Origin of the sequence: Halomonas sp. BL6, from assembly GCF_006228115.1 — a bacterium.
GTDB lineage: Bacteria > Pseudomonadota > Gammaproteobacteria > Pseudomonadales > Halomonadaceae > Vreelandella > Vreelandella piezotolerans.
Genome location: NZ_VDGL01000002.1, coordinates 205409 through 306448 on the forward strand (window position 1 = coordinate 205409; position 101040 = coordinate 306448).

A 101040-nucleotide genomic window follows, 5' to 3' on the forward strand; every position below is an offset into this window, starting at 1 on the left:
AAGGTCGGTTGGCACACGCCGATACCCTAAGCCGTCAGCCCAATGCCACGCAATATCACCGAGGTCACCGACTGCACGGCCTTTTCGAACTGCAGGTCGTCCAGCGGTTTGTCGTCGTTGAGCAGTGAGATTTGATAGTCGAAGTCGGCGTAGTGCTGGGTGGAGGCCCAGATCATGTAAAGCAGGTAGGAGGGCTCGACGGGATTGATTTGACCGGCCTCGATCCACTCGCGGATTTTCGACTCTTTCAGTTTGGTCCATTCGTAGAGGTGATCCCGCAGGCGCTCTTTGAGAATCGGCGCGCCCTGCATCACTTCGGCCGCCCAGATCTTGGAGCCGTGGGCGCGGTAGCGGGAGTGATTCATCTTGGCGCGAATGTAGGTGGAGAGCACCACCCGGGGGTCGTCGTACAGCTCGAAGCAGAGTGCGTCCTGCTTCCACACCGCTAACAGCGCCAGCAGCACCTCTTGATAGAGCGCCTTCTTGGTCGCGAAATAGTAGTGCACGTTGGACTTTGGCAGGTCGGCCAACTGAGCGATCTCTCCCATGGAGGCTCCGGCATAGCCTTTCTCGGCAAACAGCTGCTCCGCCGCTTGAAGGATCTTCTTGACGTTCGTTTGCCGAATTTCGTCCTGAGTTCTCGCCACGCTGGTATCCCTTTGCCGCTCTGACCGCTAATCACACGCAACAAAAATGCACCACCGTCCCCCGAGGATGCAGGCGGTGGTGCAGTGAAGATGGCGCAGTTAGCGCATCGCGTCAACGCTGGGTGGCGGGAAACGAGAACTCCGCCCGGGTGGCTTCGCTGACGGAAGGCCAGCGCTGGGAGACCGCTTTGCGGCGCGTGTAGAAACGCACCGCGTCTGGGCCGTAGGCGTGAAGGTCGCCAAACAGCGAGCGCTTCCAGCCGCCAAAGCTGTGGTAGGCCACCGGTACGGGCAGCGGTACGTTCACCCCCACCATGCCCACTTCGATACCGTCGGTGAAGCGGCGAGCGGCCTCGCCATCACGGGTGAACAGGCAAGTGCCGTTGCCGTATTCGTGGTCGTTGATCAGCTGCATGGCATCGTCCAGGCTGCCGACCCGTACCACGCAGAGTACCGGCCCGAAAATCTCTTCCTGGTAAATACGCATGTCAGCGGTGACGTGATCGAACAGGCAGCCACCCACGAAGTAGCCCTCCTCATTGCCAGTCACGGTCAGGCCACGACCATCCGCTACCAGCGAAGCGCCCGCGTTCACGCCCTCTTCGATAAACCCAAGCACTTTATCGCGATGTTCAGCGGTGACCAGCGGGCCCATGTCCAGGCCTTTTTCAGTGCCGGGCCCCACCTTCAACTGGGCGATCTTGGGCAGCATGGTTTCGACCAGACGGTCGGCGGTTTCGTCACCCACGCACACCGCCACCGAGATCGCCATGCAGCGCTCACCGCAGCTGCCGTAGGCGGCACCCATCAGCGTGTTGGCGGCGTTTTCCAGGTCGGCATCCGGCAGAATCACCGCGTGGTTCTTCGCCCCGCCCAGGGCCTGAACGCGCTTGCCCGCCGCCGAACCACGGGAGTAGATCGCCTCTGCCACGGGCGTGGAACCGACAAACGAGATCGCCTTCACGGCTTTGGCATCCAGCAGGGTTTCCACCGCCTCGCGCCCGCCATGCACCACGTTCATCACACCTTTGGGCAGCCCCGCTTCTTGCAGCAGTTCAGCCACGGCCATGGCCGCCGACGGGTCCTTTTCGGAGGGCTTGAGGATAAAAGTGTTACCGCAGGCAATCGCCATTGGGTACATCCACAGCGGCACCATGGCAGGGAAGTTGAACGGGGTAATGCCCGCCACCACGCCCAACGGCTGGAAGTTGGACCACGCATCGATGCCCGGCCCCACGTTGTGGGAGTACTCGCCTTTCAGCAGCTCCGGCACGCCGCAGGCGTATTCGACGTTCTCGATGCCACGCTTCAGCTCGCCCATCGCGTCTTCCACCGTTTTGCCATGCTCTTCGCTGACCAGTTGCACGAGGCGGTCCGCGTGCTCTTCCAGCAGCTGCTTGAAGCGGTACATGACCTGGGCACGCTTGGCGGGCGGCGTATCGCGCCAGGCGGGAAACGCCGCCTGAGCCGCAGCAATCGCCCGCTCCACATCCGCTGCGCTGGCATCCGCCACGTGGCGAATCACTTTTCCGGTAGAAGGGTTGGTGACCTCCAGCGTGCGCTGGCTTTCCACCAGCTCACCATTTATCAGGTGGGAAACAACACTCATCATGAAACTCCAAAACAGGGTGGGCCAGGGTTACGCCAGTGAATCCAGGGTCGTCGCGACGGCATCGAACAAACGCTCGAGCTCGGCTTCCGTGGTGCCGAAGGGAGGGCCGAACTGCAGGGTGTCGCCGCCGTAGCGCACGTAGAAGCCCGCTTCCCACAGCGCCATATGCGCATCGCGGGGGCGAATGGTGGGGTCGCCGTTGCGCGGCGCTAGCTGCAGGGCACCGGCCAAGCCGTAGTTGCGAATATCGACAATATGATTGTGGCCTTTTAGGGCGTGCAGCTTCTGCTCGAACGCGGGAGCGATGGCGCTCACCTGGGCGGGGAAGTTTTCGCGCTCCATCATCTCCAGCGCCGCCAGCCCCGCCGCGCAGGCCACGGGGTGGGCACTGTAGGTGTAGCCGTGGGGGAATTCAATGGCGTGCTGGGCACCGCCTGCGTGCATAAAGGTGTCGAAAATCTCGCCTGAGGCGATCACTGCCCCCATGGGGATCGCGCCGTTGGTGATCTGTTTAGCCACGTTCATGATATCCGGCGTGACGCCAAACGCTTCGGCACCGGTGTTGGCCCCACTGCGGCCAAAGGCGGTAATGACTTCATCGAAAATCAGCAGAATATCGTGGGCGGTGCAGATTTCCCGCAGCCGATCCAGATAGCCTTTTGGCGGCACGATCACCCCCGCCGAGCCCGACATCGGCTCCACAATGACCGCCGCGATGGTAGAGGCATCGTGCAGGGCGATTTGATCCAGCAGCGCATCGGCCAGCTCAGCGCCGGTGTCTGCTTGGCCACGGGTGTACGCATGGCCCGCCTGTAAGGTGTGAGGCAGGTGCGTCACATCCATCAACTGGCCGTAGTGTTTACGGTTGCCGCCAATGCCGCCCAGGCTGGTGCCGCCGATGTTCACCCCGTGATAGCCCTTGGCGCGGCCGATCATGCGGGTTTTTTCCGGCTTACCTTTTAACCGCCAATACGCCTTGGCCATCTTGACCGAGGTATCGGCGGCTTCTGAACCGGAGTTGGTGAAAAACACGTGATCCAGCCCGGCTGGCGTTAAGCTGGCGACCTTTTCCGCCAGCTTGAATGCCAACGGGTGGGCAATCTGAAAACCGGGGGCAAAATCCAGCGTACCTAGCTGCGCCGCCACGGCTTTCTGAATCTCTTCACGGTTATGGCCTGCCCCGCAGGTCCATAGGCCAGAGAGCGAATCGAACAGTTTGCGCCCCTGGTCATCGATGTAATAGCGCCCTTCCGCCCCGGCTACCATGCGCGGGTTGGCGCGGAAATCGCGGTTCGCGCTGAACGGCATCCAGAAGTGCTGGTTGAGGGCGGTGCCTGATACAGGCTGCTCAGCCATTTTTTCCGCTGACTGAGCGGTTGTTTTACTTTTTAAACCAAACATAGTGTCTAGCTCCGTCGCTTTGAGACATGCCCTCAGCATGCGCCACCCACTACGTTTGTAAAATTATGCTTTTCTTGAGTTCACGTTAGAAAATACATACGTAATAGAGCATCAAACAGCGCCTACCCATCTTGACGGGACGATTCAAAGCGCCTAATTCTTATATTTATACGAATAAATACAACAAATCAGTGGAACACGCCTAAGTAGCACTCGCATAGACAATGCGCCCCAACAGTGCTGTTGTTGCCTGCGTGCACTATGAATACTGCTCACAATTTCAATATAAACAAAGGGCTAACTTGCTATGAAATACTTGACTCCCTTAAAGCTGTCTATATATGGCGGCATGCTCTTCAGCTTTATCATGCTGGAAAGCCCCCTCATTATGCTGGCTAACCGTATAGAGCCCATGGTGATGGGCCTCCCCTTTCTGCTGGTGTGGAACTTGTTCTGGTGGTTCGTATTAACGGCGCTATTTTTGGTGGCTTATTTCACCAACTGGGGTAGTCCCGAGCCTTCCACTATCCACGCCACCCAACAGCGGTAAATGAAGGGGTATATCATGACCGGAAGCTTAATCATCATTGCAGCGTTTATGATCATTCCCTTGATGGTGGGGGTTTTATCCGCTCGTCAATCACAAGAAACCAGCGAGGATTTTTTCGTTCAGGGCCGTGCCATGGGCAGTATCGCGGTCTTCTTCACCGTCGCGGCCACCTGGTGGAGCGCGTTTGCGTTCCTCGGCTCTAATGCCACCTTTTATACCAACGGGCCGGTATTTCTTACTGCGTTAGCCTGGAACCTGCTGTTTGGCTTCATGTATTACTGGATTGGCAAACGAGTTTGGTTTTTAGGCAAACGATTCAACTACTTAACACCTTCAGACTTAATTGGCGATTTTTATAACAGCGAGGCGCTGCGCATTACCGTTGCCGCGATTACGCTGATTTTTACCGTACCTTATTTGCAGATCCAGCTCACTGGCGGCGCTTACTTAATCGAGGTTGCCTCGGGTGGGTTGATTCCTTTCTGGCTCGCCGCCCTGCTGTTCTACTTCATCATCATTATCTACGTGTGGATTGGCGGCATTCGCGCCATTGCCTGGACCGACGTCATTTATGGCGCGCTGTTGTTCTTCGGCATGCTGTATGCCGGTTACTACATTTCCACCCAGGTAGGGGGCCCCACGGCGCTATTTAGTCAGCTGCAGCAAAGCTCTCCTGATCATCTCACCATGCCTGGGCCGAACGGCACGATGGGCTACCCCATGTGGTTCTCGCTGTTTGCCATTACCGCCATCGGTGCCTTTATGGGCCCGCAAATCTGGCTGCGCATGTACTCGGTCAAACACGGCAAACTGTTTAACCTAATGCCGTTTTTATTGGGGTTGGCGGCCTTTGCCTATGTAGGCTCGGTGCTATCTGGCTATTCAGGCGTGCTGCTCGAACCCAACGTAGAAAACCCTGACCAGATACTGCCCATCATGCTGATGGAGTATGCGCCTTACCTGCTCGCCTCGTTGATCATGGCAGCCGGCGCGTCAGCCGCCATGTCTACCGCTAACTCGCAGATCCACGCGGTGTCTACCGTGGTGACGATGGATATCTACAAACGCTATATCGACCGCGATGCCAGCCAAGCGCGCATCGTGTATATCGGTCGTTTATCGCTGGTGGGCTTCTCATTGGCCGCTTATATCATGGCGCTCACCGTACCTGGCGTACTGGTCACGATTGGTATTGCGGCATTGGCGGGCACCGCGCAGTTGATCATTCCCACCATCGGGGCCATCACCTGGAAAAAAGCGCACCCCACCGCTGCACTGGCGGGTTTGTGGGCGGGCGTTGCCTGCGTGCTCCTCATGACCTTTGGCCCGCTCAGCGCACCATTTGGCTACCATGCGGGTATCTGGGGGTTATTGCTGAATGCTGCGCTGTTTGTTGGGCTCAGCCACGTACTGCATCGCCGCGATACAGCGGTCGTGGAACGCTTTACCCAAGCACGCCATGACTATGATGCCGAGTACCATCCAGAGCGTTTGCCCGCCTATACACAAGAAATCACCCATAGCGCTAACCAACAATAAGGAGTGGGTTGATGACTCAAGCCCCTGTTTCGACCTCGCCGCGCAGACCCAAGCTTGCCGAGCTGATTAGCGACGACATCAAGCGCTGGATAGCCGCCGAGTCACTGGGAGAAGGTGACCGGCTGCCCAACGAAAAAGCGCTGATGGAGCTTTACGGTAGCGCCAAGGGCACCGTGCGCGAAGCGCTCAAGATCTTAGAGGTTGAGGGGCTCATCACGTTAAAAACCGGGCCTAAAGGAGGCGCGGTCATTAATCAGCCCAGCATGGAGCCCGCCAGCCGAATGCTGCGTAACTTCCTGCACTTCCAACAATTGGATGGAAAGCAGGTGTACCAGCTACGCAAACTGCTGGAAGTAGAACTGGCGGCCTCCGTGGTGGGTAAGCTCACCGAGCAGGACTTCCAACAGTTGGAAGCCAATATGTCGGCCTGCGCCTGCTGTGCGAGTCATGAAGAGGATCACCGACACCAACGTTTTCTAGAGCTGGAGTTTCACCAGCTGCTGGCCCGCGCCTGCCCGAATCCATTGCTCGCGTTTATGTGCCAGTTTTTAAACGACATGCTGCGCGATTTGGTGGTGATCAAAAAAGCGTACGTCCCGGAGCGAAAGCAATTCGATCACGCCAATCAGGATTACCACCGGCAGCTAGTGGATGCCTACCGCGCTGAAGATGCCCCGCGTGTGCGACAGATCATGGCCGAGCACATGGCCGATGCGGAACATCACATGAGTGCGCTGGAAGCTGAAATGGCGATACAGATGCTGGTCAGCAACGACTCACCCACTCATCAGAATCACCGTTCCAAGCTGCACGACTTACTAACGGACAACACATCCGTTTAACTTTGCGAGGAGAGTGAAATGAATACCTACGTTACGCCCATCAAAGAGTCCGACCTACTTACTGACAGCGACCGCCTTTGGGCGTCGCTCATGGAGATGGCCAAACTAGGGGCCACGCCCAAGGGCGGCGTGAACCGTCAGGCGCTGACCGATCTAGACCGCCAGGGCCGCGACCTTTTCATTCAGTGGTGCCGTGCCGAGGGCTGCACGATTCGCATCGATAATGTCGGCAATATCTTTGCCCGCCGGGAAGGCAGCGACCCCAGTGCCAAAACCGTCATGGCGGGCAGCCACTTGGATACCCAACCCACCGGCGGCAAATACGATGGCTGCTTCGGCGTCATGTCGGGTCTTGAAGTCATTCGTACCCTAAACCAGCACAACATCACCACGCAATCGCCGATCGAAGTGGTCGCGTGGACCAACGAAGAAGGCTGCCGATTTCCCCCCTGTATGATGGGCTCCGGCGTATTCAGCGGCGAGCTGGCGTTCGATGCTATGATGGCGCGCACCGACGCCGATGGTGTCACGGTCAGCGATGCCTTAGACGCGATTCATTATCGCGGCAGTGATGAGGTCTCCCCCGACGAGATCAAAGCCTATTTCGAGCCACACATCGAGCAGGGCCCCATTCTCGAAGATACCGACACCACCATTGGCGTTGTCATCGGTGGGCTTGGGCAGAAGTGGTTCGATCTAACTCTCACAGGGCTTGAAGCCCATGCGGGCCCCACCCCAATGAACCTTCGCCGGGATGCCATGATGGGGGCCGCAGAAGTCACTCAAGCACTCAACCGGATTGCTCATGAGCACCAACCCCACGGGCGCGGCACGGTAGGCTGCATGACGCTACACCCAGGTTCGCGCAATGTGATTCCCGGCCAGGTCAAAATGACATTGGATATGCGCCACTGGGAACCCCACGCCCTGATCGCCATGGGCCAAGCGGTGACGACCGCCGTTGAAGACATTTGCCAACGTCACGGGCTGGAATACGAGCTCACCCCCACCGCAGATTTTGCGCCTGAGCATTTCGATCAAGCATGCGTGGATAGCGTGCGACAAGCCGCTGAAAAACTACAGCTGTCACACATGGATATCATCAGCGGAGCCGGGCACGATGCGATGTTCGTTGGCCGCGTAGCACCCGCCGCCATGATCTTCATTCCCTGCAAAGATGGCATCAGCCATAACGAGATCGAAAGCGCCACCCCGGAACATGTACACGCAGGCTGTAACGTTCTACTGCACGCCATGCTCGATGCGGCGGGTGTGAAAAGTGGGGAGTAACCATGGCGGATACCTTTGAAACCCTGACGGCAACCGATGCATTGGCACGTTTCAGCGGGGGCTCGCTCTCGCCGGAAACGCTGGTGGAGGACTGCTTAACGCGTATTGAACGGGATAACCCCAAGGTGAATGCCTTCACCTGTATTAACGGGGAAGAGTCACGCCGTTTAGCAGCAGAATCCGCTCGACGCTGGCAAGCAGGCACTCCCTGCGGCCCGCTAGACGGCATCCCAGTGACGATCAAAGATTTAACCCTAACCAAAGGCCTGCCTACACGGCTGGGTTCCACCACCACAGCCCCAGATGGCCCCTGGGAGGTAGATGCGCCCATTAGCCGTCACCTGCGCAATGCCGGGGCCATTGTGGTCGGCAAAACCACCTCGCCTGAATTTGGTTGGAAAGGCGTCACCGATAACCCGCTGCACGGCATCACCCGCAACCCATGGAACACGGAGCTAACGCCGGGAGGGTCATCCGGCGGCGCGGGAGCGGCCGCGGCGCTCAACCTGGGCCTGCTTCATCAAGGCAGCGACGCGGGCGGCTCCATTCGTATTCCATGCAGCTTTACCGGCACGTTCGGTATTAAACCTACTTACGGGTGGGTGCCTCAGTGGCCTGCCAGCACCATGAGTACGCTGTCTCACTTAGGGCCCATGACGCGCACTGCACGTGACAGCGCCCTCATGCTCAGCGTCATGGCCCAGCCCGATACTCGGGATGGTTACTCAGGCAATCCCAGAGGGCCAGATTGGCTCACGCCGCCACCGGCTAGCCTAAAGGGCTGGCGCATCGCCTTTAGCGCCAATCTCGGCTATGTTGACGTCGCGCCGGATATCGCCCAGCGCGTTGAAGAAGCCGTCGGTTACCTGGAAGCATTGGGCGCCACCGTCGACCGCATCGACCCTGGCTTTAGCAATCCGCTCAGGACGTTCAACACGCTATGGTTTGCAGGCGCCACCCAGGCCGTCGAAAAGCTCGATACTCGGCAGCAAGCTGCGCTCGATCCTGGCTTTCTGGAGATTACACGGCGCGGGCAGGACGTCTCACTTTCCGCTTACCTTGCCGCCCGCCGTGAGCGCAGCGAATTGACCGCCCACATGGCCGCCTTTCATGAGCAGTACGATCTGCTGGTCACGCCCACCATGCCCATCGCGCCTTTCGCGGCAGGCCACAACGTGCCGCCGGGCGGGCGCTACCGCGACTGGATGGACTGGACGCCGTTTAGCTACCCCTTCAACCTGACCCAACAGCCCGCGGCCTCCCTTCCCTGCGGGTTAGACAACCAGGGGCTGCCGGTAGGTTTGCACTTAGTGGCGGGTAAATATCAAGACCTCAAGGTACTGCATGCGGCCCAGTTACTTGAACGCTATTTGCCGCCGTTAACTCCGCCTACAACACCACCTCAAACCCTTCAAACTTAGGCGGGCCAAGGTAGATGCCTTCTGGCGCTTTGGCATTGGCGTGGGCCTTGCGGAAGGCATCTGACTTCGTCCAGGCGCGGAAGGCCTCTTCGGATTCCCACACGCTGTGGGAGATAAATACGGTGTGGTCTTCCTGGCTTTCGCCCTGCAGCATGTGAAACTGCTTGAAGCCGGGCACTTCGTCTAGGTGGGAATCGCGGTTGCGCCATACCTCTAGAAAATCCTCTTCGCGGCCTGGGGCAATCCGAAAACGGTTCATGGCGATATACATAGTGGCTCTCCTGTGAGTGGGTGTGACTCAGTTGGTTACGCAAACAATCGCTTGATGGTAACGTCATCACTGCATCACGAATAGATAAGTGACGAACAGGCGTTACGGCTCATGGTTCAGGCACCCCTTCAGGTCGTTTGGTTCAAACGCGATTTGCGCATTCACGACCACGCACCGCTGGCCAACGCCGCAGCGGCAGGCCCAGTGCTGCCGCTATTCGCCATCGAGCCTGAGCAGTGGCAAGCGCCCGACAGCGCCCTGCGCCACTGGCAGTTTGCCGCCGATTCACTGGTTGATCTCGCCCAAGCGCTCAGCACGCTGGGCCTGCCGCTCTGCCTGTGGCAAGGCGATATGGTGGAGTGCCTGGCCGCGCTCAAAGCGCACTACGGCGAACTGGTACTGCACTCCCACCAAGAGACCGGCAATGCCTGGAGCTTTGAGCGCGACCAGCGCGTTCAAGCGTGGTGCCACGCCCACCACGTGCCCTGGCAGGAAGCCCGCCAACAGGGCGTGATTCGCGGGCTGAGTAGCCGCACGGGGCATCAATCCCGCTGGGAAAGCCACTGGGAAGCGCTAATGGCCGCCCCCACCTACCCCGCCCCGCCAACAGCGGTGGCCGCACCCGGTTGGGAAGCGTTTCATCAAGTAGACGTAACGCAACTGCCCTCGCTCACCTTGGGGTTCGATACCACGCCCTGCCCCCAACGTCAGCGCGGCGGGCGCAGTGAAGGCCGCGCGCTGTGGCTGAGTTTTATTACTCAGCGCGGGCGGCGCTATCGCGGCTCGCTCTCTAAACCGTTACTGGCCTGGGAGTTTGGATCACGGCTCTCCCCGCACTTGGCCTGGGGCACGCTATCTATGCGGGAAGTGGTGCAATCTCTGCGCCGCCAGCGGCAAAAGCACGCCGACGACACCGCCTGGGCCCGCTCGCTACGCGCCTTTACCTCGCGGCTCTACTGGCACTGCCACTTTATTCAAAAGCTGGAGAGCGAACCCAGCATTGAGCAGCAAACCCTGCACCCCGCGCTGCGCGGCCTGCGGGAGCGCGACCCGGAACACCCTTACCTGATCGCCTGGAAGCGTGGCCAAACCGGCGTGCCGCTGGTCGATGCCTGCATGCGCAGCCTGACCGCCACCGGCTGGATCAACTTTCGCATGCGCGCCATGCTGCTCTCCCATGCCACCTTTGGATTGGGGCTGCACTGGTATGAGCCAGCATTACATTTGGCGCGGCTGTTCACCGACTTCGAGCCGGGCATTCACTACCCCCAAGTGCAGATGCAAGCAGGCGCCACGGGCACCAACGCTATGCGGGTCTACAACCCCATCAAGCAAGCAGAAGATAACGACCCCACCGGCGAATTCATCGCCCGCTGGGTGCCCGAGCTTTCGCCCCTGCCGCAAGAATGGCGCGCCAAACCCTGGGCGCTACCGGAAAGCCTGCAGAAACGCTTCGGCTTTCAGCCGGGCGTCGATTACCCCATCCCCAATGACTTTGAAGCCGAGGCGCGCTATTGGAAGAAGCTGTTGTATGAGCTGCGTCGGACTCCAAATGCAAGAGAAGCCAGCAAAGCGATTGTGGATAAGCTGGCGAGTCAGCGGCGGCCGCCTGCTCGGCGTGGTAAAAAAACGAAACCCGCCAATCGCCAGCAGCTTTTGTTGTTTGATGAGGGTAAGTAGACGTTAAGCTTGGCTATGGCTTACTAGCTGGTCACCAGAAGACGCGGCCTCATCTGGGAAAATACGGCATTGCATATGCGCCATGAGAAGTAGCTTTTTGTTTTCTATATTGCTGATACTATTGGCAAATTTCTTCAGTAATGCTATCAGTCAATATCCATCCGGCGGCTCGTTTGAAGAGTACCCAACATTTACCTACTCAGTTGGCAGAAAAGTGCCTAACCCCGCAATCTGCGGCAAATTTATCCTAAAGCAATGCCTTATTATACAATCATCTAATTCATTGGCGGCAAATTTTTATCACATCTTTGGGCATTAGAATGTGCCAGAACTTTTCCCGCTGAGGTTATTGTTAAAATGAGTGGGATATTGTCCCACCACTTTTTCAAAGCATTCAGATTCGGCCTTTTCTTCCACTCATCCATAAATGAATTGATATTGCTTTTCTTTACACCATCATTTTGAGAGTAAAGGTTATAAATAGAGTTTATCGCTTCTACTTGGGAGCCTGTTAACTTTACCGGCACGATGACTATAGATCCTTCTTGTAAGATTGTTTTTTGCAATGGAATTGAATCAATTTGATCTCTATTAGAAACTGGAATTCTTAAATAGTCAGAATTCAGGCTATGATCGATTAACAGCACTCTGGGCAAATGGTTAGCATCAAGTATCTCCAATGCTTTAACGTGATTTTCTGAACCTTTCTCTATACCTACATCTATATAGCCTGGCAAGTTTTCTGGATAATACTGCTGCACTTTTTTCAAGCTGCCGAATGAGTTTAATCGGACTGTATTCAAAATATCCAAATGATCGAGCCACTCATGGCCTATAGGTAACTTTCCGTAGATAACTTTCCCAAACAAGTCATTTAAAACATCCAGCCCTTTATCAATATCACCAGCGACAGGAAAAAAGCTATTTACAGCATGAGCTACCGTCAAACCGAGTAAAGCCTCGTCAGAAATTTTATCTACAATTTCAACAGCGAGACTAATACCAGCTCTTGCAATGCGGTTATCACTTTTTTGAAATCTATGAACAAGCAATTCAGACAATAGATCATAATCAGCTGGTCTTTCTGTAGATGCAGCTGTTTTTTGTGCATCAACTAGTAATAATTGAAAACTTGGATCTGCAAAAGCCTCCAAGGCACCTTCAACCTTTTCCATTTTTGGCATGAGACTTTTTTCAAACTCAGATATCCTCGCATTCGCAATCTCGAATGCTTCATGAGTATAGTCTTGTCTCAACTGGCGGTTCATTTCTTGAAACACCTCTCGGGCACGCTTTTCATCAATCCCCATGTGCACGACCATTTGATCAGCTTGCAAGTTTGTTGACTGACTTCCACCTTTTTGACTTTGTTTACTCATCATTTTTTGTCGCCACCTATTTTAAAATCACCACCAACTTGTATATTCGTTGAGTTATTTCCGCCTTTCTGATTCTGCTTGTTTTTTCGGGAAGAAATAAACCAACTTATAATCGCAAGAGGTAACGCTATTGCGATGCCGCTAAAAAGCCATTCTTTATTCTCTACAATCCATTCCATATCTGCACTTTCCACCTATGGTCTATAACAGGCTAAATATCAAAACTGTCTTTTTACTGCATCTCCTCACAACTCCACCTTGAGCAGCCTCCCATCCAAACCCAGCTTAGCACAGCGCCCTGAAATCGACTGATCATCTCAGCGCCATGCTTTCAACGCCCACAAAAAAACCCACCCACCGCCAACAGCTTACGCTGCCTGACGATGGGCGGGCTTAGTGCCGCTTAGAAGGCTACTAGCTCAACGCTTCCAACGACTCCTCAATAATACTCAGCCCTTCCTCTAACACCGCAGACGACACCGTCAGCGGCACCAGAATGCGGATGCTGTTGCCGTAGAAGCCGCAGGAAAGCAGGATCAGGCCTTTCTCGCGGGCTTTGGCGCAGAGTGCGCCGGTCATTTGCGGGTCGGGCTTGCCGTCGCGGTTGAGCAGTTCGAACGCGGCCATGGCGCCGAGCTGGCGGCCGTGGGCGACGGCGGGGAAGCGCTCTTCCCATACCGCGAAGCGTTCGGCCAGCATCTTACCCATCTGCTCGCTGCGGGCCAGGATGCTCTCTTCTTCAATGGCTTCGATCACCGCCAGGGCCGCCGCGCAGGAGAGCGGGTTGCCGCTGTAAGTGCCGCCCAGGGAGTTGGGGCCGGAGGCGTCCATCACCTTGGCAGTGCCGACTACAGCAGAGAGCGGCATGCCGTTGGCGAGGCTCTTGGCGGTGGTGAGAATGTCTGCCTCGATGCCGCTGTGTTCCAGCGCAAACAGCTTGCCGGTACGGGCAAAGCCGGACTGCACTTCATCGGCGATCAGCAGAATGCCGTGCTCGTCGCACAGGGCGCGCAGCGCTTTCAGGTAATCCGGTGAGGCGATGTAGAAACCACCTTCGCCCTGTACCGGTTCAATCACGATGGCCGCCGTGCGGTGCGGGGCAATATCGGTTTTGAACAGCGTACGAATGGCGTTCAGCGACGCTTCTTCGCTGATGCCGTGCAGCGGGTTGGGGAACGGGGCGCGGAACACGTCACCCGGCATGGGGCCGAAGTCGTTCTTGTAGGGCAGCACCTTGCCGGTCATCGCCAGGGTCATCATGGTGCGGCCGTGGAAGGCACCGTCGAAAGTGATGATGCCGGTGCGGCCGGTGGCGGCGCGGGCAATCTTCACGGCGTTTTCCAGTGCTTCGGCACCGGTGTTGACCAGCATCGCCTTGCGCTCGGGGCCGCGTACCGGAGTGAGTTCGCAGAGCTTTTGGCAGAGCTGCACGTAGGGCGCGTAGGAGATCACCGCCGCGCTGGTGTGCATGACCTTCTTGAGCTGCGCTTCAACCGCCGCGACGATTTTCGGGTGGCGGTGGCCCAGGTTGAGCACGCCAATGCCGCCCGCGAAGTCGATCCAGCGGTTGCCGTCAGCGTCCCATAGCTCGGCGTTTTCAGCACGCTCGGCAAACTGGGTGGTCGGCGTGGCGGCACCGTTGGCCACGAAGCGGTTTTTCAGGTCGTTCAATTCTTGGTTAGTCATCATCGTTCTCTTTACAGGCCGCCTACGCAGACGTACTTCAGTTCAGTAAATTCATCCAACCCGTGGTGGGAACCTTCGCGGCCCAGCCCGGACTCTTTCACGCCGCCAAACGGCGCAAGCTCGGTGGAGATCAAGCCTTCGTTCACGCCCACCATGCCGTATTCAAGCGCTTCCATGGTGCGCCAGATGCGGCGGTAATCCGTGGCGTAGAAGTAGGCGGCCAGGCCAAACGGGGTGTCGTTGGCCATGGCGATGGCTTCTTCGTCCTGCTTGAAGCGGAACACCGGGGCCACCGGGCCAAACGTCTCTTCATCGGCCACGGCCATTTCAGTGGTCACATCTGCCAGTACCGTGGGAGTAAAGAAGCGATCACCCGCCGCGTGGGGCTGGCCGCCGCACAGTAGGAGTGCGCCTTTATTCACTGCGTCATCGACGTGGCGCTGCACTTTATCCACGGCGGCTTGGTTGATCAGCGGGCCGATGATGCTGCCGTCGGCTAGGCCGTCGCCTACCTTCAGCGCGTTCACACGATCGGTGAGCTTCGCGACGAAGGCATCGTAAATGCCGTCCTGTACCAGGAAGCGATTGGTGCACACGCAGGTTTGCCCGGCGTTGCGGAACTTGGAGGCGATGGCTCCGTTCACGGCGGCGTCCACGTCGGCGTCATCGAAGACGATGAACGGCGCGTTGCCGCCCAGCTCCATGGCGGTTTTCTTCACCGTGCTGGCGCACTGGGCAAGTAAGTGCTTACCCACTGGGGTAGAGCCGGTAAACGAGACTTTGCGCACCCGAGGGTCGGTGGTGAGTACCTCGCCCACGGCGGCGGGTTTGGAAGCGGTGACCACGTTGATGGTGCCGGCGGGCAGGCCCGCTTCCAGCGCCAGGTAGGCGGCGGCCAGCGCGGTGAGCGGCGTGGCTTCGGCGGGTTTGATGACCACGGTGCAGCCCGCTGCCAGGGCCGGGGCGCACTTGCGGGTAATCATCGCCAGCGGGAAGTTCCACGGGGTGATCGCGGCGACCACGCCCACCGGTTCGCGCAGGACCAGCAGGCGCTTGTCGGCGCCGTGGCTGGGCAGGGTTTCCCCCGCCATACGCTTGGCTTCTTCGGCGAAGAATTCGATGAATGAGGCGCCGTAGGTCACTTCGCCTTTGGCTTCCGCCAGCGGCTTGCCCTGCTCTAGGGTCATCAGACGGGCTAGGTCGTCGGCGTGCTCATTGATCAGCTCGAACCAGCGCCGCAGCAGGGCCGAGCGCTGTTTGACCGGGGTGGCGCGCCACGCGGCACCGGCTTCATACGCGGCAGCCACGGCGTCGCGGGTGTCGTCGGCGCTCAAGTCCGCCACGTTGGCAATGGTCTCGCCGGTGGCGGGGTTATCGACGGCAAAGGTCTGTTGGCCCTTGCGCCACTGCCCGCCCACCAGGGCCGGTACGGCATCGTGCAACCACTGTTCGATAAAGCTCATAGCGTGCTCCTTTAAAGGGGTTGGAACGGCTTACAGGTCAGCCATCATGTGTTGGTCGCTGTAGGCGCGGCCGTAGGTGCGCAGGGCGTGGATGTAAAGCCCCACACCGAGCAAAGACCAGCCCGCGAAGATCGACCACTCCGCACCGCTCAGGGCCGCCGGGCTACCGGGCAGGTAGAGGCAGGCCATGCCGAAGGAGAGGACGACCGCCAAAGTGCCGCACAGCTTGCCGTGGCGAATGCGGAACGGGCGCGGCATGTCCGGCTCGCGAACCCGCAGCACCACGAAGGAGATGGCTACGAACAGGTAGGCAATCACGATGCCCAGGCCGCCGGCGTTGACGATCCACACCAGCGCGGGGCGGCCGAAGAACGGGGCGATACAGGAGAGGAAGCCCATCAGAAAGATGGCGTTAGTAGGCGTTTTATAGCGCGGGTGCAGCTTGGCAAACGGCGCAGGCAGCATGCCCGCTTTCGCCAGGGCGTAAATGGCCCGCGAACCACCGATGTAGAAGGCGTTCCAGCTGGTGATGATGCCCGCGATACCGGCTAGAACCATCAGGTTGCTGGCCCAGGGGGCGTTGAACAGGCTACCCATGGCATCCGGCACGCTCAGGGAACTGGCGGCCAGCTCGGTGCTGTTCAGGGCAAGGCTGGTGGCCAGAATAATCAGCGCGTACCACACCACTGCCAGAATGACCGACATCATCAGCACTTTGCCGATGGCTTTGTAAGGCAGGTTGATCTCTTCGGCGGCTTGGGGAATCACGTCGAACCCCACGAACAGGAATGGCACCATGACCAGTACCGCGACGATGCCTGCCACCACGCCGGTATCGGCCTGGGTGAACAGCGGCATCATGTTAATGGTTTCACCTTCGAACAGCGCGCCCGTGACAAACAGCACGCCAACCAGCAAAATCATGCCGGTCACGACTTTCTGGAGAAGCGCTGCGGTGGTCACACCGAAGTAGTTGATGATCATCATGGCGAGCGAGCCGCCGACACCGACGGCCACCCAGGTCGCTTTTACTTCCCAGCCCGCGATGGTCCATAAGTGGCCCACCGCATAGTTCGGTGCCAAGTGCTCGATCACGGTGGGCAGCGCCACGGCTTCGAAAGCCACCACGCTTAAATAGCCTAAAATAATCGCCCAGGTGCACAAGAACGAGGGGAGATGGCCTAGGGCGCGGTAGCTGTAGACATGCTCGCCGCCTACTTTGGGCATGGCGGAGGCCAGCTCGGCGTAGGTCAGGCCCACCATGACGATCGCTAAACCGCCGATAATGAACGCTAAAATGGCACCGATGCTGCCAGCGGATTGAATCGCGGTGCCGGTCAATACAATCCAGCCCCAGCCAATCATCGCGCCGAAGGCAAGGGCTAATACGTCGCCGCGGGCCAGTACCCGGACGAGCTTGTCCTGTTCAGAAGAGGGAGTGGTCATCGCACAGTATCCTGCAGGTTATTGGATGTTGTCGTTGGCGCTCTGTGGCGCAGTGTCCTGATTCCGGTGGCGGAATAGTGACACGCTAGCAGGCGGCGCTCAGAACGCGAATGCACCACTTTGGCGTTCGACTAGACCACTTCTTCAACGCACCAAATAAGTGCATACATGGCATCATGCTTTCGTCTAAACGCCTGATGGTAGCGGGCTTCACGCGGGAAAGGGGGCGCTGATATGGATCGCGAGCAGGTCTTGCACCAATTCAAGCAACTTTATGCACTCCAACCGGAGCGGCTGAGTAAGCAGGTGCGCATCGAGCAAGCGCTGCGCCAAGCCATTACGCAGCAGTGGCCCAGCGGGCTGCGGTTGCCCTCTCATCGTGTGTTGGCCGATGCCGTGAACGTCGCGCGCCAAACCCTGGCCTTGGCAATAGGCACACTGCTGGAAGAGGAGTTGCTAAAGACCGCCCACGGCCAGGGAACCTGGACCTGCAAACCCACCGCGCCGCCGCCCGCAGCACCGACCCACGTTCAGCTCTCCCAGCGGGCCCAGCGGGTGCTGCAAGGGCCTGGGGCCAGCATGATTCAGAGCGGGGCCTTCGTGCCCGGCATTCCCGATATCGCCCAGTTCCCCATGCGCAAGTGGCGCCAGCTCTACGCCAGCGTGACGGTGCCGCAAAATGCGCTGCTGCTCTCCTACTCCACCGGCGGCTACGGCCCGCTGAAACGCGCGATTCGTGATTTCCTGGCCCGCTGGCGGGATATTCATTGCGACACCGAGCAGATTATCATTACCGATGGCACCCACAACGGCATCGAACTGTGCGCCGTTGCCTTGGCCGATGTGGGCGATACGGTGGCGATGGAGTCGCCTTGCTACTGGGGGGCACGCAACGTGTTTACCGCCGCCGGGCTCAACATCGAGATGCTGCCATGGCAGCCGGAAAAGGGCCATGCGCTGCCCGCTTCTCTCGGCCCCGTGGCGCTGGCTTATCTCACCGGATCGCACCACTACCCGCTCAGCGTGCCGACCCGCGCCGCGCATAAACGGCGGCTATGTGAGGCGTTATCGCCCACCTATGTGGTGGAAGACGACTACGAATTTAACCGCGACGATCACCCTAACCTGCTGTTCGATGCCCACTCCGAGCGCCATTTGCTGGTAGGCTCTTTCTCCAAGATGATGTTTCCCGGCCTGCGGCTGGGCTATTTGGTGGTGCCGCGCCATTTGGCAGGGCCCATGAACCGCCTGCGCAGCGAGCTGTTTCGTGAGGGCCGTATGCTGGACCAGGCCGTGCTCGCCCAGTTCATTTTCGATGGTGATTTGGATGCTTGGTGTCGGCGCATTCAGCGGGACTACTTAGGCCGTCAGCAGGTACTGCACGACCAGCTACGTTCGCTGCCCCAGGTGCGCTCGGTGTCACCGCCCAGCAGTGCCATCAGCCTGTGCGTGGAGTTCGAGCCGGGCATCAACGATGTGGCCATCGCGCAATCGCTGCTGAAAGAGCACTTGATCGTGCGGCCGTTGAGCCCGGTATGTGCACCGAACGACCCACGCGTGGGATTGGTAATGGGGGTGGGCATGCTGTCAGGGGAAACACTGGTGCGCGAGGCGCAGCGCCTGCGCCGCTGCCTGGAGCCGCTGCTGCGCTAAGCGGCCAACGAGCTTTATTCGTCGGTACACACAAAACGTGAGCAACACGACTTATCCACAAGGACCGTCCTATGTATCGCCCTGTTGATAGCTTTTGGGTTTCTGCTTTCTCTGCTGCTTCTTCCACCGCCTCGCTACGCGGGTGGCTGGCCGTCGCGGCCATGCTGCTACTCTCTGGGTGCGCCACCTTTGCGCCCAGCCCTCCAGAAGATCAGACCAACATCTGCGAGATTTTCCGCGAGCAGCCGAGCTGGTACGACTACGCGAAAGAGTCGGAGGAGAAGTGGGGAACGCCCATCGCGACCCAAATGGCGTTCATTCAGCGGGAGTCCTCGTTTCGCAGCCACGTGCGCCCAGACCGCAAATACTACCTGGGCTTCATCCCCGGCCCGCGCCCGTCGTCCGCCAAAGGCTACGCCCAGGCCCAAGATCCGGTATGGGGCGAGTACGAAGATCAAGCGGGCAGTCTGTTTGCCCGGCGCACGCACATGAAGCACGCCACCGATTTCATTGGCTGGTACAACGCCCGCACTCGCGCCCAAACGGGTATCTCGCTCAACAATCCTGAACACCTCTATTACGCCTACCACGAGGGCGCAGGCGGCTATCAGCGGGGCACCTATCGCAGCAAACCCCAGGTGCTCAACGCGGGCCGCCAAGTGGCGAGCCTTTCCAACCGCTACCAGGCCCAGCTCAATAGCTGCCAGGCAGAGTTCCAGTGCCGCAAGTTCTATCAGGTGTGGCCGTTCTGTCGTAGCTGAGGGGGGGGCGTTCATGACACTGTTGATGGGCGTCGCCTTTGTCGGCGTGGTGTTTTTTACCTCCATGCTCTCCGGCGTGTTTGGCATGGCGGGCGGGCTGGTATTGCTGTGGTTCCTGCTGGTGATGTTTCCTGCCAGCACCGCCATGGCCGTGCATGGGGTCATTCAGCTAACGGCCAATGCGTCCCGGGCGTGGCTGTCGCGGCGCTTTATCGTATGGCGTATTGTGGCGCTGATGGCCTTGGGCGTGCTCAGCGCGGCGGGACTTCTGCTGCTGTTTAACTACACGCCCAATGCGGCCACCGTTTCTTTATTGATCGGGCTGCTGCCCATCTTGGTATGGACGCCCAGGCACTGGTTCCAGCTAGACGCTCATCGCGCCAGCCACGCGTTTTGCTGCGGCATCGCCTCGGGCGGCCTCACGATTGCCGCCGGGGTATCCGGCCCGCTGATCGATATCTTCTTCGTGCGCTCGCAGATGGATCGCCGCCAAGTCGTCGCTACCAAGGCCATGATTCAAGTGGTCGCCCACTCCATCAAAATTCTCTTCTACTTGGGTGCCGCCCTTGCGCTCAGCGCGGGTGAGTGGAGCATCGTGCTATTGGCAGCCCCGTTTGCCATGCTGGGCACGCAAACCGGCACGCGGATTCTGCACCGCCTGACCGACGCCAACTTCCGCACCTGGACCCGCTGGATCGTGACCGGCATTGGGGTGTTTTACTTCCTGCAGGGGGTGTATCTGCTCACCCGTTAATCGTTTAGGGCCTTCGCGGCACGCTTTAGATGGCGACCTATACTGACCTTACCTAATGCTGGAGGTCGCCATGGATTACCGCTACTACCGCGAAGCCCTTGCCACCTCGCTTACCCAAAGCGAGCTACCCTTTGCCCCCGCCGAGTATCAAGCGCGCCTGGAAACGGTGCGCCACGCCATGGCACAGCGCGAGTTAGATGCGCTGCTGCTCACCGACCCCGCTGATATTAACTATCTCACTGGTTACCACACCTTTGAGGTGTCGGTGCATGCCTGCTTGGTCTGCACACAGGAAAAGCTCGTTCTTCAAGTGGCCTCGATTGAAACGGGTGCCGCGGTGGTCACCGCCCGCGTTGATGAGATCATTGGCTACCGTTGGGAAAACCTGAATGAAATCATCGACCCGTTGGCCGACCTGTTAACCCCCTGCCCGCGCATTGGCATCGACGGCTGGAGCAGTGGGCTGCGGGTGGGCGTGATGAACGCCCTCGCCCAGGCAGTGGGCCAAGAGCGCTTTTTTGAAGCGGGCGACCTGCTGGATGCCATCAAGATCGTCAAAAGCAGTGCCGAGCTCGAGATGCTCAAAGAGAGTGCGCGCATCACCGCCGCTGGCTTAGAGACGGCGATGGCCGCCATTCACCCCGGCATGACCGATAACGACATTGCCGCCATTGGCGCCAAGGCGCTGCTCGAAAACGGCAGCGAGTTCATGAGCCTACAGCCTATCGTGACCAGCGGGCACCGTATTGGGGTGATTCACGTGAACCATAAGCGCCGCGTGATTCAGCCCAACGAGCCGGTCTTTTTAGAGTTCGGCGCGGCGTATCAACGCTACACCGCACCGATGATGCGCACCGCCGTGACCGGCACGCCTAACGCCGCCCTCACCGCCACCCAAGACCTCTGTCGCTCGATATTCGAAACCCTCTGCGAGACCATGCGTCCCGGCCACTCCTTCGATGCTGCGGCCCTGGCTGCCGATGCGCTGCTGGCCCCTCGACGCGACGAGCTGTTTTTTTCGGGGGTGTTTGGCTACGCCGTGGGGGCACAGTTTCCACCCAGTTGGGTAGAGGGCACGGGATACATTGCCAAAGGCCAAGCCCGCTCCTTCGAAACCAACATGGTGTTTCATTTACCGCTCTGCCTGCGGGTACCCGGCCAATGGGGCGTTGGCCTGAGCGATACCGTGGTGGTCACCGAGCAGGGTGCCAAGCCGCTCACCAACAACGATTGGCAGCTTTATCACGCCAGCAATACGTCCATGCACCCATAGCCTAAGATTGACACCACGATTGAGGGAGGCTATCTTCAACATAAATGTAAATGAGAAACACTCTCTTTTTAGCCAGCAACCGGGTAGATAAAGAGCCGTTGAGGTAAAGGGACGTCACATGACCAGTGAACAGCGCCAGCTTCGTCAAACTCTGCTGTTTTTACGCACCTCGTTTGAAGCCATTCAGCACTCCATTGCCGGACGGCTAGAAGACCCGCTGCCCTGCTGGCTAGACACCAGCATGCTCTCCATGCTCTCCCGAGAGCTGACCCGCTGCTGCCAGCAGGCCAAGCCGCTGTTCGCGCCTGCGGTCGTGGAGCAGCTCTTTATCGCCTCCCAGCAATGCGACCTGCTGCTCAAACAGTGCCCCGGCGTGCTCAGCAGTGCCGTTTGCCACCGTCAGCTCAGCGCAATCATGCTGCCGCTCGCCAGCGCCATTCGCCAAATCGATACGCCTGCCAAGCGCCGCTGGCCTTGGCAACGGCACTAAACGAACGCTCATTGACGCCCCTTAACCCCGCCCCATTTGCTCGGCGGGGTTTTGTTTTACGCGACCGTCCCCATTAACCATAGCCATCGCATCGTCGTTGGCGCTTACTAGTAAACTGGTCTATTCTATTTGCCACGATGATACCCACTACTTCAAAAGGAGTTTTGCTCTATGGCGTATGAAACGCTGTTTACCCCCATTACGCTGGGTAGCCTGACACTTCCTAACCGCGTCATCATGGCACCACTGACACGTGCTCGCACGCCGGACAGCATCCCGGGCAAGATCCAAGAGGCGTATTACGGCCAGCGCGCAGGGGCAGGCCTGATCATCAGCGAAGCCACCAACATCTCTCCCACTGCCCGTGGCTACGTGTACACACCCGGCATCTGGACCGACGAGCAGGAAGCCGGGTGGAAAGGCGTCGTGGACGCCGTTCATGCCAAAGGTGGCCGCATGGCGCTGCAGCTGTGGCACGTTGGGCGCGTTTCCCACGAAATGGTGCAGCCCAACGGCCAGCAGCCGGTAGCCCCCAGCGCGCTGAAAGGCGAAGGCGCTCAGTGTTTCGTCGAATTCGAAGATGGCACCGCTGGTCAGCACCCCACCAGCACGCCGCGTGCGCTGGAAACCGACGAGATTCCCGGCATTGTGGATGACTATCGCCAAGCGGCCATCCGCGCCAAGCGCGCCGGGTTCGATATGGTCGAAGTCCACGCCGCCAACGCTTACTTGCTGAACCAGTTCCTGGCCACCGGCACCAATAAGCGCACCGACCAGTACGGCGGTTCGCTGGAAAACCGTGCCCGCTTCCCTCTGGAAGTGGTCGATGCAGTGGTAGAAGTGTTTGGTGCCGAGCGTGTTGGCATTCGCATGACGCCGTTCATCGAGCTGTTCGGTTTGACCGACGACGAGCCGGAAGCGATGGCGTTCTACATGGCCGAGCAGCTCTCCAAGCGCGGCCTCGCCTACCTACACCTGAACGAGCCGAACTGGGCGGGCGGCGATATCACCTTCCCGGCCGGTTTCCGTGAGCAGATGCGCGAGCGCTTTAGCGGCAGCCTGATCTACTGCGGCAACTACGACGCCGAGCACGCGCAGGCGCGCATCAGCGAAAACACCGCCGATGCCGTGGCCTTTGGCCGTCCTTACATCGCCAACCCCGATTTGCCGGAACGCTTCCGTGTCAATGCCCCGCTGACCGAACCGAACCAGGAAACCTTCTATGGCGGCGATGAGAAGGGCTATACCGATTACCCATTCATGGATAACGGTTACGACCGCATGAGCTAAGCGACGTTGCTAAGGCATGACGAGGGTTTCCCCACTTTGGGGAACCCTTAAGCATGAAAAGCATCACTCCGGTGGTGCTTTTTTTATGCCTTGAACGCGTAAAACGCTGTTAATCTGTTGATTCTATCGTTTTAACGCGATAACCCTACTGCTGGAGAGGTCGCTCATGTTCGGTTCTTTGATGGCGCTGCTCGTCTCGCTCCTGCTGGTAGGAGCTGCCGCCATGACGGGCGCGCGCTTTCGCCCCGACGGCTGGTATCGAACACTGCGCAAACCCCGCTGGACCCCGCCCGATCTGGCCTTTCCCATTGCCTGGGGTATTCTCTATCTATTGATGGCGATCGCGGCATGGCGGATCTATATGGCGGACGACTCGCCGCTACGCAGCGCGAGCTTGGCCGTCTATGGCGCCCAGCTGCTGGCCAATGCAGCGTGGTCCTGGCTGTTCTTTGGGCGCAAGCAGATCGGCGCGGCGCTGGTGGATATCGTGGTGTTGTTGGGATTGATTACACTGGCCATTGGCCTATTTGCCCAGGTGAATACCTTCGCCGCGTGGCTAATGGTGCCTTACTGGCTGTGGGTCGCCCTTGCGCTGGCACTCAACGCCACCATTTTGCGGCTCAATCGCGCCTAGGTGTTACATAACGAAAAGGTTTCACCCCATGGATACAACGTCACTTCCCGTTCTACTGGCCTTTACCTCGCTGCTACTCGGCGTGGTGGCCGTGGTGATTTTTGCTTATGTCGTGCTGCCAAAACGGCGCCGTGCCAAGGCCAAGGCCACTGAGGCTCCCGCACCGGTCGCAACGCCCACGCCGCCTCCTGCGGACGAGCCGCCGCCCGCCCCCACCAAGCGCACGGGCAAGGTCAAGCAGCACTCGCTGTTCGTCATTTTTAACCAGCCGGATGATACCACCGACGCGCGTTTGACCGAGTGGCTGCGGAGCAAAGGCGCCCATTACGACGCCATCAAGAAGGTGTTTTTGATCGACGGCCAGCAAGCGTCTAACCCCATTACCGTGGCGAATGCCTTCCCGCCGGGAGAGATGCCTGACCTATTACGCGGGGAAACCCACGAGCCGATCCGCGGCGTTAGCCTGCTGGTGAAGCCGCCGCTGCATAAACGCCGCAATCAGCAGATGCACGTGTATGTGGAACTCGCCAAGGAGATGAACGAGACCTTCAGCGGCGACATGCTGGATGCCGACAGGGAACCTGCCAGCGAATCCACCTACGCCCAGATCATCGGTTAACTCATACCACGCCTTGGCTACGCAGGTAGTCGTCGTAGCTGCCGCTGAAATCGACGATGCCCTCCGGCTGCATGTCGATGATGCGTGTGGCGAGACTGGAGACGAACTCGCGGTCATGGCTGACGAACAGCAGCGTGCCGGGGTAGTTTTCCAGCGCCAGGTTGAGCGCTTCGATGGACTCCATGTCCAGATGGTTGGTGGGTTCGTCCATCAGCAGCACGTTGGGATTGGTGAGCGTTAACTTACCGAACAGCATACGCCCCTGCTCGCCGCCGGAAATCACCTTCACCGATTTGCCGATATCGTCGCTGGAGAACAGCATGCGGCCCAGCGCGCCGCGCACCACCTGCTCGCCCCCTTTGGTCCACTGGCTCATCCACTCGAACAGGGTGGCGTCATTGGCGAAGTCGTCGGCATGATCCTGAGCGAAGATGCCAAGCTCGGCGGCATCGGTCCACTTCACTTCGCCAGCATCAGGGCGCAGGTCACCGGCCAGGGTTTTCAGCAGCGTGGTCTTACCAATGCCGTTGGGGCCGATGATGGCAATCCGCTCGCCCGCTTCCACGGTCATGGAGAAGCGCTTGAACAGCGGCTCGCCGTCGTAGCCTTTGGTAATGGCATCGACGTTCACCGCGTTGCGGTGGATTTTCTTGTTTTGTTCGAAGCGGATGAACGGGCTGACGCGACTGGAGGGTTTGATGTCTTCCAGCTTGATCTTGTCGATCTGGCGCGCCCGCGAGGTGGCCTGCTTCGCTTTCGATGCGTTCGCCGAGAAGCGGCTGACAAACTGCTGCAGTTCGGCAATTTGCGCTTTCTTCTTGGCGTTGTCGGCATACTGACGTTCACGCGCAGCGGTGGCCGCCGTCATGTAGTCGTCGTAGTTACCAGGGAACAGGGTGATTTCGCCGTAATCCAGATCGGCCATGTGGGTACAGACGCTGTTCAGGAAGTGGCGGTCGTGGGAAATGATCACCATGGTGCTGCTGCGCGCTTTCAGAATGTCTTCCAGCCAGCGAATGGTGTTGATATCCAGGTGGTTGGTAGGTTCGTCGAGCAGCAAAACGTCCGGGTCGGAGAACAGCGCCTGGGCCAGCAACACACGCAGCTTCCAGCCGGGGGCGACTTCGCTCATGGGGCCGGCGTGCTGTTCGATGGGAATGCCCAGGCCCAACAGCAGCTCGCCCGCGCGGGACTCGGCGGTATAGCCGTCCAGCTCGGCAAAGCGCACCTCCAAGTCCGCCACGGCCATACCGTCTTCTTCGCTCATCTCGGGCAGCGAGTAGATGCGCTCGCGCTCGGCGGCCACTTTCCATAGCTCGGCGTTGCCCATGATGACGGTGTCGATCACCCGCTCGTTCTCGTAGGCAAACTGGTCCTGACGCAGCTTGCCCAGCCGAGTGCTGCTGTCCAGCATCACCTGCCCGGACGTGGGCTCCAGCTCGCCACCGAGAATTTTCATGAAGGTGGACTTGCCGCAACCATTCGCGCCAATCAACCCGTAGCGATGGCCGTTATTGAACTTGACGGAGACGTTTTCGAACAGGGGCTTGGCCCCAAACTGCATGGTGATGTTGGCGGTGGCGATCAAGATAGAGACCCTGGTTGGCGACATAGCCCTGTTGGAGGAGCGGCATGCGTGCAAAAGCACGCGATTCTACGCGCCTTTGGGCCACGTTACATCTCCCCTCAAGGCTTCTGCTCACCGTCTTTTACTGGCTGCGCGGGCATGTCGAGCAGAAAACGTTCACCATCAATCGCTTGGCGGAGTCGCGAGTGGAGAATCTCGACAATGCCCGCGTGCTCACCTACTAGCGCGGTGGTCGCCACCGTTAATCCGCGATGGCGTTGCTCGGCGGCGGCGCAAATCTCGGCAATGTCACCGCCTTCACCGGCATGACGGCCTGGGGAGAGAAACAGCATCGCCAGCACCACGTGGCCGCTGCTGAATTCGGGAGTATCCAGCAGGTCCTCCAAGAGCGGCTCGTTGAAGCGGTACTCATCGCCGTCACGTCGCTCCATGGAAGCGGCCGCCACGCAGCTCACCTCGTCGCCCAGCAGGACGCTCAACTGCCCGGCCAGGCGGTTACGGACGGCGGTGACCTCGGGAATCGGGCTGCCGTGATCCACCAGCGCGACCTTAGCAGCGTCATTTTCGGGCAGTTGGGCGCGCACGTGATCGGCCAACAGTTTCGCCAAACGCAGGTCGTTATGACCGAGCTCATCCACCAGCGGCTGTGCGACGCGCACCGTCACATCAGGGAAGCGTGCCTGCAGCGCGGCCATCCGCTCCGGTAAATACCCCGTGAGGGCTTTGCTGGGGCCGAAGAAAAACGGCAGCACGACGATCTCGGTGGCCCCCGCTTCGGCGCTGCGTTCGGCAGCGGGGCCCAGCGTGATGGCCGGAATGCCATCGACCTCTTCGGCGGGGATTTTATTGGAGTGCAGCAGCGAGGCCGCTTGAACGGTTTCCCCGAGCTGCTCACTCAGCGCCGCCGCCACCCGACGCAGATTATGGGTCGCTTGGGGGCGTAGAGAGCCGTTATCGACAAGAAAAATAGCGCGCATCGCGTTCGTCCTTTTCAGTCAAAGCGTGGATGAGCCGCCAGCACATCCGCAGCGGCTCGGTGTAGCTGGGCGTGGCGTGCGGCGAGAGCGATGATATCGCGGTCGTAGCCACCGCCAATCACCGCCGCGACGGGAATGGCCGCCTCGCGACAGAGGTTCAACACATAGTGATCTCGGGCATACAGCCCGTCGCTGCTTAGCGATAAATAGCCCAGGCGGTCGTCGTGATGCACATCTACCCCCGCATCGTAGAGCACCACGTCTGGCTGGTAGGCAGCAAGCACCCCAGGCAGCCAAGAGGTCAGTTCGGCCAGATACGCAGCATCGCCCATGCCGTTGGGCAGGGCGATATCCAGGTCGCTTTTTGCTTTGCGGGCGGGAAAGTTTCGCGCCGCGTGCATGGACAACGTAAACACGCCTGGCACCTTTTCAAAGAGGCGCGCGGTGCCATCGCCCTGGTGCACGTCGCAATCCACGATCAGCACCCGCTCTGCCCAGCCCTGCGCCAGCGCGTGGGCGGCGGCCACGGCTAAGTCGTTGATCAAGCAGTAGCCGCTGGCGGCATCTGTATGGGCGTGGTGCGTGCCGCCCGCCGAGTTACAGGCAAGCCCGGTGGCCAGGGCCGCTTCCAGGGTGAGCAGCGTGCCGCCGGTTTCCAGCCGCACTCGTTCCACCAAGGCCTCGGACCATACGAATCCACTGCGCCGCTGGGCGGCACGATCGAGCTGACCGTGCACAAACGCATGCACGTACTCTGGGGTATGCACGCGTTGCAGGCTTTCCAGGGTGGCCGGCTGGGGCGTGTGCCACTCGATGGGACACGCCAACGTTTGCTCGCCCAACAGCTGCCGAAGCACCCGAAACTTTTCCATCGGAAAAGGATGATTGGCTGGCAAATCAATCGTATAACCCGGATGATGAACCACCGTTAACGCCATGCGCGTGTTGCCACTTTGGTCACGAATGTAGATCGCTTATGTTGCTTGATACCACGACGTTAAACCAGCAGAGAAACTTCTTCGACGGCCATGCGGCTATTTGGCTATTTGGCTACGGTTCGCTGATTTGGAAGGCCGATTTTGAGTATCTAGAGCGGCGCCCGGCGGCCATTACCGGCTGGGCGCGGCGCTTCTGGCAGGGCTCCCACGACCACCGGGGCACGCCGGACGCGCCGGGACGTGTGGCCACCCTGATTCGTGCCGAAGGCGCGGTGTGCCACGGAATGGCCTACCGCATCACCCCAGAAGTGCTTGCCCCGCTGGATATGCGGGAGAAAAACGGCTATCTACGGGAGAAAGTCACGCTGACCTTTCTGGATGAAGCGGGCCATCCCGACCCCGCACAAGCGCCTACCGACGGGCTGATTTATCTGGCCAGCGAGGATAACCCAGCGTTTTTAGGCGATGCGCCGCTGGCCGATATCGCCCAGCAAATTGCCCAGGCCCACGGCCCCAGCGGACCCAACAGCGCCTACTTGCTCAACCTGGCCCAGGCGCTGCGCGAACTGGGCACCGAGGATGCGCATATCTTTGCCCTGGAGGAGCAGTTACAGCGCTACCAGTAGCGCGGGTAGCGGCGGTGGCGGGCGAGGTTATTGACCAATATCGCGACCAACAGCATGACGATGCAGCCCGCGCCAATGGGCATCAGCGGATACCACCAGCCCAATTGATGCACGCTAGCGCCGCCTGCCACGGCAATCAGCGCTGCGGCAGCTCCTGGCGGATGCACGGTATGGGTGAGCTGCATGATCAATATGGAGAGCGACACCGCCAGCGCCATGGAAAGGGGCGTGGCGCCCAGCCATTGATAGCAGCCTACCCCCACACAGGCAGAGAGCACGCTACCAAAAAGCACGTGGCTTGGCTGGGCAAAGGGGCTTTCCGGGGCCGCGTAAATCAGCACCGAGGTTGCCCCGAACGAGCCCACGATCAACAGCTGCTGGGAGAGCCATTCGGCGCTTAGCCAGCAAATCAGCGCCATGCCGGTAAAGGCTCCCAGCCATGACCAGCAGGCATCTTGCCAGCCCACCCGAGGGCGCGGCGTCCGTTCTCCGCGCATTTTGCCAAGATACGTCTTCATCGCACTCGCCTTTGCACAAAAAGAGTGCAGATGATGACAAAATGCACCACAGAAGCAAATGACAATGCGTCATAGATAGATGAGATTCGCTCAAGCCAACGTTACCGAAGACAGCCGGACGAGCCGACGCCTTAGCGTTTGCCCTCCCGCCGCGGTGCTACATCATCAGCCACGACAGGATAAACAGTGCCACCAGCGTGCGGAAAATGCCGCCGATGATGGAACCGCGCAGAAACGCTCGCAGCCCGCCCCATAGGATCAGTAGACCGATCAACAGTATCGCGAGGCTCAAGAACGAGTCGTTGATTCCCAGCGAACGCGTCAGCCCGCCGATAAAGTCATCGAAGGCACCAAAAAAATTGGTGAAGATTCCCACCAAAAACTCCACCACCACGCGGATGGCCTCACCAATCGCTTCACCAATGCCTTCAAAAAATCCGTTTGCCTGCATGCGTGTTGTCCGTTGCTCGAAGATGGTCGTCTAAAAAGAATAGCGGGAAGTTAAGTGCTCAACGATAGTCGGCATTGTGTGTGAAAACACGGTGTGTGAAAACACGCGAACTGGCAAAACCACGTCATGGGCAGCTTCCACCTTTCGCCTATTCCCTTTTTAGCACTTCCGCGTTACAACATTAAGCATGCATGTGCGGGAGAGACTGGTGCACGACGCCAGCGCCGAAGGAGCAACGACCCCGGAAACTCTCAGGCCAACGGACCGCAATCGCTAACGTTTTTACCAATACGTTCCGAAGAGTGGTTGATGACGGCGTCACTCAACCCACCGAAGGAGCAAGCGCCGCCTCATTGGCGTGAATCTCTCAGGTTCCATGACGGAAGGGGTACCCCTAGCAAACACCTTTGCTGAGGGTATCGCCCGACGCTCATACAATCTGTGGAGATCATCATGCAACGCATTGCAGTCATTGGCGGTGGCATTACCGGCATCACCAGCGCCTACGCCCTCGCTAAACGCGGCTTTGACGTCACCGTCTTCGAGAAGCATCGCTACGCGGCAATGGAAACCTCCTTTGCCAACGGCGGTCAGCTGTCCGCCTCGAATGCCGAGGTATGGAACCACTGGCCCACGGTCATCAAAGGCCTGCGCTGGATGCTGAAAAACGACGCCCCGCTGCTCGTCAACCCTCGCCCCACCTGGCACAAGCTGAGCTGGTTTGCCGAGTTCATTGCCGCCATTCCCCGCTATGCCTACAACACCACCGAAACGGCGCGCCTGGCGATTGCTGCCCGAGAGCACTTGTTTCAGTGGGCCCGCGATGAGCAGATCGAGTTCGATGTGAAGCAAAAAGGCATTTTGCATATCTACCGCGATAAAGCAGGCTACGAGCACGCAGCCAAGGTGTCACAGTTGCTCCAAAAAGGCGGGCTCGAGCGCCGCGCCGTCACGCCAGAAGAGATGCGCGCCATCGAGCCCACCCTAGCGGGTAACTATTACGGCGGTTTCTTTACCGAAAGCGATGCCACGGGCGATATCCATAAGTACACCAACGGATTGGCGAAAGCCGCTGCCAAACGCGGCGTGCAGCTCAACTACGGTCATCAAGTGACCGACCTGGGTGCGGATGAGAGCAGCGCCTGGATCAGCGCGGTGGTCGACGGCGAAGAGGTTCATCAGAGCTTCGATAGCGTAGTGGTGTGTGCAGGCGTGGGCAGCCGCGCGATCGCCGCGAAGCTTGGCGACCGCGTGAATATCTACCCGGTCAAAGGCTACTCCATCACCGTACAGTTGGATGACGAGGCATCACAGCAGGCCGCTCCCACGGTCAGCCTGCTGGACGACGAGACCAAACTCGTCACCAGCCGCTTGGGCAACGACCGCTTCCGCGTGGCGGGGACGGCAGAGTTCAACGGCGCCAACCGCGACATTCGTAACGACAGGATTCAGCCACTGGTGCGCTGGGTGGAGCAGTGCTTTCCTGGTGTGAGTACTCAGCGGGTGGTGCCGTGGGCGGGGCTACGCCCGATGATGCCGAACATGCTGCCCAAGGTCGGCCCCGGCAAGTTGCCAACCGTTTTCTACAATACCGGTCATGGCCACCTAGGCTGGACGCTCTCGGCGATCACTGCCGAGATGCTCGCCGACGCGGTCGATCACTCACATGCCACGTCACTGGCGATCACCCGCTAGACGCGGTAACCCATAACGAAAAGGGGCCACCAGGCCCCTTTGTTAACATGGCCAACATGGCTAACATGCGACCCTATCCCGTCCGCTCTCTTTGGCGTGATACAGCGCGTTATCGACCCGTTTCATCATGCTCTTGGGCGTATCGTGCGCAGCGGCCTCGGCAACCCCCAAGCTAACGGTGACACGGTCGGCCCCCGGAAAAGAGGCGCTAGCGATACGCTGACGTATCTTCTCAGCGAGCTTGGCCGCTTGCTCGCGGGGCGTTTCGGGAGCCAGAATGATGAACTCCTCGCCTCCCCAGCGGGCGCAGTAGTCGGCGCTGCGCAAATTGGTCTCCAGCAGCGTTGCCAACGCGCGCAGCACTTGATCGCCCACGTCGTGACCTTGGCTATCGTTGATCGTTTTGAAATAGTCGATGTCGAGCATGATGAGCGAAAATGGTCGCACATAGCGGCTCAAGCGACCTAGCTCGTGTTTCAGCAGGTAATCGAACCTTGAGCGATTCATCAGCCCGGTCAGCATATCGGTGGTGGCGAGGCGCTTTAATTCGGCTTCTTTTTCCACCCGCCGGGTGATATCACGCTGAACTAGCACTAGAACGGTCGACGCATAGCCGGGCATCGACATCGCGGTGATACGCCACTCGATGAGCGGTCGTGGCGCTTTGGAGAGCAACGCCTCCTCTTCATGATCCAGACCGGAGAGCGAATATCCCACCTTCAGCTCACCGGCAGACAAGGCTTGGTCGAGCTGACTCAACAATTGCTCGTTCGCCGCCGCTTGATGGACGATTTTAGGGGACGCCCCCAACCAACGGTAGCGATCGCCCCCCCAAAATTGAACGTACTCTTCGCTAACATCCAGCACCCGAATGCCACCACCATCGGGCCACCTGCCAAGCATCGCGACGGCCTGACTGCTGGGTTCGCTGATGGACAGCGGCGCTCCTTGCTCTTGATCTTGCGATGTTTCTACCATAATTCATCCAATGAAAGTCGGCGTTGGGGTCGTTTCGTCCCAGAAACGAGCCGTGATATCCAAGCGCGAAACGTCTTTCGACAATACGCACCCTCGATGCACTGGCCACGTCGCCATTACACGGAGGATACGCGCGCTTACTCAATAGCAATATAGTCCACGTTATGAATACGCGAAAAGTAGCGACCGTTACGCGGCTCTTGCGACCCAAAGCCGATAGAGCGCTGGCGTAAAGAAAAACGACACTAATGTGGCCAAGAGTAGACCAAAGCCCACCGTTTGTGCGAAGGGAGGCCATAACCCACCGGCGGCGACCATGAGCGGAATGAGCCCCGCAAAGGTCGTGATGGTCGTCGACACGATATGCCGGCTGGTTGGCCCGCTGATCACTGCCAACATTGCCTCGCTATCCCCTTGCCGAGCAGCCGGATCGTCATCGAAGGCAGCAATGATGATGATCGTGGCGTTGATCGCCACCCCCACCAACCCCATGATGCCGACGATGATCACGAACCCGAACGCGTGCCCGCTCAGCAGTAGGGCCACGATGCCCATGCCCATCGCCTGCGCCCCAGCGATAAAGACGATGGCGGCACGACGGAAAGAGTTAAAGGCCAGCACTACGGTCGCCAACATCGCAATGACGAGCAGCACCACCGAGGCGAGCAGCTGGCTGACGGCTTCGTCACGCTCGGCGGCTTCACCACCGGTTTCGATCCGATAACCGGGGGGAAGACGTATCTCGCCCGAATCGATGGCCGCCTGAAGCTTGGTCTCGAGCTGTGCCATGGAGATGGCTGGCAGCGCATCGGCTACCAAATAGCCTTGCACGAGCTGGACACGCTCGGCGTTGCGGCGGGTAATGACGCTCCACGAAGGTACCAAGCCGCTGTCGGCGACGGCCGCGAGCGGTAATCCCTCGCTGGCGTGCTCACTGACGAGGCGTAACGCCGCCAGCTGTTCGGCGTCGGTGCGCCAGTCGTCGGCATAGCGCACGCGCACGGGAAGCTGCTGGGTGTCTTCAAGTAATACGCCCGCGGGTTGACCAGAGAGCGCCGCCCCCACCTGCTCGGCAAGATTTTGCGGCGATAGCCCGACATTGTTCAGCGCGGTTTGGTCGATATCCAGCATCAGGCGGGGTAAATCTTGCTGCATCCCGGCGCGCACATGAGTCACCTGGGGAAGCTGGTGCATCAGGCCTGCTAGCTCGAGTCCGAGCGACGAGAGTACGTTCAAATCATTGCCATAGACGCGCAGCTCGATGGGAGCCTTGAACGGCGGCCCCTGCTCGTATTTGCGCACCACGCTTTGGGCCTGTGGAAAGCGTCTATCCAACGCCTGTTGCAAGGGGGGCACCTGCCGATTGGTGACGTCTAACGATTCTGTATCCACGATCAAGTGCAAGAAAGCAGGGTTATTATCTTCATTCGTCAGCACGTTGTAGTACATCATCGGAGCGCTTTCGCCGATGAACGCAGAGACGCGTAGCACGCCCGGCACCTCCCGCACCATGTGCTCCATGTCATGGGCCAAGGCCTGCGTTTGCGCGATGCTGCTGGCAGCGGGTAGCCGTACTTCGATATGAAACTGATCGCGATCGGCAGGCGGGAAAAATGCGACGTCTAGAGTGGGCATTAACGCGATTCCACCCACGGGCACACAGAGGGTAATGACCATGGCGGCCACAGGATGGCGCAACGCGCTCCGCACCGTGCCACGAAAGGCACGCTTCAGCGAGTGGTCGCGCGGGGCAGGCGGTTTGGCCGCCACCTTGGCCAGCAGCATGGGTGACAGCGCCGGCACTAGAAATAGCGAGACCAGGTACGAACTCACTAGCGCCACCATGACCGCCATGGCCAGCGGTCCGACGAACTCTCCCGCCGGGCCTGGCATGAGCACGATGGGCATGAACGCCAGAATGGTCGTCAGCGTACTGGCGAGCAGCGGCACCGCTAAATGGCGTAACGCATCGCGGGTCGCAGTCAGCGCAGAATCACCTTGTAAAAAGCGCTCCCGGAGGGCGTTGGTCATGACGATAGCGTTATCCACCATTAGCCCCAGCGCGACAATGATGCCGATGATGCTCATTTGGTGAATTTCCATGCCCAACGGCCGGAATAGCGCCAGTGTCAGCAGCGCCGTGGCGGGAATGGCCAAGCCCACGGTCAAGGCAGAGCGCCACCCCATGGTCAGAAATAGAATGGCGACCACCAATACCAAGCCCATTAGCAGACTGAGCGCTACATCGCTCAGCCGCTGGTTGGTGTAGCTGGCCTGCTCGAAGACCTCTTCGACGGCAAGACCGACCGGCAGCTCATCGGCGAAGTCGGCCAGTCGCTCCTGCGCCCGCGACACCCATCGATCGATCCGCTGACCAGGCGCCATGCGTGCGCCCACATAGACGGCGCGCTCACCGTCGAGCAGCGCCACGGCGTTGGGCGGGTCTTGCACACCACGGCGCAGTTCGGCGATTTCGCCCAGTTTGACGCTCTGTCCCTGCCGGGTCGTCACGTTGATCTCCCGCAGACGATCCAGCGCGTCGAACTCGCCGCTCAGACCTACCGTGAGCCGATGGCCTTCGGTCACGACTTCACCCGCCGTGCGTCGCCCATCGCTGGCCTCGATGGTGGCCGCCAACTGCCCCACGGATAGCCCGAGAGCATTGAGCTCCATGGGGTCCACCACTACCTCGACCTGCTCGCCAGCGACGCCAAAGCGGTGGGTATATTCGGTGCCGGCCACTTGGCGAAACGCATCTTCCAGGCGCTCGGCGTAACGCTCCATGACGGGCGGCGAGGGAGGCGTGTCTAGCGTCCAGCGCAGCGCGGCGACGAGACTGAACGCATAGCCGCGATCATCCAGCAGCTCAGGCGTTTGCACGCCCTCCGGCAACGACGGGGCGACATCGCCGAGCTTGTCGCGCACGCGGCTCCATACCGGCGTGACGTCGGTGACCTCGTCGCCCAGCTCCAGACTCAGCAGCGCAATCCCTTGGCGCGACGTGGATTCCAACACGTGAATTTCCGAGATGGTCCTTAATTCATCCTCGATAGGTCGCGCGACCAACGCTTCGATTTGTTCCGGCGTAGCGCCTGGAAACGGCGCGAGCACCGTGGCCATGCGTGCCACCAAATGGGGGTCTTCCGCCCTGGGCAGAGTTTGTATGGCCGACAGCCCCGAGACGACGAGCAAACCGAGTATGAGCGCCAGCAGGCGGCGATTGAACAGCCACTCAATGCGCATGGGCGACATCCTCACTGAGCGTGACCTGCTGCCCTGGCGTAATGCGGTGAGTACCACTGCGGATCAGATGCATGCCGGGCGCCAAGGTGCCGCGCACGAAGGCGCTATCTCCTTCGGTATGCAGTAGCTCGACGCTGGCTTGCGCCACCCGGTAGCGCTCGTCTTCATCCGGTTCGGCAATCAAGACGTTCCACAGGCCACGGTCGGCCGCACGCAGCGCCGCTAGCGGCACCCAGTAACCGCGCGCCGGTTCGCTGATCGAGTAATCCAGTTCGGCCAAGTCGCCGGGCACGGCGCGATGGTCGCCCGTCATCGCCACGACCAGGGTCTGTGTACGACTATCACCATCCACTTGAGGCAACCGCGCCCGTACTTGGCCCGCGATCGTTTGCCCGTTCACCTGCAGCGTCACGGACTCGCCTACGGTAAACGTCGCCGCGAGACGCGCGGGTAGCCCGAGATGAGCCTCTAACTGACGCGTGTCGATCAAATCGAACGCCGTCGTACCGCTACTCACGAGGCTACCAACATCGATGTAGCGCTCGACCACCCGGCCAGCAAACGGCGCTTTGAGCGTGCTGTCTTCTAGATCGGCCGTCAGACTATCGCGCTCGGCGGCCAGGGCAGAGAGGCGCGCCTGCAGCGTCAAACGGTCAGTGCGGGCCTGATCTAGCGCCGTGCGACTCGCAAAGTTGCTCTGGTTCAATTGCGCTTCTCGCTCTTCCTGACGCTGGGCTAACGCGAGACTGGCACGGGCCTCTTCGCTTCGCGCCGCTACTTCGGCCAGGCGGCTCTCCAGTCGCCGGGTATCGAGACTAGCCAGCACGTCGCCCTGCTCCACGGCATCCCCTCGGTCGGCTAACAGGGATTCGACCCGCCCGGCCGGTTCGAAGGCCAACGACACCGACTGGCGCGCCACCACACGCCCGGTCAATCGCACCTCACGGGTAAGCGTTTCGGCTTGTTCGAGCGGCAGCGTGGCGACTTGGAGCAAGGCGTTATCCGCCCCCTGCTGCCGAGCCTGCTGGGCGCTGCTGTGCTGGCTGCTTACCAGGGCCACCACGACCAGCGTCGCACCGATCATCGACAGGGCTGCCAGCGCCCCCCGCAGCCGGTGTCCCCAAGAAGTCTTTGACGTGCCCATGTTGGCCTCGAAATGGTTTATTCTTGAACGGTAGCGTTTACTATAATATGTGTACGCTTCCGTTCAATAACTATTTTTTAATAGGCATGGGTTTATTGCATGACAGACGCTCAACCGCCGTTATCCGACCCCAAACGCAGCGTCGGCCGCCCGAAGGACATGGCCAAACGCAATGCGATGATGGACGCCGCGGCGTGCCTATTTTTTCGTAACGGTTTGGAAGCCGTGACCATGGAGGCCGTTGCTCGCGAGGCAGGCGTTTCCAAAGTGACGGTGTATGGGCACTTTGCGTCGAAAGAAGCCCTATTTGGCAGTGTCATTCGTCGCGAAACCGCGACGATTCGGCAGGGATTATCACAGCTTCCCGATACCCACGACGCGGTGCGCCAATCGCTGATCGATGTGGGGGTGAGCATGGTCCGCTTCTTACTAGAACCCCATGTGCTGGCGGTCGAGCGTGTGATGAGCCATCAGGGAGAGCAACACCCCAAGCTGCTGCTGGCATTTTTCGAGGCAGGCCCCTGGGCCATGCTCCAGTGGCTGCAAGAGAAGCTGGAAGGGTTGGCCAGCGCAGGCCACCTGAGCCTCCCCGCCCCAGAGCGCGCCGCCGACCAGTTATGCAGTATGTGGCAAGGCATGCTGACCAAGGAGGTCCGCATGGGCGTGCGCCCACCGCCTACCGAAGAGGAACTACAGTGCCAGATCGCCAGCGCTGTGGATGTGTTTTTGGCCGCGTATGGACGACGCTGATGATGACTAAAAAGCCCTGCAGTTGCAGGGCTTGAAATACTGTTTCAAGTGCCGTTACCACGTTAACGACTTACACCCCCACCGGCCCTCCATCGCGCTTCTGGATGACCACGGTGGCCGCACGCGGGCGCACCTGGCCACTCGCTGACGCAGTGGCGTCTTGCACTAAGGCATTGCCATCTGCTGGCCAATTGCCGGGGTGTTGGATGTTGATGAACAGCGCGGTTTTATCCGGCGTGGCAAAGATACCGGTGACTTCGCAGCCGTTCGGACCCACCGCAAAGCGCTTGAGCTGCTGCTGGTTGCTGCTGTTGATGACCGGGCCCGTGCCGCGAATGTCGTCCAGCCCGTTGGGTACCACGGCCAAAAGCTGATCGTTGGTATGCTCGGTAACACTTTCGTAGCCGTTGTCGGTTTGAATCCACAGAATACCTTGGCCACCGTCGCGCTCATCGAACCACAGGCCATCGGGGCTGGCAAACTGGTTCATCTCGTTCAAACCTGAGTGATTGTCCGCATCGTCAGCCGCCGCGCCGAACACGAAGACCTCCCAGGTAAAGGCGTTGGGCAACCGGCTCTCCCGCCAACGGATCACGTGCCCGGCTTCGTTATTGGCACGGGGGTTCGCGGCGTTCACGGGCGCCGTTGCGAAACCTACTCCCGGCTCGGCCAGCTCGCTGCCATCGTTGGTGAGGGTCGCATCGCTGCCCTCTTCGCTGCGCTGGGAGTTATTGGTGAGCGTCAGGTACACCTCGCCGGAGGCCGGATCCACCGTCGCCCATTCGGGACGGTCCATTGGCGTTGCGCCCATGAGGTCGGCCGCATCGCAGGTATTGATGATGATGCCCGCCAGGTCGTTCTCGGCTAGGCCAAGTGCGGCAGCTAGCGTGCGACCATCCTGAGTTTTGGCACTCGGTGTGAGCGGCAGCCACTCGCCGCTACCATCGGCATGGAAGCGCGCCACGTACAGCGTGCCGTTATCCATATATTTGCTGCCAATGGCGAGACGGTCGTACTCCGCGCCGGGACGGTTGGCATCGGCGGGATCCCAGGCGGCATCAGAGACGTATTTGTAGACGTATTCGTTGCGGGCATCGTGGCCTGAATAGAAAACGATCGGCTTGCCCGCTTCTAACTTGCCCAACCAGCACCCTTCATGACGAAAACGCCCCAGCGCCGTGCGTTTCACCGCGCGAGCACCGCTATAGGGGTCGACTTCGACCTGGTAGCCGAAGGTACGCGCTTCGTTGCGGTAGTCATCTTCGGCACGCTCACCGTGCGGGGTGATGTCAAAGCGCGCGAACTCGCCGTTCTGCTCTGTCGCGTCGCCTGCCGAGGTATCCCAACCGTAGCGGCTTTTATCGGTGGGAATACCGATGCGTGCATCGTCTTGGAAGCGCTCGCCACGGTTGACGAAGATATCGGGCCAGTTCTCTTCACAGGCGATATAGGTGCCCCAGGGGGTCACGCCGTTACCACAGTTGTTGTTAGTACCTCGGGTTTGCGTGCCGTCAGGGGAGAATTGGGTTTTCACATAGTCGCTACCGGCCACGGGGCCGGCAAGGTCCATCACCGTGGCGCTGGTGAAGCGGCGGTTATAGGGAGAGTCGGTCACGTGCGACCACTGCCCGCTGGCGTTTTTTTCAACCTCCACGAGGGTGACGCCATGGGCGTTGATTTCGGTGCGCGACTCTTCCGCCGGGCGTTTGCCTCCCGCATTGGTAGGGCCACCCTGGGGCGCCCATAGCGCATCCTGCTCGATATACTCATTGTTGAGCGCTAGCACGAAACGCCGCGACGCGCTGTCGACATCCAAGGCGAATCCGGCCATACCATCGTGGTTCATGCCAACGCTATCGGCCTGGCGCTCGGCGGTCATGTGTAGTTCGGGCTGCCACTCTGCGGATGGGGTGAGCGGCGTGCCCCAGGGCACCAGCACCTGGGCCACATAGCCTTCCGGTACCACCACCGCATCAGTGCGAGAACCACGCACCGCTTCAAATGCGAGAGTCAGCGGCGTCTTGGCCTGCTCGCCTGCTAGCGCTTGGGCTGCGCCGCCAAACCCCAACATCGACGACGCCGCCAGCCCCAGGCCGCCCCGCATCACATCGCGCCGAGAGACGTACTTTGCCAGTACCTCGGCAAATGGCTGGTTATGGCTGTGGTTAAACAGGCGGTGATCTTCGATTGCCTTGCTCATGGTACTCCCCTCGTCATCATTAGCCCGTACGAACTACGTGTTGTTTTCGAGGGAGAGTATTAGGTAAAGATGAAAGATGTATGACGCAATCACGACGGTTTATTGACGTCGGGCATGCCGTGGGCCATTAGGGCTAAATCGGCACCTTGTGGGTCGACACCACCTCCCGCAGCCCCATGAACGAACGAATCTGACGCACGCCGGGCAGGTAGAGCAACTGCTCGGCGTGTAGCCGGTTGAAGCTTTGGCTGTCCCTGGTGCGCACCAGCATGAAGTAGTCGAACTCCCCAGTAACCACGTGGCACTCCATGCAGCCCGACACTTTTTGAGCCGCCGCCTCGAACGCCGCGAAGGATTCTGGCGTCGAGCGGTCCAGCACCACGCCAATCAACACCACCATGCCGGCCTGCAGGGGCTCCGGGTTCAGGTGGGCCACGATTCGGCTGATCACCCCGTCCCGCTTGAGCTTTTCGACACGCCGCAAACAGGCCGCAGGGCTGAGGTTCACCTGCTCGGCCAGCGCCACATTGGAAAGCGTCGCATCCTCCTGAAGCAGCTTGAGAATACGCTTGTCGATACGATCCAGCTCACCGCCCATGGCATGGGGCTCCGAGGCCCCTCCCGCTCGCTTGACACTCATTATTATTTACTCAAAGAACGAATTTACGAATTAATCGAACCTACAAACGCAATCAGACAATTCATTATTGTTTATAACCCCCTTATTTCGCAACCCGCCTGGACACACATACGCCTACTATAAACCTCAGTGAGCACGCCAACGTTCCAACCACCGTTACCCAGCGATCCTTGTCTATCGCATTGAATGTCACCGCAGGAGCTTGCCATGAACCTTGAACGCTACCCCCGTTATCCACTGACGTTCGGCCCCTCCCCGATCACTCCCCTCAAACGGCTGAGCGCCCATCTGGGCGGCAAGGTCGAGCTGTATGCCAAGCGCGAGGACTGCAACAGCGGCTTGGCTTTCGGCGGCAACAAGACCCGCAAACTGGAGTACCTCATCCCCGAAGCGCTGGAGCAGGGCTGCGATACGCTGGTGTCGATTGGCGGGATCCAGTCCAACCAGACGCGTCAGGTGGCTGCCGTCGCGGCGCACCTGGGCATGAAGTGCGTCCTCGTACAGGAGAACTGGGTGAACTACTCCGATGCGGTGTATGACCGGGTCGGCAATATCGAGATGTCGCGCATCATGGGGGCCGACGTTCGCCTGGACGCCGCCGGTTTCGATATCGGCATTCGCCCTAGCTGGGAGCAGGCCATGGAGGATGTGCGCCAGCAGGGCGGCAAGCCGTTCCCCATTCCTGCGGGCTGTTCCGAACACCCCTACGGCGGTTTGGGCTTCGTCGGCTTTGCCGAAGAGGTGCGCCAGCAGGAGAAAGAGCTGGGCTTCACCTTCGACTACATCGTGGTGTGCTCGGTGACTGGCAGCACCCAGGCCGGGATGGTGGTCGGCTTTGCCGCCGATGGCCGCGCCCAGCGGGTGATTGGCATCGACGCCTCGGCCAAGCCAGAGCAAACCCGTGCGCAGATTCTGCGGATTGCTCGCCACACCGCCGAGCTAGTCGAACTGGAAGGCGGCATTGCCGATGACGACGTGATCCTGGACACCCGCTATGGCGGCCCTGAATACGGCCTGCCCAATGACGGCACGCTAGAGGCCATTCGCCTTTGCGCCCGCCTGGAAGGGGTGCTCACCGACCCGGTGTACGAAGGCAAATCCATGCACGGCATGATCGATAGGGTGCGCAACGGAGAATTCCCGGCGGGCTCCAAGGTGCTGTATGCCCACCTGGGCGGCGTGCCCGCTCTCAATGCCTACAGCTTCCTGTTCCGCAACGGCTAATCAGGCCAAGCGTCGCTGATCCGTGCCACGGCCCGAGCAGCCGACTGATCGGGCCATTGGGCTTGACGCTACTGCCCCCTCTGGATGCAGAGAACAAGACTTACCCTTCTCGGAAGGCTTCGGTCACCTGTTCGGCTAACACCTCACTGGCACTACCAACACCTGGACGCTTCACCAGCGCTACCTGGTAATCGCCTAGTGGGGGCAGCGATTCGTTGTGGAGACGCTTGAGCGGAGAGCGAACCAGGCTTTTGGGGAAAGCCGTCACGGCCAAGTCAGCCAGCATGGCGGCCTCCTGCCCGGCACAATGGTCGCAGGAGTAAGCAATTCGATACGCGATACCCGCTTGATCGAGGGCATCGAGAGTAATTCTGCGCCACTCACATCCCTGTTGCGCCAGCGTCACCGGCAGTGGCGAACGCTGTACGGCAACGCCATCCTCGCGGCCCGCCCACACCAGCGGTTCACTATGGACGATCTCTCCTCGTCCAGCCTGTCCAGGCCCTCCAGCCATCACGAGGGCGAGATCAAGTTCGCCCTCGTCCAGCCTGGCGAGCAGGTCTTTGCTGCGCCCCACCTCCACATCGACCTGCACCGCTGGGTGCGAGCGGGCAAACTGAGCCAACACCGTGGGCAGGATACGACCTACCACGTCGTCGGTGAGCCCCAACCCTACACGCCCTTCGATAGTAGGGGCTAAAAACTGGTTCACGGCCTCTGCATTCAGTTTAAGTAGCCGTCGACCATAGCCCAGCAGCACTTCTCCCTCGGTCGTCAAGCGTACGTGCCGCGCTTCGCGTACAAAGAGCGTCTGGCCAAGCGTCTCCTCCAAGCGTTTAATCTGCATACTCAAGGCGGAAGGCGTGCGACATAGCTGTTGGGCGGCGCGGGTAAAGCTGCCACTTTCCGCAATCGTTACAAAGGTGCGCAACACCTCGCTATCCAATAGCGGCAAGGCGACCCGACTGGGTGGCAGGGTAGAGAGTTGGCTCATCACGCTAACCTTTCAGAAAAACTTAACCCTCAGTGTAAATCTTTTCGTTTGATTGATCCAAGGCAAAGCGCCAAGCTTCTAGCCAGAGGTCGCGACCCTCCTACTTACTCATCACAGTTCACACCTGCCCAGTCGTTGGGGAGGTACCGCTTTGGATAAAGCGGAAGTAACGATGGAGGTGCGCGATGACGTTTGAAACCCCTTGCCAACATGCCCAGCACGCTTGGGAGAAAGCTAGCCGCTTGGCACCACCGCCCAAGCCACCCCAGTTGCCGTTTTACATGCCGGCCATGCCATCGATGCGACTGATCCGTGTCATCGATATGGCTTGGTGGCGCTGTCGGCGGCGCTGGCTGTTCCGCCGCCACATAATGCCACTATTGAAGTACGACGATCAGATACTGCGCGATATTGGCCATTGCCGAGAAGACATCCTCTGGGCCAACCAGCTGCCATTAAGGGTCGATGCCCTCCAGGCGTTAAAGGCTCGGCAGAAAAAGTGTCATATCCCGCACCGCTAATCTCGGAAAGGCCTTGTCCTCAGGGCGGCAGAGGGGTTTCTTCTCACCCAAAAAACTATGCAAAACCATCACAATCATTAGACTCTACATAAACACCATTGAGCCAATGAGGTGCCATGATGGTTTTGCCCCTTCCTCCTCGTATAACCCTGGATGCGCTTGCCCAACTGGCCAAACCGCTGCCCGACGTTGAGCTGCATGGAATTGATATGGGCTGGTATATCGTGCGCCTGCACCGCGATGACTCGGTCAGCCTATTAGTCGATTCTCAGGGCGACACGAAGCGTTTTAGTGGTACCCAGTGGGTAAGCCGCACGCTGGCACCGCTGGGTTTCACCCACGGAATTCTTACTTGGGCCGATGCAGCCGATGAGATGATCGGCCATCCTACGCAACCTGTTTCTGCCCAACAGCGGCTTCAGCATGGCGTACGCGTGGCCTTTGTAACTCGGCACTGACACGTTCCCGTTCCACCTGGGCGACTAGAGGGACCTGGTCATGAGGTTAAAAAAGCCTACATGGCTTTCAACTGCGGCTGCCGATAAGATTCATAGTGAGCCATCGAGCGCTTTCAAGTAGTTGTGTTAAAAATTAATGACCAAAGGATGGACTCTATGCGCGATGAAGAGAAATACACCAACACCGAGGAGCAGCTTCTCTATCTTCAAAAATTGCTCGACGAGGAAGATACGGTTGCCCTGAACGAGCTGTTCAATGAGCTCGATATTTTAGCGATTGCGCGCACCCTTGAGTCTTTTCCTGCCAAAACCCGTGACCGGCTGTGGGAGTACATTCCAGAAGCGATGCTCGGCGAAGTACTTGCCGAAGTCGACGAGGACATTCGCGCCGATTACATCGAAGACCTGACCGCCAGCGACGTCGAGCAAATCGTTAAAGGCTTGGATGCTCAGGAAGTCGCCGAAGTCCTCGATGTCGCCGATGAAGAAATCAAAACCACCGTCTACGCCAGCCTGGACCAGGAGATTCGCGCTCAGGTCGAGAACCTCTATACCTATGAAGAGGACATGGTCGGCCGTTACATGGACCCAGAGACGGTCAACGTAAAGCAGGGCGTGTCGTTGGAAGCCGTGCAGCGCTACATCCGGATTCACCATCTGCTAGACGACGATTCGCAGCAGATCATGATCACCGACAAGGACAAGCGCCTACTGGGCACCCTGACGCTGATCGACTTGGTCAAACAGCCCCAGGAGAGTACCGTCGACGCGTTTATGGACGATGCGCCCTACTCGCTGAATGACCAAATGAAGGTCAGCGACGCCGCCGCCCTGTTGCGCTCCAAAGAGCTGCCCTTCGTGCCGGTGTGCAACAGCGATGGGCTGCTGGTCGGCCAGCTGAACGCCGCCGACGTACTGGAAATCACCCAGGACGACGCCGACATGACGTTGAAGCACATGTCGGGCGTGAGCGACGAAGAAGAGGTGTTCACCCCCATTCTACGCAGTGCCAAGAGCCGCGGCATTTGGCTGGGCATCAACCTGCTCACCGCCTTCCTCGCCGCCTTCGTCATCGGCCAGTTCGAAGCGGTGCTGGATCAAATCGTCGCCCTGGCCATCCTTATGCCTGTCGTCGCCAGCATGGGCGGCATTGCCGGTAGCCAAACCCTGACCGTGGTCATACGCGGCTTGGCGCTCGGCCAAATCGCGGGTAACAACAAACAGTGGCTCTATAACAAAGAGCTGTGGGTGGGCATGAGCAACGGCCTGGTATGGGCCCTGGTGGTAGGCGGCATTTCCTATCTGTGGTTTAGCGACCCGCTGATTACCCTGGTCATCACGTTGGCCATCTTCATTAACATGAGCCTCGCCAACCTCTCCGGCGTGCTCATTCCGCTGGTGCTGAAACGCTTACAAATCGACCCCGCCCTATCCGGCGCGGTGATTCTGACGACGGTCACGGATGTGGTGGGTTTTCTGTCATTCTTAGGGCTGGCGACGGTGATTATTTTGTGATCAACGCGATGACAAGGCGCCCCACCTTTCTATTCGCCCGCTAACATTTATCTAATGCTATCCTGTGTTGCCCCGCTCCTGCGGGGCTTTTTTGTGACAGCTGTTTTCAATCACCCTATTTTCATCACCCTTTTGAGGCCTCCATGCTCCCGGACTACTCCCTTATCGCCTGGCTGTTGATCGTTTTTTCGGTGTATCTCACCGGCGTCTCCAAGGGGGGCTTTGCGGGTGGCTTTGGCACGCTCTCGGTACCGCTGATGGCGCTGGCGATTAGCCCCACCCAGGCGGCCGGGCTGCTGCTCCCGCTGCTGCTGGTGATGGATGTCTTTGCGGTCAAGGCGTGGTGGGGCAAGCACGACCGGGCGGAAGTGTGGCGCTTCGTGCCGGGGCTGTTCATTGGCGTGGTGGTGGGTACGCTGCTGTTTGGCAGCCTGAGCGAGCAGGGCGTGCGCATGGCCCTGGGCATTCTGTCGGTGGTTTTCGCCGCTTACATGCTGCTCAAGCCGGTGGCGAAAAAGCCCATTTCCCACCAATGGGCGCTGCCCGCCGCTAGCGTGTGCGGCTTTACCAGCTTCATCGCCCACGCGGGCGCGCCGCCGATGAACATGTACCTGATGCCGCGCAAACTCACCAAAGAAACCTTCATTGCCACTTGCACGGTGACCTATGCGGTAGTGAACACCATCAAGCTCGGACCGTACATGTGGCTAGGCGAGGTCAACATGACCAGCGCCTGGGCCTCGCTGCTGCTGGTGCCCGTGGCGTGGATCGGCGTACGTAACGGTCTTTGGCTACAGAGTCGCGTCAATGAAAAGCTGTTTTACCGTCTGGTGATCATCGCCATGTTCATAGTGGGGATCAACTTGGTGTGGCAGGCGCTCTAGTTGAGAGAGCAAGAAGGCGGCGCAACTACAGCGCCACCATCACCAGCCCCGCCAGCATCACCAAGGTGCCGAGTGTTTTAGCGGTGGAGGTAGGCTCTTTCAACCACAGCACGCCCATCAACACGCCCACCGGAATCGAGAGCTGGCGCAGCGCGACCACGTAGCTCACTTCATCGGTCATCGCCATGGCCATCAATACAAGCCCGTAGGTGCAGGTCATCATCAGCCCGGTCGTCACTAACACGGGCAGGCCCTGCTGGCGAAGTACCGGCAGGCGGCGGCGCTCGGCAGGCAGCAGGGCCAGCAGCGGCACTGCCCAAGTCAGCGTCATCACCGCTTGCAGCACCATAAAGACGGCTCCGGCGGTGAGCCCGCTGTGACCCGCGCTCTGCATCAGGCCCAAGGCCTGCTTATCGATGAGCGAATAGCCCACCGTGCCCGCCGCCGCCAGCAGCGCGAATCCCATGGCGGGCGTGACATAGGTGGACACCCGACGCGCCTCCGGGTGGCTGAGCGGCAGACAGAGCGCGCCCAAGACCACCAGTGCCATCCCCAGGCCATCCCAGGCATCCAGCACGCGGCTACCTAGTAACGCAATGGAGACCAGCGGCACCAGCACGACGGGCAACGCCCTGGCGATGGGGTAGAGCACGCTCACCTCCCCCCGTGCATAGGCCCAAGCCAAGCCGCCCATATAGAGCATCTGGCAGAGCCCCGAGAGTGCCAGCCACCCCCAAAATGCGCCTGGAAGCGCCAGCAGCGAGGGACCCAGCACCACTAGCGGCAGCATCACGACGCCGCCAGCGCCATAGGCCAGCACGAACGCCCCCAGCGAGGGCGTGTTGCGTTTGCCCAGCACGTTCCACCCGGCATGCATACACACCGAGACCAGTACCAGGGCGAGGGCCGCTGGACTCATGTGGTCGCCTTGACAACGACAGTACCTATGAAACGACCATCATGTTTTAGCAAGACTGGAGTATTCACTATTAACGGAGCTAGATAAGCGGTCATTACTAAAAGAGAATGCCCGCCAGTCTAAGCGTCGCCACCCTTCTACGCTAGCCACCTCGGCCAAGACCGGGTCGGGGTTGACCGCCACGGCGCAATCCACGTACTGCAACAGTGGTAAATCGTTGCGCGAGTCGGAATAGAACGTGGTGTGGCTCGGCGTGATGGTGTGCTCCGCCAGCCACTGCTGAAAGCGGATCACCTTGCCGCCTCGGTACGAAAGCACGCCTTGGCTGCTCCCGGTGTAAACACGACCCACTTCGGACATAGTGATCTCCGGCTCCACCGCCAGCACGTGCTCGATGCCGAGCACTGTCGCGATGGGCGCCACCAAGTGGCGAGAGGAGGCAGAGATCAGTATCAAGGTATCGCCCGCTTGTCGATGGCTCTCTAGGCAGCGCCACGCTTGATCGAAAATACGCGGCTGCAAATGGGTGGCGACGAAGCGCTCGACTTCCTTTTCCACCTCAGCCACTCGCCGCCCCTTCAGGGGTGCCAGGGTCATGGCCAGGTACTCGTCTAGCTTGAGCTTGCCCGCATGGTAGGCCTGCTGCATCTGTTCGGCGCGTGTCATGAAGCGCTCCGCGTCGGTGACCCATCCTTGCTCGATCATCCATAAATTCCAGCGGTCGCTGCAGTCTCCGTCCAGGAGCGTATCATCAAGGTCAAACAGGGCCAGGCGCATGGGAACTCCTATCGTCGCGGTTTGGCGCGCGTAGGGTATGCCAAGCATGATGACAGTAAGATGACGAACCTGCGCCTAGCGACTCAGCCAGGTTTGGGCAAAGCGATCGGCTGGCAGCGGCTTGCCGAAAAAGTAACCTTGCGCCTGATTACAGCCCATCTCGGCCAGAAGCGCCGCTTGGGCGGCACTCTCGACGCCTTCGGCAAGGGTTTTCATGTCCAGCGTGTTGGCCATGGCAATGATCGTCTGCACGATGGCCCGATCGTGGTGGTTATCGAGCATTTCGCGCACGAACGAGATATCGATTTTTAGCGCGTCGGCGGCAAAGCGGCGCAGATAAGAGAGCGAGGAGTACCCGGTGCCGAAGTCGTCGATGAACAGCGCATAGCCTGCCTGACGCATGGCCTGGGTAATGATGACCGCCTGATCCGGGTCGCGCATGAAATCGCTCTCGGTCAGCTCAATGGCAATCGCGCTGGGCGAGACGCTGGAGGTGAGTGCGGCAATATGAGTCGTTAGTCGCGGGTCGGCAAACTGCTGCGCGGAGATATTGATCGACAGCCGCCCCGGAAGCGGTGTGCCCGCCGCTTGCCAAGCGCTCAACTGACGCGCGGCCTCTTCCAGGACCCAGTCACCGAGTAAACGAATCAGCCCGCGCTCCTCGGCTAGGGGGATGAACTCCCCAGGGCTGACCCACCCCCACTCTGGGTCGTGCCAGCGGCACAGCGCCTCTGCACCGGTCAGCGCTTTCGTGTCTAAATCCACCTGGGGCTGGAAGTAGAGCTCTAGCCGCTGCTCCAAAATCGCCATGTGCAGCCGCTCGGTCATCCATTGGCGGCGTTCCAGCGTATGGCGCATGGCTTGCGTGTAGGGGGAGATATTGGTTTCACGCTTTTTGGCGTGATGTAGTGCAATACTGGCCGCATTGAACAGCTCGCTGGTGTTGGCCACATCGCCTGGGTAGCGCGCAAAACCAATGCTTACGTCCAAATTGAAGACGCGGTGCTCTAGACGAATCGGCCGTCTCACCAAGCTGCAAAGCTGCTTGACCAGCTCATCCAGCGCTGCGCGTTCGACGTGCGGTAACAGCAGCGCGAACTCATCCCCCGATAGCCTCGCGCAGTGCAGGTTGGCTATATCCAAGTGGCGCAAACGCGCCGCCACCGTTGCCAGCAGCTGATCACCGACTTGATGTCCGTGCAGGTCGTTGACCTCTTTGAAGCGGCGCAAATCCAACAGCAACAGCGCCAGCGGCGACGCCTGCTGCTCGGCCCGCTCGCCTATATCACGCAAGTGCTCCATGAACTGCACCCGGTTGGGCAAGCCGGTTGTGCTGTCGGTGTAGGCCAACTGATGCATGTGGCGATGGTCGCGGCGTCGCTCGAGCTCGGCGGCAGCCCCCGTGGAGAGAATCTGCAGCACGGAGGTAGCAAAGGCATTGGTGGTTAACGGCGTTTGGTAAAACACCATCATCACCCCAATGGCTTCCCCTTGGGCGTTATCCAAGCGGCGTCCGATCCAGGCTTGCGCGTTTAGCGTGGCGCCCGGCAGGCTAAACCGCTGCCCCTGCTGTACGACGCTCTCTTGTTCGAGCACCACGCGTTCGACAGGCGTGCCGCGCAGCAAAAAGGTGTGGTTTTTACGGGTCTGGCCAGCAACGACCAGACTCACGGTATGCCCCGTGGTGGCAGGCAACAGATTATTGGGATGAGAATGGCCCTGTGGTGCAGGCGGCACCGGTTGGTCCAACAGAGCGATGAATCCCGCATCCGCTTCCAACAGTGTGGTAAGCGTGGCAATGAGTTGCTGAAAGTAATCGTCGCCCACCCTAGAGGTGACGGTCGAGGCCACTTGAACCACCGCCTGCTGAACCCGCTGCGCCTCTTGCTGGTCGGTCACATCCGTAATGAAGCCTTCCAAGCAGAGTACCTCGCCTTGATCGGAAAAGACGGCCTGCCCCTGCTCCCACATCCAGCGCTCGCTACCGTCGCGGTGCTGAATGCGAAACGTGATGCGATAAGGACGGCGCTGGCGAATCGCAGCCGCTACCTCTTGCGCCAGCCGCGCTTGATCGTCTGCGTGCACCAAGCTGGCAAAGGTCGTCACTCGGCTGTTTTCCAACTCTTCCGGCCGATAGCCGGTCAGCGCTTCGGCACCTTGGCTGACGAGCAGCATGGTCCAGTCATGATCGTTCAGGCAGCGGTAGGCCATGCCGGGCAGGTGATCGAGCAAGGTGTTCAGCCGTCGCTCGCTCTCTTTGGCGGCGGCCTCGCTTTTGCGTAGCGCGTTTTCTGCTTGACGCCTGCCCAGCTCAGCACCCGCTTGTGCGGCGGCAATTCGCAATACTTCGTTTTCTAGTCCATCGAACGCCATGGGGCGATTGCTCAGCACCGCTAGCAGACCGATGGCCGCCCCATCCGGCCCAAATAGCGGCAGGCCCATGTAGCTATCGGCACCGAGCTGGCGCAAAAGATCGTCTTCAGGAAAGCGGGATTGTACGTCGCAGGCGTAAAGGCATGGTTCATGGCCAACCACGGTCTCGCAAGGCGTGCCCGCCAAGGGGTAGGTGATATTGGCTTGTAAACCATTGCTTGACCAAACGGCCAGGGTTTCCGCTATATTGGCATCAGTGACGACCGCGATCAACGCATGATCGACGGCCAGTAAACGAGCAAGCTGTTCCACCAGGGAGGCAAAGAAGTTGGGCTGACTGCTACGCCCCACCCCTTCTGCTAGCTGGCGAAAAATCTCTGCTGCTTCTTTTCGTGTGTGCATCGTTGCACTCGCTTATGTCGTTATAGAGCAGCTAAGCTTTGCCATTGTTTTAACAAAGCACGGCGACGTTTGCACCATAAACAGCTACCTTTTGGAAGGCGCCGATCGCGCCAAGCGGTATCGGCCATCCTGACAATATGATAAAAAAAACGATCGTTATTCAACTGACTGCCTACTTCGCTGCACGGCATTGAGGAGACACTATGACGGGGCCTACTGCCGTCAGCGAAACGCTTTATACCTCGCTGGCCAACCAGCTTCCTAGCTTTCTCAGCAGCGCTTTGCTGCAGTGCAAGCGGCTACCGTCTTTGCCGGCGGTGGCGCTCAACGTGCTAGAGCTCACCCGCATCTCGGATGCCACCTTGAGCGATTATGCGCGTGCCATCGAGCACGACCCGGCCCTGACGGCACGGGTAATGAGCGTGGCCAATAGCGTGCACTATCTGCGCGCCGCCCAGCCGCCTCATACGTGTTTCGAAGCCACCCAGCGTATGGGGCTGGATGTCACGCTGGCCACGGTGCTGAGTTTTTGCCTGTTCGAAAATGACCACTCGGCACGCGGCCGTCAGCACTTCTGGCGGCGAGCCATCACCTCAGCCGTTGCCGCGAGTTATCTCGCGCAACAGCTCTGCCCTCACCAAGCGGGCAGCGTGTTTACGGCAGCACTATTGCAGGACATTGGCATCCTGGCGCTGCAGACCGCCTACCCCAACGACGCTGAGCGGCTATACGGGACCGAGCAGGCCTCTCATGGCCATACCCAGCAGGTCGAAAAACGCTACTTTGGCTGCGACCACGCGCTGATCGGCGCTTGGTTACTCGCGAAATGGGGCGCTCATGACGATTTGATTCGCGCCATCCAGCGCAGCCACGAAGGGCTCGAGACCGACAATCCCTCGGTTCTCTGCCTGCGCGTCTCGGGTGCACTTGCCGATGCTTGGTTATCGGCCGATCCCGCCCAAGCATTAGCGGGCGTAATGCGTCAGCTTCGAACGTTGGCCACCGCTGACGAGTGGGCCCTTGCCGGGCTTTTGGCACACCTCGAATACACTCTGCCGCCCTTGATGGAGACTCTGGGGCTAAGCCAAACCGTCTCGATCGATAGCGTTAGGCTGTTACAAGAGGCTCAGCAGCTGCTGTACGAGCATACGCTGTCGCTTAGCGCCCGTCTGGACGCTCAGCAAAAGGCGCGGGATGCGCTGCTCGACGATTACGCCCAGCTAGAGCAGCGCAGCCGGATCGATCCGCTGACCCAACTGGCCAATCGCGCGTGGCTAGAGGAACAGCTGCGAGAGCGCTTCCACCTTTGCCTATCGACCAAGCGAACCATGTCGGTGGTGTTCATCGACCTCGATCACTTCAAAGTGCTCAACGACCGTTTCGGTCATCAGGCAGGCGACGAGGTACTGGCCCGCTTTGGTAAGATGCTCGCCTCGCTGGTGCGCGTGGGCGATCTAGCGGGCCGCTATGGTGGCGAAGAGTTCCTAGTGATTCTGCCGGATGAAAATGCCGAAGGCGCAAAACGCTTTGCCGAACGCATTACTCGGCGCTTGCAGGAGCGGCCCATGGCGCGGATCGAACAAGAGCCGCTCTATGTCTCGGTATCGATTGGCGTGGCGTGTTTGACCGACGGCGGTTTTGGTAATGAACGCGAGCTGATCGATGCCGCCGACCAGAGCATGTACTTCATCAAGCGCTCTGGCCGGGGCGGGGTGTCGGTCTATGGTCAATGACTCGGCCAACTAGCCGGTCATGGCGTAAGGCAGGTACAGCGCAATGCTGGGGAAGAGATGCATCAGCGCAATGGCCAGCATCATCAGTAAAAAGAACGGCAGCGTCGCTTTGGTGATGGTCAGAATATCCTTACCGGTCAAGCCTTGAATCACGAACAGGTTAAACCCGACCGGCGGCGTGATTTGCGACATTTCGACCACGATCACCAAATAGATGCCGAACCAGATCAGATCGAAGCCCGCCGCGCTCACCACCGGCATGATAATGGCCGTCACCAGCAGAATCAGCGAAATACCGTCCAAGAAGCAGCCCATGATGAGCAGCAGCAGCGTGAGTGCCACCAGCAGCATGGTGGGCGATAGTCCCATCTCGCCAATGGCCTGAGCAAGCTTCATGGGCACTTGAGTAAAGCCCATGGCCGAGGTCAAGAACGATGCACCGGCAATGATGAAGGCGATCATGCAGGCCGTGCGCACTGCCGCAAAGAGCGAGTCGGTAAAAATCGACCGGTCGAAGTGACCATTGAACCGGGCAATGATCATCGATAGCACCACGCCCACCGCAGCCGCCTCCGTTGGCGAAGCCAGCCCGCCGTAAATCGATACGATGATGCCGCCAATCAGCAGCAAAATAGGCACCAGCGCCCAGGTATTGCGCAGCTTTTCAGCGATGCTCATATCCGATTCGTCGGCACCCGTCAGGCCAGCACGGTTGCCTTTGAGCAGCGCCCAGAGCACCAAATACGTCATGAACATGGCCAAGATCATCAGGCCGGGGCCAATGCCCGCCATGAAGAGCCGCGAGATCGACTGCTCGGTGACCACGCCATACACGATCAGCACGATCGAGGGGGGAATCAACAAGCCCAGTGTGGACGCGCTGGCCAGCGTGCCAATCGCCATGTTGCTGTCGTAGCCGCGGCGTTCGAGCTCAGGCAGGGTCATTTTACCCACCGTGGCACAGGTGGCGGCTGACGAGCCACATACCGCTGCGAACATGCCACTGCCAATGATGTTGGTATGCAGCAGGCGGCCCGGCAGACGGTTGAGCCACGGCGACAGCCCGCGAAACATGTTGTCCGCTAGCCCCGAACGGAACAGAATTTCGCCCATCCAGATGAACATGGGCAGCGCCGTCAAGTCCCAGCCGTAGCTGGCGCCCCAAAAATCAGAGGCCAAAATGGGGCCTGGATCGAAAGGGCTAAAAAATTGTAGGGCAATCCATGCGGTGCCGATGAGCGCAAAGGCAATCCACACCCCGCTGCCCAACAGCACCACGAGGGTCACAATAGTCGCTAAACTGAGTAGTAGCACGAGGGTATCTCCCGAGTCGCCGCTTAGTGCGCGTCGTTATCGTCGATGGACATGGCTTCACGGAAGCTTGACGGGTCTCGCAGGGCAATACGCCCAGCCATCCATAGCGCCTCCAGCAGCGCCAGGGCCAGCAGACCAACGCCAACGGCCAGCACCACTTGCGGGATCCACAGAGGAATCGACAAGAAGCCCGACGACACATCGTTGTATTCCAGGCTCTCCCTCGCCAAGCCGATCAAGCCATAGGTCAGCAGCACGCTGATGACCAGCGCAATCAGCAGACCAAACACCTCGAACCACACGCGCACCGCCGACGGCAGACGCGAAATGAGCAGCGTGACCCGTATATGGGCGTGATGCACGAAGGTGTAAGCCAGACCCAGAAACGTCGCGCCGACCAATAAATAGGCGGCCATTTCCGAGACGCCGGTGATACTGATGCCGAGTCGACTAAGGCCCACCAGCACCAACAGAGCATCCACCAAACGGAAAGTGACTTGCAGCGCAATGAGCGCACAAATGGCCACCATGCACGCTGCTGCGCCCCAGGCACCCAGGCGGTAGAGTTTGTCGAATTTAAACGTCATGTTCGCAGTCTCACAGAGCGCGTAGGGAAAGGGGCAGCCCGCGGGCTGCCCCAGGCGTTACCGTGGCAACGGAGGGTTAGTTGCCACGCTGGGCGCGGTAGGCTTCCAGTGCCGCTTTGGCTTCGTCATCGGCGCGGGACTGCCAATCGGCGAACAGCTCGTCACCCGCCGCTTGCAGCGCAGCAGCTACCTCAGCGTTGGGTTCGGACACGCTGATGCCATTCTCTTGCAGCGCCGCGAGGCTCTCGTCATTGTTCTCACGGCTCATTTGCCAGCCGCGCTCTTCGGCACGGGCCGCCGCTTCCATCAGCGCTTCTTGAGTCGCTTCGTCAAGACGATCGAAGCTGCGCTGGCTGATGAAAACGATGTTCTTCGGCAGCCACAGGTTGGCATCGGTGTAGTCGGTGACGTAGTCCCAAGCGGCCATGGAGTTGCCGGTAGAGCTCGACGTAATCATCGCGTCGACGCGGCCGGTGCTAAAGGCCGTGGGGATATCCGACTCTTCGGTTTCGGTGGGGCTACCGCCTAGGTTATCAACGAAGCGCTGGGTGTTGATGTTCGGCGCACGCACGCGCAGCCCCTCGAACTGTGCCGGATCCGTGAGCGGTTCCGCCGTGTAGATGCCCTGTGCAGGCCAGGCAACGGCATACAGCGGAATCAGCCCTTCATAGGCGAACAGCTCGGTAATCATCGGCTTGGTCGCTTCCCACAGCGCGTAGGCGTCATCGTAGCTACCGGCCACGCCAGGCAGCGTATCGACTTCGAAAATCGGGTCGTCGTTAGAGAGAATCGACAGGAACACCTCACCGGCATCGATGGTGCCACGACGCACGGAGGGCTTGATCTCCCCGTGGGATACTAGCGAGCCACCGCTATGAACGTTAATGGTGAGCTCGCCGTCCGTGGCTTCCGCCACATCTTCCGCGAACTGCTTGGTGTTTTGGGTGTGGAAGCTGGCATCCCCGTAGGGCGTGGCCATGGTCCACTCGGCGGCCTGAGCCGTGGCGGCGGCGGCAAGGCTGCACGCCGTGGCAAGAAGCAGGGGGGTCGCAATGCGAGTACGCATAGGTAAAGTCCTCTTATTCATAGGGATGGAGGTGCTGCACAGGGGTGGAGGAGGCGGCGTTAGGGGTCACCCAACGCCCGGTAAAACACGTGTTAGTAATCTCGTTATGCTTTTCAGTGGCATACTCACGCGCGCACTCTTGGGCCAATCGGCCCACGCCGCGACAAAAGCGCGGATGATTGGCGCTGCGCCAAATCACATCATAGTGCATGGCGGGTAACGGCGCGGGGAGCGCCAGACGATACAGCTCGCCCCGTCGCCACTCGTCCAGCACGGTAGCGACCGGCAGCGCGCCGATGCCTAATCCCTCGGTCGTCAAGCGAACAATGGTCATCAGCGTGCTCACGCTATGAATACGTGGCTGCGCCACCCCCTGGGCGGCGAGGTAGCTCACCAGCTCCTCATAAGGGCGCGCCAGCTTGCCAAAAGAAATGAACGGCAGCGTGGTGCACCAGGCGTGGGGGCGTTCGCTAAGCCGCTGGGCGTGGCGTGGCGAGACGAACATGCCCATCTCGTAAGGGCTGAGCGTCTCTTGGTCGATCTGCTCCTGGGGCAGGTAGCCGTTCATGGCCAGCAGGATATCCAGCTCATTGCCGGTCAAACGCTCATTGAGCGCGGGCGAGTAGTCGACGGTCAGTTCGATGATGAGCTTGGGATAGCGCTCGGTGAGGCGCTGCATGAAGCGCGGAAACCAGCTATGGGCGATGGTTTCGATGGTGCCCAGACGTAGCGGCGCCGAAAAATCCTCTTCGCTGTCGAACAGTTTCAGGGCTTCATCGCGCTGAGCCAGCATGCGTTCGGCATGGAGAAAGAACTCTCGGCCACGCATGGTGGGCTGAATCGGTCGCGCCGAGCGTTCGAGCAGCAGCTCGCCCACCGTGCTCTCTAATCGAGAAATACGCTCCGACACCGAGGGTTGAGTGATGTGTAACCTGGCGGCCGCTTTACGGAAAGAGCCAAGTTTCACCGCCCACACAAAGGCATCGAGTTCCTTAAAATCCAGCATCGTCTCACCAGCCTGTCAAAAACGCACTCGGGCAAAGCACCCCAGTAGGCGCATTCACCACGCCGCCCACCGTTGGTAACCCAGGTGAAGCGTTGCTATGCAGATGTATATGCAACCTGCCGTGCTGGGCACAGGCAAGCTGTCGCGGGGCTGGCAACCGCATATGGCACTCCTCAGACATCACCCTTTCCTAGCCATTGTTATAGGTAGCGCAAACGCGCGACATCCGGCGGATCAGGGCGTCTCTTTTGTAATCTTTTTTGAGTCGCTTTCAATAGTTGATAATCGTATCACGCTCTAGCGTCAACTATTTTTCCACTAAATAACAGCATGATAGGAACAGCCGATACTCAATATCGCTAAAAACGATTGGCACTTGGAACGCGCTCTCCATATATTATTTTTGCGCTAACAAGACCATAAATAGGCTCACTAATACGTCATCACTATGAGCAAATAGACTGTCTCATTTGGCTAATGAATAGCGATATCAATTACTAACAACACACAACCCGGCAGGAGACGTTATGGCGATTCCGCTGCTTAACTGCGATATGGGCGAAAGTTTCGGTAACTGGTCGATTGGCTTGGACGCTGAGGTCATGCCCCACGTTGACTGTGCCAACATTGCCTGCGGCTACCACGCATCTGACCCCCATGTGATGCGCAAGACAGTGAAGCTTGCTGTTCAGCACGGCGTAAAAATCGGTGCCCATCCCGGTTACCCTGATTTAATGGGCTTTGGCCGCCGCTCCATGGCCTGCTCGCCTGCCGAAGTGGAAGACATGATGCTCTACCAAATCGGCGCCCTGGCAGGCATTTGCCAAGCAGAAGGCACCGCACTGAGCTACGTCAAACCCCACGGCGCGATGTACAACGACATGGCCGCCAATCTGGAGCTACTGGAAGGCGCCATGCGCGCCGTGAAGGCGTTCGATGCCCGTTTGCCGCTGATGGTGATGGCCACCGCCGACCCAGCGCCGCACCGTCAGCTAGCGGAAGAAATGGGCGTGACGCTATGGTTTGAAACCTTCGCGGACCGCGCGTATGAGGCCACCGGGCATCTCGCCTCACGCCGCCTGCCGGGTGCCGTGCACCACGACCAAGCCACCATCGTCGCCCAAGCCGTCGCCTTGGCCAAAGGTGAGACTCTCACCGCCCGCGATGGCAGCGCCCTGCAGTTACCCTGCGATACGCTGTGTGTACATGGCGATAATCCCGAATCCGTGGCCGCCGTGCGCGCCATTCGCGAGGCCTTTACGGCGTTGGAGTCCGCGTGAAACTGCGCTTAGAAACGGCGGCGATGGACGCCCTAACGGTGCGCTTGTTCGACGCCATCGATGAAACCAATATGGCGTGGATCATGGCCGCCGACGAGGCGCTGCGGCGCGCTTTCGATCACGCGCTCATCGACCTGATCCCGTCATACACCACCCTGCTGGTGCATTACGACTGCCAAAAGCTCACCTTTGCCCAGGCCACGACCCTCGCACGTAGTGCCCTACGCAATTTAGCCCCTGCCGACTCCCAGCAGGGCCAGCTCCACGAAATTCCCGTATGGTACGACGAGAGCGTTGGCCCCGAATTGCCCACCGTGGCCAAGCGTGCCGGTCTCAGCGTCGAGGCGTTGATCGAGCGCCACTGCAGTCACGACTACTGCGTGTTTGCCCTAGGCTTTGCCCCTGGCTACGGCTTTATGGGCTTGGTGGATGAGGCGATTGCCGCGCCGCGTTTGAAAACGCCCCGCCGCCGTGTCGCGGCGGGCAGCGTCGGCATTGCCGACCGACAAACCGCCATTTATCCCCTGCTCTCGCCCGGCGGCTGGAACATTCTGGGTAGAACCGCCGTGCCGCTGTTCGAACATGCCAAACGCGGCGAGCCGCTGCTGCGCCCGGGCGATAAAGTGCGCTTCAAGGCGATATCCCAATCCGAATTCGAAGCGGCCGGGGGCGACACCACCCCGCTGGAGGAGCGCTCATGAGCCGTCCTACCCTGACCGTCAAGCAAGCCGGACCGCTGGCGCTGACTCAAGATGCGGGCCGCTTCGGCGTTGGGCACTTGGGCGTGACGCAAGGCGGTGCCGCCGACTGGATCTCTTTTCGCTGGGCCAACTGGCTGCTGGGCAACCCGCTCGACAGCGCTGCGCTGGAAATCGTCATGGGCGGGAATCTGACGCTGGTGGCCAATGGCGACGTTCGCTTGGCGTTGGCCGGAGCCGACCTTGCCGCCACGCTGGACGGCCAGCCGCTGGCGCCCAACGACAGCTTCATGATGCACACGGGCCAAACGCTGATCTTTCGCCAGCCTAAAAAAGGCCTGCGTGCGTACCTCGCTTTTCCTGACGGGCTCGATGCACCCCGTGTACTGGGCAGCTTCGCCTGCACGGCGAGAGAGCACATCGGCGGCCTGCACGAAGACGGCACGCCGCTGAAAACCGGCGACCAACTCACCTTTAAAGGCAGCAGCGCCGCGCCGCGCCAGTTACCCCAAGGTACCCAACTTCCCCTGCCGGATTCAGAAGACACCGTGCTGGACATGGTGCTGGGCTCCCAGGCCGCCCACTTCGCCGGGCGCAGCCTGTTTGACGCCTTCAACCAGCCATGGACCGTGGATCAACGTGCCGACCGCATGGGCATTCGGCTCACCGGCAAAGCGCTGAACAGCCGCCTGGGCGGCATCGTTTCTGAAGGGATTCCGCTAGGGGCCGTGCAGATCCCCCCCGATGGCCAGCCGATCATCCTGATGAACGACCGCCAAACCATTGGCGGCTACCCGCGCCTGGGTGCTTTGACCCCCATGGCCTGCGCCCGCCTCGCCCAATGCTTGCCGGGCACTAAGGTGCGCTTGCAGCCGATCAGTGCGACGCAGGCGCAGGCAGCGTATCGCAAGCAGCTGTTGCGGTGGAAGTAGGCTGAAAAGCCCCTGTAGACAGGGGCTTTTAGCGCTAGGAGGCCTAAGGAGTCGACTGCTTGGTCGTTGAATTACTGGCAGAGCGGCGCTTGTGACCCAGCTCATCCTCGATGGCGGCAAAAAAGGCATCGGTAGAGGCTGGATGAGGCTGGGTCGCAAGGCTAACGCCCACAAACAGCACACTCGCGATCACAATGCCCCATACACCGGCAGGCAGACCCAGCAACGAGTTGCCGGTGGCATACATCAGCAGTACAAAGGCGCTGGTACCCACCACGCTGGTCAGTGCACCGGCCCCAGTACCGCGCTTCCAATAGAAGGCACCGATCAGCGCGGGCACCATGGCCACCAAGCCCGATGAGGCGGCCACCGACAGCACTGCAATGAGATCGAGCTGTAGCTCAGCGAAGGCGAGCGCCATGAGTGCAATGACCGGTATGACGAGCTTTCCGACTTGGAGTTGGCACTTTTCACTCACGTTCGGCTTGAGGTTCGCGTAAACATCGCGTGAGACCATGGAGGCCAGCGTCAGCATGATCGAGTCGATGGTGGAAACGGCCGCCGCCATGATGCCGATCATTACGATCACGCCCAAGACGGGCGGCACGAACTCTGAGCCCAGTAGCGTAGGCGTGGCTAAATCGGCGCGTTCTAGACTTGGGAAAGCGGCCAAGGCGGAGAATCCCCACAGCACAGAGACCAAGGTATAGATAAAACCGAACAGTAAAAAGCCGAGCAGCATGTGGCGCATCGAACGCAGCGACGACGGCATGAACAGACGTTGGCTCACCTGCGGATTGGAGAGACTAAAGAAGAACCAGGGAATGGTGAGCCCCAAAAAGGTGACGAAGCTGAATAAGCCCGGGCCGGGCACCGTCAGTGACTGCGGATGCTCGGTCGCCAGTGTCTCGAAGAGCGAACCAAAACCGCCCAAGCTATGAATCACCAACAGCGCCACCAGCGTGGATGCCACGATCATCATGATGGCCTGCAGCGAGTCGGTCCACATGACCGAACGAATCCCCGCGATATAAGAGAAGAAAATGGCGACTACCGTGGCCAGCGCAACCCCGGTGGTAAACGTGATGGTGCCTCCCGACATCCCCTGAAGCAGGTAGCCGACGCCCGCGAGCTGAACCGCTGAGTAAGGAATCAGAAAAATACAGCTAGCAACGGAAACGGCCATGGCCACCTGTTTGCTGTTGTAGCGGTGGCCGAGCATCTCGCTGGGCGTCACGTAGCCGAACGTTTTGCCGACTGCCCAGAATTTAGGCCCGAAAATGGCGACCAGCGAGACCCCAGCAAAATAGATGATTTCAAAACCTAAGGCGCCGACGCCCCCTGCATAGGTAAGGCCTGCCAACCCCACCATCATAAAGGCGCTGTAGGTCGTGGCACTGTAGCTCAGCGCCGAGACGAACCCGTTCATTTGCCGGTTGCCCAAAAAGTAACCGGACATGCTTTCCGTGTGTCCTTTCGTCGGGGGACGACGCGACAGCACCGCAATGCCGAGAGCAATCAACAGATAAAGCGCAATGCCTCCCCAAATGAGCGTCTCAGTCATCACTATGTTCCTTAAAACCTTGAGTGATCAACACATTCAAGGCGATGATGACCAACCCCGCCACGGTCCAGAACAAAAAGCTGCCGTACCACCGCGACACGTCGCTCAACAGCGTGTAAGGCACTACATAGCTCGATAAGACAACGGCCCATAAGAGCCATATCCATTTACTGCGTGTCATCGTCGATCTCGTGTTGTTACATCAAAGGGAAGCAAACGCTACTGTAGCAAAGCTGACGAACCAGCGATGCCTAAGTACGCATACAAAAAAGGCACCCGTTAGGGTGCCTTAGAGAGTGCGACGAACGATTGCTGACTTACGACGCGACGTCGAAACGATCGGCGTTCATCACCTTGGTCCAGGCGGCGACGAAGTCTTTGACGAACTTCTCACCGTTATCGTCCTGAGCATACACTTCTGCGTATGAGCGCAGCAGCGAGTTGGAACCGAACACCAGATCCACGCGCGAGGCGGTCCACTTCACGGCCCCGGTCTTGCGATCACGGATCTCGTAAGCGTTGCTACCCACCGGCTTCCACGTGTTGCCCATATCGGTCAGGTTGACGAAGAAGTCGTTGGTCAACTGACCTTCGCGGTCGGTGAAAACGCCGTGCTTGGTGCCACCATAGTTGGTGCCCAGTACGCGCATACCGCCCAGCAGCACGGTCATTTCCGGCCCCGTCAAGCCCATCAGCTGCGCACGATCCAGCAGCATCTCTTCAGGCTTCACCACGTACTCTTTCTTCTGCCAGTTGCGGAAGCCATCGGCCAGCGGCTCCAGTGGCGCGAAGGAGTCCGCGTCGGTCATCTCGGCGGTCGCGTCGCCACGGCCTTTCAAGAAGGGCACGCGCACGTCATAGCCCGCTGCTTTCGCAGCTTTCTCGATACCGACGCTACCGGCCAGTACGATCACGTCCGCCACGCTAGCGCCGGTATCGGCAGAGATCTGCTCGTAGACGCTCAGTACCTTGGCCAAGCGCTCCGGCTCGTTGCCCTGCCAATCCTTTTGCGGCGCTAAACGGATACGAGCACCGTTGGCACCACCGCGCATGTCGGAGCCACGATAGGTACGGGCGCTGTCCCAAGCGGTAGAGACCATGTCGCTGATGCTCAGACCGCTTTCCGCGATTTTCTGCTTGACGACTTCTTCGCAGTAGTCGGTGCTGCCTGCCGGAATCGGGTCTTGCCAAATCAGGTCTTCCGCCGGAACTTCTGGGCCGATGTAGCGCGCTTTAGGGCCAAGGTCACGGTGGGTCAGCTTGAACCACGCTTTCGCGAAGGTTTTCTTAAAGTACTCCGGGTCGGCCATGAACTTTTCGCAGATGGCGCGATAGGTCGGATCCATCTTCATCGCCATGTCCGCATCGGTCATGATCGGGTTATGGCGAATCGAGGGGTCGCTGGCGTCGACCGGCTTGTCTTCTTCTTTGATGTCGATCGGTTCCCACTGGTGGGCACCGGCGGGGCTCTTTCTCAGTTCCCACTCGTAGCCGAACAGCAGGTCGAAGTAGCCCATGTCGAACTTCGTGGGGTTGGTGGTCCACGCACCTTCGATGCCCGAGGTCACAGCGTTGCTCGCCTTGCCCTGCATGTGGGGGTTGCCCCAGCCAAAGCCCTGGTTTTCAACGTCAGAGGCTTCTGGCTCAGCGGCCAACGCAGAGGCATCGCCATTACCGTGACACTTACCGACAGTGTGGCCGCCAGCGGTCAGGGCCGCCGTCTCTTCGTCGTTCATCGCCATACGGGCGAAGGTTTCACGCACCTGCTGAGCGGTTTTCAGCGGGTCCGGCTGACCGTTGACGCCTTCCGGGTTCACATAGATGAGGCCCATCTGCACGGCGGCCAGCGGGTTTTCCATGGTCTCGGGCTTATTCACGTCGCCGTAGCGCTCGTCAGAGGGCGCGAGCCACTCTTTTTCATTGCCCCAGTAAATGTCTTTCTCGGGCTCCCAAATATCGGCGCGACCGAAGGAGAAGCCGTAAGAGGGCAGGCCCATGGACTCATACGCCACGGTACCGGCCAGAATCATCAGGTCCGCCCAGCTGATCTTGTTGCCGTACTTTTTCTTGATCGGCCACAGCAGACGACGCGCTTTGTCCAGGCTGACGTTATCCGGCCAAGAGTTGAGCGGTGCAAAACGCTGGGCACCGGTGCCGCCGCCGCCACGGCCGTCGGCAATACGGTAGGTGCCTGCGGAGTGCCAAGCCATGCGGATCATCAAACCGCCGTAGTGCCCCCAGTCAGCGGGCCACCACTCTTGGCTGTCGGTCATCAGCGCATGGACGTCTTTCTTCAACGCGTCGAAGTCGAGCTTGCGGACTTCTTCGCGGTAATCGAAATCGGGATCCATCGGGTCTGATTTGCGATCTTGCTGATGCAAAATATCCAGGTTCAACCCTTCCGGCCACCAATCTTTGTTAGAGGTACCGGTTGAGGTGTTACCGCCGTGCATGACAGGACATTTACCGCTCATAGCTCTCTCCCTTATTGCTCTTGGCCTTGGAGATACCAAGGGAACAAATGCAGTGCACCTCCGCACTAGGCTGGACGTTAAACGCGACCATCACTAGCACCGGCGTGCGTTATTCACATGCCACAGTTTTAAAGCACCTTTGCAATAGCCACAATTTGCATTTTACGACCAATGTGATAGCTCTCGGCTATTGGAAATATCCTCCCTCTTGTCGATAGAGCTTTATGCTGACGCGCCTTTCGAGCATAGCGCGACTTTAATGAACGCGTATGTCGAATATCCGCAGGGCGTGTTGCCTTGTTGCACCCATGCCGTATGGTATAAACGCTATACTTTCCTACCACAAAATCAAATATCGATATAATGAATTCAGCCGACCCGGGCATTACCGTGACTAGACACGCCAGCCACAGCACTTCTCTTGATGTGCTTGCGCAGAGTAATCCCTCATGCTGACGGCTAGACGTTCCGCACATGGCTTTACCCTGCTGGAACTTTTGGTGGCCCTGGCGCTATTCGCTACGCTGGCCACCATTGCGATACCCAATTTTGCTAGGATCATTCAAGAAAACCGCGTCGTGACGACCACCAACGACTATAAAATTGCGCTGAGCTTTGCCCGTAGTGAAGCCGTGCGACGCAATCAGTCCGTCGACTTACTCCCCGTGGCCGAAGGTTGGGATAACGGCTGGGAAGTGCAGGCCGATGATGATGTGGTGCTACGTCGCTGGGCGCAGGAGGTAGACGACATTACGATTGAGAATGCGCCCGAGCGTTTTACGTTCAACAGTCAAGGGCGCCTAGTGTCGGCAGCCTTTGCTTCCCAGCGCGTCTCCGTCACTCTGAATGAGATAGGTCGCTGCGTGCGTATCGAGCCGAGCGGCATTTCCCGAGTACTCACTAATCGTCAAGCCTGCGACTAATTCATTAGCGAGCCACGCCATGCCAACACGACAACGAGGTATCTCACTGCTGGAGTCATTGATTGCGCTGCTGGTGCTGTCGATTGGCCTATTGGGTGTGCTTGGCTTGCAAACCCAGTCACTGGTGCATAACCGTGCTGCCTATTTCGAGACTCAGGCCACCAACATGGCCCAGGACATGCTGGATCGCATTCGCGCCAACCGTGAGCAAGCAGCCGACTATGCGCTCACGTTAGGCGGAGAGGTCGACGGCAGCGGATTGCCAGCGACTGATCAAGCCGAGTGGGTCGCGGATGTGAGTACCATGCTCCCTGGCGGCGTAGGCGGCATCGAGATCGACAATCGGCGTATTAGCGTCACCGTGCGATGGGAGGACGCCACGTCGCCCAACGATATTCGGCAAGTACAATTGGCGTCGGAGCTATAGCGTGGGCAGAGGCAAACCTCGAACGACTCAAGCAGGCTTTACGCTGGTGGAGCTGTTAGTCGCCATGGTCATTGGGCTACTGGTCATGGCTGGGGCAACCCAACTCTTCATCTCCTCTCAGCAAAGCTACCGCTTTCAAACCGCACTGGCCGACATGCAAGACACTGGCCGCTTCGCGCTGGATACGATGGCCCGCGAGCTACGTCAAGTGGACTATAGCGGTGGCTGTGCGCTACCACAGACGACCGTCCATGTGCGCAATATGGCCGATGCCAGCAGCCTCCCCTTACCGTTGCAAGCATGGGCCACACCCAACAACCATGATTTTACGGCCAGCTTGGTCACCCCCCTTGACGAGCAGCATGTACTCGCGTTTCGTGGCGGTCTCCTTGCCCGGACGGGGTTTGTCGATACGTCGTTGGAAATTGCCGCGATCGATAGCAGCCAACGACTCACCTTGAATCGAGAGACCGATAGCGCCTTTCATCAACGATTGGTGCTGCTTCAGGGCCTGCTGAATTGCGATATTTTCTATAACACCACGAGTGACGCCCGCACCCTGCAGAAAAGCGCGGCGGCAGGCTGGCAGGGCAACGTCGACCCAAGCGAAAGCGAATGGGGAGAGGCGAGCGATATTACCTATGCTGCGGGCCAAACCGTATCGCTGAGCGCCTTGAACAGCGCCCTTTACTACATTGGCCGAGATGCCAATAACGCGAATGTGCCCTCGTTGATGCGCTTGGATGTGAGCCAAACGACGCCTCGTAATGAGGTCGTGGCCAGCCATGTGGTGGCGATGCGAACGTCCTTTCTGATCGACGACGCCTACATACCACCCGACGAGATCGATGAGGCAGAGTGGCCCAATGTCAGGGCGGCGCGCATCACGCTCATCGTACAAAGTGACCGTCCCAATCTACGGAATGCCGACACCACGCTGGCGATCGGCAATTTTCGAGGAGACAACGCTTTCACCGGCGGCAACGGACGGATTTATCAAGCCTTCACGACGACCATCGCTTTGAGGAATCGTTAGCATGCAGAGCCACGCATTGACGCATCAGCGAGGAATGGCGCTCGTGTTGAGCCTGATTTTCCTTGCCATCGTCACCATGTTGAGCCTCTCTTCCATGCAAGGAGCGATCACTCAAGACCGTATGGCCTCGAGCCAGCGCGACTACGGTGTTGCCTTTCAAGCAGCAGAGGCCGCACTGAGCGAAGCCGAAACGCTGCTACAAAACGGCGCTCCTCCTGGCAATGGATGGCGCAACCACGACATGGCGATGGAAGAACTCACCCGTAACCCACGCTACCGCATCCAGACGCTGGCACCGCTAGGGTCGCGTACCCTCAACGACGGCACCGAAGTGGTTGAGATGCTTTATCGTATTGATACCGAGGGATTTGGTCGTGGTGAAGATACTAGCGTCACGCTCGAAGCCCTCTATGTTCGTCAGCAGCAGGTGGAGGTAGTGGCACCATGAAACATACTCGTCATGTACTGCTGACTTCGCTGTTGGCGGTTCTGTCACTCGCAAGGCTTTCTGAGGCGCAAGACACTGCGCTTCCTCCTGATCTTATTGGCATTTCCAACGCCCCTCTCAACGTGGTGAACCGCGTTCCACCTAACGTTCTGCTCATTTTAGATAACTCGGAAAGCGGCCAAGAAGGATTAGATGGGCGCGTTGCCATTGGTAATAATATTGGTGATCGCGAGGCATTGAGCGCTTGCCAGACTAACACCTTCGACGCGACACAGTGCCCAGCGGGAGCTCGTTCACCACTTAGCAAGTCCAGTATCATGAAAAGCGTTGGGCGAGAGCTCATCAATCGCTACCGTGGCGACATCAACCTTGGTTTGATGGCATACCAGCAAAATCCTGCCTCACGAAACCGAAACGATGCATTCAATAACCGCTCTGTTGTGTGGCGTTTAACCGAACGTGCTCTGGACGTTTACTATTCTACAAACCCGACCCCAAGCTGGTACGACCCTGAGTTTGGCGGTGCATGGAATGCAGCAACGAAGCGCTACCGCACTCAAATACCAGGCAGCGATATCTACGCTTTTTTCAATGTCGGTATTCCCGGTTACTACATCATTAACCGCACAAGCACCTCTCTTCCCAATGCCAGTGATGACCGCACAGAATATTGGCAAAACAGAGGCACTGACTTTAATGGCGAACAGCTCGTCAATCGGTATTTAAGAATTCGAGAGACTCGTAATGGTTTATTTTACGATGATTTTGATGGAACGGCACGGATCCCGCTAGTGGATAGCATGCGCCAGCGAGGTATTCCGAACTGGGGAGACAACATTCTCTCGCTACAGCTTAATCAATGGGAATGGCGTACAACATCCTCACCTGGGCGTGGCTTTCTCCACGTTCCCATTGGGGGAATCAATGAAGACGGTACTTCGAATAATGAGCACTGGCGTGCGATTGAAGTCAAGCTTGGCACGCAGCGTCACGACTGGATCGGTAACAGCGACAACCCAATGGTAGATACTAACTGGCCCTTGTTAGCTACGGGCTTAACGCCCATCGAAGGGACGATGTATACCGCTACCGATTATTTTACAGGCAATAATCTGGCGGCGAATGAAAACATTAATAACCGCTCATCAAGAATTCCTTTACCCAACGCTAATCAACAATGCTTGATTAATGCCAACATTTGGCTAACCGATGGTTTACCCTCGGTGGATCGCTTTGGTAACTCGCTGGGCAACAATGTAAGCGGGGCACTGCGTAGAGCAGAGGATGCGATCCAACGACTTTACGATGAAACCAACGAGCGACTATCCAATCCCGTTAAAACCTATGTTGTTGGCTTTAGTCTCCCCCCCGATATCGCCAATTTACCCAACGTCTCCGACGACCCACTCGGCGATCTTGCCCGCGCAGGGGGTACCGATCGCGCGTACTTTGCCAACGATGAAGCCTCGTTGAACCAGGTCATGCAGCAGGTGTTGGGCAATATCATCGCCGCCTCTCAGTCCAATACCTCCGCGGCGGTCAATGGCGACGAATTTGGTCTTGAAGATGGCAACTTGCTCTATACCGCAGGCTTTCGCAGTGACGACTGGTCAGGGCGTTTAGCCGCTTCGGTGATCCAAGCCGATGGTACTCGTAGCGAACGCTGGAATGCTGAAACCGAGCTCGCCGAGCAAGCAGGCAATCGGCGGTTATTGACCTATCGACGGCTGGAGAGCGGTGCCCGGAGCGGCGTTATACTAAGTGCCGACAACAGCGGCTTAACCAGTGCCGAAGTGCGCTGGCTACAGGGCGAAAACGTGCAGGGGCTGCGGCCACGCCAATCGCTGCTGGGCGATATCATCAACGCCAACCCGGTGTTCTTAAAGGGGACTGATGAGCGTATGCCGCTCCTGCTGGTGGCCGCCAACGACGGCATGCTGCACGGCTTTAACGCGGAAACCGGCCGGGAACTGTTTGGCTTTTTACCCGCTGAGTTGACCCAAGGCGAGGCGCCCGCCATTCGCTCATTGATGCAGCCTGACTATAACCATCGCTACTTCATGGATGGCACACCTGCTGTGCGGGAAGTGAACATCTCTGGTGGCCCGACTGCCGTGGCCGTTGGCACCATGGGCACGGGTGGGCGGACGGTGTTTGCACTCGATGTGAGCAACCCCAGCAACATGAGCGCTGCTGACGTGCTTTGGGAGTTTCGCCATCCCGAGTTGGGCACGGGGGTTTCTCAACCCACGATCACGCAACTGACCGACGGCACCTGGGCCGCCATTTTTGGTAACGGCTATAACAGCATGGGCTACCAAGCGTCACTTTTCGTAGTGAACCTTGCTACCGGTGAGTTGATCAAGCAAATAAAGACGGGCGTAGGCAACACGGATAGTCCCAACGGATTGGCCACTCCCACCGTCACTGCTTGGCCAAGCTACAACGGCGCACGCTTTGCCTACGCAGGCGACTTAGCGGGTAATATGTGGCGCTTCTCGTTAACCGGCAGTGGCACCGTTAACCAGCTATATCAAGGCAGCGCTAGCCAGCCCATCACATCAGCCCCCGCCGTCACGCTGAGCAGCGGCTCGCCGGATACGCTACTGGTCTCCTTCGGCACCGGCAGCTATTTCCGCAACGGCGACATTGGTGACGCTTCGGTACAGCAGCTCATTGGCCTGCGAGACCAAGTGAGTCGCAGCTCGACCATTACTCAAAGCGATCTACTGCTTCAACGCATTACGGGTGAAAACTCGCAGAGTGGCTTTAACCGCCGCGCCAGCACCAACTTCACCCCTGACAGTAGCGACGTGGGGTGGCGCTTGGAGCTACCTGCTGGAGAGCGCGTGATCGCCGCCCCGTCGATCTCAACCAGCCTCCCACGGCGGGTGCGCTTCTCGACGCTGCTTCCCGATGAATCCGACCCCTGCGGCGGTGGTCGCAGCGGGTTCTTCATGTCGCTACTGGCCGATACCGGCGGCAGTGGCGGTTCGACCGCTTTCGACTTCAACGGTGACGGACGGCCAGACAGCGATGCCACCATCAACGGTGACGCCATCACCGGCTTGCAAGCGGGCACCGGCGAGCGCTTGGTGAGCGTGAATGACGGGGAGATCGAACGTCTCTTCGTGGGCAATCCAGAGGATACGAACGCTTCACCGAATGGCGATGGCTCCATCACGATTGGTTTTAGCGATGATCACTTGGGGCGTCGCTCCTGGCGGCAAGTGACCGGCGAAGAGAGCGATACGTAGACGGAAAAAAACCGGGGGAGCCATTGGCTCCCCCCGGCGAACGACGAGTAACTGCTCACTCGTCGAGTCCTACACGTCCGTACTTACAGGCTCAATCCACCAGTGGTAGCAGCGCATTCAGGCTTTCGCGAGCATCACCGTAGAACATCCGGGTGTTCTCCTTGAAGAACAGCGGGTTCTCGATACCCGAATAGCCGGTGCCTTGACCACGTTTGCTGACGAAGACCTGCTTCGCTTCCCACACTTTGAGCACCGGCATGCCCGCGATGGGGCTGTTGGGGTCCTCTTCGGCGGCAGGGTTCACGATGTCATTGGAGCCGATGACGATGACCACGTCGGTGGTGGCGAAATCGTCGTTGATCTCGTCCATTTCCAGCACGATATCGTAGGGCACCTTGGCTTCCGCCAACAGCACGTTCATATGCCCCGGCAAGCGCCCAGCCACCGGGTGGATGCCGAAACGCACGGTCTTACCCGCCGCGCGCAGCTTGCGAACGAGATCGCTGACCGCCGTTTGCGCCTGCGCCACCGCCATGCCGTAACCCGGCACGATGATGATGCTATCGGCGTCGTTCAGTGCGGTAGCGACGCCATTGGCATCGATGGAGACCTGCTCCCCTTCGATTTCCGCTGCGGGCCCTTGGGAGCCACCAAACCCACCGAGAATCACGCTGACGAAATTGCGGTTCATCGCCTTACACATGATGTAAGAGAGAATCGCCCCGGAGGAGCCGACCAGCGCGCCGGTCACGATCAACAGGTCGTTGGAGAGCGTGAAACCAATCGCCGCCGCCGCCCAGCCGGAGTAGCTGTTGAGCATGGAGACCACCACCGGCATATCCGCCCCGCCGATGCCCATGATCAGGTGATACCCAATGAAGAACGCCAGCGCCGCAATCACCAGCAGCGTCCAGAAGCCTGCGCCGTTGAGGTAGAGAATCGCCAGCAGCAGCGATAGTACTGCGGCACCCGCATTCAGCATGTGGCCGCCTGGCAGTTGCTTGGGCTTACCGTCTACCTTGCCCGCCAGCTTGCCGAAGGCAATGACCGAGCCGGTGAACGTCACCGCGCCAATGAAGATACCCAGCACCACCTCGATTTGCAGGAACATCAGCTCGTCGGGGGCCTTGGTGGCCACCAGCGCCGCAAAAGCGGAGAACTGGTCCAGCGACGCCTCCGCGGCACGAGCTGCCATCACCCGGCGGCGTTCCAGGTCCGCGCTCCAGGCCACGAACACCGCTGCCAAGCCTACGAAACTGTGCAGCGCGGCCACGAGCTGGGGCATTTCGGTCATCTCGACCTTGCCCGCTACGTAAGCACCAATGGCTGCGCCAATCAGCATCATCGGAATCAGCCACCAGTAGCCGCCGATACCGGGGCCAAACGCGGTGAAAAACACCGCGACCGCCATACCCACGATGCCGTACCACACGGCGCGCTTGGCCTTTTCCTGATTACTCAAGCCGCCCAGCGACAAAATGAACAGCACGCTGGCCGCAATCGCTGCGGCAGATACGAATCCTTGCTCTAACATATCGTCTCTCCGCCGCTTAGGATTTTTGGAACATGGCCAGCATCCGGCGTGTCACCAGGAAGCCACCCACGATATTGATCGACGCGATCAGTACGGAAATACCCGCCAGCACGCTAACCACCGCGCTGCCGGAGCCAATTTGCAGAATCGCCCCCAAGATGATGATGCCGGATATCGCGTTGGTCACCGCCATCAGCGGCGTATGCAGCGAGTGGCTCACCTTCCAAATCACCTGGAAGCCAATGAAGCAGGCCAGCACGAAGACGATGAAGTGCTGCATGAACGAGGCTGGGGCGACCCAGCCGAGCAGCAGCATCAGCGCGCCGCCTATCGCCAGCAGGCTCACCTGACGCTTAGTTTGCACTTTGAATTCGGCAAGCTCGGCGGCCTTTTTCTCTTCAGGCGTCGGCTCTTTCTCTTTCTTCTTCGGCTTGGCCGCGCCAATGGCTTTCACCTTCGGCGGCGGCGGTGGGAAAGTGATCTCGCCTTGGTGGGTCACCGTAGCGCCTCGAATCACGTCGTCGTCCATGTCGTGATGGATCACGCCGTCTTTCTCGGGGGTGAGGTCGGTGAGCATGTGGCGAATGTTGGTGGCGTAAAGCAGTGACGCTTGCGTCGCCATGCGCGAGGGGAAGTCGGTGTAGCCGATCACCACCACGCCGTTATCGCTCACTACGCGCTCGTCAGGCTGAGTCAGGTCGCAGTTACCGCCCTTCTCGGCGGCCAAATCGACGATCACCGAACCGGGCTTCATGGCCGCGACCATGTCTTCCAGCCACAGCTTGGGCGCGGGTTTACCGGGAATCAGCGCCGTGGTGATGACGATATCCACGTCGGGGGCCTGCTCGCGGAAGCACTCCAGCTGCTTCTCGCGGAACTCTGGGCTCGAAGGTGCCGCGTAGCCACCGCTCTCGGAACCATCCTGGCTATCTTCGAAATCGAGGAAAAGGAACTCGGCGCCCATGGACTCGATCTGCTCGGAGACCTCGGGCCGTACGTCGAAGGCGCGCACCACGGCCCCCAGACTCGTCGCCGTGCCAATCGCCGCCAAGCCCGCCACCCCGGCACCGATCACCAGTACTTTCGCAGGCGGCACCTTGCCCGCCGCCGTCACCTGGCCGGTGAAGAAACGGCCAAAGTTATTGCCCGCCTCGATCACTGCGCGGTAGCCCGCAATGTTGGCCATGGACGACAGCGCATCCATTTTCTGCGCCCGAGAGATACGCGGCACCATGTCCATGGCGATCACGGTGGCCCCCTGGGCTTTGCAGGCTTCCAGCAGCGCTTCGTTTTGCGCGGGCCAGAAAAAGGCGATCAGCGTTTGGCCTTCGCGAAGCTGCTTGGCTTCACTTTCCGACGGCTCACGAACTTTAATCACCACCTCAGCGTCGCGCCAGAGGGCATCGGCGCTCTCGATCACTGTCACGCCAGCGTCACGATAGGTGTCGTCATTGAATCCCGCGGCTAGGCCAGCACCCGTTTCGATGAGGCACTCATGGCCCAACTTTTGAAGATGCTTTGCGCTCTCAGGGGTCAGCGCGACCCGCGCTTCTCCCCGGGCACTCTCTTTTGGTGCGCCTATTTTCACACGCTTTCTCCCTTGGTTGTCCCGCGTCCAGCGCCCGCCCACCTCCTAGCCAATCATCGCTAGCATCATGGAGCGCTGCTTTAATTCGTTGCGGCGCAAAAAAACGCGCCAGCTAGCAGTTTAGGATCTAACGCCAAGCCTGCCAGTGGCCATTCAACCTTTGCTTCAACTGAGTTGTATTTCTACAACATATTGATATCGAAACAGCGCCATGAATTAACGATTGGCATTCTTCGCAAACGCCGTGAGTTCCTGGTAAAGCCAGACATTGGCAGGCGCGTTGGCGTAGAGGGTGTGCTGGATCAGCGTCATGGTCAATTCGGGAAGCTCGTCCGGTGGGGCCACTATGCGCACGGGCAGCATGGCGACGAAGCGCTCGGCCATTTGGCGCGGCAGCGTCAGGATCGCATCGGTCAGCGCGACGACCCGCGCGGCGGCGATGTAGTTGAGGTTCTTCGAAATCACGCGACGACTCAGGCCGTGCTGAGCCAGGCAGTTTTCGATACGGCTGGGCAGCAGGCCGCTGATGTCAGCGAGCTCGACGTGGAGCTGGCGGGCAAAGGCCTCCAGCGCCAGCGCGTCCCCCACGTGAGGATTGTGCTGGGCCGCCAGACACACCAGCTCTTCGTGCATCCAGGGCGTTTGCACCACGCCATTGGGCAGCGATGACTGGCTGTCCAAGCCAACCACCATGTCCACCTGGCGCTGCTCTAACGCCTCACTGAGCACGTCAGGGGTAATCAGCTCGATGGAAAAACTGATGCCGGGCGCATAGCCCAGCAGCTGGCTCAAAAATGCCGGGTACATCACCTCTTCGAAGTAGTCGGTGGTCGCCAGGGTAAAGCGCCGAGTGCTGGTGGCGGGCGCGAACGTGGCGGGTGGAGCCAAGCCCGCTTGCAGCGCCGCCAGCGCCTGCTGCACCACCGGCAGCAGCGCCATGGCGCGGGGCGTCGGCTGCAGGCCCTGCTCGGTGCGCACCAGCAGCGGATCGTCGAGCGCTTCTCGCAGGCGCTTCAGCGCATGGCTGAGCGCGGGCTGGCTGAGATGGAGCTTTTCGGCGGCACGGGTGACGTGGCGCTCGCGCATGAGCATCTCGAAGACCAGCAGCAAGTTCAGGTCAAAATGGCGGAGCGATCGCATAGCGCCTCACTATTCATATGATGAATGATTTCATTCTAAACATTCATTTCATTCATCGCGAAAACTTCCTTATCGTCGCGCTTCTTCGAGCCCACCACTTTTCCAGATACACGACGATAGGAGAACCCATTAGGTGACCCCAGCGCAGATCATGCCCAGCCTGTTTGGTGATGTTATCTCCACGTTCATGGGCGTGCCCAAAGCCACCGACCCGAACGCCACCGATGCCGAGGTGGTGGTTAGCGGCGTGCCGTTCGACCTCGCGTGCTCCGGCCGCTCCGGCACCCGTATGGGGCCGAACGCGATTCGCCAAAGCACCGCCAACCTGATTTGGGAGGGCAAGCGCTGGCCGTGGAATTTCGCGCTGGAAGATCGCCTGCGGGTATGCGATGCCGGTAACCTGGATTACGCCTACGGTGAACCGGAAAGCCTAGTCGATAACCTGGAAACGCACGCCATGCGTTGGTTGAAAGCGGGCAAGAAAATGCTGACGCTGGGCGGCGACCACTACATCAGCCTACCGCTGCTGCGCGCTCACGCCCGCGAGCACGGCCCGCTGGCATTGATTCACTTTGATGCCCATACCGACACCTACGAGCAAGGCACGCGCTTCGATCACGGCACCATTTTCCACCATGCCCTCAAAGAAGGCTTGGTCGTGCCGGAGCACTCGCTGCAAATCGGTATTCGTACCAGCTATGACCGGAGCAACCACCCCTACGAAGTGCTGGATGCCGACTGGGTGAACGACCACGGCCCGGCGGCGGTGCTGGAGCGGATTCGTGCGCGAGTGGGTCACCACCCGGCGTACGTCACGCTGGATATCGACGGCCTGGACCCCGCCTTCGCACCGGGCACCGGCACGCCGGTATGCGGCGGCATGTCCACCGATCTGATGCTGAAAGTGATGCGCGGTATGGTGGGGATGGAGCTGGTGGGCATGGATCTCGTGGAAGTGAACCCGGCCTACGACCACGGCGACATTACCTCGCTGGCCGCCGCAACGCTGGGCTTGGAGTTTCTCTATACGCTGGCAGCGTCCAAGTCAGCCTAAGCGCAGGGTCACGTCGATGACCAGCAGCAGCGCGAGCGCCCCGACGGCGGGCCAGGGGCTTTTTAGGACGACGCCAAACAGGGTGAGCGGAATCCACACGGTCAGCGCTGCCAGCACGTGCGGCAGCGCTGCCGCGCCGCTCGTCCACATACTGCCAATGACGATCAATCCCAACAGCCCTAAACAGAGCCCCAGCCACACGCCGCGCTGCCGATTCGGTGATGGCATTGCGTTCGTCTCTTTTCGTTATGTTGGGCGTGAGTATGTGCGCTTAATATGCAGACCATTGCTGGACGATAACGTTGCTCGCATGCTGTACGATTTCAGGAATATGCAGCCCTCCTTCTTGGCTAAGCTGTAGCCTACTCTCTCCCATTTGGATGATGTTGGTTTGGTTTGCGTGACCCGTTTGCTGCAGGTTCGCAGTGTTGCTGTTGCCATATTGTTGTATATCCACTGTATTGAAATTACCAAACTGCCCAACCGCTGTTAGGTTGTCATTACCATGCTGAGTAAGCGACATCGCGTTTTCCAAGCCTTGTTGACTTACAAAAGCTTGATTACGCTCCCCTGTTTGGTCAATAAGCATCCAATTCGCATATCCAGACTGTAAAGCTGGGCCATCATCAAGTCCAAGAATCGTATGATGGTCGCCTAGCTGTTGGAACTGTGCACGACTGCTATCACCCTCTTGATAGAGCGATGCCTTCAAGCCATTGCCTTCCTGTATCATCCGAGCATTATGGTTGTCTCCGACCTGTTCGATATATGCCAGATGGGTATCGGCCTGCGCCACGACACTTGCCATAATAAAAAGGAGTGTACTGGCTATCATCTGTGTCTTGGGGCTCATCGGCACTCTCCTCACCCAACAACCTCCACGCTACGCTACGGGAGGAACATGAGCCCCTCCCGTAGTGGCGAATGCGATATTGCCACCGCCTTTTTGCGTCTTTTAATACTGTACTTGAGTACCCGTATTGTTATTGCCCGTTTGCATCATCGTCGCGGTATTGCTGGATTGATACTGAGAAATAGAGCCAGTGTTGCCATTACCCGTTTGTGTGAGCGTCGCCACGTGGTAAGAACCCTCTTGGCCTACAGTGGCTGTATTACCGTCGCCATACTGACTTACGTAAGCCGAGTTATCGAGCCCATACTGCATAACGGTCGAGACGTTGCTATCACCTTGCTGGAACTGCTCTGACACGTTCCCATAGCCCGCCTGGTTAGCCGTTGCCTCATTCCAGTCGCCCACTTGTTCTTGCGTAGCCGTATTACCATACGTAACTTCAACACTTAACGAGCCAGCGTCACTTACCTGAGTGATGCTGGCCATATTGGTATCACCCGTTTGAGTCTGGCTGGCAGTGTTGAGAGTAGTAAGAGCCCCAGAAAAAAACCCTTCTGCGCTGGAGTTCTGCTCAATCATCGCATCGTTATCGTTACCCGTTTGCGATTGCGTGGCCGTATTGAAGGAGGTGATTGCGCCTGTCACAAAGCCAGTCGCATCACTATTTTGTTGGATAGACGCATCATTACTATCGCCTACCTGGTCTTGTTCAGCCGTATTATTGAAGGAAGCAGCCGCACCAGCGCCTATCTGTTCAATGTCCGCTACGTTTGCGTTACCGTCTTGCTGTTGATCTGCGGTGTTGAGATTACCTTGCTGCATAATGTCAGCGAGGTTGTCATCTGCAAAAGCCGCACCTGAAACCACGGTGAAGGCTGCTGCGATGCTGGCTGCCATTAGTGACTTGTTAAATTTCATGATACACCTCACCATTGTAGTGTCCCTTGGGACTTGGATTTGGTTACGGCCCTATGCCGTAACCAGCCTGGGTGTGACGGGGTACATCCCGCCAAGGTGGTCCGTCACGCCCAATTCTTTAGCTCCAGCGGTTTGTTGACTGCCTGTTGCGAGACCGCCAGAGGTGAGCCGAGCCATCACCTTTACATGGCCATGCTAGCCATAGCGTTATCTGTTGGGCCTTAGAACTTATTGCACCAACTCGCCTTGCCTATCACGATAGGCGGCCAGAGCTGCCGCCCCCTCTGCCGCGTTAGCAAAACGCCATAGCCCCCGTTCAGAGCCCTCCATAATCATGGCATGAACGGCTTGTTCAACCGCCTCACGCAGGGCGACTAAACGTGGTTCGTTACGAGAAAAGCCGGCTTCCAATTCGAGAATTTCATCGGCATCCACGAAGCGAAATACATCGCCTTGAGCTTGTACCGAATAAATGCGTTTTGAGGCCACCACCGTTCTCCATACTTCACCGGTTTGACTACTAATCGCTCGTAGAAACACGGTGATCACGTCCTCACGGTATCTAGAACTCGCGCCAATACCGAGAAAGCGTGCGCCTGCTCCGCCGGTCAGCGTATTGGTGTCGTAACCGATAATGCCGCCCTCTAAAATGACGCCCGCATAGAGCAGCGGAGATGGCGGAGGGAGCGGGTTACCGTTTGCATCCGCAAAGCTTTGCCGCTGGTCTCGAATAATCTGCCGCTCAGTCAGTACACTGGAAAGCCGGTTACGCTCTAACACCCTAAACCACCTACCCCCGCCTGCGTCCTGGAGAGCGCGAATGAGGACTGCCGCCCCGCCTTGGGAAACTGCCTTTGAATAGTGGGGCGCACCGGCTTCCGTTTCGCGATGCTGCCCGGTCATATCAGGAAAATCATAAACAGCAGCGACAACAGGCTCAGGTGGAAGCGGAAGTGTGGCCAAACTTGGCGTTGTACGAGTCTCAGGAGTGAAGGGCTGCAAACGTTGCGGAGAGGCACACCCAGCAAGCGCAACGGTCAGCGCCAATACCAGCATGAGATTTGGTGTCAGTGGCAATTTCGTCATGTCGACGTCCTGTTCGTACTTGGCTGAATAATCAAGGCCGCCAAGCGGCTCACTGGGCGCTGCTGCTTTTTATCATTACTGCACTTGTAGTGTTGGAACGGTCACTTCTGTCTGGCTGCCATCTGTGGTGTTCTCGATCACAAGATGAACGCCCTCGAGGCCACGACTGAAGGAAATCACCTGCTCACCGAAAACAATGCGGCCCTCTTCAGCAGCGTTCTCACCAAAAATGGCTTCATTAACTTGCTGTGAAAGACTGCTCAGCATGCGACTCTGGAGTTGACGTACGAACTGGTCTGCAGGGCTATTGCTATACCGAGAGGCTGCCGATGAGCCGGTCTCTTTGTGTTTATTCTGTCGTTCGGCCAGGCCAATCAGGTGGGCTGAATTGAACGCATCGCCACCGAAGGAGGGGTTATTAGGGCGATATACATAATCAGAGCTTTTAGCGCTTACTCCCCAAACACTGCTCACAGCACCTAAGAAAATAAGCCAAGCAAGCCGCCTGTTGAACCTTTTTGTACATTTAACGTTCACATAAGCCCCCTATAGTTCGTCGGTTTTTACACTAACCTCTAGTACAACAACATCATGAGATAATCGAAGCAGCATCAGTGCTTCACATAATGATGACGTTATTATTAATAGAGAGCCTTCAAAACAACCATGCAACAAATAACTAAAAAAATATCCACCCACTCCCATAACATCTAGAAGCGCTTCTGCATCTTTGTTTTGCTATGTTGATTTTGGTTATTTTGAGGATTTTAACTATAAGGTTAACTTACTATTCTAGCCGTGCATTTTAGCCACACGAAAAAAAGACCGAATAACCAGAAAAACAATATGTCAACATGACGCGCCTAGTCACGTAAACGCACAGCCAAGCATTGCATACACACTACCCGTGACTATTTAATTCAGTTGACTAAACTGCAGCGCTGCCAAATGGCGATAAAGGTCGCTGTGCTCCATCAGCGTCGCATGCGTACCTGATGCCACTAGCCGTCCTTCTTGAAACACGAGGAGTCGATCCGCATGCACCACCGTGGCCAAACGGTGGGCAATCACGATGCTGGTTCGCCCCTGCATCAAACGGTCGAGGGCTTTCTGCACCAGCCGTTCGCTTTCGGCGTCCAGCGCGCTGGTGGCTTCGTCCAGCAGCAGTATCGCGGGATCTTTCAACAATGCGCGGGCAATGGCCAGCCGTTGGCGCTGTCCGCCCGAGAGCTGCACCCCACCCGGCCCCAGCGGCGTGTCGAATCCTTGCGGCAGCGCCTCGATGAACGCTAACGCGTTGGCATCCTGCGCGGCTTGACGAAGCTGTGACTCGGTGGCTTCTGGGCAGCCGTAGCGCAGGTTATCCGCCACCGTGCCACTGAACAGCACCGGTGACTGGGCCACCAGCCCCAACGCGCCGCGCAGCTCACCAAGCGCCAGGGTGCGAATATCGACGCCGTCTAACATGACCTGTCCTTGGTCCGGATCGTAAAAACGCAGCAGCAGCGCCAGCAGCGTGCTTTTTCCCGCTCCGGAAGGTCCCACCACCGCGACCCGCTCGCCGGGATGAATATGCAGATCGATCGCGTCCAAGGCAGGCAGCTCGCGGCCTGGGTACGTGAAGCGAACCTGCGCTAGCGTTAGCGCCCCTTGCAGTGGCTGAGCTAACGTCACTGGCTGCGTCGGCGACCTGATGGTAGGGAGCGTATCGAGTAACTCCAGCAAGCGCTCGGCCGCCCCAGCCGCCCGCTGCACATCCCCTGCCACCTCCGCCAATGTCGCGACGGCCCCCGCAGCCAGCACGGCATAAAAGATAAACGCGGACAGCTCTCCTGCGCTCATGCTCCCTTCCAGCACCGCAAGACCGCCTTGCCACAGCATCACGCCTACGGCGCTGAACACCACCAGCATGGCGACCCCGGTTAGCCACGCCCGCTGTCGGGTACGCGCCACGGCGCTAGCAAAAGCTCGCTCGACGCGCTGGCCGTAGTGGCGTCGTTCCGACGTTTCGTGGGTGAAAGCTTGTACGGTTTGCAGGCCGCTGAGCACCTCGTCGGCGTAGCGCCCCAATTCCGCCACGTGGTTTTGGCTAGTACGCGATAGCTGCCGCACCCGTCGGCCGTACCAGACGATGGGCAGTAGCGTCGCAGGAATACCTACCAGCACCAGCGCCGAGAGCCAAGGCTGAGTCAGCAGCATCAGCACGACCGCACCGACCAGCATGACGCCATTGCGCAGCGCCAAGGAAATCGACGAGCCAAACAGGCTCTGCAGCACGCTGGTATCCGCCGTGAGTCGCGAGGCAATGTCACCGGCGGCACGCCCGTCGTGGGCGCTTTCGAAAAAGCTGGGTTCCAACGTCAGTAGATGCTCGAACACGTGTTGGCGCAGATCCGCCGCTAGGCGCTCACCGATCCAGGTCACTTGGTAATAGCGTAGCGCCGAGGCGGCCGCCAGCAGTGCCACGACACCGAGCATTAGCCCTAGCGTCGTGGCAAGCGCCTGAGCATCGGCCGCCAAAAAGCCTTGGTCGATGACGCGTTTCAGCCCATGCCCCAGCAGCAGCACGCTGCCCGACGCAATGAGTAGCGCACACCCCGCCAGCGCTACGCGCAGCAGGTAAGGGCGCAGAAAGTGCAGCAGCCGAAGAAGCGTGCGTCGATTGGCGGGTGAAGACATAAGCGGTCAGGGTCTCTGTGATCGGCAGCCGTTAGCGCTGTATGGATAGCGTACGCGCCCGCCATGCTGTACATTAATTATACGAAAAGGCAATCAAGAAACAGTGATGTACTAAATACAGGAGGAAAGGGCCATGCTGAACCTCGTATCGCTTTGGCTAACGGCTATTTTATTTGGCGGAATGAGCCTGTTCTCCTTTGGCTTGGCGGCCTTTTTGCTGTCCGTTTTGCCGAACGACACCGCCAGGGCTACACTTCGACGCGCTTTTCCTCCTTTTTATCTGTTCGTGCTCGTCGTCTCCATGTTAACGGCCCTACTGATGTGGCGTATCGACTACGTGTCGTCGATTCTCATGGCGACCATTGCGCTGTCGGTGATTCCTACACGGCAAGTGCTCATGCCTGCCATCAATCGCGCCACTGACTCAGGCCAGCATGCACGCTTCAAGCGACTTCACGGGCTATCGGTGGCCATTGGCCTGGCACACATCGCACTCAGCGGCTACGTATTGGCGAGGTTCGTTTGAGCGCTGGTATCACCGGGCTCGGTGGTCACGCTCTCCTCGTAAGGCTCGCCATTTTCATCGAGCAGCTGCTGATCGTAAGCGGCTTGAAGCCCCGTGTCTTCCTCGCTGTCGAGGAGCGCCGGGGTATCCTCGGCAAAGTAATCGATATGGCCAGGATAAAGAGGCGACAAAAGCGCAATGAACACGCCCGCCACGCAAAAGAGCGAAAACGCATTCGCGTAGCCTAGTTGGTCGACCAAAGCCCCTATCACGGGTGATCCAACGGCTTGGCCTAACGCACACGCCATGAACGGCAAAACAGGCCCTAGGGAAAGCCGACCTGGCAAGAGACGAATACCGGTCATCAGGTAAAGCCCTGTCAGGCTCATATAGGCCCCGCCGAATATCAGCGCAGAGAACATGGCCAAGCCCAGCTGATTGGGGCTAGCGGCCAGCAGCACCAAGCTCGCAGAGAGCATCATCAGCATCAGCGCTTGGGTAATCGGTGGGTTATTGCGATCGGCTAGATCGCTCACCACGGCGCCTCCCAAACCTGCCACGCCTGCGGCAAACCATAGCCAGCCGGTCAAGTGCCCCGACAAGCCGCCCAACGACACCAGAAGATCTGGTGCAAACAGCCAGTACGGCGCTGCCACGAAGCCCATCGCAAATGCAAAGAGTGCCAGGCGTACCAGGCGAGACCACTGCTGGCCCGTGATGGGCGGCGGGGGCGCCGCATCGGCGGGCACCACACGAGAGACCGAAGGAATGAAGAGCCAAGCCGCTAACACGCCCAGGCCTGCAAGAACGGCAAAGGCGGCATACGTCACGCGCCATGCATCCGAAAGAAATACGACGGTCGGCACCGCCACGATGATACCGATGCTCGTCCCCGCATTCATGATCGAACTGACGCGCCCATGCATGGTACGACTCACCAAGGCCTGCATGGCGGCCGTTAGCGCAGGCATCATCAAGCCCGTGCACACCCCGCAGATAAATACCCCTACGCCGAGCAACGAGGCACTACCGGCCTGACTAATCACCGCCAGGCCAGCCACGCCCATCGTTCCGGAGAGCATGGCCAGATACCGGGCACCTAACCAGTCGGCTGCCTTGGGCGCCATCAGCGTGGCCAGCACAAAGCTCACAAAGGGCAACGCCCCAATGACGCCGATCATCGCGGGCGTGATCGACAGCTCTGTACTGATGGAGGGCACAAAGAGACCAAAGGCGAAACGTGCCAGCCCGTAACTGATCGCCACCAGCGCGGCACCAAAGAGAGCAAAGCCCATGTTCGATAAGGTTTTCATACACTGCACTCCGCCGCCGCGCTTCGCCTAAAGGTAACGTCCATGGGCATCGTGCAGGCAACACGCGTGATGAGCAATGCATGCCTTCCTTCATTGAATAAAACCATGCTTAGCTCGCTTAATCACACCCAATACTACGTTTTGTTCGAATTCCCATCTCCGACATTCATCAGCGCCTCCCCTGCGAACATCGTTGCTTTGAAAGCAACAAACACATCTCTATTGGCACTCGTTCCTGCCCGCCAAGTCGCTTAGCGTTACCGATGCCCACAACGACACAGACAACGGCAAGGACAGGACATGCATTCATCCCCCTTTTTCACCCAGCCACAAATTGACGACGCGGTGGCCGTGCGCCATCAGCTTCACCAGCATCCAGAGCTCAAATTCGAGGAAACCGACACGGCCAAACGGGTGGCCGAACGGCTGACGTCACTGGGCTATCAAGTCACCGAAGGCATTGCTACTACCGGCGTACTGGCCGAGCTGGACACCGGCCGTAAAGGCCCTGTGATTGCCTTTCGGGCCGACATGGATGCGCTACCGATCCAAGAAGCCAACGGCTTTGCGCACCGCTCCCAACGGGAAGGGCTGATGCACGCCTGCGGCCACGATGGCCACACCGCGACGCTACTGCTCGCCGCTGAAGCGATTATCGCCCAGCGCGATCAGCTCTGCGGCTACATCAAACTGCTGTTCCAGCCGGGAGAAGAGGGCGGCAACGGTGCGGATAAGATGGTCAAAGCGGGCGTGCTCCAAAACCCGCAGGTAGACGCGATTTTTGGCTACCACAACCGCCCTGGCTTTCCCGAAGGGCAGCTGTTCGTCAAACCAGGCTCCGCCATGGGCGGTAACGACACCTTCAAAATCACCATTGAAGGGGTCTCCGGCCACGCGGCCATGCCGCATTTGGCAGTCGACCCGATCTATGTGGGCGCGTCTCTCGTTCAGCAGCTGCAAGGGCTGGTGGGCCGCCATAAATCACCGCTGGAAGCAGGCGTGATTACCGTCGCGGCCTTTCATGCGGGCGACGCCGCCAACGTGATTCCAGGCCAAGCAGAGCTGCTGGTCAACATCCGCAGCGACCGGGAAAGCTCCCGCGCCGCGCTGGTCGGCAAGCTGGAGCAGGTCGTGAACGGGGTGTGCTCCGCCCACGGCGCGCGCTTCCAGCTAGAGCATCAACATCAAATCCCTCCACTCGTGAACGACGCCGCTTGGTCGGAACGCGTATTGGCGATTGCCGTCGAGCACGGCGTCAGCGCCGATATTCAGCAGTTGGACTACATGCCCACCATGGGCGCCGAGGATTTTGCGTTCTACCTGCAAGAAGTACCGGGGTGTTTCTTCTTTGTGGGGAACGGCGACAGCGCCTACCTGCACAACGAACGCTACGACTTCAACGATGCCATTCTGCCCGTTGCAGGCGGCATGTTCGTAGCGCTCGCGACGTCACTGCTCAAGCGCGACTAACAGCGCTCGCCGCCACGCACGTGGCCTAACAACGTTCAACAACAAGGCTTCAAATAAGGAAACTGTCATGCAAGGTGTTCTCGCATCCATCGAGCGGGTCGGCAACAAGCTGCCGCACCCGTTTATCCTATTCGCGATCTTGGCCGCGCTGGTGGTGGTCATTTCCGCCATTTTAGCGGCGCTAGGCGTCTCGGCGATCAACCCACAAACCGAGGCTGAAGTGACCGTTCGCAGCCTGCTCTCGGCGGATGGTGTGGAGTTCATGCTGACCAGCGTGGTCAGTAACTTCGTCAACTTCCCGCCGCTGGGGCTGATTTTGGTGGTGATGTTCGGCATTGGGCTGGCCGATAAAGTAGGTCTGATGTCCACGCTGATGCAGGTGAGCGTCGCCAAAGCGCCGCCCTCGCTGCTGACGTTTTGCGTATTTATGGCGGGTATTTGCGGCAGCATTGCTTCCGATGCCAACTACCTCATCCTGATCCCGCTGGCCGCGATGGTCTACTACTCAGTGGGCAGGCATCCCGTGGCGGGGGCCGCCGCTGCTTACGCAGCCGCCGGGGCTGGGTTTGATGCCAGCCTGTTCATTACCGTGGGCGATGCGCTGTTTGCGGGTATCACGACCGATGCTGCTCGGCTGGTGGATCCAGATGCCTACATTTCGCCCGTGGATAACTACTACTTCGTGGCCTGCTCGGTCTTCGTGCTAGCGGCCGTCGGCACCCTGCTGGTCGATAAAGTGGTGGAGCCGCGGCTGCAGCGCACGCTCCCCATGGGTAAAGATTTCAAAACCGAGGTGGTCACGCCGACGCTGACGGAAGCCGAAAAGCGCGGCCTCAAGCGCGTAGGACTGGCAACGCTGGCCTACATTGCCCTGGTGCTGCTGGTAGTGCTGCCCGAAGCCTCGCCGCTGCGCAACGAGGACGGCGGTTTGATTCCTTCGCCGTTTCTGCGCTCGCTCGTGCCGCTGATGTTTATCTACTTCGTCACCATTGGGTTGGTGTACGGCATCACCACCGGCAAGATTACCCGCAGCCGCGACGTGCCCCAGCGTATGGCGGAATCGGCCAGCGACCTCGCCCCTACTCTGGTGCTGTTCTTCGCGATTTCGCAGTTCATTGCCTACTTCCGCTGGTCGGAGCTTGGCCAGTTCATTGCCATCGAAGGTTCGAACGTGCTGCAAAGCACCGGCTTTACAGGACTTCCCCTCGTGGGGGCGTTCATCGCCATGAGCGCGGTGCTGAACGTCTTCATGACCAGCGGCTCGGCGCAGTGGGCGCTCATGGCCCCGGTGTTCGTGCCCATGCTGATGATGATCGACTTCGACCCCGCCTTCGTGCTGGCGATGTTCCGTATTGGGGATTCCAGCACCAACATCATTTCGCCCATGAGCCCCTACTTTTCGGTAGCACTGGTGTACATGCAGCGCTACAAACCGGACATGGGTCTGGGCACGCTGATCGCCACCATGCTGCCCCTTGCCATGGGCTTCTTGCTGGCGTGGTCGGCGTTTCTGATGTTCTGGCTGATGATGGGTTGGCCGATTGGCCCCGGTGTTTACATGATGGCGAGCTAGGGTCAATATGAAAAGTTGGTGAGCGCAGGCAATTTTCAGACAGAGCCTAACGCTACTGCATCGCCATCATTAGCTTCCATAAATAGTCGGCAGCGGGCGAGAGCCTTCTGCCGACACGCTTGACCAAGTTGCCCTGGCTGCTGGCCGCCATGGGGTGATCGATCGGGATCGCCTTCAACAGCCCCGCCTCGATCTCGCTGCGTGCAGCGGCCGCCGTCATGAACGACACCCCAATCCCCGCGCTCGCCATACGCCGCGAGACGGAGTGCAAATTACAGCGGTATGCGGGGGTGGCAGGCTGCCCCGCCGCGCCCAATAGCGCATTCACGAACTGCTGAGAGCCCGACACGTCGGGCAGAAAAATTAGCTTATGCTGCAGCAGTTCCGCCACGCTCACCCGCTCATGGTTGGCCAACGCATGGGAAGGTGCCACGAGCGCACACAGCGGCCCCCTTTCAAACGAGTGCACCACCAAGCGTGGGTCGGAGATCGGTCCATAGGTGATGGCAATGTCGACCTCGTCGTTGGCCACCATCTCATGGGGTTCGCGAGGGTAGTAAATGCCGGTTTTGATCTCGATAAGCACATCTGGGTAGTGCTCAGAGACCCGCTTCATCACATGGTTGATAAAGCTATCCACAAAGCCATCGCCCACCGACACCACCACTTTCCCGGCCTGCAAGTTACGTAGCCGCGACAGCGTATCGCCCAGCTCAGAGTTCAGCCGCCGCTGGGCCAAAAAGCCATCCACCACCAGCTGACCCGCCTCAGTGAGCATGACATGCCGCCCCTGACGCTCCAGCAGTGCCATGCCCAGCGCCTGCTCCAACGAGCGGATCTGCCGGCTCACCACCGACGGGTTGGTATGCAAATGCTCCGCCGCCGCGCGAATACCGCCGCAGCTGCTGACCTCCAAGAGATAGAAGGCGCGTTTGTCGAGTAGGGTCATGGAGGCTTCATCCAGAGCGTGGTGCACTCAAAGCGTGCTAACGATTGACGAACATCCTAGCGGTTGCGCGCGAACGGTCAATTCGATGAAGGCCATGGGGATAAAAAACGGCTGGGCGCGTCATGTAGCGTGCTTGCCGAGCCAGTCTATGCATGTGTAATAACGATCGCCCTGGCACCGCGACACGGCCCAGGGCGAGAAAGGCTGTCAAACGAGCACTGCGTTAGCGGGTGCTAGGTTGACGCGCGGCCAGCAGTTTGGGTATCCACCAGGGCAGCACCAGTAGCAGCACCGCGGCCACCCAGAGCCCTAAGGAAATGCCCGATTGCCATAGGATCCCGACGTCGCCACCGCTAATGGAGAGGGCACGGCGCAGGTTCTGCTCCATCAGTCCGCCCAGCACGTAGCCCAGGATGACGGGAGCCAACGAGAAACCCAGCTTACGCAGCAGATAGCCAAACACGCCGATCAACAGCATCAAATAGATGGCGAAGAGGTCGGAGTGAAGCTGATACACCCCAACGAACGCCAAAATGGCAATGGCGGGCACGAGCACCCAGCGCGGAATGGTCAGCACCCGGGCGAAGACACCGGCCAGCGGCAGGTTGAGCATCAGCAGGACGATGTTGCCAATGTACAGAGACGCGATCAGCCCTCCGGCCACTTCAGGACGTTCGGTAAACATCATCGGGCCCGGCGTGATGTTGTAGAGCATCAGCGCACCGAGCAGGACCGCCGTCGTACCCGAGCCAGGGATGCCCAAGGTCAGCATGGGCACGAACGAACCTACCGCCGCGGCATTGTTGGCCGATTCCGGCGCTGCCAGCCCGCGCATGTCGCCGGTGCCGAAGGTGTTATCTTTATCGGAGAGGCGCTTTTCCGTGGTGTAGGAGACGGCCCCTGCCACCGACGCGCCGGTGCCCGGCAGTACGCCGATGATGAAGCCGATCAATCCCGAGCGGATGATGGCTCCTTTACACCACAGCACCTCTTTGAGACGGACGAAAACGCGCCCCAGCACCGGCAGCTCGCCGTCGTCGCCCTTGCGCTGCGAGTGCTCCAGCATCAGCAGAATTTCACTAATGGCGAATAAGCCGATGATCATCACGACGAAATCGATCCCGTCGTAAAGCTCGGGCATACCGAAGGTGTAACGCAAAACACCGCTGCCTGAGTCGATGCCGACGGTGCCAATCAGAATGCCGAGGACGGCGCCAATCGCCGTTTTGATGGGGTCTTTGCCCATCATCACCGACATGGACGAAAACGCGAAGACCATGAGGGCAAAAAACTCTGCCGGGCCGAACAGTACGGCCACCTTGGCCAGCAGCGGCGCAAAGAGCGTCAACCCTAGAATGGCAATGGTCGCACCAATGAAGGAGCTCACGGCGGACAGTCCCAGCGCTGGGCCTGCCAGCCCTCGCTGCGCCAGCGGATAGCCATCCAAGGTAGTCATCACCGCCCCGGCGTCACCCGGGACATTGAGCAAAATACTCGACATGCGGCCGCCGTATTCGGCGCCGGTGTAGACCGCGGCCAGCAAGATCAATGAAGACTCGGCGGGTAACCCTAGCGTATAGGCCAGCGGCATGAGAATCGCAATGCCGTTGATGGGGCCAATGCCTGGCAAGGCGCCAAACAGCGTGCCCAACAGCGCACCCAGCAACGCCAAGCCCAGATTGAGCGGGGTTAGCGCAACGCCAAACCCCTCGATAAGTAAATCGAACATCGTAGCAACCCGTTAAAGAAAGGAGGCGAACCAGTAGCCGGTGGGCAAGCTGATCCCGAGGGCCGTAGTGAACAGAAAATAACCGACCACCGCCATGAGGACGCCGGTCGTCAGTGCTTTCACCCAAGAGGCACCGAATAGCCTTGCCAGCGCCGTGACCGCCAGTAGCGATGAGACGATGAATCCCAGTTGCGTGAACAGCACGGCATAGGCCAACAGCAGCGCCAGTACCAGGAGTAGCCGAAGGGCCAACGTTTTATGGGGCCATTCCCCATTCGGGCCCGGCCTAAAGATCATGACCAAGGCGAGCAGTGCCAACACGATGGCGAGCACGATCGGAAAGGCCTTGGGACCCACGGGTTCGTAGCTAAAGGTGGTTTTTAGCTGCATGGCCTGGACGGCGATGAACGCCGCCAGACCGATGAGCGCAATACCCAGCATTCGGTCGGCGGCGATTCTCATTGGGTCAGACCTACTTCTGCGGCTAAACCTTGGAACTCAGCGACCTGCTCTTGGACGTAGCGATCGAAGTCGTCACCGAACCGCGCCATGGGGAACAAACCTCGCGCCTCACGCAGCTCGGCGAAGACCGGGTCTTCCGCCAGTTGCTGCATGCGCTCCACCCACGCCTGGTACGCTTCGTCACTGACCTCTGGCCCCATGTAGTACCCCCGCCAGATGGGCCACTCCACGTCATAGCCCTGTTCGGCAGCGGTCGGAATCTCTGCATAGGGGCCTTCCATACGCTCTTCGGAGAGCGCCGCCAACACGCGGATGGTGCCGCCCTCGAGCTGTGACCTCAGTTCGGACAGGTCACCGGTGAACACCTGAATATGGTTACCTAACAAGGCGGCCAGCGCCTCACCACCGCCCTCGAAGGCCACGTAGCGCAGGTCTCTGGGCGACATGTCGCCGGATTTCGCAATCAGCGCTGCCTTCATCCAGTCCTGGCTACCCACGGTGCCACCGGCACCGAAAGCAATCTCGTTCGGGTTCTCTTTCAGGTCCGCCATGAGGTCGCCAAGGTTCTGCCACGGCGCATCGGCGCTGACGACGATCGCGCCGTAATCAACGCCCAAGGCCCCTAGCCAGCGCACTTCATCGGCGTCGTACTCGCCAAACTTGCCCAGCGCCAGGTTCACCGCCGCACCGGTGCTGGCCGCCACGATAAGACCGGGGTCATCCGTGCGCACGCCGTTGACATGGTTATACGCCACCGCCCCGATGCCGCCGGGCATGTAGCTCACCATCATGGGACGACTGATCAAGGCCGTCTCTTGCAGGCCGTTCGCCGCCAAGCGACACGTCAAATCGTATCCACCGCCGGGTTTGGCAGGCGCGATACACTCGGTCGCGTCGGGGATGGCTTGAGCGTGTGCCTGGCCCATCAGCAGTGCACTACTCATCAGGGCGAGACGAGAGGTGTGGCGTAGCGTAGCGTTGAGCTTCATGACGAACTCCTATTGTTTTATGGTACGCGGGAGCAGGAAGGCCCGAACCCGTTCATACTGGAATGACCAGCGCCATGTTAGGCAGGCAACCTTTCATCAACCTGTCATTTACTTGATCACCTCCTGAGACTTTAGTCATATGCGCCTAATCATCGTCGAAGACGATCCGATGATCGCCCGCTCGCTGGATCACGCGTTATCCCCGCTGGGCAATAGCGTCGACGCCTTCTCACGGCTAAAGGATGCACGTGCGGCGCTCCGCCATGACCGCTTCGATCTCCTGCTGCTCGATTTGGGCCTGCCCGATGGCAACGGGCTAGAGCTGCTGAGCGAGTTACGTGAACGTGGCGATAAAACCCCCGTACTGATCCTGACGGCCAGAGATGGCATCGAAGATCGCGTCAAGGGGCTCGATCTAGGCGCCGACGACTACCTGGCCAAGCCGTTTTCATTGGCGGAGCTCGAAGCGCGCGTACGCGCACTGCTGCGCCGCAGCCAGCAGCGCAGCGATAATCGTCTGATGCTAGGACCGCTGTGCCTCGACCCAATGGCGGGCACGGCCACACTCGACGGGGTCACGCTTGCCCTGCCCCGCCGCGAGCGACGCCTGCTCGAAGGGCTCTTGCTGCACGCTGGCAGTATTGCCCCACGGGAGATGCTGGAAAGTCGCGTGTTCAGCTTTGGTGATGTCGGCTCTAATGCACTGGAGGTGTACGTTAGCCGGTTACGTAAGCGCCTTCAGGGCAGCGGTTTGCACATCCGCACGTTTCGTGGCCTCGGCTATCGGCTCGAGGAAGCGCCGACGTGACCCAGGTCGTAGGTTCGTTGAAGGCGCGTTTGGCGATTTGGCTGCTGGTCATGGTCTCGGGGCTAGGGGCACTGCTCTTGATGGAGGCCTATGGCGCCTCTCAGCGTGCCGCCGAACGCGCTTTCGATAGCCAGCTGGCCGCCGCCGCGCTGACGGTGGCCGATGCGATTCAGTGGGAAGGCCGCGACCCTGTCGTCAGCATTCCCCTCGCTGCGCTGCAGATTCTCGCCACCGCCCATCAGGAGCGGGTTTTCTACACCGTGCTCGATCACGATGGGCGACGCATTTCGTATAACCTCGACATCGTCATTCCCGAGGCCGATCAGGCCGCGGCAGCGGACGCCCCGATTTGGCGGGACACGACCCAGGCTGGCACGCGGTGGCGGCTGCATGGGCGTGAATACGACTCGGCTGGCTGGGACATTCAGGACCCGGTACAGATATGGGTCGGTCATACGACCGAAGGTCGACGCGTCTTGACCCATGAACTCTTCGAGCGCGCGATCCTCCGCTTCGTCGCCATGGTGCTGCTGGCCGCTCTCTTGATGCTGCTGGCGATGCGCGTGGCGCTAACCCCGATGCGCCAGCTACGCCATCGTCTGCGCCAACGTCAGGCCGACGACATGCGCCCCCTCGATATGCAGGTTCCGGAAGAGCTGCGCGAGATGGTCGAGGCATTGGATACTCTGTTCAGCCGACAGCGCAAGAGTCGCGACAATTTACTCCGCTTTACGGCCGACGCCAGCCATCAGCTCAAAACGCCGCTGGCCGGCCTACAAAGCACCAGCGAACTGGCGCTGCAGAGTCATGCTCCCGACGTGTGGTATCAGGCGCTTGTCGATGTCCACGAGGGTGCCCAGCGTACCAGCCGTCTAGCCGGACAGCTGCTCAGCCTGGCGCGACTTCGTCACATGGAGGAGGCAGAAGAGAGTCAGCCGCTCGACCTGGGGGCGCTGCTCCGCGACAGCGTGCTCGAGTGGGCCCAGCGCGACATGGCGGCTCAGCATGATCTTGGGCTCGCAGAGCTGCCTAGTGAGCCGATGGTCGTGCAGGGGCAAGCCTGGGCGCTGCGCGAACTGCTGGGTAATCTCATCGATAACGCGCTGCGCTATACGCCGCCGGGCAGCGAAATCACGCTAGGCCTTTACGCCAACGACGATGGGCTCGTGCTGTACATCGACGACAATGGCCCTGGGGTGGACGCCGAGGTTCGCCATCGACTGCGGCAACCCTTCGAGCGCGGCGGACGCCAGGATACTCACGGCTCGGGATTGGGCCTTGCCATTGTGGATAACATTGCACAGCGCCACGCGGCCACGCTCGAGATCAAAGAGCGCCTCCCCCAAGGGCTACGCATCGAGGTGCACTTTCAACCGTCAGTTCAACCGTTAGAGGAGCTAGCGTGATGCAGCGTGTATGGGTAGTGGCGTTACTGATAGGGGGCTCGCTCGCGTCCTTGCCCAGCCTGGCCGTCACGCCACTCGTGGTCGAAGCCGCCTTGGATCGGCAGGTGGTCGCACCGCTGCTGGCCACTTTCGAGCAGGCCCACCCGGGCATCGAGCTGAGCTACCGTGACAGGAGCACCTTGGAAGTGGACCGCTTAGTCGTGGCGGCCGACCCGCCGCCCGATGTGGTGATCAGCTCCGCCATGCCTTGGCAGATGAACCGCATCAATCAAGGCTACGCCCAACGGCTGGACTCCGAGCTGGCCAACGAGTGGCCCGAATGGGCGAAATGGCGTAATGAGGTGTTTGGGTTTACCTTCGAGCCGATCGTCATGGCCTACCGGCTCGATCTAGCGCGCCATATGCTGCCGCCGCACACCCATGCGGATTTACAGCGCCTACTGGAGACCCAGCGCGATACGTTGCAAGGCAGGGTCACCACCTATTCGCCGTCCGAGAGCGGGATCGGCTACACGCTCTTTCAGCAAGATGCGCGCTATACCGAGCGATTTTGGGACCTGGTCACCGCGCTTGGCGCAAACGATGCGCACCTCGCTCCCAATACCCGAACGATGCTCGAAGGGCTATCGGAAGGACGCTACTGGCTGGGCTATAACCTGCTGGGTTCCTACGCCATGGTGTGGGCCCAAGAGCATCCCGAAGTGATCGTTCAGGTTCCCCAGGATTACGCCTTGGTGGTAATGCGCACCGGCTTCATCCACCGTGATGCGCCCAACCCTCGCGCCGCCCAAGCCTTCATGAACTTTCTGCTCAGCCGTGATGGCCAGCGGGTGCTCGCAGCACAAACCCCGCTGTTCAGCGTCCGCCCCGACATCATAGGACCCTATACGGCGCAGCGCCTTCGCGACCAAGTCGGCGACCGCCTCTACCCCATTCCGCTCAACGCCTCGGTGCTGGCTTTCGTCGATCCCCAACGCCGCCAAGCGTTCATGGCGCGCTGGGCGCGTGAGTTCGACCGCTCTTGGCGTGAGGGGGATCAGTGATGACTGCTAATGGAAGCCCAGCGTCCGCTATGGTGGTACTCAAGGCGGGTCATATTTTGAGGTAAATAAAAAAGTTCTCTGAATACCTGACATCGGCCCATGGGTTCGTTGGGCGCCAGACGGACAACTCAACTAACTGTAATAACGCCACATTGTGCCAAGTGCCCTACCTTATGCGATACGCTTCCCGCGACCATACCGCCTAAATCACTGAGTCCGCGACTACCCATCACGATCACGTCGACGCCTTCGCGCCTTGATACTTCCAATATGATATCGACAGGCCTGCCTTGTTCGATCATTGTCTCGATATTGCGGATGCCTTTCGCTTTAGCAAACGTTTCGGCTTCTTCAAGCAGTGCCTCGCCCGCTGACGCCAAGTGTTCGGACGTTGCATCACTTGCAAGCACGCCGACACCCCAGATCAGCTTGGTAGTGTTACCAACCACCTCAGGAATATGCAGCACGTAAACCTTCGTACTGTTTTGCTCTGACAATTTGCACGCCACGGACAGCGCATGCTGTGAGTGTACAGAACCATCGATAGGCACCAAAATCTTGGTATACATAACATCTCCGACATTGACTAAAGTATGAGAAATATCCTTCAGCAAAACTGATAGCTTATACTTTTTAGGTATTTTGAGCGCTCTGCCAGAAAGATTAATTATAGCTAGAAAATGCCATTTCCATTGGCATTTCTCCAATATCTTTCGGACAGAAAGCCATACCCAGGAGGTATAATGGAGCTACGCCATCTTAGATACTTCTGCGTGGTTGCCGAAGAGCTAAACTTCACGTCTGCCGCAGAGCGGCTCCATATGTCGCAACCTCCGCTTTCTCGTCAGATCAAGCAGTTGGAGCAAGAGGTAGGCACGGAACTGTTCGAGCGCAGTTCACGAGGCCTACAGCTCACCCCATCAGGCATTTTCTTTCAACAACACGCCATACAAATATTAGAAAAAGTCGATGTTACGGTGGAGGCTACTCGCCATATGGCGCGCCATAAACGTCAGCTATTTGGGATTGGCTTTGTGCCTTCGGTTTTCTATGGGCAGTTGCCCACGCTCGTGCGTGATTTAAGACAAATGGACAATGTCGAGCTATCGTTAGCGGAGCTGACGACGGTGCAGCAAATTCAGGCTTTGAAAGCCGGGCGGATCGATATGGGGTTTGGCCGTATCAGAATCGACGACCCCGATGTGGAGCAGGACATTCTTTTCGAGGAGCCCATTATCGCGGCGTTACCCAGCGGCCACCCGCTCGAAGGAACGACCCCCAGCTGTGAAGAGCTTGCCCGCTACCCCCTCATTCTCTTTCCCGCCAAACCACGCCCGAGCTTAGCCGACATGGTACTTGGCATTTTTCGTAGGCGAGGCTTGAAGGTTCAGGTCTTTCAAGAAGCGAACGAGGTGCAAACGGCACTCAGCCTCGTCGCTTCTGGCATTGGCATCACGCTCGTACCGGAACAAGTCAAGCGTGTGCAGCGAGATGGCATCACCTATGTCTATTTAGCGGATAGCAGTATCACTTCCCCCGTTATCTGTAGCCGTCGCCGTGGTGAAAAGCCATCTCACGTCATGCAAACGGCCAATGCCATTTTGGATGTGCTAGTCGATAACCGACGCTCGGGACGGTATCCGTAGCCTCACACGCATCGATCGCACTAGGGACGGAGCACGACGACCGGGCACGGCGCTTCATGAACGACCTCGTGACTGACGCTGCCTGCCACTACCTGAGAAAGGCCGCTGCGGCCATGGGTCGTCATCGCCAGCATGGTATGGTGACTATCTGCTAGGTAGCTCACGATAGACGCCGCTGGGTCGCCATGAAGCACCTCCCAGTCAACCTCCAGTGCTTGGTCTTTTCCAACGCGGCGCGCCAACCCCGATAAATACGCCGACTCCGAGACATCGGCGGGGGCCAACGATGTCGGTTTGTTGAACGTTGGGGTATCGAGTACTTGTAGCAGCTGTAAGCGCGCGCCTAATCGTTTGGCTAGTTCGGCCGCATGGGGCAGCATTTTTTCAGAGAGTGCAGACCCATCGACACATACCGCCAATACATCGACGTGCTGGTGAGCGCGACCACTATAACGTGGTCCGCATAAAAAAACGGGCCGTCGAGAACGCCGAACCACGCCAGCCGTCACGCTTCCGATCAGCATTTCCGGCACCGGGCGACGTCCATGAGCCATCATGCATACCCCCACCTCCTCCCGATTGGCCAGCGCTCCCAGGTAGTCCTTGACGCTGTGATGAGCAATCACTTCCAGCGCCATATCGTCGACACGTTGCGCCTTGAGGCGTGCTTTTAGCAGCGCCGAACGTGAACTGACGTCTGCTTGTTCGAGCACCACGGAGACGGCCTTCATCTCTACGCCCAGCTGCGACGCGAGGCGTCGACCAAATTCGATGGAGGTCACCGCTCCTTCACTGTCATCAATAGCCACGACGATCGTCTTCATCATTCCTCTCCAGTGACGGTGTCAGCCGCCTTTGTTGTTATTGCGTGTCATTGTTCAGTGGCGCAAAGCGCCGGTGCAGTAGGTTGTACGCCAGTCCGCCAACGACCACGCCCCAGAAAGCCGACCCGAGCCCCAAAAAGCTCACCCCGGATGCCGTGGCGACGAAGGTCAACACCGAGGCTTCCAAGTGGCTCTTCTCGGCGGCGAACGCGCTGATGTTGCTGCTTATCGCCCCCATCAACGCCAGTCCCGCCAGTACCGCCACGAAGGCATTCGGCAGCGAAGTAAATAGCGCCACGATGGTGCCTGCAAACAGACCGCCCACGAGATAGAACACACCGTTGGCCACGCCGGCAACGTAGCGCTTGTCCGGATCTTCATGCGCTTCTTTGCTGGTGCAGATTGCGGCGGTAATGGCCGCGATCACCGTCGTGATGCCGCCAAAAAAGGCTGTCAGCAGCGACGTTACGCTGGCCACCGTGACAATGGGCTTGGCAGGCGTCGTGTAGCCCGAGGTACGCAATATCGCCATGCCCGGTAGGAACTGGCCCGTCAGGCTGACGAGTACCAGCGGTATCGCCAAGCTCAAGGTCGCCTTCCATGTCCAATCGGGCTGGATGAACTGCGGCTGCGCCAACTGAACGCCGACACCCTCGAGGCTGGCTCCCTCCAAGAGAACCGCCAACACGACACCGACCAACAATAGGCAAATCAAGCTGTAGCGCGGCGTCAGACGTTTGAAAACCAGATAAGCGATCATCATTCCAATCACCAACGTCGGCACATTGCGCAACGACTCGAAGATGCCGACGCCGAATTGGAACAAGATGCCGGCCATCATGGCACTGGCAATGCCGGGAGGAATCAGCTGGATGATACGATCGAACGATCCGGTGATGCCGATCACGAATAACAGGATGGCGGCCGTCAGGTAAGCGCCCACCGCTTCGTTGAGCGACAGCTCTGGAAAAAGCGTCACCAACAGGGCGGTTCCCGGCGCCGACCACGCGGTCACCACCGGCACCTTCAACCACATGCTCAGCAAAATCCCCGAGATGGCGGCCCCCATGGAGATGGCCCAGACCCAGGAGGTCATCATCGTGCTCGAGATGTCAGCACTCTGAGCGGCCTGAAAAAAGATGGCCAGCGGTCCAGAGTACGAGACCAGCACGGCCACGAAGCCTGCGGTGATCGCAGACACCGACCAGTCTTTGTGTAATTGCATACCCACAGTATCCCAACGCGATTAAGGGTCACTACCCTGTGTAATGGCCTGGCAAAGAGAGCTCGGCCAGGCCTTCCATTACGCAACGCCCAGGTGCGTTTCCAACAGTCCTGGGTTATTCCTGAGCCCCTGTGAATCACCGCTGTACTTCACTTCCCCTTTCACTAACAGCAAGTGCTTCTCAGCCACTTCCAGCAGGTTATCGATGTTTTTATCGACGATGATCGTCGAGATGCCCGTGGCCTTGATAGTGCGAATGATGTTCCAGATTTCATCGCGTATCAGCGGCGCCAAGCCTTCGGTGGCTTCATCGAGGATCATCAGATCGGGGTTCGTCGTCAGCGCTCGACCAATCGAGAGCATCTGCTGCTCCCCGCCCGACAGCAGCGCGCCATCATGGTTAATGCGTTGCCCCAGGCGCGGAAACGTGTCCAGCACGCGTTCCATGGTCCAGGGGGTCTCTCCCCGCTCATTGGGGCGCGCCGCCATAATGAGATGCTCACGCACGCTGATCCCAGGAAAGATGCCACGCCCTTCGGGTACGTAGCCGATTCCCTGACGCATCAACTGCCATGGGCGTCGTTTCGCGGTCGACACGCCCTTGATATAAACGTCCCCACGGCGTGGTGGCACAAAACCGAGGATCGACTTCAACGTGGTGGTTTTTCCCATGCCGTTACGCCCTAACAAACTGAGCGTCTCTCCGGGCATTAGGGTCACATCGACGCCGTGCAACACATGGCTTTCGCCATAGTAGGCGTGCAGCCCGCGGGCTTCGATGAGGGGAGTCACGGTTGCGTCTGTGGTCATGCGGTTACTCCTTCGTCGTGACGTCCCAAGTAGACATCGCGCACCTTGTCGCTGGTACGTATCTGCTCCGTCGGGCCGCTTTCTAGGACACAGCCATCGACCATGACCGTGATGCGATTGGCCAAGCGGAAAACCGAATCCATATCGTGCTCGATCAACACTAGGGTGTAGCGGTCGGTCAAACTGGCGAGCAGCTCCGTGACCTGCGCCGTCTCTTCACGCCCCATGCCGGCCATCGGTTCGTCCAGCAGCATCAAGGAGGGTGCCGTAGCCAGCACCATGGCGATCTGAAGCTGGCGCTGCTCGCCGTAACTCATGTCCGAGGCGGTCGTGTGCGCCCGGTGGTTCAGCTGACAGGTTTCCAGCACCTCTTGGGCGCGCTCGCTCACCTGCTGCGCCGTGTGACGGGAACGCCAGCTGCCCAACACGCCGCCCATATGGATGCGTGCCGCTAGCTCACAATTCTGCAAGCAGCTAAGGCGTGGAAAAATATTGGTTTTCTGATGGCTGCGCCCAATGCCCAAGCGTGCAATTTGGCGAGCACTTTTGCCTTGAATCGCTTTTTGTCGATAGAGCACCTGGCCTTCCGACGGGGGGATCTCACCGGAGAGCAAATTGATCAAGGTGCTTTTGCCGGCGCCGTTGGGGCCCAAAATTGCATGTATTTCGTGGGCTTTCACATCAAAGTCCACGTCATTGACGGCAACGAGGCCACCAAAACGACGCGTCAAGCCCTGGGTGGCTAATACGATGTCATCACTCATGGCTAGTCCACCTTACTCTGTGTCACGGGCTGGGCGGAGACGGTCGCCTTTTCCGGCGCGTCATTGGCTGTCGTGCGGCGTTTGCGTGCCCAGGGAGGCGCGATCATCAGGCCTGCCACACCGCGCGGCAGCACCAACACTGCCACGATGATGGTCAGCCCCATCAAAATGGGCCAATGTGTCGTGGCATGCTCATAGACGAACAGCAGTATTTCATACGCGAAGGCACCTAGAATGGGGCCAAAGATGGTGCCTATGCCGCCCAGAATCAGCATCATCAGTACCTCGCCGGACGTGTGCCAGCCGAGCTGGGCTGGATTGGCGAAGCCGTACTGCATCGCCGCCAGCATGCCGGCAATCGAAGCCATCACCCCGGCAATCACGAAAGCGATCAGCTTGTAACCACTGGTGGCATAGCCCAGGGCCTGCATGCGGTGCTCGTTATCATGAATGCCGTCCAGCACCTGACCGAAGTAGGAGCGGGTCAGCCAGCGCAGAAAGAGGTACCCCGCCAACAGCGTTGCCAGGCAGAAGTAGAAGAAACTGTAAGGGTCATCCAAATCGACTAGCAGGGTATCGCCCACGGCCAAGCTGGGGCGGAACATGATGAAGACACCATCGGTGCCCCCCGCGAACTGAGACGTGCTAATGAAGTAGTAAAGCATCTGACCGAACGCCAGCGTCGTCATGATGAAGAAGATACCTTTGGTGCGAATGACCAAGAGGCCGACGATGAGCCCAACACAGGCCGACACGCCGATCACCAGAGGCAGCATCCACCACATGGAGGCTGGGCTAAAGTCAGGGCTGGCGAGGGCAAGCGTATAGGCGCCTAACCCGAAAAAGAGCGCGTGCCCCAGGCTCACCAGACCCACGATGCCCACGAGCAAATCGAGGCTCATGGCAAACAGCGCGAGAATCAGCATCAAGGTCAGCTTCTCCAGCATGAAATTGGCCTGATTGCCGAAGACCGCCTCGCCCCACAGCGGAAAGGTTGCCACTAGCGCCGTCAGTACCAACATGAGGTAGGCAACGCGCTTGGGATATCTATGTAACATTGCTTGTTCTCCTCACGCGAAAAGACCGCGCGGTTTCACCAAAAGAACCGCTGCCATGATCAGGTAGATCACCATGCTGGCGAGACTGGGAATGAGCACAGCGCCGAAGGTCGTGGCCATACCGATGATGATGGCCCCCCAAAAGGCACCCTTGATGGAGCCAATCCCCCCGATGACCACGACCACGAAGCAGGTGATCAAAATACTGTCACCCATGCCGGGGGCAATCGACGTGAGCGGCGCGGCAATCATGCCGGCAAAGGCGGTGAGCGCCACACCCACGCTAAAAATCAGTGTGAAGAGCGTACGGACATTGATACCGAGCCCCTCCACCATATCGCGATTCACGGCACCGGCCCGGATGATGATGCCCAGACGGGTATGGCGAATGACGCCATAGATGACGCCGGCCAACACCAGACAAACGCCCATGACGAAGAGCCGATAGACCGAATACTGCAGGTTGTCGGTGAGTTGGATACTGGCGTCGAACGGCGCAGGTACCGGCACGCGATGCACGTCGCCGCCCCAGATGATTCGCTGGGCTTCGTTGAGCACTAAAATCAACCCAAAGGTCAGCAGCACTTGATAGAGATGGTCGCGCTTGTAGAGCGTGTCGAGAAACAGCCGCTCGATGACCAGGCCGAGTGCGATAGCGATGGGGATCGCAACCAAGATGGCCAACCAGAAGTTGCCGAAACGCATGGTCAGGTCATACACCAAATAGGCACCGATCATGTACATGGCACCATGGGCCAAATTGATGATGCCCATGATCCCAAAAATCAGCGTTAACCCACTGGCTATCAAAAACAGCAGCAACCCATACTGGAGCCCATTGAGCAGCTGGACACCAAAAAATGCGAGATCCATAAGACCCCTCCGAGCATAAAAGGGGAAGCGGGATTGCCCCGCTCCCAAGCTGTACGAAGTGTCGTTACATCTGACAGGCGTCGTCGGGCACTTCTAGATTCTCGGCAGCAATGCTGACGACCTCGTGCTTGCCGTCACGAATCTCGCGGAGGTAGACATTCTGGATGGGGTGGTGGGAATCCGAGAAGCTCATCGGACCGCGCGGACTAGCTAACTGAACATTTGCCAAGACATCGATTAGTCGATCGCGGTCTGACGTGTCTCCACCGAGTACATTGAGCGCCTGGGCTAGCATCATGCCGGTATCGTAGCCTTGCACCGCGTACGTATCCGGCGCTTCTCCGTAGGCGTCTTCATAGGCGGCCACGAACGAGCGGTTCGCGTCGTTTTCTAGCGTCTCTGCGTAATGAAGCGTGGTCATGACGCCTTCACCCGCATCGCCCAGGGCGGCTAGATTACCTTCGGTAAGGAACCCGGACCCCAGCAGCGGGATGCTCTCGTTGAGCCCCGCCGCCGCGTAATCCCTCACGAAGCTGACACCACCGCCCCCCGCGAAGAAGGTGTACACGGCATCCGGCTGAAGGCTGGCAATCTGCGTCAGGTAACTCTGGAATTCGGTGCTCGGAAACGGCACGAGAATTTGCTGGACGATGTCACCGCCTTCGGCGGTAAAGGCCTCTTCAAAGCCCTCCAGGTCTTCTTTCCCCCCTGCATAGTCCCAGGTAATGGTCACGATGTTTCTATGCCCTTGCTCGTAGGCCACTTTTCCCATGGGATAGCTGTCTTGCCACATACTAAAGGAGGTGCGAAACACGTTCGGCATGCACAGTTCGTTGGTCGCCGCCCCAAGCCCTGCATTCGGAATGATCGTAATGGCGCCGGTTTGTTTGGCCACGCGCAGCATGCCCATCGCCACGCCTGAGTGTACCGGACCTATCACGAAATCCACGTTGTCACCGTTGACCAAACGACTCATGTTTTGCGGAGCCTTGGAAGGATCGGCTTCGGAATCCAACTCGACGTACTCGACGTCGCGACCGCCCAACTGCCCCCCCTCCTGCTCGATGGCCAGCTTCAAGCCGTTAGTGATGGCTTCGCCCAGCGCTGTATAGGTGCCTGAATAAGGCAGCATCAGCCCCAGTTTCACGGGATCTTCATTCGCCGAAAGGCCCATGGCCGACAGCGTCAGAGTGGTACCCAGAGCAGCAACGAGAGTGGTCTTTTTGACATTTTTCATTATGGATTCACCAGGATTGTGTTGTTTTAGATTGTTATGTCCATCGCGCTTCGCGTTGATGGAAGACACGATCAGCGACGTCCCTGTCTCATCGATGCGGCTTATACGTGATACACGTCGATGACTTGATGGATGTAGTCGTTGTTCAGCTGCACGACTTTTCTTGTGATTAGCGGGCGCTCGCCCGAGACGTCCAGGGTGTAGAAGCTCGTGCCGAAGAAGCTGTCCGTCTTCTTGTAGCGG

General features: G+C 59.1%; 91 protein-coding genes and 2 riboswitches. Of the genes, 39 read left to right on the forward strand and 52 right to left on the reverse strand.

Annotated features, from left to right (window positions below):
• Nucleotides 1–26: 26 nt before the first annotated feature.
• From FHJ80_RS04500 to FHJ80_RS04510, 3 genes are all read right to left on the reverse strand, one after another.
• Entirely contained in the window at nucleotides 27–647 is a 621-nt protein-coding gene (locus tag FHJ80_RS04500) for a TetR/AcrR family transcriptional regulator (protein ID WP_139525842.1), read from the reverse strand.
• A 112-nt stretch (nucleotides 648–759) separates the two neighbouring features.
• A complete protein-coding gene (locus FHJ80_RS04505) occupies nucleotides 760–2256 on the reverse strand; it encodes a CoA-acylating methylmalonate-semialdehyde dehydrogenase (RefSeq protein WP_139526226.1) in 1497 nt (498 codons plus the stop codon).
• 30 nt (nucleotides 2257–2286) lie between these two features.
• Complete coding sequence (locus FHJ80_RS04510) at nucleotides 2287–3615, reverse strand: aspartate aminotransferase family protein (RefSeq protein ID WP_255303874.1); 1329 nt, start codon at nucleotides 3613–3615, stop codon at nucleotides 2287–2289.
• A 352-nt stretch (nucleotides 3616–3967) separates the two neighbouring features.
• On the opposite strand from FHJ80_RS04510, the gene FHJ80_RS04515 reads away from it, so the two are divergent.
• Genes FHJ80_RS04515 through FHJ80_RS04535 form a run of 5 tightly spaced genes read left to right on the forward strand, consistent with a single transcriptional unit; the run spans nucleotide 3968 to nucleotide 9302 of the window.
• Nucleotides 3968–4210: a hypothetical protein gene (locus FHJ80_RS04515; protein WP_139525844.1), complete on the forward strand. Its 243-nt coding sequence runs from the start codon at nucleotides 3968–3970 to the stop codon at nucleotides 4208–4210.
• Between the two features lie 15 nt (nucleotides 4211–4225).
• Complete coding sequence (locus FHJ80_RS04520; RefSeq protein ID WP_139525845.1) at nucleotides 4226–5749, forward strand: sodium:solute symporter family protein; 1524 nt, start codon at nucleotides 4226–4228, stop codon at nucleotides 5747–5749.
• A gap of 11 nt (nucleotides 5750–5760) precedes the next feature.
• Nucleotides 5761–6591 (forward strand): FadR/GntR family transcriptional regulator, encoded by an 831-nt coding sequence (locus FHJ80_RS04525; RefSeq protein WP_139525846.1) that lies wholly within the window; start codon nucleotides 5761–5763, stop codon nucleotides 6589–6591.
• 18 nt (nucleotides 6592–6609) lie between these two features.
• Nucleotides 6610–7881, forward strand: coding sequence for a Zn-dependent hydrolase (locus tag FHJ80_RS04530; protein WP_139525847.1), 1272 nt, complete (start codon nucleotides 6610–6612; stop codon nucleotides 7879–7881).
• Between the two features lie 2 nt (nucleotides 7882–7883).
• Complete coding sequence (locus tag FHJ80_RS04535; protein ID WP_139525848.1) at nucleotides 7884–9302, forward strand: amidase; 1419 nt, start codon at nucleotides 7884–7886, stop codon at nucleotides 9300–9302.
• On the opposite strand, the gene FHJ80_RS04540 is transcribed toward FHJ80_RS04535, so the two are convergent.
• Nucleotides 9271–9573, reverse strand: coding sequence for an antibiotic biosynthesis monooxygenase (locus tag FHJ80_RS04540; protein ID WP_139525849.1), 303 nt, complete (start codon nucleotides 9571–9573; stop codon nucleotides 9271–9273). The genes FHJ80_RS04535 and FHJ80_RS04540 overlap by 32 nt on opposite strands.
• Before the next feature lie 111 nt (nucleotides 9574–9684).
• On the opposite strand from FHJ80_RS04540, the gene FHJ80_RS04545 reads away from it, so the two are divergent.
• Nucleotides 9685–11253 carry a cryptochrome/deoxyribodipyrimidine photo-lyase family protein gene (locus tag FHJ80_RS04545; RefSeq protein WP_139525850.1) on the forward strand — a complete coding sequence of 523 codons (1569 nt, stop codon included), beginning with the start codon at nucleotides 9685–9687 and terminating at the stop codon, nucleotides 11251–11253.
• A 275-nt stretch (nucleotides 11254–11528) separates the two neighbouring features.
• Here FHJ80_RS04545 and FHJ80_RS04550 read toward each other — a convergent pair whose 3' ends face one another.
• From FHJ80_RS04550 to FHJ80_RS04570, 5 genes are all read right to left on the reverse strand, one after another.
• Nucleotides 11529–12635, reverse strand: coding sequence for an LPO_1073/Vpar_1526 family protein (locus FHJ80_RS04550; RefSeq protein WP_139525851.1), 1107 nt, complete (start codon nucleotides 12633–12635; stop codon nucleotides 11529–11531).
• Nucleotides 12632–12811 carry a hypothetical protein gene (locus FHJ80_RS04555; protein ID WP_139525852.1) on the reverse strand — a complete coding sequence of 60 codons (180 nt, stop codon included), beginning with the start codon at nucleotides 12809–12811 and terminating at the stop codon, nucleotides 12632–12634. The genes FHJ80_RS04550 and FHJ80_RS04555 overlap by 4 nt, the downstream gene beginning before the upstream one ends.
• 235 nt (nucleotides 12812–13046) lie before the next feature.
• The gene (gene gabT, locus FHJ80_RS04560; RefSeq protein ID WP_139526227.1) at nucleotides 13047–14318 is read right to left on the reverse strand and encodes a 4-aminobutyrate--2-oxoglutarate transaminase; all 1272 of its coding nucleotides are present in this window, start codon (nucleotides 14316–14318) and stop codon (nucleotides 13047–13049) included.
• An 11-nt stretch (nucleotides 14319–14329) separates the two neighbouring features.
• Nucleotides 14330–15781, reverse strand: coding sequence for an NAD-dependent succinate-semialdehyde dehydrogenase (locus FHJ80_RS04565; protein ID WP_139525853.1), 1452 nt, complete (start codon nucleotides 15779–15781; stop codon nucleotides 14330–14332).
• A gap of 30 nt (nucleotides 15782–15811) precedes the next feature.
• Nucleotides 15812–17227, reverse strand: a complete 1416-nt coding sequence (locus tag FHJ80_RS04570) for an APC family permease (RefSeq protein ID WP_139525854.1) — start codon at nucleotides 17225–17227, stop codon at nucleotides 15812–15814.
• 234 nt (nucleotides 17228–17461) lie between these two features.
• Between FHJ80_RS04570 and FHJ80_RS04575 the strand changes: the two genes are divergently transcribed.
• From FHJ80_RS04575 to FHJ80_RS04610, 8 genes are all read left to right on the forward strand, one after another.
• Nucleotides 17462–18880 carry a PLP-dependent aminotransferase family protein gene (locus tag FHJ80_RS04575; RefSeq protein WP_139525855.1) on the forward strand — a complete coding sequence of 473 codons (1419 nt, stop codon included), beginning with the start codon at nucleotides 17462–17464 and terminating at the stop codon, nucleotides 18878–18880.
• 71 nt (nucleotides 18881–18951) lie between these two features.
• A complete protein-coding gene (locus tag FHJ80_RS04580; protein WP_176558215.1) occupies nucleotides 18952–19641 on the forward strand; it encodes a lysozyme-like domain containing protein in 690 nt (229 codons plus the stop codon).
• A gap of 13 nt (nucleotides 19642–19654) precedes the next feature.
• Nucleotides 19655–20395: a sulfite exporter TauE/SafE family protein gene (locus tag FHJ80_RS04585; RefSeq protein WP_139525856.1), complete on the forward strand. Its 741-nt coding sequence runs from the start codon at nucleotides 19655–19657 to the stop codon at nucleotides 20393–20395.
• A 70-nt stretch (nucleotides 20396–20465) separates the two neighbouring features.
• Nucleotides 20466–21668 carry a Xaa-Pro peptidase family protein gene (locus FHJ80_RS04590; protein ID WP_139525857.1) on the forward strand — a complete coding sequence of 401 codons (1203 nt, stop codon included), beginning with the start codon at nucleotides 20466–20468 and terminating at the stop codon, nucleotides 21666–21668.
• A gap of 118 nt (nucleotides 21669–21786) precedes the next feature.
• Nucleotides 21787–22158 (forward strand): hypothetical protein, encoded by a 372-nt coding sequence (locus FHJ80_RS04595; RefSeq protein ID WP_139525858.1) that lies wholly within the window; start codon nucleotides 21787–21789, stop codon nucleotides 22156–22158.
• A 171-nt stretch (nucleotides 22159–22329) separates the two neighbouring features.
• Nucleotides 22330–23448 (forward strand): alkene reductase, encoded by a 1119-nt coding sequence (locus FHJ80_RS04600; RefSeq protein WP_139525859.1) that lies wholly within the window; start codon nucleotides 22330–22332, stop codon nucleotides 23446–23448.
• A 166-nt stretch (nucleotides 23449–23614) separates the two neighbouring features.
• Nucleotides 23615–24082, forward strand: a complete 468-nt coding sequence (locus FHJ80_RS04605) for a TspO/MBR family protein (RefSeq protein WP_139525860.1) — start codon at nucleotides 23615–23617, stop codon at nucleotides 24080–24082.
• 28 nt (nucleotides 24083–24110) lie between these two features.
• Nucleotides 24111–24701, forward strand: a complete 591-nt coding sequence (locus tag FHJ80_RS04610; protein ID WP_139525861.1) for a cell division protein ZipA C-terminal FtsZ-binding domain-containing protein — start codon at nucleotides 24111–24113, stop codon at nucleotides 24699–24701.
• A gap of 1 nt (nucleotide 24702) precedes the next feature.
• Here FHJ80_RS04610 and FHJ80_RS04615 read toward each other — a convergent pair whose 3' ends face one another.
• The 3 genes from FHJ80_RS04615 to FHJ80_RS04625 all read right to left on the reverse strand — a co-directional run bounded on the left by FHJ80_RS04615 (nucleotide 24703) and on the right by FHJ80_RS04625 (nucleotide 28204).
• Nucleotides 24703–26289 (reverse strand): ABC-F family ATPase, encoded by a 1587-nt coding sequence (locus FHJ80_RS04615; protein WP_139525862.1) that lies wholly within the window; start codon nucleotides 26287–26289, stop codon nucleotides 24703–24705.
• Nucleotides 26290–26387: 98 nt separating this feature from the next.
• A complete protein-coding gene (locus FHJ80_RS04620) occupies nucleotides 26388–27266 on the reverse strand; it encodes a sirohydrochlorin chelatase (protein ID WP_139525863.1) in 879 nt (292 codons plus the stop codon).
• Between the two features lie 14 nt (nucleotides 27267–27280).
• Nucleotides 27281–28204, reverse strand: coding sequence for a histone deacetylase (locus FHJ80_RS04625; RefSeq protein ID WP_139525864.1), 924 nt, complete (start codon nucleotides 28202–28204; stop codon nucleotides 27281–27283).
• A gap of 38 nt (nucleotides 28205–28242) precedes the next feature.
• Between FHJ80_RS04625 and FHJ80_RS04630 the strand changes: the two genes are divergently transcribed.
• Complete coding sequence (locus tag FHJ80_RS04630; protein ID WP_139525865.1) at nucleotides 28243–28830, forward strand: gamma-glutamylcyclotransferase; 588 nt, start codon at nucleotides 28243–28245, stop codon at nucleotides 28828–28830.
• On the opposite strand, the gene FHJ80_RS04635 is transcribed toward FHJ80_RS04630, so the two are convergent.
• Together FHJ80_RS04635 and FHJ80_RS04640 are read right to left on the reverse strand one after the other, a co-directional pair.
• Nucleotides 28821–29348 (reverse strand): HPP family protein, encoded by a 528-nt coding sequence (locus FHJ80_RS04635; RefSeq protein ID WP_139525866.1) that lies wholly within the window; start codon nucleotides 29346–29348, stop codon nucleotides 28821–28823. The genes FHJ80_RS04630 and FHJ80_RS04635 overlap by 10 nt on opposite strands.
• Before the next feature lie 157 nt (nucleotides 29349–29505).
• Entirely contained in the window at nucleotides 29506–29799 is a 294-nt protein-coding gene (locus tag FHJ80_RS04640) for a hypothetical protein (RefSeq protein ID WP_139525867.1), read from the reverse strand.
• A 186-nt stretch (nucleotides 29800–29985) separates the two neighbouring features.
• A riboswitch (glycine riboswitch) is annotated at nucleotides 29986–30076 on the forward strand.
• Between the two features lie 8 nt (nucleotides 30077–30084).
• Nucleotides 30085–30192, forward strand: a riboswitch (glycine riboswitch).
• A 60-nt stretch (nucleotides 30193–30252) separates the two neighbouring features.
• Between FHJ80_RS04640 and FHJ80_RS04645 the strand changes: the two genes are divergently transcribed.
• Entirely contained in the window at nucleotides 30253–31494 is a 1242-nt protein-coding gene (locus tag FHJ80_RS04645; protein WP_139525868.1) for a D-amino acid dehydrogenase, read from the forward strand.
• A 60-nt stretch (nucleotides 31495–31554) separates the two neighbouring features.
• Here FHJ80_RS04645 and FHJ80_RS04650 read toward each other — a convergent pair whose 3' ends face one another.
• The 3 genes from FHJ80_RS04650 to FHJ80_RS04660 all read right to left on the reverse strand — a co-directional run bounded on the left by FHJ80_RS04650 (nucleotide 31555) and on the right by FHJ80_RS04660 (nucleotide 36859).
• Nucleotides 31555–32472: a GGDEF domain-containing protein gene (locus tag FHJ80_RS04650; RefSeq protein WP_139525869.1), complete on the reverse strand. Its 918-nt coding sequence runs from the start codon at nucleotides 32470–32472 to the stop codon at nucleotides 31555–31557.
• Nucleotides 32473–32661: 189 nt separating this feature from the next.
• Nucleotides 32662–35715, reverse strand: a complete 3054-nt coding sequence (locus FHJ80_RS04655) for an efflux RND transporter permease subunit (protein WP_139525870.1) — start codon at nucleotides 35713–35715, stop codon at nucleotides 32662–32664.
• Nucleotides 35705–36859: an efflux RND transporter periplasmic adaptor subunit gene (locus tag FHJ80_RS04660; protein ID WP_139525871.1), complete on the reverse strand. Its 1155-nt coding sequence runs from the start codon at nucleotides 36857–36859 to the stop codon at nucleotides 35705–35707. The genes FHJ80_RS04655 and FHJ80_RS04660 overlap by 11 nt, the downstream gene beginning before the upstream one ends.
• Before the next feature lie 99 nt (nucleotides 36860–36958).
• On the opposite strand from FHJ80_RS04660, the gene FHJ80_RS04665 reads away from it, so the two are divergent.
• Nucleotides 36959–37609: a TetR/AcrR family transcriptional regulator gene (locus tag FHJ80_RS04665; RefSeq protein ID WP_139525872.1), complete on the forward strand. Its 651-nt coding sequence runs from the start codon at nucleotides 36959–36961 to the stop codon at nucleotides 37607–37609.
• A gap of 70 nt (nucleotides 37610–37679) precedes the next feature.
• Here the strand turns inward: FHJ80_RS04665 and FHJ80_RS04670 are convergent, their stop codons facing one another.
• Nucleotides 37680–39809, reverse strand: coding sequence for a PhoX family phosphatase (locus tag FHJ80_RS04670; protein ID WP_139525873.1), 2130 nt, complete (start codon nucleotides 39807–39809; stop codon nucleotides 37680–37682).
• A 133-nt stretch (nucleotides 39810–39942) separates the two neighbouring features.
• Nucleotides 39943–40449, reverse strand: a complete 507-nt coding sequence (locus FHJ80_RS04675; protein ID WP_139525874.1) for an Lrp/AsnC family transcriptional regulator — start codon at nucleotides 40447–40449, stop codon at nucleotides 39943–39945.
• A 207-nt stretch (nucleotides 40450–40656) separates the two neighbouring features.
• On the opposite strand from FHJ80_RS04675, the gene FHJ80_RS04680 reads away from it, so the two are divergent.
• Entirely contained in the window at nucleotides 40657–41673 is a 1017-nt protein-coding gene (locus FHJ80_RS04680) for a 1-aminocyclopropane-1-carboxylate deaminase (protein WP_139525875.1), read from the forward strand.
• Nucleotides 41674–41773: 100 nt separating this feature from the next.
• On the opposite strand, the gene FHJ80_RS04685 is transcribed toward FHJ80_RS04680, so the two are convergent.
• Entirely contained in the window at nucleotides 41774–42667 is an 894-nt protein-coding gene (locus FHJ80_RS04685; RefSeq protein ID WP_139525876.1) for a LysR substrate-binding domain-containing protein, read from the reverse strand.
• Between the two features lie 185 nt (nucleotides 42668–42852).
• On the opposite strand from FHJ80_RS04685, the gene FHJ80_RS04690 reads away from it, so the two are divergent.
• The 4 genes from FHJ80_RS04690 to FHJ80_RS04705 all read left to right on the forward strand — a co-directional run bounded on the left by FHJ80_RS04690 (nucleotide 42853) and on the right by FHJ80_RS04705 (nucleotide 46045).
• On the forward strand, nucleotides 42853–43188 hold the full coding sequence (locus FHJ80_RS04690) for a hypothetical protein (RefSeq protein ID WP_139525877.1): 336 nt from the start codon (nucleotides 42853–42855) through the stop codon (nucleotides 43186–43188).
• A gap of 116 nt (nucleotides 43189–43304) precedes the next feature.
• Complete coding sequence (locus tag FHJ80_RS04695; RefSeq protein ID WP_255303875.1) at nucleotides 43305–43646, forward strand: DUF6482 family protein; 342 nt, start codon at nucleotides 43305–43307, stop codon at nucleotides 43644–43646.
• Nucleotides 43647–43802: 156 nt separating this feature from the next.
• Entirely contained in the window at nucleotides 43803–45161 is a 1359-nt protein-coding gene (gene mgtE / locus FHJ80_RS04700; protein WP_139525878.1) for a magnesium transporter, read from the forward strand.
• Nucleotides 45162–45304: 143 nt separating this feature from the next.
• Nucleotides 45305–46045: a sulfite exporter TauE/SafE family protein gene (locus FHJ80_RS04705; protein ID WP_139525879.1), complete on the forward strand. Its 741-nt coding sequence runs from the start codon at nucleotides 45305–45307 to the stop codon at nucleotides 46043–46045.
• A gap of 25 nt (nucleotides 46046–46070) precedes the next feature.
• Here FHJ80_RS04705 and FHJ80_RS04710 read toward each other — a convergent pair whose 3' ends face one another.
• The 3 genes from FHJ80_RS04710 to FHJ80_RS04720 all read right to left on the reverse strand — a co-directional run bounded on the left by FHJ80_RS04710 (nucleotide 46071) and on the right by FHJ80_RS04720 (nucleotide 50516).
• Complete coding sequence (locus FHJ80_RS04710; RefSeq protein ID WP_139525880.1) at nucleotides 46071–46964, reverse strand: drug/metabolite transporter; 894 nt, start codon at nucleotides 46962–46964, stop codon at nucleotides 46071–46073.
• Between the two features lie 39 nt (nucleotides 46965–47003).
• Nucleotides 47004–47741, reverse strand: a complete 738-nt coding sequence (locus tag FHJ80_RS04715; RefSeq protein WP_139525881.1) for an HAD family phosphatase — start codon at nucleotides 47739–47741, stop codon at nucleotides 47004–47006.
• Nucleotides 47742–47816: 75 nt separating this feature from the next.
• Complete coding sequence (locus tag FHJ80_RS04720) at nucleotides 47817–50516, reverse strand: EAL domain-containing protein (protein ID WP_139525882.1); 2700 nt, start codon at nucleotides 50514–50516, stop codon at nucleotides 47817–47819.
• 203 nt (nucleotides 50517–50719) lie between these two features.
• Here FHJ80_RS04720 and FHJ80_RS04725 point away from each other — a divergent pair, with 203 nt between their 5' ends.
• Nucleotides 50720–52249, forward strand: coding sequence for a GGDEF domain-containing protein (locus FHJ80_RS04725; RefSeq protein WP_139525883.1), 1530 nt, complete (start codon nucleotides 50720–50722; stop codon nucleotides 52247–52249).
• A 9-nt stretch (nucleotides 52250–52258) separates the two neighbouring features.
• On the opposite strand, the gene FHJ80_RS04730 is transcribed toward FHJ80_RS04725, so the two are convergent.
• From FHJ80_RS04730 to FHJ80_RS04745, 4 genes are all read right to left on the reverse strand, one after another.
• Nucleotides 52259–53563 (reverse strand): TRAP transporter large permease, encoded by a 1305-nt coding sequence (locus FHJ80_RS04730; RefSeq protein WP_139525884.1) that lies wholly within the window; start codon nucleotides 53561–53563, stop codon nucleotides 52259–52261.
• Between the two features lie 23 nt (nucleotides 53564–53586).
• Nucleotides 53587–54150 carry a TRAP transporter small permease gene (locus tag FHJ80_RS04735; protein ID WP_139525885.1) on the reverse strand — a complete coding sequence of 188 codons (564 nt, stop codon included), beginning with the start codon at nucleotides 54148–54150 and terminating at the stop codon, nucleotides 53587–53589.
• Between the two features lie 76 nt (nucleotides 54151–54226).
• On the reverse strand, nucleotides 54227–55216 hold the full coding sequence (locus FHJ80_RS04740) for a TRAP transporter substrate-binding protein (protein WP_139525886.1): 990 nt from the start codon (nucleotides 55214–55216) through the stop codon (nucleotides 54227–54229).
• Nucleotides 55217–55229: 13 nt separating this feature from the next.
• Nucleotides 55230–56222 carry a LysR family transcriptional regulator gene (locus FHJ80_RS04745; RefSeq protein WP_139525887.1) on the reverse strand — a complete coding sequence of 331 codons (993 nt, stop codon included), beginning with the start codon at nucleotides 56220–56222 and terminating at the stop codon, nucleotides 55230–55232.
• Nucleotides 56223–56749: 527 nt separating this feature from the next.
• Here FHJ80_RS04745 and FHJ80_RS04750 point away from each other — a divergent pair.
• The 3 genes from FHJ80_RS04750 to FHJ80_RS04760 are packed head-to-tail and all read left to right on the forward strand — an operon-like array spanning nucleotide 56750 to nucleotide 59132.
• Nucleotides 56750–57502 carry a 5-oxoprolinase subunit PxpA gene (locus tag FHJ80_RS04750; RefSeq protein WP_139525888.1) on the forward strand — a complete coding sequence of 251 codons (753 nt, stop codon included), beginning with the start codon at nucleotides 56750–56752 and terminating at the stop codon, nucleotides 57500–57502.
• The gene (pxpB, locus tag FHJ80_RS04755) at nucleotides 57499–58203 is read left to right on the forward strand and encodes a 5-oxoprolinase subunit PxpB (protein ID WP_139525889.1); all 705 of its coding nucleotides are present in this window, start codon (nucleotides 57499–57501) and stop codon (nucleotides 58201–58203) included. The genes FHJ80_RS04750 and pxpB overlap by 4 nt, the downstream gene beginning before the upstream one ends.
• Nucleotides 58200–59132, forward strand: a complete 933-nt coding sequence (locus tag FHJ80_RS04760) for a biotin-dependent carboxyltransferase family protein (protein ID WP_139525890.1) — start codon at nucleotides 58200–58202, stop codon at nucleotides 59130–59132. Before pxpB ends, FHJ80_RS04760 begins: the two co-directional genes overlap by 4 nt.
• Nucleotides 59133–59175: 43 nt before the next feature.
• Here the strand turns inward: FHJ80_RS04760 and FHJ80_RS04765 are convergent, their stop codons facing one another.
• The 3 genes from FHJ80_RS04765 to katG all read right to left on the reverse strand — a co-directional run bounded on the left by FHJ80_RS04765 (nucleotide 59176) and on the right by katG (nucleotide 63170).
• On the reverse strand, nucleotides 59176–60696 hold the full coding sequence (locus tag FHJ80_RS04765) for a sodium:solute symporter family protein (protein WP_139525891.1): 1521 nt from the start codon (nucleotides 60694–60696) through the stop codon (nucleotides 59176–59178).
• Complete coding sequence (locus tag FHJ80_RS04770; RefSeq protein WP_139525892.1) at nucleotides 60689–60877, reverse strand: hypothetical protein; 189 nt, start codon at nucleotides 60875–60877, stop codon at nucleotides 60689–60691. The genes FHJ80_RS04765 and FHJ80_RS04770 overlap by 8 nt, the downstream gene beginning before the upstream one ends.
• A gap of 136 nt (nucleotides 60878–61013) precedes the next feature.
• The gene (gene katG, locus FHJ80_RS04775; RefSeq protein ID WP_139525893.1) at nucleotides 61014–63170 is read right to left on the reverse strand and encodes a catalase/peroxidase HPI; all 2157 of its coding nucleotides are present in this window, start codon (nucleotides 63168–63170) and stop codon (nucleotides 61014–61016) included.
• Between the two features lie 449 nt (nucleotides 63171–63619).
• Between katG and FHJ80_RS04780 the strand changes: the two genes are divergently transcribed.
• Genes FHJ80_RS04780 through FHJ80_RS04800 form a run of 5 tightly spaced genes read left to right on the forward strand, consistent with a single transcriptional unit; the run spans nucleotide 63620 to nucleotide 69261 of the window.
• Complete coding sequence (locus tag FHJ80_RS04780) at nucleotides 63620–64093, forward strand: GspH/FimT family pseudopilin (RefSeq protein ID WP_139525894.1); 474 nt, start codon at nucleotides 63620–63622, stop codon at nucleotides 64091–64093.
• A 19-nt stretch (nucleotides 64094–64112) separates the two neighbouring features.
• Nucleotides 64113–64520 carry a type IV pilus modification protein PilV gene (pilV, locus tag FHJ80_RS04785; protein WP_139525895.1) on the forward strand — a complete coding sequence of 136 codons (408 nt, stop codon included), beginning with the start codon at nucleotides 64113–64115 and terminating at the stop codon, nucleotides 64518–64520.
• Between the two features lies 1 nt (nucleotide 64521).
• Complete coding sequence (locus tag FHJ80_RS04790; protein ID WP_255303876.1) at nucleotides 64522–65556, forward strand: PilW family protein; 1035 nt, start codon at nucleotides 64522–64524, stop codon at nucleotides 65554–65556.
• 1 nt (nucleotide 65557) lies between these two features.
• Nucleotides 65558–66004 (forward strand): PilX N-terminal domain-containing pilus assembly protein, encoded by a 447-nt coding sequence (locus FHJ80_RS04795; RefSeq protein WP_139525896.1) that lies wholly within the window; start codon nucleotides 65558–65560, stop codon nucleotides 66002–66004.
• On the forward strand, nucleotides 66001–69261 hold the full coding sequence (locus tag FHJ80_RS04800) for a pilus assembly protein (protein ID WP_139525897.1): 3261 nt from the start codon (nucleotides 66001–66003) through the stop codon (nucleotides 69259–69261). The genes FHJ80_RS04795 and FHJ80_RS04800 overlap by 4 nt, the downstream gene beginning before the upstream one ends.
• 91 nt (nucleotides 69262–69352) lie before the next feature.
• Here FHJ80_RS04800 and FHJ80_RS04805 read toward each other — a convergent pair whose 3' ends face one another.
• From FHJ80_RS04805 to FHJ80_RS04815, 3 genes are all read right to left on the reverse strand, one after another.
• Complete coding sequence (locus tag FHJ80_RS04805) at nucleotides 69353–70795, reverse strand: NAD(P)(+) transhydrogenase (Re/Si-specific) subunit beta (RefSeq protein ID WP_139525898.1); 1443 nt, start codon at nucleotides 70793–70795, stop codon at nucleotides 69353–69355.
• Between the two features lie 16 nt (nucleotides 70796–70811).
• Nucleotides 70812–72383, reverse strand: a complete 1572-nt coding sequence (locus tag FHJ80_RS04810) for a Re/Si-specific NAD(P)(+) transhydrogenase subunit alpha (RefSeq protein ID WP_139525899.1) — start codon at nucleotides 72381–72383, stop codon at nucleotides 70812–70814.
• A 216-nt stretch (nucleotides 72384–72599) separates the two neighbouring features.
• Nucleotides 72600–73523 carry a LysR family transcriptional regulator gene (locus FHJ80_RS04815; protein ID WP_139525900.1) on the reverse strand — a complete coding sequence of 308 codons (924 nt, stop codon included), beginning with the start codon at nucleotides 73521–73523 and terminating at the stop codon, nucleotides 72600–72602.
• Between the two features lie 151 nt (nucleotides 73524–73674).
• On the opposite strand from FHJ80_RS04815, the gene speB reads away from it, so the two are divergent.
• On the forward strand, nucleotides 73675–74577 hold the full coding sequence (speB, locus tag FHJ80_RS04820; RefSeq protein ID WP_139526231.1) for an agmatinase: 903 nt from the start codon (nucleotides 73675–73677) through the stop codon (nucleotides 74575–74577).
• Here speB and FHJ80_RS04825 read toward each other — a convergent pair.
• The 6 genes from FHJ80_RS04825 to FHJ80_RS04850 form a co-directional block, all read right to left on the reverse strand.
• Nucleotides 74569–74805 (reverse strand): hypothetical protein, encoded by a 237-nt coding sequence (locus FHJ80_RS04825; protein WP_139525901.1) that lies wholly within the window; start codon nucleotides 74803–74805, stop codon nucleotides 74569–74571. The genes speB and FHJ80_RS04825 overlap by 9 nt on opposite strands.
• A gap of 43 nt (nucleotides 74806–74848) precedes the next feature.
• Nucleotides 74849–75430 carry a hypothetical protein gene (locus tag FHJ80_RS04830; protein WP_139525902.1) on the reverse strand — a complete coding sequence of 194 codons (582 nt, stop codon included), beginning with the start codon at nucleotides 75428–75430 and terminating at the stop codon, nucleotides 74849–74851.
• Nucleotides 75431–75532: 102 nt separating this feature from the next.
• Nucleotides 75533–76348, reverse strand: a complete 816-nt coding sequence (locus FHJ80_RS04835) for a hypothetical protein (RefSeq protein WP_176558216.1) — start codon at nucleotides 76346–76348, stop codon at nucleotides 75533–75535.
• Between the two features lie 228 nt (nucleotides 76349–76576).
• Entirely contained in the window at nucleotides 76577–77434 is an 858-nt protein-coding gene (locus FHJ80_RS04840; RefSeq protein ID WP_139525904.1) for a CsgG/HfaB family protein, read from the reverse strand.
• Nucleotides 77435–77509: 75 nt separating this feature from the next.
• Nucleotides 77510–77971, reverse strand: a complete 462-nt coding sequence (locus FHJ80_RS04845) for a curli assembly protein CsgF (protein ID WP_196781567.1) — start codon at nucleotides 77969–77971, stop codon at nucleotides 77510–77512.
• 378 nt (nucleotides 77972–78349) lie between these two features.
• Nucleotides 78350–80113 (reverse strand): ABC transporter transmembrane domain-containing protein, encoded by a 1764-nt coding sequence (locus FHJ80_RS04850; protein WP_139525905.1) that lies wholly within the window; start codon nucleotides 80111–80113, stop codon nucleotides 78350–78352.
• Nucleotides 80114–80246: 133 nt separating this feature from the next.
• Here FHJ80_RS04850 and FHJ80_RS04855 point away from each other — a divergent pair, with 133 nt between their 5' ends.
• Nucleotides 80247–80639 carry a DUF4149 domain-containing protein gene (locus FHJ80_RS04855; protein ID WP_139525906.1) on the forward strand — a complete coding sequence of 131 codons (393 nt, stop codon included), beginning with the start codon at nucleotides 80247–80249 and terminating at the stop codon, nucleotides 80637–80639.
• Here FHJ80_RS04855 and FHJ80_RS04860 read toward each other — a convergent pair.
• Complete coding sequence (locus FHJ80_RS04860; RefSeq protein ID WP_139525907.1) at nucleotides 80615–81931, reverse strand: MFS transporter; 1317 nt, start codon at nucleotides 81929–81931, stop codon at nucleotides 80615–80617. The genes FHJ80_RS04855 and FHJ80_RS04860 overlap by 25 nt on opposite strands.
• A gap of 300 nt (nucleotides 81932–82231) precedes the next feature.
• Between FHJ80_RS04860 and FHJ80_RS04865 the strand changes: the two genes are divergently transcribed.
• A complete protein-coding gene (locus tag FHJ80_RS04865; RefSeq protein WP_139525908.1) occupies nucleotides 82232–83401 on the forward strand; it encodes a M20 family metallopeptidase in 1170 nt (389 codons plus the stop codon).
• Nucleotides 83402–83468: 67 nt separating this feature from the next.
• The gene (locus FHJ80_RS04870) at nucleotides 83469–84974 is read left to right on the forward strand and encodes an AbgT family transporter (RefSeq protein ID WP_139525909.1); all 1506 of its coding nucleotides are present in this window, start codon (nucleotides 83469–83471) and stop codon (nucleotides 84972–84974) included.
• Between the two features lie 52 nt (nucleotides 84975–85026).
• Here the strand turns inward: FHJ80_RS04870 and FHJ80_RS04875 are convergent, their stop codons facing one another.
• The 4 genes from FHJ80_RS04875 to FHJ80_RS04890 form a co-directional block, all read right to left on the reverse strand.
• On the reverse strand, nucleotides 85027–85923 hold the full coding sequence (locus tag FHJ80_RS04875; protein ID WP_139525910.1) for a LysR family transcriptional regulator: 897 nt from the start codon (nucleotides 85921–85923) through the stop codon (nucleotides 85027–85029).
• 223 nt (nucleotides 85924–86146) lie between these two features.
• Nucleotides 86147–87652 carry a tripartite tricarboxylate transporter permease gene (locus FHJ80_RS04880; protein WP_139525911.1) on the reverse strand — a complete coding sequence of 502 codons (1506 nt, stop codon included), beginning with the start codon at nucleotides 87650–87652 and terminating at the stop codon, nucleotides 86147–86149.
• A gap of 12 nt (nucleotides 87653–87664) precedes the next feature.
• Nucleotides 87665–88114 (reverse strand): tripartite tricarboxylate transporter TctB family protein, encoded by a 450-nt coding sequence (locus tag FHJ80_RS04885; RefSeq protein WP_139525912.1) that lies wholly within the window; start codon nucleotides 88112–88114, stop codon nucleotides 87665–87667.
• Nucleotides 88111–89103, reverse strand: coding sequence for a tripartite tricarboxylate transporter substrate binding protein (locus FHJ80_RS04890; RefSeq protein WP_139525913.1), 993 nt, complete (start codon nucleotides 89101–89103; stop codon nucleotides 88111–88113). Before FHJ80_RS04890 ends, FHJ80_RS04885 begins: the two co-directional genes overlap by 4 nt.
• A gap of 139 nt (nucleotides 89104–89242) precedes the next feature.
• Here FHJ80_RS04890 and FHJ80_RS04895 point away from each other — a divergent pair, with 139 nt between their 5' ends.
• The 3 genes from FHJ80_RS04895 to FHJ80_RS04905 are packed head-to-tail and all read left to right on the forward strand — an operon-like array spanning nucleotide 89243 to nucleotide 92360.
• Nucleotides 89243–89911 carry a response regulator gene (locus FHJ80_RS04895; RefSeq protein WP_139525914.1) on the forward strand — a complete coding sequence of 223 codons (669 nt, stop codon included), beginning with the start codon at nucleotides 89243–89245 and terminating at the stop codon, nucleotides 89909–89911.
• Nucleotides 89908–91317, forward strand: coding sequence for a sensor histidine kinase (locus FHJ80_RS04900; protein ID WP_139525915.1), 1410 nt, complete (start codon nucleotides 89908–89910; stop codon nucleotides 91315–91317). The genes FHJ80_RS04895 and FHJ80_RS04900 overlap by 4 nt, the downstream gene beginning before the upstream one ends.
• On the forward strand, nucleotides 91317–92360 hold the full coding sequence (locus FHJ80_RS04905) for an ABC transporter substrate-binding protein (protein WP_139525916.1): 1044 nt from the start codon (nucleotides 91317–91319) through the stop codon (nucleotides 92358–92360). Before FHJ80_RS04900 ends, FHJ80_RS04905 begins: the two co-directional genes overlap by 1 nt.
• A 128-nt stretch (nucleotides 92361–92488) precedes the next feature.
• On the opposite strand, the gene FHJ80_RS04910 is transcribed toward FHJ80_RS04905, so the two are convergent.
• Nucleotides 92489–92929 carry a universal stress protein gene (locus FHJ80_RS04910; protein WP_139525917.1) on the reverse strand — a complete coding sequence of 147 codons (441 nt, stop codon included), beginning with the start codon at nucleotides 92927–92929 and terminating at the stop codon, nucleotides 92489–92491.
• A 174-nt stretch (nucleotides 92930–93103) separates the two neighbouring features.
• Between FHJ80_RS04910 and FHJ80_RS04915 the strand changes: the two genes are divergently transcribed.
• A complete protein-coding gene (locus tag FHJ80_RS04915; protein ID WP_096921917.1) occupies nucleotides 93104–94006 on the forward strand; it encodes a LysR family transcriptional regulator in 903 nt (300 codons plus the stop codon).
• Between the two features lie 20 nt (nucleotides 94007–94026).
• Here FHJ80_RS04915 and FHJ80_RS04920 read toward each other — a convergent pair whose 3' ends face one another.
• The 7 genes from FHJ80_RS04920 to FHJ80_RS04950 all read right to left on the reverse strand — a co-directional run bounded on the left by FHJ80_RS04920 (nucleotide 94027) and on the right by FHJ80_RS04950 (nucleotide 100797).
• A complete protein-coding gene (locus FHJ80_RS04920; RefSeq protein WP_139525918.1) occupies nucleotides 94027–94833 on the reverse strand; it encodes a universal stress protein in 807 nt (268 codons plus the stop codon).
• A gap of 34 nt (nucleotides 94834–94867) precedes the next feature.
• Entirely contained in the window at nucleotides 94868–96055 is a 1188-nt protein-coding gene (locus tag FHJ80_RS04925) for a benzoate/H(+) symporter BenE family transporter (RefSeq protein WP_139525919.1), read from the reverse strand.
• A gap of 78 nt (nucleotides 96056–96133) precedes the next feature.
• Nucleotides 96134–96865, reverse strand: a complete 732-nt coding sequence (locus FHJ80_RS04930; RefSeq protein WP_139525920.1) for an ABC transporter ATP-binding protein — start codon at nucleotides 96863–96865, stop codon at nucleotides 96134–96136.
• Nucleotides 96862–97629 carry an ABC transporter ATP-binding protein gene (locus FHJ80_RS04935; RefSeq protein WP_139525921.1) on the reverse strand — a complete coding sequence of 256 codons (768 nt, stop codon included), beginning with the start codon at nucleotides 97627–97629 and terminating at the stop codon, nucleotides 96862–96864. Before FHJ80_RS04935 ends, FHJ80_RS04930 begins: the two co-directional genes overlap by 4 nt.
• A 2-nt stretch (nucleotides 97630–97631) precedes the next feature.
• Nucleotides 97632–98687, reverse strand: coding sequence for a branched-chain amino acid ABC transporter permease (locus FHJ80_RS04940; RefSeq protein WP_231125581.1), 1056 nt, complete (start codon nucleotides 98685–98687; stop codon nucleotides 97632–97634).
• 12 nt (nucleotides 98688–98699) lie between these two features.
• Nucleotides 98700–99560, reverse strand: coding sequence for a branched-chain amino acid ABC transporter permease (locus tag FHJ80_RS04945; RefSeq protein WP_044630589.1), 861 nt, complete (start codon nucleotides 99558–99560; stop codon nucleotides 98700–98702).
• Between the two features lie 64 nt (nucleotides 99561–99624).
• Nucleotides 99625–100797 carry an ABC transporter substrate-binding protein gene (locus tag FHJ80_RS04950; protein WP_139526233.1) on the reverse strand — a complete coding sequence of 391 codons (1173 nt, stop codon included), beginning with the start codon at nucleotides 100795–100797 and terminating at the stop codon, nucleotides 99625–99627.
• Nucleotides 100798–101040: the final 243 nt, after the last annotated feature.

What these genes read in the sequence shown, in the direction of transcription:
- FHJ80_RS04505 (WP_139526226.1), bottom strand. Translation starts at nt 2,256, where the DNA reads ATGAGTGTTGTTTCCCACCTGATAAATGGTGAGCTGGTGGAAAGCCAG.
- FHJ80_RS04510 (WP_255303874.1), bottom strand. Translation starts at nt 3,615, where the DNA reads ATGGCTGAGCAGCCTGTATCAGGCACCGCCCTCAACCAGCACTTCTGG.
- FHJ80_RS04515 (WP_139525844.1), top strand. Translation starts at nt 3,968, where the DNA reads ATGAAATACTTGACTCCCTTAAAGCTGTCTATATATGGCGGCATGCTC.
- FHJ80_RS04520 (WP_139525845.1), top strand. Translation starts at nt 4,226, where the DNA reads ATGACCGGAAGCTTAATCATCATTGCAGCGTTTATGATCATTCCCTTG.
- FHJ80_RS04525 (WP_139525846.1), top strand. Translation starts at nt 5,761, where the DNA reads ATGACTCAAGCCCCTGTTTCGACCTCGCCGCGCAGACCCAAGCTTGCC.
- FHJ80_RS04530 (WP_139525847.1), top strand. Translation starts at nt 6,610, where the DNA reads ATGAATACCTACGTTACGCCCATCAAAGAGTCCGACCTACTTACTGAC.
- FHJ80_RS04535 (WP_139525848.1), top strand. Translation starts at nt 7,884, where the DNA reads ATGGCGGATACCTTTGAAACCCTGACGGCAACCGATGCATTGGCACGT.
- FHJ80_RS04540 (WP_139525849.1), bottom strand. Translation starts at nt 9,573, where the DNA reads ATGTATATCGCCATGAACCGTTTTCGGATTGCCCCAGGCCGCGAAGAG.
- FHJ80_RS04545 (WP_139525850.1), top strand. Translation starts at nt 9,685, where the DNA reads ATGGTTCAGGCACCCCTTCAGGTCGTTTGGTTCAAACGCGATTTGCGC.
- FHJ80_RS04550 (WP_139525851.1), bottom strand. Translation starts at nt 12,635, where the DNA reads ATGATGAGTAAACAAAGTCAAAAAGGTGGAAGTCAGTCAACAAACTTG.
- FHJ80_RS04555 (WP_139525852.1), bottom strand. Translation starts at nt 12,811, where the DNA reads ATGGAATGGATTGTAGAGAATAAAGAATGGCTTTTTAGCGGCATCGCA.
- gabT (WP_139526227.1), bottom strand. Translation starts at nt 14,318, where the DNA reads ATGACTAACCAAGAATTGAACGACCTGAAAAACCGCTTCGTGGCCAAC.
- FHJ80_RS04565 (WP_139525853.1), bottom strand. Translation starts at nt 15,781, where the DNA reads ATGAGCTTTATCGAACAGTGGTTGCACGATGCCGTACCGGCCCTGGTG.
- FHJ80_RS04570 (WP_139525854.1), bottom strand. Translation starts at nt 17,227, where the DNA reads ATGACCACTCCCTCTTCTGAACAGGACAAGCTCGTCCGGGTACTGGCC.
- FHJ80_RS04575 (WP_139525855.1), top strand. Translation starts at nt 17,462, where the DNA reads ATGGATCGCGAGCAGGTCTTGCACCAATTCAAGCAACTTTATGCACTC.
- FHJ80_RS04580 (WP_176558215.1), top strand. Translation starts at nt 18,952, where the DNA reads ATGTATCGCCCTGTTGATAGCTTTTGGGTTTCTGCTTTCTCTGCTGCT.
- FHJ80_RS04585 (WP_139525856.1), top strand. Translation starts at nt 19,655, where the DNA reads ATGACACTGTTGATGGGCGTCGCCTTTGTCGGCGTGGTGTTTTTTACC.
- FHJ80_RS04590 (WP_139525857.1), top strand. Translation starts at nt 20,466, where the DNA reads ATGGATTACCGCTACTACCGCGAAGCCCTTGCCACCTCGCTTACCCAA.
- FHJ80_RS04595 (WP_139525858.1), top strand. Translation starts at nt 21,787, where the DNA reads ATGACCAGTGAACAGCGCCAGCTTCGTCAAACTCTGCTGTTTTTACGC.
- FHJ80_RS04600 (WP_139525859.1), top strand. Translation starts at nt 22,330, where the DNA reads ATGGCGTATGAAACGCTGTTTACCCCCATTACGCTGGGTAGCCTGACA.
- FHJ80_RS04605 (WP_139525860.1), top strand. Translation starts at nt 23,615, where the DNA reads ATGTTCGGTTCTTTGATGGCGCTGCTCGTCTCGCTCCTGCTGGTAGGA.
- FHJ80_RS04610 (WP_139525861.1), top strand. Translation starts at nt 24,111, where the DNA reads ATGGATACAACGTCACTTCCCGTTCTACTGGCCTTTACCTCGCTGCTA.
- FHJ80_RS04620 (WP_139525863.1), bottom strand. Translation starts at nt 27,266, where the DNA reads ATGCGCGCTATTTTTCTTGTCGATAACGGCTCTCTACGCCCCCAAGCG.
- FHJ80_RS04625 (WP_139525864.1), bottom strand. Translation starts at nt 28,204, where the DNA reads ATGGCGTTAACGGTGGTTCATCATCCGGGTTATACGATTGATTTGCCA.
- FHJ80_RS04630 (WP_139525865.1), top strand. Translation starts at nt 28,243, where the DNA reads ATGTTGCTTGATACCACGACGTTAAACCAGCAGAGAAACTTCTTCGAC.
- FHJ80_RS04635 (WP_139525866.1), bottom strand. Translation starts at nt 29,348, where the DNA reads ATGAAGACGTATCTTGGCAAAATGCGCGGAGAACGGACGCCGCGCCCT.
- FHJ80_RS04640 (WP_139525867.1), bottom strand. Translation starts at nt 29,799, where the DNA reads ATGCAGGCAAACGGATTTTTTGAAGGCATTGGTGAAGCGATTGGTGAG.
- FHJ80_RS04645 (WP_139525868.1), top strand. Translation starts at nt 30,253, where the DNA reads ATGCAACGCATTGCAGTCATTGGCGGTGGCATTACCGGCATCACCAGC.
- FHJ80_RS04650 (WP_139525869.1), bottom strand. Translation starts at nt 32,472, where the DNA reads ATGGTAGAAACATCGCAAGATCAAGAGCAAGGAGCGCCGCTGTCCATC.
- FHJ80_RS04655 (WP_139525870.1), bottom strand. Translation starts at nt 35,715, where the DNA reads ATGCGCATTGAGTGGCTGTTCAATCGCCGCCTGCTGGCGCTCATACTC.
- FHJ80_RS04660 (WP_139525871.1), bottom strand. Translation starts at nt 36,859, where the DNA reads ATGGGCACGTCAAAGACTTCTTGGGGACACCGGCTGCGGGGGGCGCTG.
- FHJ80_RS04665 (WP_139525872.1), top strand. Translation starts at nt 36,959, where the DNA reads ATGACAGACGCTCAACCGCCGTTATCCGACCCCAAACGCAGCGTCGGC.
- FHJ80_RS04670 (WP_139525873.1), bottom strand. Translation starts at nt 39,809, where the DNA reads ATGAGCAAGGCAATCGAAGATCACCGCCTGTTTAACCACAGCCATAAC.
- FHJ80_RS04675 (WP_139525874.1), bottom strand. Translation starts at nt 40,449, where the DNA reads ATGAGTGTCAAGCGAGCGGGAGGGGCCTCGGAGCCCCATGCCATGGGC.
- FHJ80_RS04680 (WP_139525875.1), top strand. Translation starts at nt 40,657, where the DNA reads ATGAACCTTGAACGCTACCCCCGTTATCCACTGACGTTCGGCCCCTCC.
- FHJ80_RS04685 (WP_139525876.1), bottom strand. Translation starts at nt 42,667, where the DNA reads ATGAGCCAACTCTCTACCCTGCCACCCAGTCGGGTCGCCTTGCCGCTA.
- FHJ80_RS04690 (WP_139525877.1), top strand. Translation starts at nt 42,853, where the DNA reads ATGACGTTTGAAACCCCTTGCCAACATGCCCAGCACGCTTGGGAGAAA.
- FHJ80_RS04695 (WP_255303875.1), top strand. Translation starts at nt 43,305, where the DNA reads ATGATGGTTTTGCCCCTTCCTCCTCGTATAACCCTGGATGCGCTTGCC.
- mgtE (WP_139525878.1), top strand. Translation starts at nt 43,803, where the DNA reads ATGCGCGATGAAGAGAAATACACCAACACCGAGGAGCAGCTTCTCTAT.
- FHJ80_RS04705 (WP_139525879.1), top strand. Translation starts at nt 45,305, where the DNA reads ATGCTCCCGGACTACTCCCTTATCGCCTGGCTGTTGATCGTTTTTTCG.
- FHJ80_RS04710 (WP_139525880.1), bottom strand. Translation starts at nt 46,964, where the DNA reads ATGAGTCCAGCGGCCCTCGCCCTGGTACTGGTCTCGGTGTGTATGCAT.
- FHJ80_RS04715 (WP_139525881.1), bottom strand. Translation starts at nt 47,741, where the DNA reads ATGCGCCTGGCCCTGTTTGACCTTGATGATACGCTCCTGGACGGAGAC.
- FHJ80_RS04720 (WP_139525882.1), bottom strand. Translation starts at nt 50,516, where the DNA reads ATGCACACACGAAAAGAAGCAGCAGAGATTTTTCGCCAGCTAGCAGAA.
- FHJ80_RS04725 (WP_139525883.1), top strand. Translation starts at nt 50,720, where the DNA reads ATGACGGGGCCTACTGCCGTCAGCGAAACGCTTTATACCTCGCTGGCC.
- FHJ80_RS04735 (WP_139525885.1), bottom strand. Translation starts at nt 54,150, where the DNA reads ATGACGTTTAAATTCGACAAACTCTACCGCCTGGGTGCCTGGGGCGCA.
- FHJ80_RS04740 (WP_139525886.1), bottom strand. Translation starts at nt 55,216, where the DNA reads ATGCGTACTCGCATTGCGACCCCCCTGCTTCTTGCCACGGCGTGCAGC.
- FHJ80_RS04745 (WP_139525887.1), bottom strand. Translation starts at nt 56,222, where the DNA reads ATGCTGGATTTTAAGGAACTCGATGCCTTTGTGTGGGCGGTGAAACTT.
- FHJ80_RS04750 (WP_139525888.1), top strand. Translation starts at nt 56,750, where the DNA reads ATGGCGATTCCGCTGCTTAACTGCGATATGGGCGAAAGTTTCGGTAAC.
- FHJ80_RS04760 (WP_139525890.1), top strand. Translation starts at nt 58,200, where the DNA reads ATGAGCCGTCCTACCCTGACCGTCAAGCAAGCCGGACCGCTGGCGCTG.
- FHJ80_RS04765 (WP_139525891.1), bottom strand. Translation starts at nt 60,696, where the DNA reads ATGACTGAGACGCTCATTTGGGGAGGCATTGCGCTTTATCTGTTGATT.
- FHJ80_RS04770 (WP_139525892.1), bottom strand. Translation starts at nt 60,877, where the DNA reads ATGACACGCAGTAAATGGATATGGCTCTTATGGGCCGTTGTCTTATCG.
- katG (WP_139525893.1), bottom strand. Translation starts at nt 63,170, where the DNA reads ATGAGCGGTAAATGTCCTGTCATGCACGGCGGTAACACCTCAACCGGT.
- FHJ80_RS04780 (WP_139525894.1), top strand. Translation starts at nt 63,620, where the DNA reads ATGCTGACGGCTAGACGTTCCGCACATGGCTTTACCCTGCTGGAACTT.
- pilV (WP_139525895.1), top strand. Translation starts at nt 64,113, where the DNA reads ATGCCAACACGACAACGAGGTATCTCACTGCTGGAGTCATTGATTGCG.
- FHJ80_RS04795 (WP_139525896.1), top strand. Translation starts at nt 65,558, where the DNA reads ATGCAGAGCCACGCATTGACGCATCAGCGAGGAATGGCGCTCGTGTTG.
- FHJ80_RS04800 (WP_139525897.1), top strand. Translation starts at nt 66,001, where the DNA reads ATGAAACATACTCGTCATGTACTGCTGACTTCGCTGTTGGCGGTTCTG.
- FHJ80_RS04805 (WP_139525898.1), bottom strand. Translation starts at nt 70,795, where the DNA reads ATGTTAGAGCAAGGATTCGTATCTGCCGCAGCGATTGCGGCCAGCGTG.
- FHJ80_RS04815 (WP_139525900.1), bottom strand. Translation starts at nt 73,523, where the DNA reads ATGCGATCGCTCCGCCATTTTGACCTGAACTTGCTGCTGGTCTTCGAG.
- speB (WP_139526231.1), top strand. Translation starts at nt 73,675, where the DNA reads ATGCCCAGCCTGTTTGGTGATGTTATCTCCACGTTCATGGGCGTGCCC.
- FHJ80_RS04825 (WP_139525901.1), bottom strand. Translation starts at nt 74,805, where the DNA reads ATGCCATCACCGAATCGGCAGCGCGGCGTGTGGCTGGGGCTCTGTTTA.
- FHJ80_RS04830 (WP_139525902.1), bottom strand. Translation starts at nt 75,430, where the DNA reads ATGAGCCCCAAGACACAGATGATAGCCAGTACACTCCTTTTTATTATG.
- FHJ80_RS04835 (WP_176558216.1), bottom strand. Translation starts at nt 76,348, where the DNA reads ATGAAATTTAACAAGTCACTAATGGCAGCCAGCATCGCAGCAGCCTTC.
- FHJ80_RS04840 (WP_139525904.1), bottom strand. Translation starts at nt 77,434, where the DNA reads ATGACGAAATTGCCACTGACACCAAATCTCATGCTGGTATTGGCGCTG.
- FHJ80_RS04850 (WP_139525905.1), bottom strand. Translation starts at nt 80,113, where the DNA reads ATGTCTTCACCCGCCAATCGACGCACGCTTCTTCGGCTGCTGCACTTT.
- FHJ80_RS04855 (WP_139525906.1), top strand. Translation starts at nt 80,247, where the DNA reads ATGCTGAACCTCGTATCGCTTTGGCTAACGGCTATTTTATTTGGCGGA.
- FHJ80_RS04860 (WP_139525907.1), bottom strand. Translation starts at nt 81,931, where the DNA reads ATGAAAACCTTATCGAACATGGGCTTTGCTCTCTTTGGTGCCGCGCTG.
- FHJ80_RS04865 (WP_139525908.1), top strand. Translation starts at nt 82,232, where the DNA reads ATGCATTCATCCCCCTTTTTCACCCAGCCACAAATTGACGACGCGGTG.
- FHJ80_RS04870 (WP_139525909.1), top strand. Translation starts at nt 83,469, where the DNA reads ATGCAAGGTGTTCTCGCATCCATCGAGCGGGTCGGCAACAAGCTGCCG.
- FHJ80_RS04875 (WP_139525910.1), bottom strand. Translation starts at nt 85,923, where the DNA reads ATGACCCTACTCGACAAACGCGCCTTCTATCTCTTGGAGGTCAGCAGC.
- FHJ80_RS04880 (WP_139525911.1), bottom strand. Translation starts at nt 87,652, where the DNA reads ATGTTCGATTTACTTATCGAGGGGTTTGGCGTTGCGCTAACCCCGCTC.
- FHJ80_RS04885 (WP_139525912.1), bottom strand. Translation starts at nt 88,114, where the DNA reads ATGAGAATCGCCGCCGACCGAATGCTGGGTATTGCGCTCATCGGTCTG.
- FHJ80_RS04890 (WP_139525913.1), bottom strand. Translation starts at nt 89,103, where the DNA reads ATGAAGCTCAACGCTACGCTACGCCACACCTCTCGTCTCGCCCTGATG.
- FHJ80_RS04895 (WP_139525914.1), top strand. Translation starts at nt 89,243, where the DNA reads ATGCGCCTAATCATCGTCGAAGACGATCCGATGATCGCCCGCTCGCTG.
- FHJ80_RS04905 (WP_139525916.1), top strand. Translation starts at nt 91,317, where the DNA reads ATGCAGCGTGTATGGGTAGTGGCGTTACTGATAGGGGGCTCGCTCGCG.
- FHJ80_RS04910 (WP_139525917.1), bottom strand. Translation starts at nt 92,929, where the DNA reads ATGTATACCAAGATTTTGGTGCCTATCGATGGTTCTGTACACTCACAG.
- FHJ80_RS04915 (WP_096921917.1), top strand. Translation starts at nt 93,104, where the DNA reads ATGGAGCTACGCCATCTTAGATACTTCTGCGTGGTTGCCGAAGAGCTA.
- FHJ80_RS04920 (WP_139525918.1), bottom strand. Translation starts at nt 94,833, where the DNA reads ATGATGAAGACGATCGTCGTGGCTATTGATGACAGTGAAGGAGCGGTG.
- FHJ80_RS04925 (WP_139525919.1), bottom strand. Translation starts at nt 96,055, where the DNA reads ATGCAATTACACAAAGACTGGTCGGTGTCTGCGATCACCGCAGGCTTC.
- FHJ80_RS04930 (WP_139525920.1), bottom strand. Translation starts at nt 96,865, where the DNA reads ATGACCACAGACGCAACCGTGACTCCCCTCATCGAAGCCCGCGGGCTG.
- FHJ80_RS04935 (WP_139525921.1), bottom strand. Translation starts at nt 97,629, where the DNA reads ATGAGTGATGACATCGTATTAGCCACCCAGGGCTTGACGCGTCGTTTT.
- FHJ80_RS04940 (WP_231125581.1), bottom strand. Translation starts at nt 98,687, where the DNA reads ATGTTACATAGATATCCCAAGCGCGTTGCCTACCTCATGTTGGTACTG.
- FHJ80_RS04945 (WP_044630589.1), bottom strand. Translation starts at nt 99,560, where the DNA reads ATGGATCTCGCATTTTTTGGTGTCCAGCTGCTCAATGGGCTCCAGTAT.
- FHJ80_RS04950 (WP_139526233.1), bottom strand. Translation starts at nt 100,797, where the DNA reads ATGAAAAATGTCAAAAAGACCACTCTCGTTGCTGCTCTGGGTACCACT.